The 115,343-nt window shown below is 57.1% G+C and carries 102 protein-coding genes, 3 tRNA genes and 1 pseudogene (1 of these 106 running past the window's edge); 43 read left to right on the top strand and 63 right to left on the bottom strand.

Annotation, left to right across the window (positions count from 1 at the left end):
• The 4 genes from NITLEN_RS06875 to pyrE all read left to right on the top strand — a co-directional run.
• A protein-coding gene (locus NITLEN_RS06875; protein WP_121988866.1) for a cryptochrome/photolyase family protein crosses the window boundary here: on the top strand, window positions 1–1,051 show its 3' portion. It extends 395 nt beyond the left edge of the window; 1,051 of the gene's 1,446 nt are visible here — the last part of the coding sequence; the start codon falls outside the window, past its left edge; it ends in the stop codon at window positions 1,049–1,051.
• Window positions 1,048–2,001, top strand: a complete 954-nt coding sequence (locus NITLEN_RS06870) for a YbgA family protein (protein WP_121988865.1) — start codon at window positions 1,048–1,050, stop codon at window positions 1,999–2,001. Before NITLEN_RS06875 ends, NITLEN_RS06870 begins: the two co-directional genes overlap by 4 nt.
• Before the next feature lie 28 nt (window positions 2,002–2,029).
• Window positions 2,030–2,539: a sirohydrochlorin chelatase gene (locus NITLEN_RS06865; protein ID WP_121988864.1), complete on the top strand. Its 510-nt coding sequence runs from the start codon at window positions 2,030–2,032 to the stop codon at window positions 2,537–2,539.
• A 150-nt stretch (window positions 2,540–2,689) separates the two neighbouring features.
• Entirely contained in the window at window positions 2,690–3,268 is a 579-nt protein-coding gene (gene pyrE / locus NITLEN_RS06860) for an orotate phosphoribosyltransferase (protein ID WP_181416695.1), read from the top strand.
• 7 nt (window positions 3,269–3,275) lie between these two features.
• Here pyrE and NITLEN_RS06855 read toward each other — a convergent pair whose 3' ends face one another.
• Window positions 3,276–3,614 carry a hypothetical protein gene (locus NITLEN_RS06855; RefSeq protein ID WP_121988862.1) on the bottom strand — a complete coding sequence of 113 codons (339 nt, stop codon included), beginning with the start codon at window positions 3,612–3,614 and terminating at the stop codon, window positions 3,276–3,278.
• Between the two features lie 41 nt (window positions 3,615–3,655).
• Between NITLEN_RS06855 and NITLEN_RS06850 the strand changes: the two genes are divergently transcribed.
• The gene (locus tag NITLEN_RS06850; RefSeq protein WP_121988861.1) at window positions 3,656–4,081 is read left to right on the top strand and encodes a rhodanese-like domain-containing protein; all 426 of its coding nucleotides are present in this window, start codon (window positions 3,656–3,658) and stop codon (window positions 4,079–4,081) included.
• Here NITLEN_RS06850 and NITLEN_RS06845 read toward each other — a convergent pair.
• The 16 genes from NITLEN_RS06845 to NITLEN_RS06770 all read right to left on the bottom strand — a co-directional run bounded on the left by NITLEN_RS06845 (window position 4,078) and on the right by NITLEN_RS06770 (window position 22,340).
• Window positions 4,078–4,977 (bottom strand): hypothetical protein, encoded by a 900-nt coding sequence (locus tag NITLEN_RS06845; RefSeq protein WP_121988860.1) that lies wholly within the window; start codon window positions 4,975–4,977, stop codon window positions 4,078–4,080. The genes NITLEN_RS06850 and NITLEN_RS06845 overlap by 4 nt on opposite strands.
• A 43-nt stretch (window positions 4,978–5,020) precedes the next feature.
• Complete coding sequence (locus tag NITLEN_RS06840; protein WP_121988859.1) at window positions 5,021–6,637, bottom strand: response regulator; 1,617 nt, start codon at window positions 6,635–6,637, stop codon at window positions 5,021–5,023.
• A 21-nt stretch (window positions 6,638–6,658) separates the two neighbouring features.
• Window positions 6,659–7,114, bottom strand: a complete 456-nt coding sequence (locus NITLEN_RS06835) for a response regulator (RefSeq protein ID WP_121988858.1) — start codon at window positions 7,112–7,114, stop codon at window positions 6,659–6,661.
• Entirely contained in the window at window positions 7,111–8,607 is a 1,497-nt protein-coding gene (locus NITLEN_RS06830; RefSeq protein WP_121988857.1) for a sensor histidine kinase, read from the bottom strand. Before NITLEN_RS06830 ends, NITLEN_RS06835 begins: the two co-directional genes overlap by 4 nt.
• A 108-nt stretch (window positions 8,608–8,715) precedes the next feature.
• Window positions 8,716–10,215, bottom strand: coding sequence for an NADH-quinone oxidoreductase subunit N (locus tag NITLEN_RS06825; RefSeq protein WP_121988856.1), 1,500 nt, complete (start codon window positions 10,213–10,215; stop codon window positions 8,716–8,718).
• Between the two features lie 16 nt (window positions 10,216–10,231).
• Window positions 10,232–11,908 carry a complex I subunit 4 family protein gene (locus NITLEN_RS06820; protein WP_121988855.1) on the bottom strand — a complete coding sequence of 559 codons (1,677 nt, stop codon included), beginning with the start codon at window positions 11,906–11,908 and terminating at the stop codon, window positions 10,232–10,234.
• Between the two features lie 5 nt (window positions 11,909–11,913).
• The gene (locus tag NITLEN_RS06815) at window positions 11,914–13,473 is read right to left on the bottom strand and encodes a complex I subunit 4 family protein (protein WP_121988854.1); all 1,560 of its coding nucleotides are present in this window, start codon (window positions 13,471–13,473) and stop codon (window positions 11,914–11,916) included.
• A gap of 36 nt (window positions 13,474–13,509) precedes the next feature.
• The gene (nuoL, locus tag NITLEN_RS06810; RefSeq protein WP_121988853.1) at window positions 13,510–15,486 is read right to left on the bottom strand and encodes an NADH-quinone oxidoreductase subunit L; all 1,977 of its coding nucleotides are present in this window, start codon (window positions 15,484–15,486) and stop codon (window positions 13,510–13,512) included.
• A gap of 1 nt (window position 15,487) precedes the next feature.
• Window positions 15,488–15,790, bottom strand: a complete 303-nt coding sequence (gene nuoK / locus NITLEN_RS06805) for an NADH-quinone oxidoreductase subunit NuoK (protein WP_121988852.1) — start codon at window positions 15,788–15,790, stop codon at window positions 15,488–15,490.
• Window positions 15,791–15,793: 3 nt separating this feature from the next.
• On the bottom strand, window positions 15,794–16,315 hold the full coding sequence (locus NITLEN_RS06800) for an NADH-quinone oxidoreductase subunit J family protein (RefSeq protein ID WP_121988851.1): 522 nt from the start codon (window positions 16,313–16,315) through the stop codon (window positions 15,794–15,796).
• A 9-nt stretch (window positions 16,316–16,324) separates the two neighbouring features.
• Entirely contained in the window at window positions 16,325–16,912 is a 588-nt protein-coding gene (gene nuoI / locus NITLEN_RS06795; protein WP_121988850.1) for an NADH-quinone oxidoreductase subunit NuoI, read from the bottom strand.
• Between the two features lie 39 nt (window positions 16,913–16,951).
• Window positions 16,952–19,645 (bottom strand): molybdopterin-dependent oxidoreductase, encoded by a 2,694-nt coding sequence (locus NITLEN_RS06790; RefSeq protein ID WP_121988849.1) that lies wholly within the window; start codon window positions 19,643–19,645, stop codon window positions 16,952–16,954.
• Between the two features lie 25 nt (window positions 19,646–19,670).
• Window positions 19,671–20,915 carry an NADH dehydrogenase (quinone) subunit D gene (gene nuoD / locus NITLEN_RS06785; RefSeq protein WP_121988848.1) on the bottom strand — a complete coding sequence of 415 codons (1,245 nt, stop codon included), beginning with the start codon at window positions 20,913–20,915 and terminating at the stop codon, window positions 19,671–19,673.
• A 15-nt stretch (window positions 20,916–20,930) separates the two neighbouring features.
• Window positions 20,931–21,428, bottom strand: coding sequence for an NADH-quinone oxidoreductase subunit C (locus NITLEN_RS06780; protein WP_121988847.1), 498 nt, complete (start codon window positions 21,426–21,428; stop codon window positions 20,931–20,933).
• A gap of 10 nt (window positions 21,429–21,438) precedes the next feature.
• On the bottom strand, window positions 21,439–21,966 hold the full coding sequence (locus NITLEN_RS06775) for an NADH-quinone oxidoreductase subunit B (RefSeq protein ID WP_121988846.1): 528 nt from the start codon (window positions 21,964–21,966) through the stop codon (window positions 21,439–21,441).
• Complete coding sequence (locus NITLEN_RS06770; RefSeq protein ID WP_121989381.1) at window positions 21,957–22,340, bottom strand: NADH-quinone oxidoreductase subunit A; 384 nt, start codon at window positions 22,338–22,340, stop codon at window positions 21,957–21,959. Before NITLEN_RS06770 ends, NITLEN_RS06775 begins: the two co-directional genes overlap by 10 nt.
• A gap of 597 nt (window positions 22,341–22,937) precedes the next feature.
• Between NITLEN_RS06770 and NITLEN_RS06765 the strand changes: the two genes are divergently transcribed.
• Entirely contained in the window at window positions 22,938–24,512 is a 1,575-nt protein-coding gene (locus NITLEN_RS06765) for an OmpA family protein (protein ID WP_121988845.1), read from the top strand.
• A gap of 127 nt (window positions 24,513–24,639) precedes the next feature.
• A complete protein-coding gene (gene priA / locus NITLEN_RS06760) occupies window positions 24,640–26,949 on the top strand; it encodes a replication restart helicase PriA (RefSeq protein WP_121988844.1) in 2,310 nt (769 codons plus the stop codon).
• 4 nt (window positions 26,950–26,953) lie between these two features.
• On the opposite strand, the gene NITLEN_RS06755 is transcribed toward priA, so the two are convergent.
• The 5 genes from NITLEN_RS06755 to NITLEN_RS06735 form a co-directional block, all read right to left on the bottom strand.
• On the bottom strand, window positions 26,954–27,391 hold the full coding sequence (locus tag NITLEN_RS06755) for a hypothetical protein (protein ID WP_121988843.1): 438 nt from the start codon (window positions 27,389–27,391) through the stop codon (window positions 26,954–26,956).
• Window positions 27,392–27,456: 65 nt separating this feature from the next.
• Window positions 27,457–27,828 carry a response regulator gene (locus NITLEN_RS06750; protein ID WP_121988842.1) on the bottom strand — a complete coding sequence of 124 codons (372 nt, stop codon included), beginning with the start codon at window positions 27,826–27,828 and terminating at the stop codon, window positions 27,457–27,459.
• The gene (locus NITLEN_RS06745; RefSeq protein ID WP_121988841.1) at window positions 27,806–31,072 is read right to left on the bottom strand and encodes a PAS domain-containing hybrid sensor histidine kinase/response regulator; all 3,267 of its coding nucleotides are present in this window, start codon (window positions 31,070–31,072) and stop codon (window positions 27,806–27,808) included. The genes NITLEN_RS06750 and NITLEN_RS06745 overlap by 23 nt, the downstream gene beginning before the upstream one ends.
• 289 nt (window positions 31,073–31,361) lie before the next feature.
• Complete coding sequence (locus NITLEN_RS06740) at window positions 31,362–32,018, bottom strand: response regulator transcription factor (RefSeq protein ID WP_121988840.1); 657 nt, start codon at window positions 32,016–32,018, stop codon at window positions 31,362–31,364.
• Window positions 32,006–39,136 carry a PAS domain S-box protein gene (locus NITLEN_RS06735; RefSeq protein ID WP_121988839.1) on the bottom strand — a complete coding sequence of 2,377 codons (7,131 nt, stop codon included), beginning with the start codon at window positions 39,134–39,136 and terminating at the stop codon, window positions 32,006–32,008. The genes NITLEN_RS06740 and NITLEN_RS06735 overlap by 13 nt, the downstream gene beginning before the upstream one ends.
• 270 nt (window positions 39,137–39,406) lie before the next feature.
• Between NITLEN_RS06735 and NITLEN_RS17870 the strand changes: the two genes are divergently transcribed.
• The gene (locus tag NITLEN_RS17870) at window positions 39,407–39,589 is read left to right on the top strand and encodes a hypothetical protein (protein ID WP_146216123.1); all 183 of its coding nucleotides are present in this window, start codon (window positions 39,407–39,409) and stop codon (window positions 39,587–39,589) included.
• A 16-nt stretch (window positions 39,590–39,605) separates the two neighbouring features.
• On the opposite strand, the gene NITLEN_RS06730 is transcribed toward NITLEN_RS17870, so the two are convergent.
• Window positions 39,606–39,689, bottom strand: a tRNA-Leu gene (locus NITLEN_RS06730).
• A 282-nt stretch (window positions 39,690–39,971) separates the two neighbouring features.
• On the opposite strand from NITLEN_RS06730, the gene NITLEN_RS06725 reads away from it, so the two are divergent.
• The 8 genes from NITLEN_RS06725 (at window position 39,972) to NITLEN_RS18070 (ending at window position 46,743) form a co-directional block, all read left to right on the top strand.
• Window positions 39,972–40,661, top strand: coding sequence for an HAD family hydrolase (locus NITLEN_RS06725; RefSeq protein ID WP_121988838.1), 690 nt, complete (start codon window positions 39,972–39,974; stop codon window positions 40,659–40,661).
• On the top strand, window positions 40,658–41,326 hold the full coding sequence (queE, locus tag NITLEN_RS06720) for a 7-carboxy-7-deazaguanine synthase QueE (protein WP_121988837.1): 669 nt from the start codon (window positions 40,658–40,660) through the stop codon (window positions 41,324–41,326). Before NITLEN_RS06725 ends, queE begins: the two co-directional genes overlap by 4 nt.
• Before the next feature lie 51 nt (window positions 41,327–41,377).
• Window positions 41,378–42,886 (top strand): leucyl aminopeptidase, encoded by a 1,509-nt coding sequence (locus NITLEN_RS06715; RefSeq protein WP_121988836.1) that lies wholly within the window; start codon window positions 41,378–41,380, stop codon window positions 42,884–42,886.
• Between the two features lie 21 nt (window positions 42,887–42,907).
• Window positions 42,908–44,011 (top strand): beta-N-acetylhexosaminidase, encoded by a 1,104-nt coding sequence (gene nagZ, locus NITLEN_RS06710; RefSeq protein ID WP_121988835.1) that lies wholly within the window; start codon window positions 42,908–42,910, stop codon window positions 44,009–44,011.
• A gap of 155 nt (window positions 44,012–44,166) precedes the next feature.
• Window positions 44,167–45,294, top strand: coding sequence for an MFS transporter (locus tag NITLEN_RS06705; RefSeq protein WP_146216122.1), 1,128 nt, complete (start codon window positions 44,167–44,169; stop codon window positions 45,292–45,294).
• Window positions 45,295–45,303: 9 nt separating this feature from the next.
• Window positions 45,304–45,690, top strand: a complete 387-nt coding sequence (locus NITLEN_RS06700; protein ID WP_121988833.1) for a hypothetical protein — start codon at window positions 45,304–45,306, stop codon at window positions 45,688–45,690.
• Between the two features lie 19 nt (window positions 45,691–45,709).
• Complete coding sequence (locus NITLEN_RS06695; protein ID WP_121988832.1) at window positions 45,710–46,237, top strand: phosphate-starvation-inducible PsiE family protein; 528 nt, start codon at window positions 45,710–45,712, stop codon at window positions 46,235–46,237.
• Window positions 46,238–46,299: 62 nt separating this feature from the next.
• The gene (locus NITLEN_RS18070) at window positions 46,300–46,743 is read left to right on the top strand and encodes a hypothetical protein (RefSeq protein WP_181416694.1); all 444 of its coding nucleotides are present in this window, start codon (window positions 46,300–46,302) and stop codon (window positions 46,741–46,743) included.
• A 24-nt stretch (window positions 46,744–46,767) separates the two neighbouring features.
• Here the strand turns inward: NITLEN_RS18070 and NITLEN_RS06685 are convergent, their stop codons facing one another.
• The 4 genes from NITLEN_RS06685 to NITLEN_RS06670 all read right to left on the bottom strand — a co-directional run bounded on the left by NITLEN_RS06685 (window position 46,768) and on the right by NITLEN_RS06670 (window position 50,102).
• Window positions 46,768–48,279, bottom strand: coding sequence for an amino acid permease (locus NITLEN_RS06685; protein ID WP_121988831.1), 1,512 nt, complete (start codon window positions 48,277–48,279; stop codon window positions 46,768–46,770).
• Between the two features lie 69 nt (window positions 48,280–48,348).
• A complete protein-coding gene (locus NITLEN_RS06680) occupies window positions 48,349–49,089 on the bottom strand; it encodes a gamma-glutamyl-gamma-aminobutyrate hydrolase family protein (protein ID WP_121988830.1) in 741 nt (246 codons plus the stop codon).
• Between the two features lies 1 nt (window position 49,090).
• Window positions 49,091–49,504 (bottom strand): hypothetical protein, encoded by a 414-nt coding sequence (locus tag NITLEN_RS06675; protein ID WP_121988829.1) that lies wholly within the window; start codon window positions 49,502–49,504, stop codon window positions 49,091–49,093.
• A 151-nt stretch (window positions 49,505–49,655) separates the two neighbouring features.
• Entirely contained in the window at window positions 49,656–50,102 is a 447-nt protein-coding gene (locus tag NITLEN_RS06670; RefSeq protein WP_146216121.1) for a hypothetical protein, read from the bottom strand.
• A 30-nt stretch (window positions 50,103–50,132) separates the two neighbouring features.
• Here NITLEN_RS06670 and NITLEN_RS06665 point away from each other — a divergent pair, with 30 nt between their 5' ends.
• The 3 genes from NITLEN_RS06665 (at window position 50,133) to NITLEN_RS18825 (ending at window position 53,160) form a co-directional block, all read left to right on the top strand.
• Window positions 50,133–51,389, top strand: coding sequence for a M24 family metallopeptidase (locus NITLEN_RS06665; RefSeq protein WP_121988827.1), 1,257 nt, complete (start codon window positions 50,133–50,135; stop codon window positions 51,387–51,389).
• A 107-nt stretch (window positions 51,390–51,496) separates the two neighbouring features.
• Window positions 51,497–52,300, top strand: coding sequence for a twin-arginine translocase TatA/TatE family subunit (gene tatA, locus NITLEN_RS18535; protein WP_181416693.1), 804 nt, complete (start codon window positions 51,497–51,499; stop codon window positions 52,298–52,300).
• Between the two features lie 35 nt (window positions 52,301–52,335).
• Entirely contained in the window at window positions 52,336–53,160 is an 825-nt protein-coding gene (locus tag NITLEN_RS18825) for a HEAT repeat domain-containing protein (protein WP_425464140.1), read from the top strand.
• On the opposite strand, the gene NITLEN_RS06650 is transcribed toward NITLEN_RS18825, so the two are convergent.
• The 6 genes from NITLEN_RS06650 to NITLEN_RS06625 form a co-directional block, all read right to left on the bottom strand.
• On the bottom strand, window positions 53,072–53,599 hold the full coding sequence (locus NITLEN_RS06650; protein ID WP_121988825.1) for a TIGR02266 family protein: 528 nt from the start codon (window positions 53,597–53,599) through the stop codon (window positions 53,072–53,074). The two genes, NITLEN_RS18825 and NITLEN_RS06650, sit on opposite strands and share 89 nt — an antisense overlap.
• Before the next feature lie 52 nt (window positions 53,600–53,651).
• Window positions 53,652–54,170 carry a TIGR02266 family protein gene (locus tag NITLEN_RS06645; protein ID WP_181416691.1) on the bottom strand — a complete coding sequence of 173 codons (519 nt, stop codon included), beginning with the start codon at window positions 54,168–54,170 and terminating at the stop codon, window positions 53,652–53,654.
• Window positions 54,171–54,369: 199 nt separating this feature from the next.
• The gene (clpX, locus tag NITLEN_RS06640; protein WP_121988823.1) at window positions 54,370–55,626 is read right to left on the bottom strand and encodes an ATP-dependent Clp protease ATP-binding subunit ClpX; all 1,257 of its coding nucleotides are present in this window, start codon (window positions 55,624–55,626) and stop codon (window positions 54,370–54,372) included.
• 13 nt (window positions 55,627–55,639) lie between these two features.
• On the bottom strand, window positions 55,640–56,278 hold the full coding sequence (clpP, locus tag NITLEN_RS06635) for an ATP-dependent Clp endopeptidase proteolytic subunit ClpP (RefSeq protein ID WP_121988822.1): 639 nt from the start codon (window positions 56,276–56,278) through the stop codon (window positions 55,640–55,642).
• 66 nt (window positions 56,279–56,344) lie between these two features.
• Window positions 56,345–57,667: a trigger factor gene (gene tig / locus NITLEN_RS06630; protein ID WP_121988821.1), complete on the bottom strand. Its 1,323-nt coding sequence runs from the start codon at window positions 57,665–57,667 to the stop codon at window positions 56,345–56,347.
• 59 nt (window positions 57,668–57,726) lie between these two features.
• Window positions 57,727–57,809, bottom strand: a tRNA-Leu gene (locus NITLEN_RS06625).
• Between the two features lie 367 nt (window positions 57,810–58,176).
• On the opposite strand from NITLEN_RS06625, the gene NITLEN_RS06620 reads away from it, so the two are divergent.
• The 6 genes from NITLEN_RS06620 to NITLEN_RS06595 all read left to right on the top strand — a co-directional run bounded on the left by NITLEN_RS06620 (window position 58,177) and on the right by NITLEN_RS06595 (window position 64,609).
• A complete protein-coding gene (locus NITLEN_RS06620; protein ID WP_121988820.1) occupies window positions 58,177–59,259 on the top strand; it encodes a HEAT repeat domain-containing protein in 1,083 nt (360 codons plus the stop codon).
• Between the two features lie 140 nt (window positions 59,260–59,399).
• Window positions 59,400–60,908: a sigma-54-dependent Fis family transcriptional regulator gene (locus tag NITLEN_RS06615; RefSeq protein ID WP_181416690.1), complete on the top strand. Its 1,509-nt coding sequence runs from the start codon at window positions 59,400–59,402 to the stop codon at window positions 60,906–60,908.
• Window positions 60,909–61,205: 297 nt separating this feature from the next.
• Window positions 61,206–62,222 (top strand): alpha/beta fold hydrolase, encoded by a 1,017-nt coding sequence (locus NITLEN_RS06610; protein ID WP_121988818.1) that lies wholly within the window; start codon window positions 61,206–61,208, stop codon window positions 62,220–62,222.
• Between the two features lie 158 nt (window positions 62,223–62,380).
• Window positions 62,381–62,632: a hypothetical protein gene (locus NITLEN_RS06605; protein WP_219999401.1), complete on the top strand. Its 252-nt coding sequence runs from the start codon at window positions 62,381–62,383 to the stop codon at window positions 62,630–62,632.
• 73 nt (window positions 62,633–62,705) lie between these two features.
• Window positions 62,706–63,305, top strand: coding sequence for a pyridoxamine 5'-phosphate oxidase family protein (locus NITLEN_RS06600; RefSeq protein WP_121988817.1), 600 nt, complete (start codon window positions 62,706–62,708; stop codon window positions 63,303–63,305).
• A gap of 59 nt (window positions 63,306–63,364) precedes the next feature.
• Window positions 63,365–64,609, top strand: coding sequence for an ABC transporter substrate-binding protein (locus NITLEN_RS06595; RefSeq protein ID WP_181416689.1), 1,245 nt, complete (start codon window positions 63,365–63,367; stop codon window positions 64,607–64,609).
• A 44-nt stretch (window positions 64,610–64,653) separates the two neighbouring features.
• Here the strand turns inward: NITLEN_RS06595 and NITLEN_RS06590 are convergent, their stop codons facing one another.
• The 23 genes and pseudogenes from NITLEN_RS06590 to rpmH form a co-directional block, all read right to left on the bottom strand.
• Window positions 64,654–65,373 (bottom strand): OmpA family protein, encoded by a 720-nt coding sequence (locus NITLEN_RS06590; RefSeq protein WP_121988815.1) that lies wholly within the window; start codon window positions 65,371–65,373, stop codon window positions 64,654–64,656.
• 120 nt (window positions 65,374–65,493) lie between these two features.
• Window positions 65,494–66,663, bottom strand: a complete 1,170-nt coding sequence (locus tag NITLEN_RS06585) for an OmpA family protein (RefSeq protein WP_121988814.1) — start codon at window positions 66,661–66,663, stop codon at window positions 65,494–65,496.
• Window positions 66,664–66,723: 60 nt separating this feature from the next.
• The gene (gene mscL, locus NITLEN_RS06580) at window positions 66,724–67,137 is read right to left on the bottom strand and encodes a large conductance mechanosensitive channel protein MscL (protein ID WP_181416688.1); all 414 of its coding nucleotides are present in this window, start codon (window positions 67,135–67,137) and stop codon (window positions 66,724–66,726) included.
• Window positions 67,138–67,181: 44 nt separating this feature from the next.
• A complete protein-coding gene (locus NITLEN_RS06575) occupies window positions 67,182–68,273 on the bottom strand; it encodes a DUF481 domain-containing protein (protein WP_181416687.1) in 1,092 nt (363 codons plus the stop codon).
• Between the two features lie 254 nt (window positions 68,274–68,527).
• Window positions 68,528–68,842, bottom strand: a complete 315-nt coding sequence (locus NITLEN_RS06570) for a hypothetical protein (protein WP_121988811.1) — start codon at window positions 68,840–68,842, stop codon at window positions 68,528–68,530.
• Between the two features lie 4 nt (window positions 68,843–68,846).
• Window positions 68,847–69,557, bottom strand: a complete 711-nt coding sequence (locus tag NITLEN_RS06565) for a response regulator transcription factor (RefSeq protein WP_121988810.1) — start codon at window positions 69,555–69,557, stop codon at window positions 68,847–68,849.
• Between the two features lie 226 nt (window positions 69,558–69,783).
• Window positions 69,784–71,586, bottom strand: a complete 1,803-nt coding sequence (locus tag NITLEN_RS06560) for a sigma-54 interaction domain-containing protein (protein ID WP_121988809.1) — start codon at window positions 71,584–71,586, stop codon at window positions 69,784–69,786.
• Window positions 71,587–71,604: 18 nt separating this feature from the next.
• Window positions 71,605–72,105 (bottom strand): Rab family GTPase, encoded by a 501-nt coding sequence (locus NITLEN_RS06555; RefSeq protein WP_121988808.1) that lies wholly within the window; start codon window positions 72,103–72,105, stop codon window positions 71,605–71,607.
• Window positions 72,102–73,886, bottom strand: coding sequence for an OmpA family protein (locus tag NITLEN_RS06550; protein WP_121988807.1), 1,785 nt, complete (start codon window positions 73,884–73,886; stop codon window positions 72,102–72,104). The genes NITLEN_RS06555 and NITLEN_RS06550 overlap by 4 nt, the downstream gene beginning before the upstream one ends.
• Window positions 73,887–73,914: 28 nt before the next feature.
• A complete protein-coding gene (locus NITLEN_RS06545; protein WP_121988806.1) occupies window positions 73,915–74,514 on the bottom strand; it encodes a hypothetical protein in 600 nt (199 codons plus the stop codon).
• A 190-nt stretch (window positions 74,515–74,704) separates the two neighbouring features.
• A complete protein-coding gene (gene mnmA, locus NITLEN_RS06540; protein ID WP_121988805.1) occupies window positions 74,705–75,832 on the bottom strand; it encodes a tRNA 2-thiouridine(34) synthase MnmA in 1,128 nt (375 codons plus the stop codon).
• A 36-nt stretch (window positions 75,833–75,868) separates the two neighbouring features.
• Window positions 75,869–76,312 (bottom strand): bactofilin family protein, encoded by a 444-nt coding sequence (locus NITLEN_RS06535; RefSeq protein WP_121988804.1) that lies wholly within the window; start codon window positions 76,310–76,312, stop codon window positions 75,869–75,871.
• Window positions 76,313–76,409: 97 nt separating this feature from the next.
• Window positions 76,410–76,910 (bottom strand): bactofilin family protein, encoded by a 501-nt coding sequence (locus NITLEN_RS06530; RefSeq protein WP_121988803.1) that lies wholly within the window; start codon window positions 76,908–76,910, stop codon window positions 76,410–76,412.
• Window positions 76,911–77,075: 165 nt separating this feature from the next.
• Window positions 77,076–77,207: a hypothetical protein gene (locus NITLEN_RS18965; protein ID WP_484192427.1), complete on the bottom strand. Its 132-nt coding sequence runs from the start codon at window positions 77,205–77,207 to the stop codon at window positions 77,076–77,078.
• A gap of 114 nt (window positions 77,208–77,321) precedes the next feature.
• Window positions 77,322–77,923: pseudogene (locus NITLEN_RS06520) on the bottom strand (ParB/RepB/Spo0J family partition protein); the annotation flags it as partial.
• On the bottom strand, window positions 77,901–78,677 hold the full coding sequence (locus NITLEN_RS06515; protein ID WP_121988800.1) for a ParA family protein: 777 nt from the start codon (window positions 78,675–78,677) through the stop codon (window positions 77,901–77,903). The gene NITLEN_RS06515 and the pseudogene NITLEN_RS06520, both read right to left, overlap by 23 nt.
• Window positions 78,678–78,734: 57 nt before the next feature.
• Window positions 78,735–79,322, bottom strand: coding sequence for a 16S rRNA (guanine(527)-N(7))-methyltransferase RsmG (rsmG, locus tag NITLEN_RS06510; protein ID WP_121988799.1), 588 nt, complete (start codon window positions 79,320–79,322; stop codon window positions 78,735–78,737).
• A 128-nt stretch (window positions 79,323–79,450) separates the two neighbouring features.
• Window positions 79,451–81,337 (bottom strand): tRNA uridine-5-carboxymethylaminomethyl(34) synthesis enzyme MnmG, encoded by a 1,887-nt coding sequence (gene mnmG / locus NITLEN_RS06505; RefSeq protein ID WP_121988798.1) that lies wholly within the window; start codon window positions 81,335–81,337, stop codon window positions 79,451–79,453.
• Window positions 81,338–81,347: 10 nt separating this feature from the next.
• Window positions 81,348–82,781 (bottom strand): tRNA uridine-5-carboxymethylaminomethyl(34) synthesis GTPase MnmE, encoded by a 1,434-nt coding sequence (gene mnmE / locus NITLEN_RS06500; protein WP_121988797.1) that lies wholly within the window; start codon window positions 82,779–82,781, stop codon window positions 81,348–81,350.
• 73 nt (window positions 82,782–82,854) lie between these two features.
• Window positions 82,855–84,525 (bottom strand): membrane protein insertase YidC, encoded by a 1,671-nt coding sequence (yidC, locus tag NITLEN_RS06495; protein WP_121988796.1) that lies wholly within the window; start codon window positions 84,523–84,525, stop codon window positions 82,855–82,857.
• 31 nt (window positions 84,526–84,556) lie between these two features.
• Window positions 84,557–84,769 (bottom strand): membrane protein insertion efficiency factor YidD, encoded by a 213-nt coding sequence (gene yidD / locus NITLEN_RS06490; RefSeq protein ID WP_121988795.1) that lies wholly within the window; start codon window positions 84,767–84,769, stop codon window positions 84,557–84,559.
• Window position 84,770: 1 nt separating this feature from the next.
• Window positions 84,771–85,106: a ribonuclease P protein component gene (gene rnpA, locus NITLEN_RS18820; protein WP_425464139.1), complete on the bottom strand. Its 336-nt coding sequence runs from the start codon at window positions 85,104–85,106 to the stop codon at window positions 84,771–84,773.
• A 217-nt stretch (window positions 85,107–85,323) separates the two neighbouring features.
• On the bottom strand, window positions 85,324–85,461 hold the full coding sequence (gene rpmH / locus NITLEN_RS06480; RefSeq protein WP_121988793.1) for a 50S ribosomal protein L34: 138 nt from the start codon (window positions 85,459–85,461) through the stop codon (window positions 85,324–85,326).
• A gap of 403 nt (window positions 85,462–85,864) precedes the next feature.
• On the opposite strand from rpmH, the gene NITLEN_RS06475 reads away from it, so the two are divergent.
• The 12 genes from NITLEN_RS06475 (at window position 85,865) to NITLEN_RS06420 (ending at window position 97,716) form a co-directional block, all read left to right on the top strand.
• A complete protein-coding gene (locus NITLEN_RS06475; RefSeq protein WP_121988792.1) occupies window positions 85,865–86,131 on the top strand; it encodes a hypothetical protein in 267 nt (88 codons plus the stop codon).
• 121 nt (window positions 86,132–86,252) lie between these two features.
• The gene (locus NITLEN_RS06470) at window positions 86,253–86,876 is read left to right on the top strand and encodes a hypothetical protein (protein WP_146216119.1); all 624 of its coding nucleotides are present in this window, start codon (window positions 86,253–86,255) and stop codon (window positions 86,874–86,876) included.
• A 14-nt stretch (window positions 86,877–86,890) separates the two neighbouring features.
• A complete protein-coding gene (locus tag NITLEN_RS06465) occupies window positions 86,891–88,045 on the top strand; it encodes a L,D-transpeptidase family protein (protein ID WP_121988790.1) in 1,155 nt (384 codons plus the stop codon).
• A 10-nt stretch (window positions 88,046–88,055) separates the two neighbouring features.
• On the top strand, window positions 88,056–88,694 hold the full coding sequence (locus tag NITLEN_RS06460; protein ID WP_121988789.1) for a L,D-transpeptidase: 639 nt from the start codon (window positions 88,056–88,058) through the stop codon (window positions 88,692–88,694).
• Between the two features lie 177 nt (window positions 88,695–88,871).
• Window positions 88,872–89,486, top strand: a complete 615-nt coding sequence (locus NITLEN_RS06455) for a hypothetical protein (RefSeq protein WP_181416684.1) — start codon at window positions 88,872–88,874, stop codon at window positions 89,484–89,486.
• 104 nt (window positions 89,487–89,590) lie between these two features.
• A complete protein-coding gene (locus tag NITLEN_RS06450; protein ID WP_121988787.1) occupies window positions 89,591–91,297 on the top strand; it encodes a glucose-6-phosphate isomerase in 1,707 nt (568 codons plus the stop codon).
• Between the two features lies 1 nt (window position 91,298).
• On the top strand, window positions 91,299–92,051 hold the full coding sequence (gene pgl, locus NITLEN_RS06445) for a 6-phosphogluconolactonase (protein ID WP_121988786.1): 753 nt from the start codon (window positions 91,299–91,301) through the stop codon (window positions 92,049–92,051).
• 20 nt (window positions 92,052–92,071) lie between these two features.
• Window positions 92,072–93,145, top strand: a complete 1,074-nt coding sequence (glk, locus tag NITLEN_RS06440; RefSeq protein WP_121988785.1) for a glucokinase — start codon at window positions 92,072–92,074, stop codon at window positions 93,143–93,145.
• Complete coding sequence (gene rpiA, locus NITLEN_RS06435) at window positions 93,142–93,843, top strand: ribose-5-phosphate isomerase RpiA (RefSeq protein WP_121988784.1); 702 nt, start codon at window positions 93,142–93,144, stop codon at window positions 93,841–93,843. The genes glk and rpiA overlap by 4 nt, the downstream gene beginning before the upstream one ends.
• Window positions 93,840–96,578 carry a M1 family metallopeptidase gene (locus NITLEN_RS06430; RefSeq protein ID WP_121988783.1) on the top strand — a complete coding sequence of 913 codons (2,739 nt, stop codon included), beginning with the start codon at window positions 93,840–93,842 and terminating at the stop codon, window positions 96,576–96,578. The genes rpiA and NITLEN_RS06430 overlap by 4 nt, the downstream gene beginning before the upstream one ends.
• A gap of 2 nt (window positions 96,579–96,580) precedes the next feature.
• A complete protein-coding gene (locus NITLEN_RS06425) occupies window positions 96,581–96,949 on the top strand; it encodes a VOC family protein (protein WP_121988782.1) in 369 nt (122 codons plus the stop codon).
• Between the two features lie 266 nt (window positions 96,950–97,215).
• Window positions 97,216–97,716 (top strand): PilZ domain-containing protein, encoded by a 501-nt coding sequence (locus tag NITLEN_RS06420; protein WP_121988781.1) that lies wholly within the window; start codon window positions 97,216–97,218, stop codon window positions 97,714–97,716.
• Window positions 97,717–97,748: 32 nt separating this feature from the next.
• On the opposite strand, the gene NITLEN_RS06415 is transcribed toward NITLEN_RS06420, so the two are convergent.
• Both NITLEN_RS06415 and NITLEN_RS06410 read right to left on the bottom strand, forming a co-directional pair.
• Window positions 97,749–100,421, bottom strand: coding sequence for an ABC transporter permease (locus NITLEN_RS06415; protein ID WP_146216118.1), 2,673 nt, complete (start codon window positions 100,419–100,421; stop codon window positions 97,749–97,751).
• A 1-nt stretch (window position 100,422) separates the two neighbouring features.
• Window positions 100,423–101,100 (bottom strand): ABC transporter ATP-binding protein, encoded by a 678-nt coding sequence (locus NITLEN_RS06410; RefSeq protein WP_121988779.1) that lies wholly within the window; start codon window positions 101,098–101,100, stop codon window positions 100,423–100,425.
• A 198-nt stretch (window positions 101,101–101,298) separates the two neighbouring features.
• On the opposite strand from NITLEN_RS06410, the gene NITLEN_RS06405 reads away from it, so the two are divergent.
• Window positions 101,299–101,865, top strand: a complete 567-nt coding sequence (locus NITLEN_RS06405) for an arylesterase (protein ID WP_245924399.1) — start codon at window positions 101,299–101,301, stop codon at window positions 101,863–101,865.
• A 65-nt stretch (window positions 101,866–101,930) separates the two neighbouring features.
• On the opposite strand, the gene NITLEN_RS06400 is transcribed toward NITLEN_RS06405, so the two are convergent.
• The 3 genes from NITLEN_RS06400 to NITLEN_RS06390 form a co-directional block, all read right to left on the bottom strand.
• Window positions 101,931–102,125 (bottom strand): hypothetical protein, encoded by a 195-nt coding sequence (locus NITLEN_RS06400; protein WP_121988777.1) that lies wholly within the window; start codon window positions 102,123–102,125, stop codon window positions 101,931–101,933.
• A gap of 119 nt (window positions 102,126–102,244) precedes the next feature.
• Window positions 102,245–103,165, bottom strand: coding sequence for a hypothetical protein (locus tag NITLEN_RS06395; RefSeq protein WP_121988776.1), 921 nt, complete (start codon window positions 103,163–103,165; stop codon window positions 102,245–102,247).
• A gap of 101 nt (window positions 103,166–103,266) precedes the next feature.
• Window positions 103,267–104,271 (bottom strand): ChaN family lipoprotein, encoded by a 1,005-nt coding sequence (locus tag NITLEN_RS06390; RefSeq protein WP_181416683.1) that lies wholly within the window; start codon window positions 104,269–104,271, stop codon window positions 103,267–103,269.
• A gap of 288 nt (window positions 104,272–104,559) precedes the next feature.
• Between NITLEN_RS06390 and NITLEN_RS06385 the strand changes: the two genes are divergently transcribed.
• From NITLEN_RS06385 to NITLEN_RS06370, 4 genes are all read left to right on the top strand, one after another.
• Window positions 104,560–105,723 (top strand): hypothetical protein, encoded by a 1,164-nt coding sequence (locus tag NITLEN_RS06385; RefSeq protein WP_121988774.1) that lies wholly within the window; start codon window positions 104,560–104,562, stop codon window positions 105,721–105,723.
• Between the two features lie 135 nt (window positions 105,724–105,858).
• Window positions 105,859–106,800 (top strand): AAA family ATPase, encoded by a 942-nt coding sequence (locus tag NITLEN_RS06380; protein WP_121988773.1) that lies wholly within the window; start codon window positions 105,859–105,861, stop codon window positions 106,798–106,800.
• A gap of 39 nt (window positions 106,801–106,839) precedes the next feature.
• Window positions 106,840–107,958, top strand: coding sequence for a DUF58 domain-containing protein (locus NITLEN_RS06375; RefSeq protein ID WP_121988772.1), 1,119 nt, complete (start codon window positions 106,840–106,842; stop codon window positions 107,956–107,958).
• Window positions 107,948–110,140 carry a transglutaminase TgpA family protein gene (locus NITLEN_RS06370; RefSeq protein WP_181416682.1) on the top strand — a complete coding sequence of 731 codons (2,193 nt, stop codon included), beginning with the start codon at window positions 107,948–107,950 and terminating at the stop codon, window positions 110,138–110,140. Before NITLEN_RS06375 ends, NITLEN_RS06370 begins: the two co-directional genes overlap by 11 nt.
• Before the next feature lie 47 nt (window positions 110,141–110,187).
• Here the strand turns inward: NITLEN_RS06370 and NITLEN_RS06365 are convergent, their stop codons facing one another.
• Together NITLEN_RS06365 and NITLEN_RS06360 are read right to left on the bottom strand one after the other, a co-directional pair.
• Window positions 110,188–111,126 carry a pyridoxal-phosphate dependent enzyme gene (locus NITLEN_RS06365; protein ID WP_121988770.1) on the bottom strand — a complete coding sequence of 313 codons (939 nt, stop codon included), beginning with the start codon at window positions 111,124–111,126 and terminating at the stop codon, window positions 110,188–110,190.
• 80 nt (window positions 111,127–111,206) lie between these two features.
• Window positions 111,207–111,281 (bottom strand) — tRNA-Gly (locus NITLEN_RS06360).
• A gap of 555 nt (window positions 111,282–111,836) precedes the next feature.
• Here NITLEN_RS06360 and NITLEN_RS06355 point away from each other — a divergent pair.
• Window positions 111,837–115,274, top strand: a complete 3,438-nt coding sequence (locus tag NITLEN_RS06355) for a molybdopterin-dependent oxidoreductase (protein WP_121988769.1) — start codon at window positions 111,837–111,839, stop codon at window positions 115,272–115,274.
• Window positions 115,275–115,343 lie beyond the last annotated feature (69 nt).

Genomic DNA, 115,343 nt, shown 5'->3' with positions numbered 1-115,343 from the left:
GACGGAGGAAATCCGAGGCGCCACAGGAGACCCGTTGCAGCGGTACAGTGCCTATCGTGCGCGCTGGTGGGCCAAGTGGCAGGCTGCGAAACCGTCACCGCTGGCGAGCCCCAAGCCCAAGGCATCGACCGTGGTTCCATCGCGATCCGCCCCGCGTCCTTTTCCTTCTCCGGTAGAGCTGGGGTATGACCGGGTTGTCCCATGGATTGATCCGGGCGAGCGAGAGGCGCAGAGGCGGCTACAGGAGTTTCTCGGCAACGCTATCCACACGTATGGTGATGGGAGAAACCGTCCCGGTGTAGATGGGAGTTCGCGTCTCTCTCCGCATTTCCGTTTCGGCACACTGTCGGTCCGCACCGCTGTTCATGAAGCTCTGGCCGCTCTCGCGCAAGGCGGGCGGGTGTCGAGGGCGGACGTGCTCATCTGGATTGATGAACTGGTCTGGAGAGAATTCTTTCAGCAGGTGCTCGCAGCTTTTCCCTGGGTGGTGGCGGGTCCGTTCCGCGCCGTGGCGGTTCCCCCTGTCCGCGAACCGGGGCTTGAACGGGACCGGTTGTTTCAGGCCTGGTGTCAGGGACGAACCGGGTTTCCGATCGTGGATGCGGGCATGCGGCAGCTGCATCAGACGGGATGGATGCATAATCGAGTGCGGATGATTGTGGCCTCGTTCCTGATCAAAGATCTGCGGATCGACTGGCAGAGCGGCGAGCGGTATTTTATGCAGCAGTTGCTGGATGCCGATGTGGGCGCCAACAACGGCAATTGGCAATGGTGCGCCGGGACCGGCACGGATGCGATGCCCGGGTATCGCATTTTCAATCCGGCACTGCAAAGCAAGAAGTTCGATCGGGAGGGCCTCTACATCCGTGCGTATGTACCGGAACTGGCGAAGGTGACGGGCAAATGGATTCATGAGCCGCACCTGATGACGCCCGATGAACAGGACCGGGCCGGATGCCGGATCGGTGTCGACTATCCCGCGCCGCTGGTGGATCATGCGCAGGCCCGCCGAGAATATTTGGATCTCGGCAAGCAACAGGTGATGAGATGACGACGGCGCCGCTTCGCCTCGGGATCAGCCGCTGTCTGCTCGGAGACGAAGTCCGGTTCGACGGAGGGCATAAGCGCGATAACTTTCTGACCGATGTGCTCGGTCCTTACGTGGAATGGGTTCCGGTCTGTCCGGAGGTTGAAGCAGGACTGGGGACGCCTCGCGAGGCGATGCGGTTGGTGGGCGATCCGGCGCATCCCCGCCTTCTGACCATCAAGAGCGGGCGAGACCATACGCGGGTGTTGGAAAAAATGACTACGGGCCGCCTAGCGGAACTAGGGAATCTGGATTTATCCGGGTACGTCTTTAAGAGCGGTTCGCCAAGCTGCGGGGTCGAGCGGGTTCGCGTCTATACGGACCAGGCGAGGCCGAGCCACCATGGCCTCGGGATATTTGCGCGGGCCTTTACCGAGCACTTTCCGCTGATTCCGGTCGAGGAGGAAGGGCGGCTCGGTGATGCGTCGTTGAGAGAGAATTTTATCGAACGAGTCTTTTGCTATCGCCGCTATCAGGATCTGCTCCACAACGGAGTCACGAGGCAGGCGTTGGTTCGATTTCACACGATCCACAAGTATCTGTTGCTGGCCCATAGTACACAGCACTATCACGCTCTCGGTCGCCTGGTCGGCCAAGCGGAGCACTATCGACCCAAGGAGCTGGCCTTCAAGTATGGGGAACTGTTTATGGAGGCGCTAGCTGTGAAGGCGACGGTCCGCAAGCATGTCAATGTGCTGCAACACATTCTGGGCTACTTCAAGACAACGTTGGGGGTTTCGCAAAAAGCAGAGTTGTTGGGCGTGATCAGTGATTACCATCAGGGTCTGACGCCATTGATCGTGCCGATCACGCTGATCAAACATTATGTGGGCCTCTTCGACGTCGGCTATATCCGTGAGCAGGTCTATCTCAATCCGCATCCGAAGGAACTCCTGTTGCGCAATCATGTGTAGGCAGAGGTGAACCAGAAAGGAATCGCGTATGTCGAATTCGGTGAGGGGTGTCATTCTCGTTGGCCACGGCGGCATTCCCAAGGGCTGTCCGCAGGAATTGGTGACGAAGCTCAAGCGGTTGGAAGGTCAGCGGCGCACGGCCAAGCAACCGCCGTCGACGGAAGAATTGGAGCTGGATGCCAAGATCCGCCAGTGGCCGAGAACGCCGGAGACGGATCCCTATCAAGCGGGACTTGAAGCGGTGGCGGCGCAGTTACGCGCCAATTTAGGGGATGTCTTATTTGCTGTGGCCTACAACGAGTTCTGTGCACCGACATTGGAAGTGTCGGTAGCGGAACTTGTTAAGCAGGGCGCGACTCACATTACCGTCGCCACCACAATGTTTACGCCGGGTGGCTCCCATTCAGAAGTGGAGATTCCTGAAATCCTCGATCATTTGCGGCCCCAGTATCCAGGAGTCGAACTGCGTTACGCTTGGCCGTTCGATCTTCAGCTGGTCGCGAATACCTTGGCGGAGCAGGTGAAACGCTTTTCATGAGCGACGCGGGACGGCGCTCACTGGTTGTTGTGAAGGTGATGGGGCTGAGCGCAGTGCGGTTCCGTTTCGTCAGGCCGGGTGCTGCCTTCCGTCGCGCAACCGTGTAGAATGCCCCGGCACTCTTCATTCACCTCGGCCAATGGAGGTTCCGTGCGGGAGCAACTAGCCAAAGCGTTTCACGAGACGCACTCCTTTAAGTGGGATCCCCAGAGCGGGTTCAAGCTGGCGTCGGGGCTTATGAGTCCTTTCTATGTCGATTGTCGTGCGCTCATGGCGCACCCGGACGCACGCCGTCTGGTTGGACAACTGGCCTATGACGCGCTCAGAGACATTTCGCTGGATTGTCTGGGCGGGTTGGAGATCGGGGCGATCTCCATTGCCACGACCATTTCCGACTATGCCTTTACGGCTCAACCGGCTCGCGATTGGCGGACCTTCGTGGTTCGCAAACAGGCCAAGGACCACGGGTTGGGGAAGCTGATCGAAGGGGCCTACAAGCCTGGCGAGCGAGCGCTCATTGTGGATGATGTGTTGACCAGCGGTGGGTCGCTCTTAAAGGCGGTTGCGGCGGCACGAGGGGCTGGGTTGACCGTCACTCATGCTCTGGTGATTGTTGACCGGCAGGAGCAGGACGGATGTAAGAAAGTTGAAGTCGAAGGACTCACGGTGGTCAGTCTTCTGACGATCGACGATCTGACCAGGGCCCACGGAGCTCAGCGTAAAGGCTGACGCCTTCCTACTTGCACTGAAAGTGAATGCCCCAGCGGCGTTCTTGGACGATCTCTTGCGCCCCTTCGACGGGGCCTGCTACCCGGACTCGGCCTTTGGTTTCTCCTTCCCGGATGATCGAGTAGGCCCCGCCGCATTTCTCTTTCATGATGGCCAGCGCATCTTTTCTGAACGAGGCCAGGAGCGCTCCCTGCTCGCCTTTGAACGGATAGACGACGACCCCGCCGCGGTCGGATTCTTGAAGCAAGGTGGCGCCATCGGCACAGCCCGCCAGGGCAAGGAGCAGCAGAGACAGCAACACCCTTGACCCGTCTTTTGACTTCTTTTTATGATCAGGCAGTAGCATGTTCGGCTCACGAGTCGTGACGCGAATCCTGAGGAGGTGTTATGCAACGATGGAAATGGATACTCATGGGCGCGCTTCTGCTGAGTAGTCTCGCGGTGACCGGTCAGGTGTGGTCATACCATTCTTACCTGCTGACCGTCCAGCAGCTGCAAGCGGGACTGACCAAAGCTTCAACCCCAGACAAGAAGGGATTTGTGTTGGTGGATGTGAGGAGTCCGGAGGAGCACCGAGCCGGGATGATTCCCGGTACCGACTTGAATATTGATTTCCGTGAGATGAAAGCCAGACATCAAGAGCTCGGTGCTCAGTTAGATGAGCACATTGTCGTGTATTGCCAGTCCGGTCATCGCAGTAACATTGCGGCAGAAACGCTGGCCGATCTGGGCTATCGGCATGTCTACAATGTGTCGGGAAGCATGAATGCCTGGATGGAGGCGGGATATCAGGTCGTGCAGCCGGGACGTTAGGGCTTTGGTGCGGGCTTCGCGGCGCCGGGAGCGCGCTCTCGCGGACTGAGGCCGATGATCGTGGGCAGCGGAATATGTGCAGTCGATCGGCCGGCGAACAGGTCTTTCCAATTCACGGGAAAGTCTGAGGCCTCTCCGCTTTTCCACAGTGATTCAGCGACGAAGAGGTCGGACGAAGATCCGCCGTCCATGGCCATGGCGAGTGTAATCGACGGGAATGTATCCCGCAGGCATTGGCCGATCCCGTGTAAGCTGACGAGCCCCAAACTTTTCAGAATCAGAATGTGCCCGTCTTTATCTTCGGTCACGACGGTTTGGTAGGCCCGCTTGCCTGTCTGCCGCACGCGAATGGCTCCCTTCCGATCAAGCAGCATCAACGACTGAGCGGCTTCCAGAAAGTCGGGAGGGTCTTCATGAAAGACATCGCCGGCCAGATCCAGTATCCCCGCTTTGGGGGCTGAGCGCGGAGGTTGGGGTTCTGCGACGAACAGTCCTTGCCAAATGCTGTGGCGTCGACTGCCGAGCGACTTCCCGTCTTTAAAGAGCAGGCCGAGGTACGCGAAGTTCTCTCTGAACAGTCCGGCGTTGAACACAATCTCGTGACCGCTTCGTTTCTGCCATTCTTCGATAGTGGGGGGATGCAGCAGGCCTTCCTGCGCAAAGTAGTGCACCGAAAAACGATAGAGAGCCGGATTGACCTTGATGACTAGGAAGCGGTCGATGTCGGGACATCGCTCGTCCGGCTGCCAGACCGAGGCGGTCAGACCAGGGGCCAGGCGTTCCCACTGTGGTTCTTGCGCAAGTGCCGGTGTCGGTGCCCAGAGCAGAAGCGAGACGAAGAACAGGCGCAGCATGCGACAGGAAGGGTGCGGCGGTTGCGTCGTCTGAAGGTCCATGAGGCCCATCCGTGGTGGCGCCGCGCTGCGGCGTTCTGTGCGATTACGATGCGTGAGAAGTGGAGGCTTCCTTCCGCGGCGAACCGTTCTGTGGGAGCGGCGTCAGATCGAGGAGCTGGCGAATCCGTTGGCTCAGGGCTTCTGGCGTAAACGGTTTCTGGAGGTAGTCGCTCAGCTGATCGGTCGCCCCGATGCCGACGTCATCGGCATAACCCGATATGAAGAGAATTCTGAGGTCTGGCTTGAGGATGCGCAGATGTTGGGCCAGTTCTGTCCCGCTCATGCCGGGCATGACCACATCGGTGAGGAGCAGCTGATAATTGCCGACCTGCTGTGTGGCGGCCAGGCAGGCTTCCAGTCCGTTTTTGGATTCCAATACGCGATAGCCGAGCTTTTTGAGTTCGTCCCGGACGAGGTCGCGGACGGAGGCGTCGTCTTCGACGAGGAGGATAGTTTCACGTCCCCGGTTTGATGAACGAGGGGCTTGGTCGGGCGCAGTTGGATCGGGATGTGATCGGACCGCGGGGAAATACACGTCGAAGCGACTGCCTTGCCCGATCAGGCTGGTCACATCGAGGCCCCCGCCACTCTGGGTGACAATACCAAACACGGTCGACAGCCCCAGGCCGGTGCCTTTCCCTTCCTCTTTGGTGGTGAAAAACGGTTCGAAGATATGGGTGAGGGTATCGGGCAGCATCCCGACTCCGGTATCTGACACGCTGAGTTTGACGAATGTTCCGAGCGCAGGAAGCTGGGCATGATACATCGGCGTCCGTGTCAACTCGACCTGCGAAGTTTCGATTCTCAGCCTGCCTCCCTTGGGCATGGCATCCCGCGCATTCACAACGAGGTTCATGAGGACTTGCTCAATCTGGGCTGGATCGGCGCTGATGCGGAGATCCTGAGGCGCCAGGGCGAGGGTGAGTTCAAGATCTTCACCGATCAGCCGGCGCATCATTGTTTCAAAATTGGTGATCAGCGGATTCACGCTCAGTACTTTGGGAGTCGATGGTTGTTTGCGGCTGAATGTGAGGAGTTGGCGGATCAGCGTCGCGGCCCGGTCGCCCGCCTTTTGCATTTCTTCGATCTTGTTTCGGAAGGGGTGTTCCGTCGTCATGTCGTTGAGCAGGACCTGGGCATGGCCCATGATGACGGTGAGGAGATTGTTAAAATCGTGCGCGAGCCCTCCGGCCAGGCGGCCGACGGCTTCCATCTTTTGTGCTTGCCGGAGTTGCTTCTCGCTTTGTCGCAGAGCTTCTTCAACGCGGGCGCGCTCCTGCCGTTCCTGCAATTCCCTGATGGCACGTTGGAGTGACGGCACGAGCCGTCCGAGGCGCTGCTTTAAAATGTAGTCGGTGGCGCCTCGATGCATGGCGTCGATGGCCAATTCCTCGCCGAGGGTTCCGGAGACGAAGATGAATGGGATATCGGGCCTGAGTTGTTGCGCGAGAGCAAGGGCGGTGATCCCATCGAATCCGGGCAGTGAGTAATCCGCCAGGATCAGGTCGATCTTTCCTGCTTTCAACGTGTCGACAAACGTGTCCCGCCGATCAACCCGGATGGTCTCACACGGAATGCCGCCCTCGTTGAGGGTCGCCAGGATCAATTCGGCGTCGGCGGGGTTGTCCTCAAGTTGGAGGAGTCTCAGCGGGGTCGTCACAGAACCTCGGGGTGCGTCATATTAGTTCGTGGATGCTGACCCTTCGGGGGGTGGCTCATTGATCACGCCCCAGAATGTGCCCAGTTCTCTCACGGCCGTGAGAAACTGGTGAAATTCGACGGGCTTTACGACATAGGCATTGGCGCCCAAGGCGTAGCTTTCTGCGAGGTCTTTTTCTTCCCTCGAGGAGGTCAACATGACGACGGGAATCGGACGCAGGCTGAGGTCCGACTTGATCGTGCGGAGGACTTCGAGTCCGTTGACCTTGGGCATTTTGAGGTCAAGAAAGACCACGGCCGGATTGCCTTTGAGGCGCGACTTGAATTGTCCGCGGCAATAGAGATAGTCCAAGACCTCGGCGCCGTCGTGACAGAGGACGACCTTATCGGAGATATGCTCTTCTTCCATGGCCGCGAGTGCGAGTTCCGCATCCCGGGGGTTATCTTCGGCCAATAAGATGGGTTTTGCAGCCGTCATGTTCGAGGTCTCCTAGTTGGGAGGGTGACAAAGAACGTCGCGCCTTGATCGGGGATGCCTTCAGCCCACACCCGCCCTCCGTGGCGATGGACGATGCGACGCACATTGGCGAGGCCGATGCCGGTTCCTTCAAATTCGTCTGCCCGGTGCAGCCGCTGGAAGACGCCGAAGAGTTTGCCGAGATATTGCATATCGAACCCTACTCCATTGTCCCGGACAAAGACGGTGATTTCCCCTGCGCTCTTCCGCTCAAGGCCGATGGCGATCTTCGCGAGAGGTCGGGTGTTGGTAAACTTGATCGCATTAGAAATCAGATTCACAAATACCTGACGAAGCATGGCGGGATCGCCCGGTACCTCCGGCAGTGTGTCGATTGTCCAGGATATTTCTCGTCCTTGCAAGTCAAGACGTAAATCGTAAAGGATGGTTTTGATCAGCTGGTCGAGATTGACCGTCGTGTGGAGCATTTCTTGGCGCCCCATGCGGGAAAATACGAGCAGGTCGTCAATGAGTTGGCCCATTTGTTTGGCGGAGTCGGAAATGGTTTGGAGGTAGCGCGCAGCCTTCTCATTCAAGGTGTCGCCGACCGATTTACGGAGCAGCGAGGCATAGCCATCGATGTGGCGAAGCGGCGCACGGAGGTCGTGCGAGACCGAGTAACTGAAGGCCTCAAGCTCTTTATTGGCCGCTTCAAGGAGTTCACCACGCAGCTGGAGTTCCGCGGCCACCTTTCGGCGCGCAGTAATGTCGTGCCGGATGAGGTAATACACAGAGGCGAGGAGCACCAGTTGAAGGAGCGCCCCTAAGGCGAGCAGCACAATCGTATTGGTGGTGCTGAGTGTCGATTCACTGAGACGGCGGCGTACACTCTGACGTTCGTCGACTTCCATTTCCCCGATAATGCGGTGAATGGCTGTGAGCTCGCGTTTCGCGGCGCCTTCTAGTGCGATGCGACGGACGGCTTCGAAGCCTCCCTTATCCCGTTTGGCGATCGCTCCCGTTTCCGCATTGATTTGCTGCTCGATCAGTTTCTGCAGTGTTTCAACTCGTCCCTCTTGCAGTGGGAGCCCGGCGGTAAGCTCTTTCAGATACTTCACATAGGCCGGTTTCTGCTCCGTGAGCGTGCGAAAGCTCTTTAGGTAGATGACTTCTCCGGTGACAAGATAACGGCGATGATTGTTTTCTGCCTCATCCATCGCCACATCGACGTTATTCAACAGTTGGAGGAGATCGTGGCTGTTCGTGTCCAACCGGCTGTTCTCGACCAGGACGGTCGTATTGCGATAGGACACGGCCCCGATAATAAGAATGCCGATAAAGACGAGGCTGAATCCTGCCAGAATTCGTCGTTCAATGGTGAGTTCGCGAAACCGCATGACCAAGGTCTGCTTGGCCGGATGTGGCTGGTTGGGGGCCTGGGTTGGGCCTGTGTCCTGGGGGGGATCTCCGGCGATCGGAGGCAGCGGCGGTCGATCGCTCGGCACTGTGTCCATGAAAAGAAACCGCGTTGAAAGGTGTAGGGAAAACTCCGGGCACTCTACTCTCGGCCGTTCACAGGCCGCAAGATCTATTTTAGCAGATCTGTAAGGGATGCCCGACGGTTAGCCCCCGAGAGGGGGAATCGGAGGGAGCGCGGTCGCGGCTGGTGTCGGTGGGAGATGGGAGAACATCATCGTGGCAGAGACCACCCAGTCGATGAAGGGTTGAGGATAGATTCCGATCAACAGCGTTCCGGCAAGGCCGACATACACCACGGCCTTCATCGGACCAGAAATCCGAATGGGTGACGGGTCAATCGGCTCGGCGATGTACATCTTCTTTACGACAATCAGGTAGTAGTACATGGAAATGACGATATTCACGAGCCCGACGGTAATGAGGGTATAGAGCCCTTCTTTGATGGCGGCTACAAAGATATAGATCTTGCCGATAAACCCGGCTAAGGGTGGCACGCCGGCCAGTGACAGGAGAAAGAGCAGCATGGAGAAGGCCAAAAACGGCGATCGGCGATTGAGGCCGCTGTAATCGTTGATTTCTTCACTGCCGATGGCCTGACTCATGGCGATCACGACCGCGAAGGCGCCGATGTTCGCAAACAAATAGGTCAGCAGATAAAACAGGATCGCATCGTTGCCCATCTTGGTGCCCGCTGCCATCCCGATGAGGACGTTTCCGATTTGGGCAATGCCTGAATAGGCCAGGAGGCGCTTAATATTCGTTTGGGCTATAGCCACGATGTTCGCATAGGTCATCGACAGGACGGAGACGGCCGCGAGCAAGAGCACCCACATCGGCTTAAAGGTGAACAGGGCCACGAAGAACAACCGGAGCAGGATGGCGATGGCGGCGCCCTTCGGCGCGATGGAGAGGAATGCTGTTACGGGCGTGGGCGCGCCATGATAGGTGTCGGGAACCCAGGTATGGAATGGAACGGCCCCGATTTTGAAACCGAGAGCCGCGAAGATCAACAGGAAGCCGACGATCAAGCCTGGCGTGGCCGGTGCCGAGGCCATATCTGAAAAGACCAACTTGCCGGTTTCCCCGTAGACCAGGCTGATTCCGTAGGCCAGGAGACCGGCGGCAAAAACACCAAGAATAAAGAACTTGAGACCAGCTTCATTCGAGGCGAGGTCTTCGCGCAGGTAGGCCACGAGCACATAGAATCCGAAGGTGGAAAACTCCAGCGTGACGAAGAGAGACAGTAAATCGTTGGCGGAGGCCATAAACATCATGCCGAGGGCGGACATGACGATGAGGAAATAGTACTCCCCACGAAAAAAGGCAAAGCGGTTGACGTATTCAATGGAGGCAAGGATGACGAGAATGCTCGCGCCAAGGATAAACATCTTAAAGAAGATGGCCATGCGATCGAGCACAAACATGTTGCCGAAGAGGGCCCCGGAGATATGCGTCAAGTCGAACCAGGCGAGGCAGCCCAGGGTGACGACGAGCCCCACGACGCTCAAGTAGCCGATTTGTTCCTTCGGGAGCCGGGGAAAGGAAAAGTCGACAATCAAGACCAGGCAAAGCCACAGGATCAGGAAGATCTCCGGCAACAGCAGGAGGAGATCGGCTATCGTCATATTGAGTTCAAAGTTCATAGTGTCGACTGGTACCCTATTGAGCCACGCGCGAGTCAGGTAGCTGTGCGCCACGGGCCGCCAACTGTTCAGGCAGTGAGGTTGCCGATGTCTCCGGAGCCTGCAGTTCGGCCACGGGCACGACGTGAGTAATTCTGGCAATGAGCGGATCGACCCCTGAGCGAACCACGTTGTACAGGTGCATGGGGAAGAGTCCGAATCCCACACTGACGGAAATCATGATTAAAAGCGGGAGACGGTCCACGAACGCCACCGCATCATGCGAGTGACTGTATTTCTGGTCCATCGGGCCATAGAACAGGCTTCGCATCATCTTAAAGAGATAGGCCATCGTCAACACGATTCCGAGCACGGCGACAATGACCTGTAGCGGATACTTGTTCCAGCTGCCCACGATGATCATCACTTCCGCGATGAAATTGATCGTGCCTGGCATGCCGATGGAGGCCATGCATCCCACCACGAAGCAGGCGGAGATAAAGGGCATCTTATTGGACAGCCCCCCGAGTGAGGGAATATCGCGCGTGTGAGTTTGATCGTAGACCCAACCGGCCATGGAGAAGAGCATGCCCGTGGCCATCGCGTGGGCGAACATGTAGATCACCGCGCCGCTGAGGCTGATGTAATCCAGGGCGGCCATGCCAAGAAACACATAACCCATGTGGCTGGAGCTGGAATAGCCGATGACATACTTGGTGTCTTTCGCGTAGTACGCGACGAACCCGCCGTAGACGATACTGAACATGCAGAGCACGGCTGCCATGGGCATGAGCTCCCGCGTTGTTTCCGGGAGAATCTCGAAGGCCACGCGGATAATTGAGAAATGTCCGAGCTTCATGAGGACGCCGGCGTGCAACATGCTGGTGGCAGCGGGCGCGGCGGCGTGTCCCACGGGCGACCAGGAATGCAGCGGCCAAAGGGGCGCGATAGAAGCGAATCCGAAGAAAATGAGGACCCAGATGATTTTGTCCAGTGTCGTGCCCAGCACGGGAATGTTCATGAGATTGGCATGTTCGCGAAGCACGAGAATGTCAAACGTGTTCAAGCCTGAATATTTGTAGATCAGGAGAATGCCCATGAGGGCGGCGACGGCAAAAGCGGAGAGGAACAGCACCAGCTTCATGGCCGCATACTCTTTGCTGTTCGAGCCGAAATTGAAGATGAAGCCGACGGAGTCGCGTTGTTTGACGCCTTCCGGATCGGTCATTTCCAAATACTTCTTGGTATGGCTGCCCCACATCCCGAGCAGGAGGTACATCGGAATGACCGACATTTCGTAGAAGAAGAAGAGAAAGAAGAGGTCCAGCGACATAAAGACGCCGATGGTGGCTGCCGCGAGGATCAGAATCCAGATGTAAAACTCTTTGGCGCGATCTTTGATGTGCCAGGAGACGAAGATACCCGCGAACAACAAGATCGACGAGGCCAGGACCAGGGGTGTGCCGATGCCGTCGACGCCAAGGTACAGCGAGATGCCCAGTTGATGTGACCAATCAAATCGTTGGATGAATTGGAATCCACCTCTGACCGGATCGTACGCATAGAAGAGGTACAGAGACGCAATGAGTGAAATAAAGGCTGATCCGGCGGCAATCCCGCGCACGAGCAGCGCCTGGCGGTTGGAGATGAAGATCAACGCGAAGGCGCCGAAGAACGGCGCGAAGAGAATGTAGAGTAAGGCGTAATCACCCATGGGTCTTAGCGATCCAATCGTTGAACGGGTTCAGTCAAGACGGCGACGGTTCCATGATCGAGGCGGTCTACCAGGGCTTGGATCGAACCGTTTATGATGTGGAGGAACGGCGATGGATAGAGCCCGATCCAGAGAATCATGACGGCCAGCGACACGGCAATGACCATTTCCCGTAACTGTAAATCGACCATCGTATTCTTCACGGCTTTTCCGAGAGGGCCCAGGATCGCGCGTTCGTAGTACCACAGAAAATAGGCGGCGCCGAACACGACTCCGGTGACGGCGAGGGCGCCGAACACCCAATTGGCTTTAAACGTACCGAGGAGAATCAAAAACTCTCCGACAAAACCATTGGTGCCGGGTAGGCCGATGGAGGCCAGTCCGATCAGTAAGAAGAACGAAGCGAGGAGCGGGACCTGTTGCGCTAACCCGCCGAATGCCGACAGCTGGGTAGTTTGCTGTCTCGAATAGAGGAACCCGGCGATAAAGAAGAGACCTGCCGTACTGAATCCAAGATTAATCATCGTCAGGAGGCTACCCTGGAGTCCCTGATAGTTCAGCGCAAAGAGCCCCATCATCACAAAGCCCAAGTGACTGATACTGCTGAAGGCCAGAAGTCTGCGGAAATCTGGCTGGATCAGGGCCATGACGGCGCCATACGTAATCGCGGCAATGCCCAGGCACATGATCACGGTCACTACGGTGTGGCTCTTAGATGCTTCCGGCAGCAAGGGAATGCTGAAGCGAATAAAACCGAAGGTTCCAAGCTTGAGTCCGGCAAGGACCACGGCCATGCCGATCGGTCCTTCGAGCAAGGCGTCAGGCAGCCACGTGTGGAATGGAAACACCGGGGCTTTGAAGGCAAAGCCCATGAACATGAGCCAGAAAATGAGAATTTGCTGATCGACTGGAATAGGGACCGTCAACAGATCAAGGAGGTCAAAGGAGTAGAGCTGATCGGTATGACGAAGGACTGCCCAATGATGAAAGTTCAAATCCAGCAGCGCAATGCCCACGAGCATAAAGACGCTACCTAAGAGTGTATAAAGCACATACTTCAACGCGGCGTGATGCCGTTCTGCCCCGCCACCCCAGAGCTTGATCAGGAAATAACTGGGGATGAGCATCAATTCCCAGAAGACGAAGAAGAGAATGAGGTCCAGTGAGACGAAGACGCCCATGGTCGTCGTTTCGAGGGCCAGGAGGCACATCATGTACAGTTTCACCTGGTGACGAATGGTGTCCCAGGAATACACGATCACCAGAACGGTCAGGAAAGCCGTCAGCCCGACAAAGAGCACGCTGATGCCATCGACTGCCAGGTGGTAGCTGATGCCCAAGGCGGGAATCCAACGGACATGTTCGGCGAATTGCATCGCGGCGGAATCAGGGACGAAGCGAAGGAGGACGAAGATCGCCAAGGCGAGTTCGACCAGACTGATCGTCAGGGCGGAAGTCCGAACCATATCCTCATCATCGACGAGCCAGAGCACGGCGGCTCCGACAAAAGGGAGGAAGAGGAGACAGGACAAGATGGGAAAACCAGCTGCGAGTTCTTCTAACATAATCGTTGCGCGACTCCGACGTTCCCTCGACGTGACTTACTTTTGCAGGATCAGCTGTACAACTAACGCCAGCAAGAAAATGCCGGCGATAATGATCGCCGCGTAGTGGTGGACCATGCCGCTTTGGAGCTTGCGTCCTTGGCGAGCAGCCAGATGATTGCTGAGCCCGATCACGTTGAGGCCGGCATAGACGACGTACTTTTCAAGCCAGGTTGATCCGGCTGACCCCCATTCCGCCATCTGTGCGACACCGTTCACGAGGCCATCGATCACGGTTCGATCAAACCAATCCAGGAATTCACCCAGGCGCTTGGTCGGCTCGACGAACAAGAAGTCGTAGAGCTCATCGACGTAGTATTTGTTCAAGAGCGTTGTGTAGATGCCCGAGAATTTGGCGGCCCAGGTGTCGGCAGTTGACGGACTTAAACTATAGAGAAAATGCGCCAGACCCCATCCGACGACGGCAATGCCGGTCGCTGTTCCCATCAGGAGCAGGGTGGTGGCCACGCTGGTTTCATGTCCGCCGGCGACTCCGGCAACGGGGGCGAGGAATCCATGGAGCCAACCATGTTCCGGTGGGAAGCCCAAGATGAGTCCGCCGAATACTGATAAGACTCCGAGCGCCATCAAAGGCCCGACCATGACCATGGGCGATTCATGGACATGCTCTTCTGTGTGATGGTCCATGCGAGAAGGACCGTAAAAGGTCAGGTACGTCAGTCTGAACATATAAAACGACGTGAGGAACGCACCGATCGCCGCCAGTCCATAGAAGAGGAATTGGTGATTCACGAAGGCGTGGCCCATGATCTCGTCTTTGCTCCAGAACCCGGCCAAGGGGGGGATGCCCGCGATGGCAATGGTGCCGATGAGGAAGAGTCGATAGGTCCAGGGTATCTTTTTGCTCAAGCCGCCCATTTTCCGAATGTCCTGCTCCCCTGACAGGGCATGGATCACGGAGCCGGCTGATAAGAACAAGAGGGCTTTGAAGAAGGCATGGGTCATGACGTGGAAGACGGCGGCGGTATAAGCGCCGATTCCGCACGCGAGAAACATGTAGCCGAGTTGACTGACGGTCGAGTACGCGAGCACCCGTTTAATGTCGGTTTGCACCAGACCGATGGTTGCCGCAAATAAGGCGGTGCAGCCTCCGACGATGGCGACGGTCTGCATGGCAATGGGAGAGAGATCGAAAATGGCATGGTTCCGTACGATCATATAGACGCCGGCCGTCACCATGGTGGCGGCATGGATCAGCGCGCTGACCGGCGTGGGGCCTTCCATGGCATCCGGTAACCAGGTGTACAGAGGGAGCTGAGCGGATTTTCCGACCGCGCCGACTAACAGGCAGAGGGCGATGGCGGTAGCCATGTCGGGCGAGAGTTGACCCAGCTGGGCAAACACCTTGGTGTAGTCGAGTGTCTTGAAGTTAATAAAGACCAGGAAGATGGCCAATAGGAACCCGGCGTCGCCGATGCGGTTGACGACGAACGCTTTGGTGGCAGCTTTGGCGGCAGAGACTTTATCGTAGTAGTAGCCGATGAGCAGATAGGAGCAGAGTCCGACTCCTTCCCACCCGATGAACAAGACCGCGTAATTGTTGCCCATGACGAGCAACAACATCGAGAGCATGAACAGGTTCATATAGGTGAAGAACCGGGTGAAGCCCGCTTCACCGTGCATGTAGCCGACGGAATAGACGTGAATCAGGAATCCGACGCCGGTGACGACCAAGAGCCAGACGCAGGTCAGGGGGTCTACCAGGTAGGCCAGATTGATGGTGAGGTCGCCGCCGAAGATCCATTGATAGGCGATCACTTCGTGAGTGGCGCCGGTGCGCAGGACATCCGCGAAGACGCCGATGACACAGAGGAACGAGAGGCCGACGGATCCCCAGGCGAGGCGGTGAGCGACCTCATGAGAATACCGGCTGCCAAGGAGACCGTTGGCAATGGCGGCCAGCAAGGGGAAGACCGGAATCAGTTTAATGAGCAGATCAGTTAAATCGAACACGTTACCACTTCAAGAGGTTCATTTCGTCGACGTTGGTTGAGAGTTTCCCGCGGAACACCACAATGATAATGGCTAAGCCGATGGCCGCTTCTCCTGCGGCGATCGCAATGATGAACAGGGCCACCAATTGCCCGGCCATGGATTCAAGATAGTAAGAGAAGGCGACCAGATTGATATTGGCGGCGTTGAGCATAATCTCGACGGACATCAAGACGATAATGAAATTACGTCTGATGAGGACGCCGAGCAGTCCGATGACGAAGAGGATGGCGCTGACTGCCACATAGGCCGATAACGGAAGCATGCGTCAGTCTTTCCTCAAGTTGAGCGGCTTGGGTGTTTTCGCCAGCACGATGGCTCCGATGATGGCACCCAACAAGAAGACTCCCACGATTTCAAATTGCAGGAGATAGTCGCTGAACATCTTGATCCCGATCGCCGCCGTGTCCCCGTCTTGTAAGACGGCAACAGCCGGTGCACCGCCTTTGGCGCCGGCAAAAGGCGAATGGAGCAAGAGATATATCACGTAGAGGGATCCCAGAACGGCCGGGGTCAAAAAATACAGATAGGTGGAGTGAAAATACCGTTCGTCCGTTTTGAGATTCAAGAGCATCAGAACGAAGAGATAGAGCACGAGGATGGCTCCGGCATACACGATGACTTGGACGGCCCAGAGAAACTCCGCATTGAGCAGGACGAAAAATCCCGAGACATGCAGCAGGAGCGCGAGCAAGGCCAGTCCGCAGTGGACGGGATTCTTGAGCGCGACCGTCATGACCGCGGCCGCAATACTCATAAAGGCAAAATATGAAAAGAAGACAGCAATCATCGGGGTGTCTCAGCTCAAATGTTTGGGAGTCGATTGTGTGGCTTTGAGGACCGACTGGGGGAAATAGTATCGGTACTCACGACTCTCCTCGACATTTTTCTCCTGGTTATGGGCGTAAAGATATTTTTTCGCGTCACTGAGATGACGCTCACCAATGTCGTAGAGCCGCTTCTTGTCGAAGAGGAGGGTACGCTTATCATGCGTGGAAAATTCGTACATCTTGGTCATGGCCAGTGCATTGACGGGGCAGGCTTCCACACAGTAGCCGCAGAACACGCACTTCGTGATGTCGATGTAAAACTCAGTCGCGTACCGCTGCAAGGGGCGGGTCGGGTCTTCCGCGCTGATCACCTTGATGCAACGGGATGGGCAGGCGGCCTCACAAAGATCGCATCCCACGCAGCGTTCGCGGCCGTCGTCGTAGCGCAGCAGCGATAATGCGCCGCGATGAGTGTCGGGAAGGGTCCGCTGTTCGCGCGGGTACTGAAATGTGATCGGGCGATGGAACATATGGCGAAACGTCACCTTCATGGCATCCCAAATCTCATAGAACAGGGCTGCATGCAGAATTTTTTTTGTCAGTGTGGCAACGCTCATGGTCGGCTCCCGCCCGTGATACGACGATCTGTCACGTTCTTAGGCCTTTTCAATACTGACCCAGGTTTGCTTAAAGGCCGGCACGCCGGTGACGGCATCTACATGTACGGCCATCAAGTCTTTGACCGGGGGTTCATTGAAATGCTCCGGGAAGAAGCAGGTGTTCGGCGCCTGTGCAATATCAGGCTGCACACCCAGCTGGAGCGAACCCCGTTCCGAGGTCACGCGAACCTTTGTGCCTTCTTGGAGACCCAATCGTTCCATGTCGCCTGCGTTCATCCGAAGCTTCCCGGTGTTCGGGGCAATGTTGATGAGTCCTGGCGCCTCTGTCGACATCTTGCCTGAATGGGCGAGCAATTGTCCCATCGCCAGGGCGAAGGGCCGTTTGGAATCGGTGACTGGTGCCGCGGCACGATAGCGAGTCTTTACTTCTGCGGCATACCCGTTTGTCAGATACTGATCGGGAGCCGGTGTGACTTTGCGCGGCTGGCCAAGGTTGTAGTACCCGGGCAAGAGTTTCATGATCTCGGCTTGAATGTCGTTGGCCGATTCATATTCCCACTGCGCTCCCAGGGCATTGGCCAGCGCGGTCATAATGTGCCAGTCGGGCAAGCTTTCCCCCACGGGATCCATGGCCTGGCGTACGCGCAGGACGCGCCCTTCGAGATTGGTAAACGTTCCTTCTTTTTCCGCGTAGGTGCAGGCAGGCAGGACGAAATGGGCTTGCCGACCGGTGTCGGTTAAGAAGGGATCTTGCACCACCAGCAGTTCGAGCCGTTCGAGCGCGCTGCGGACTTCAACCGAAGCCGGGAGTGTGGCCAAGGGGTTTTCTCCGATAACGTAGAGGGCCTTGATCTGACCGCTTTTGCAGCGCTTCAAAATTTCCATCAGGTTGGCGCCGGTTGCGGTGGCGGGTATCGCGGTCTCCCATGCCTTACTGAATCGATCGCGTGCCGCCGCATCGCTGTATCGGCCCTGACCCGGTAAGAATTCTGGCGCGACGCCCATGTCGACGGCGCCCTGCTCGTTCGGTTCTTCGGTCACGGTGTTGACGCCACAGCCGAGCTGGCCGAGTTTCCCGGTGATCCAGGCCAAATCGATTAGCTTGAGGACGTTCTGATAGCCGTCAGGACGCCGTACGATACCTTCGGCGCAGAGGAAAATCGAACGAGGCGCCTCGGCCAGGATAGCGGCGATGTCCCGATAGGTGTCGGCGGTGACTCCGGTGTACGTGGCAATCTGCTCGAGAGAGAGGCCGGCCAACGCGGCTTTCAATGCTTCGTAGGCTTTCGGGTGCTTGTTGACGGTTTGTTCGTCGACGAGATCCTGATCGATGGTGGCTTTGACGAGGCCATCGATGACCCACCCCTCTGTACCTGGCTTGATGAGGAACGGATGGGACGCCAATTTCCCGAGATTCGTGATGGTCGAATCGAGAGCGACGACCTGTGCTTTGTACACCCGGATGGCTTCCTTGATCCGGACAGCGGTCAGGGGGTTGGTTTCGGTGATGTTGGAGCCGATTAACAGAATGGCCTTGGCTTTAGTGAGATCTTCCCAGTCATTGGGAGTCCGGCCGAAGCCCAGAGCATGGCGAGAGGCATGCACGAAATTCATATGGCCGTAGCGGGCACTGCTGTCGAGATGGTTGCTGCCGAACACGGTCCGCATGAGCTTTTGGAACAGATAGAGCTCTTCGTTTGTGCAACGGGCGGTAATCAACCCGGCAATCGCATCCGCACCGTGTTTCTGTTTCACTTCAGTGAAACGGTCGACAACCTGGTGCATTGCTTCGAGCCAGGGTTTGGGCACGAGTTGGTTCCCCTCGCGCACAAGTGGCTGAGTGAGCCTGGCTTTACTGTCGAGATACTCGAATCCGAACCGCCCTCGTACACAGAGTCCGCCGTGTCCTTTGGCGGTTTCCTCGCGATCGCCCCACTTGTTTTTCCAGGACAAGGGAGAGGTCACCCGGATGACTTCGGAGTCTTTCGTCTCAAGATACAGCTGGCAGCCATCACCGCAATAGTTACACGTCGTGGCGGTCTTCTTCATCTGCCAGGGCTTGTAGAGGTACTTCGAATATTTGTTCGTGATCGCGCCGACGGGGCACACGGCGAGACAGTCGCCGCAGAATTCGCAGGACAGCGGGAGGTCGCCCTTCGCCACGACTTGGTTGAAGCCGCCCTTTTTCATGAATTGCAGGGCGTCGATCATCAGCACATCTTTGCAGACGTTGATGCATTCAGCGCAAGCGATGCAGCGATTCATATTGAAGTCGAGCACCAGGCTGCGAGTATCTTCCGGAATGAATTTCTGCTTGGCGCTGGCCAGGTTGGTCACACCGTGCTGAAACGCCATGTCCTGGAGTTCGCAGTGACCATCCGCATCACAGACCGGACAATCCAAGGGATGGACTGAGAGATGTTTTTCGACGGCTTTCTTTCGCGCAAGGAAGAGATCCTCTCCTTCCGTACGGATTACCATGCCGGCGGTAGCTTTGGCGGTGCAAGAGCGAACCGGGGCTTTCTTCCCTTCCTGCATGACGAGACACATCCCGCAGGAGCCGAATGGGTCGAAGGTATAGTGATAGCACATAGCCGGGATGATCTTGCCCGTGCTGGAGATGACGTCGTATAGCGAGACCCCGTCTTTGGCGGAGACGGCCTTTCCATCGATGCTGAGCTCGATGGTTGTCGCTTCGACGTCCGGGTTGGTGGCTGGCTTCAAGCCCATAGTTCGGATCCTTGCCTCTCTCAGGCTACCGGTCGCATTCGCCCATGACGATATCGTACGTGCCGAACAGCGTAATGGCGTCGGCGATCATATACCCGCGTGACATATAATCAAATGCGCCCATGTGGATGAAGGAAGGGGCGCGGATTTTCAGGCGATAGGGTTTCCCTCCGCCCGTACTGACAATGTGGAATCCCAGTTCACCCTTGTGCGCTTCTGTTCCGCAGTAGATCTCTCCCGGAGGGGCGTTGAAGCCCTGCGAGAAGAGTTTGAACTGTTGGATCATGGCTTCGAGATTGGTGAAGACGCGTTCTTTCGGTGGCAGGGTGACGCTGGGGACATCCGCCATGATCGGGCCATCCTGCATCTGTTCGAGACATTGCCGAATGATCTTCACGCTCTCGTAAAGTTCCATGACCCGGATCCAATAACGATCATAGGTGTCGCCGTTTTTCCCCACGGGAACACTGAACTCGCATTTGGGGTAAGCCGAATACGGCTCGTATTTGCGCAGATCGTAATCGACTCCTGATCCCCGCAAGGTCGGGCCGCTGAGGCCGAAGCTGACGGCATCTTCTGCCGAGACGACGGCAACCCCTTTGGTGCGGGCAACCCAGATACGATTCGTTTCCAGGAAGACGATGTATTCGTCGATCTTGGGTGGAAAATAGTCGAGAAATTTCTTGAGCTTGTCGAGTAGGGACGGTGTGAAATCGCGTTCGACTCCGCCGATCCGGTACCAGCTAGTGGTCAATCGGGCACCGCAGAGTTCATCGAACCAGTCCAACAGGATTTCCCGGTCACGGAAACAGTAGAAGAAGACAGTCATGGCGCCGATGTCGAGCGCTTGGGTTCCCAGCCAGAACTGATGGCCGATGATACGCTGCACTTCCGCGACAATCGTGCGGAGGTACTCTGCCCGATCGGGGACCTGGAGGTTCAGGAGTTTCTCGACGGCGCGGCAATAGGCGAAATTGTTGTACATCGCACAGACATAATCGAGCCGGTCCGTATGGGGAATGAACTGATGATAGGTGCCATCCTCGGCGAGCTTCTCGACACCGCGGTGGAGAAACCCCAGGACGGGCGTCGATTTGACGAGCCGTTCCCCTTCTAATTCCAAGATCACTTTGAGGACACCATGGGTGCTCGGATGCTGCGGCCCCATGTTGAGCAGCAGCTCCTCGGTCCGGAGCGTCGGGAGCGATTCGCTCTCCGGATGTTCCGGGTCGACTTTATAGACGGTGGTTCTCTGATCTTCAAATGCCATGGGCCAATCTCGTTCCTATCGCGGCACTTCGTCGAGAAAATCGAACGTGTCTCGCCAGCCTTTGCCGCGGAGCGGAAAATCCTTCCGCAGCGGATAGCCTTCAGTGTAATCGTCGGGCATGAGGATGCGGCGCAGGTCCGGATGATTGCGGAAGCGGATCCCCATCATGTCGTACACTTCGCGCTCCATGAAATCGGCGCCCTTCCAGATGTCGGTCAGAGAGTCGACGATGCAATCAGATTCCGGGACCCGGGTCTTGAGTCTGATGCGCTGGCGCTTTCGGATCGCATAGAACTCCCAGACCACTTCAAAACGTTCTTCGTCATCGGGCCAGTCTACAGAACTGACATGAACGATGTAGTCGAAGTCCATCCCTGGATCGTCGTGCAGAAACTGAGCGATTTCGTGAACCTTTTCTCGCGTGACGGTCACAGAGATATCGCCGCGCCATTCGGTGGATGACACAAAGCCCACAGGAAAGGTGTCTTGAACTCGTTGAGCTAGTTGATGCATCGGGCCGTTCCTAGACTTTCAAGCTGGCTTTGACCTGGTCTGGTTGCGTGACAAACACCCGCTTTTGCATAATGCGCTCTTGCAGCTTCAGGATGCCGTCAAACAGTGCCTCCGGCGTGGGAGGGCAGCCAGGGACATAGATATCGACGGGGACGAACCGGTCGACACCTTGGACGACGCTATAGCTGTCATAGATATTTCCGGAGGTAGCGCAAGATCCCATGGCGATAACATACTTAGGCTCCGGCATTTGATCGTAAATCTTTCGGATCACGGGAGCCATGCGCCGACAGACGGTTCCGGCAACAATCATCAAGTCGGACTGTCTTGGAGAGGCACGGAAGACACCGGCTCCGTAACGATCCATGTCATAGCGGGACGACACGGCCGCAATCATTTCAATGGCGCAGCAGGCCAGGCCGAAGGTCATGGGCCAGAGCGAGCCTTTACGCGCCCAGTTCACGGCTTTTTCGACGGTCGTGGTAATGACGTCAGGAGAGCCGTCTTTGTCTGGACGCCCCAGTTGGATCAGTCCCATTCAAGTGCTCCCTTTCGCCAGGCGTAGACATATGCGACCAGGAACAACGCAATAAACAACAGCATTTCAACGAGCCCAATGATCCCGAGCTTTTCGAACACGATGGCCCAGGGATAGAGAAAGATCACTTCAATGTCGAAGATCACGAACAGCATCGCAAAGACGTAATATCGGACGGGAAACGGCATGCGAGCGTCTGAAAATGGTTCAGATCCGCACTCATAGGTCGAGAGCTTTTCCGGCTCAGGATATTTCGGTTGCACAAAATAACTGAGCACCAGCGTGACCACCCCAAAGGCCAGGGCAATAAATATAAATAGGAGTATCGGGAAATACCTGGTGAGATACTCGAGCAGAAGGTCAAAGCCGGTCATCGTTCCCATCTCGCAAGATGTTGAACTGGAAAGAAGAGTCGAGATCTTAGTTCTGAGGTCTGGGGGATAGCAAGCGGACAAAGGACCTACAAAAATGGACCCGAAAGCCCTAGGCGACCCTATTGAAATCTGTTCAATGTGAAAAACGGAAACGTCCGATATATTACGTGGTTATTCCGTGTGAGATCCAAGCCCTCGCCAGTGGGGTAAGCGCTGCCTCAATGTTCCGTGGGGATGAGCTTACGATGGCTTCTTTGGGTTGGGCGTGCGGACTGTCCGAAGTTGAGTTGGGGGACTTCCTTGAGAAACGTCCCATTCTGCTTCCAATGGGGAGAACGCCTTCGCCTTCCGGCGTCGATGGATTTGGGTTTCGATCCGTGGTTGCTTCTTCGGATCGGGATCAGCCGGCGATTTAGAGAGTGTCATATCCACTGATGCCAATTCTCTTGGAGGAAGAGTCTTGATGCGATTTCTGTACGATAGCACCTCGCAAAAAGCTCAGTCAAACTCCTGTACAACCAGGAGAAATTCTTGACAATACCCTACTATTTGCTATGGTTTGCGAGGATCCACTCGCCTCAACCAAGGACAACATTTATGAAAACGACGACTTCTCTTTTCTTGGCCCTGGCATTGTCTGTGGTCACGGCGCCGGCTGGAGCCCAGTCGGTTGATACGAGCACCATACGATTTGGGGAAGGCGCCTTGGCATTTGCTGAGGGGGCGATTCAAAAAACGACGCCTCGCGATGGCATCGTGAATCTCATTACCGGTGACAATCAGTCGACCGGCGATCGAATGATTCTTGGACAACATGATGTGTTGTATCTCAAGCTCGATCATTCCCATGACGTCGCGCCGGGGGATCTGTACACCGTCTATCGTCGAGTCCGAAAAGTCTTTCACCCGGCCACGGGCGAGTATCTGGGGTTTGTCGTAATCCGGCTGGCGGTGGTGCAGGTGACGCAAGTGGATCATGCGCTGACGACCGTTGAAGTCGTGCGGAGCTACGGGGTGATTGCTCCTGGCGATCCCGTGATGCGTTTTGCGCCGCCGGTTTCTTCAGAAGAGCCCGCCCAAGTGAGTGATATGGCTGAACTTCGGGGAATGATCGTTGAGCTCCAGGCCGATAAGCCCATGACGCTGGTATCCCAGTTCGATGTGGTCTATCTCGACCGTGGAAAGGGAGACGGTCTGAAGAACGGAGATCTGCTGGAGGTGCAGCGCCACAGCCAGGGACTCCCGCCGCGGAAGATCGGACAATTGAAAGTGATTGCGACGGAGGGCCGGACGGCGACAGCGATGATCCAGAGTGCGACGACAAGAGTCATGAAGGGAGATAGATTTAAGCTAGCCGGACATTCTGTGCCGGCGTTGGTACCCGTCGAGAGCCCTGTTCAGCCACTGTCTCAGCCCAAGGCTCTGCAGATGGAGAAGACGGTGGCAGCGATTCCGTTGGATCTCGTTGCGAAGAAGCTGAAGGTGCATAATGCTGCCGGAGAAAGCCGATTAAATCTTGGCGAAATCACGAATTCACTTCGGTATGATTCAGGCGAAGCTTCAATCAGGCCGGAAGGATATAAAGTTCTGGATCAATTGATCGAGTATCTGCATACCAGCGGGGATGTGCGAATGATCCGAGTCGAGGGGCATGCGGACAATGTCGAAATTGGCCCGGCGCTGAAATCGCGGTATCCGAGCAATTGGGAGCTGTCCAAGGCCCGTGCGAACGGCGTGCTGCGCTATCTTGTCGAAAAAGGTGGATTGGACTCGGCTCGTCTGGCTTCCGTCGGGTATGGGGATGGCCGTCCAGCTGAGACGAACGCGACCGAAGAGGGACGGACCAGCAATCGGCGCGTGGAAGTTCTGCTCTACGCCCCAACGTCTACGGAGGCGAATTCTCCGCAGTCGGTTATGCCCAAAACGGTAGACAAACAACCTAGTGATCCGACCAGCTTGAGCGCAAAGGGCGAAGGTGATCCTGCGGCATTTGCCCCGCTGACACAGGATGGTGCCGTAGATCCTTCCGTATCTCGTGCAAGTGGGCAGGACGCACTTCTGGCAACCGATAGCCCGGGAACGCTCAGCCTTCCCGATTCTACAGGGAAGACGAGTGTCTCGGATCCGGCCGCGCAGGATCTAGCTGCACCCGCCGGTCGGCCTCTCGAGTAAGTTTCTTATTTCAAGGAGTGGGCGCAGGTCTCATGCGCCCACTCCTTGAACGGTTTCTCGGCGATCATCCCGTCCCCTCCTCTTCCCCTTCATTGTTCTGTCTTTCGGCGCACTGCTAGAATGCGTCATGCCTACTGAATTTCATCACGCTATCAATCGTCCGAATGTACCTGTTTTTGCCAATGTGATTGTCCCGCGGCATTTAACCAAGACGTTCACCTATCTGGTTCCGCCAGCGCTTGTAAACCGGGTTGTCGTGGGCCAGCGGGTTGTCGTGCCGTTTGGACGAACAACGTTGGAGGGGGCTGTTATAGGCCTGACTGGCGATTTGCCCGGTGGGGTGAATGTCTCCCAACTGAAAGCCATTGCATCGGTGTCAGATAGCGACGATCTGTCCGGGTTCCCTCCCGGGATGTTCGAGCTTTCGCGGCAAGTGGCCGAAGAATATATCGCTCCCTGGGGGCAATGTTTACGATTGGTCAGCTCGCCTGCCTCCAAGGTCGACCGACCGAAGTACTGCTACATGGCGACAGAAGAAGGGCGCCTGGCTTTGGCTCAAGGCAAGTGTCCAGAAGCTCACCTCCCGCTTTTCAAACGCATTGCGCGCAGGAAGAGCGGGCTCTCCGCTTCGACCATTCAGCTGTCTCGTCGTGGCTCTGACCGGCAAGCCCTCACGTTTCTTGAAGCTCAACAATGGATTGTCAGGAGTGAAGCCGCGGTCTCCAAACGAGCCTCTCGCGCCCGCGAGGATATGCACGAGCGTGAGCTTCCCAGCTGCGAAGGGTTCTCTTATCTTAGTCCGGATTCTGACGTGGTCCGACGGATCCAGGCATTGATACAGGCGGCACAGGCGGCAAGGGTTCTGATCGATGGGATGTTGGACTATCGACTCGGTCTCATGGCACGAGCGGCCCAAATTGCTGTGGAGCAAGGTCGGTCTGCTCTCATAATTGTCGGTGAAGTCGTTCGGGCGCAGTGGCTGGCACAGGCGCTGCGGGAAATTACGAACTGTCCTGTGGCGCTGCACCCGCACCGTGTTTCTGGAGCCGATGTGGAGCTGGATAGGAAGGGCGTCCCGCACATTATCGTTGGCACCCGCTCCGCGATTTTTTACCCCCTTCGATCGATCGGATTGATCTGGGTTGATGGGGAAGACAGCTCCGCTCTCAAAGAGCCTCAGGAGCCGCACTATCATGCGCGAGAGGTGGCATGGATGCGGGCGCAGCAGGGGGCTGCACTTCTGGTATATGGGTCGGCGCATCCGTCTTTGGAAGTGGTCAACGCGGGCGAGATCGAACGGTTTTCGCAAAAAAGAGAGGCCAACAGTTTCCCGTCTGTCGACGTGGTCGATATGAGCCGGGAGTATGGCGGAGTGCCATTCAGCGCGACCCTCGTGGCTGCTCTGCGTGCCACAGTCGCTCAACAAGATCGCGCGATTCTCTTTCTCAACCGCCGGGGATACGCCGGGGCTCTCGTCTGTCGCGATTGCGGATGGGTGCCACGCTGCCCTTCGTGTGCCGTTGCCTTCGTGTATTACCGGGAGTCTGCACGCCTCGCCTGTCGGTATTGTGGGCGTAAGGAGTCATTGCCTGAGATCTGTGGAGCCTGCGGAGCGTCGCGCTTAAGCCCGATTGGGGAAGGAACGGAACGAATCGAGCAAGAAGTCCGCCGGCTCTTTCCCGGGGCACGGATCCTCCGAATCGATCGCGATACGACTCGTGGAGTGGCGCCCACGCGTCAGCTGTGGCAACAAGTTCATGCCCGCACCTGGGATATCCTGATCGGGACACAGGCCTTGTTTCAACGGGAGCCTATCCTGCCGGTCGGTCTCGTTGGAATTGTCCATGCCGATTCCGGTCTGCACCTGCCTGATTTTCGAGCGGCTGAACGGACCCACCAGCTGTTGGTTGATGCGGTGAACGTGGCGCGGCCGGCTCCCGCTGGCGGGCGTGTCATTCTGCAAACCTCGCTGCCGATGCATCACGTCATGCAAGCGGTGGCGGCTCACGATCCGGCGAGATTTTACGATGAGGAAATTCAGGCGCGTCGTTCGTTGGGGTACCCGCCGGTTCAGCATCTCATCTATCTGACGGTGTCGGGGAAAGAGCGGCGGCTGACCGAGTTGGCCGCGCAGCGATGGGTGAGTGAGTTACAGAAGATGCTAACGGGTCGTCTATCTGCGACACCATCTGGATCTGGATCGGCGAAGCTGAGTTTCTCGGCTGATCCACAGAGCCAGGGGATTGTCGTTCTTGGACCGGTGGCGGCGACAGGGGTGGGTTCCGGAGGGACATTGGGGTGGCACATCATGGTGAAAGGTGGAGACCGCACGGTGATGCGCAACGGAGTCCGCTGTTCGCTCGAAGCGATGGAGCGAGCGTATCCGAGTCGGACTTGCAAGTTTAGCGTGGATGTCGATCCGGTCGATATGGGGTAAGAGACTATCGCTTTTTCTGGCGCGATGGCCGTTTGGTGGGTTCCGATGTGGTGGGATCGGTTAGAGAGGCCGGTGTTTCTGGCTTGCGTTTGAACAGGCCGTAGGAAAAAGACATCCAAAAGACCGAAGAGAACAGACCCAGGACCACGGCGGAGAGGATCGTCCCCATCTCTTCATCGGAGGGGCCGGCTGCGGCGGATTTGAGCTGTACCATCAGTTGCAGTGGCCACGCAAAACTTTCCAGCCCGAGCAGGAGTGTCGACCAGGCCCAAATCTCCGTGATGGTGCGGCACTTCCAATATAAAAACGCCCCGACCAGTGCGACCCACAGGGCGATCGCTTCCGGCGCCAGGGTGCCCCAGAGCAGCCAGAATCCTATGGCCACGACGAGCGTGCCGAGGCCGGTATTCAGCACCATGAGTTTGTGAGTGGCTGGAGGCATGGAGGCGGCAGTGTGCAGGGCAGGATGCCGTGATGTCAACGTGGACCGAGGGATGCGCGCGCGAACTAGTGACTGAGTTCAGATTGCGCCGCATCCAGCAGCGTCTGCATATCGAAGGGCTTCTGAAGGGTGCGTCGGGCTCCCAGCATTTTAGCCACATCGAGGAAATTCAAGATGCCGATCATGTCGCTACCACCGGTAATGGCGATGACACGCGAAGCCGGGAACTCGCGGCGCAGCGTCATGATGCTTTCAAGCCCGTCTTGATCGGGCATGAGAATGTCCATGATCACGAGATCTGTGGGTTTGGTTCGATACCGCTCCAGGCCCTGCTTCCCGTTGCTGGCTTCCTGTACATCGTATCCCGCTTGCTCCAAGGTCTCTCGGATCAGTTGGCGGATTTGATCTTCGTCGTCAACGACTAGGACTGATGGCATCGTGTTCCTCAACAAGTTCGCGGGCGAGTTCACGGTATCGCTGATGGGCTGACGGAGTCTCCGAGGCTGCTTGGTCCAGCACTTGTCTGATAGTGCGTGCCACATCCTGCAGCAGCAGCGGTTTTAGAACGTACTTGGTCAAGCCTTGGACTTGCTTGGCTTCTGCGGACAGCGTGTGCTCCGATCCTGAACAGAGAATGATGGGAAGATCTGGACGCAATAGGCGACAGTCTTTCGCCAGGGCCACGCCGCTCATGTTCGGCATCGTGACGTCGGTGATCAGAAGGTCGAACCGCTGGGGGGCCATGCGAAACGCCTGTAACGCTTCCGATGCACTCATGCGCACCACGGCATAGTATCCCAGCGACTCTAGCATCTCCCCTCCAAAACGGGCAAGGGATTCCTCATCGTCGACAAAGAGAACGCATTCATGCCCTTGCGGAAGCGGCTCTTCGGTGCCGGGGGAGACGGCAGGGGCGTTCTGGGCAGGGATAATCGGCAGGTAGACTTCCACGGTCGTGCCGGTTCCCGGGGCGCTGTCCACGAAAATGGTTCCCCCATGGGCCGTGATGATGCCGTGCACGACCGCGAGGCCCATGCCGCACCCTGTGCCAAGATCCTTCGTGGTAAAGAAGGGATCGAAGATGCGTTCCTGAATCTCAGGCAGCATACCTTCCCCCGTATCCTGGACCATCAGCCGAGCATAGGTGCCGGGTTCTAGTCGCGCCTGAGGGCCGACTCGCAGTTGTGCGACCTGGATTTCCTCCAGCGCGACGGTAAGGGTTCCGCCAGTTTTCTGCATCGCGCGCAACGCGTTCTCCACAAGATTGAGCAGCATCTGATGCATCTGAGACGAATCGGCGGACACCGGCGGCGTCGGCACATGGATGCGCTCGTTCAGATGGACCCAGGAGGGGACCAGCGGCCGGAGCAGTTTCAGTGATTCTTTGATGAGGATGTGCAACGAGAGCGGACGTTTGAGATGGCGTCCTTGTTGACTGAACGTGAGGAGTTGATGGACCAGGTCGCGGGACTTCCGTCCTGCGGCAATGATCTGATCGAGGTGTCGCCGGACCTTGTGATCTTTGGAGATGGCTTTGAGGGCCAGTTCACTGAACCCAAGGACGGCGGTCAGACTATTGTTGAACTCATGCGCAATTCCGCCGGCCAAGGTCCCGATCGCCTGCATTTTTTGGAGGTGTTGCGTTTGCGTAATGAGGTGTTCTCGTTCTTGTTCCGCCTGCTTGCGGGCCGAGATGTCTTCGTGCGTGACGACCAATCCGTCCCAGGGGCCGTGAAGCGGCATGACGGTCATGGCAAACCACCGAGCGTCAGTGGATGTCTGGCTGGGATATTCCAGAGAGAAGCGGTCGCGAGTCCCTGCCCGGACGGCCTCGATCCCTTCCAGCGCGTTCTGCGCCGTGGCATCGCCCCCTTGGGCCGCATTCTTGAGGCTGACAAGATAATTTTGCCCCGGTGAGATCGAAGCGGATTCGCCGGACGCGTTCGGTCCGAATTGCCGCCACGCGGTGTTGACGGCCGTGATCTGGCCGGCCTGGTCGAGCACGGCGACTTCAGCCGTCAGTGAATCGAGCACGGCTTGGTTCAAGGCGTCTTTTTCACGCAGCAGCTCGTCCAGAGCTTTGCGAGCGGAGATATCCACGATAGTGGCGAGGACATGAACTCCGGTCGACGTGCGCAGCGGGGCGAGTCCGATTTCAACGGAGATCTCCGTCCCATCTTTCCGTCGCGCGAGAAACTCGCGGCCTGCGCCCATCGGGCGAGAGACGGGTGAGGAGAAGAAGCTTCGGCGATGATCGGCGTGGGTGGACTTGAATTCACTCGGCACCAGAATATCGACCGAGTGGCCGATGAGTTCGCCGTGCCCGTAGCCGAAGATCTTTTCGAGCGTCGCATTCGCCAGCGTGATGGTGCCATCCTCCGAAGTCAGGAGAATGCCGTTGGGGGCGGATTCCACCACCAGTTGGAACTGAAGATCTCGTTCCTTCGCGATTTCCTCAATCAGCCTGTAGTCGGTTAAGTCTTGCACCGTTCCCGACATGCGAATGGGCTGATGGGTCTCATTACGTATGACGATGCCTCGGCATCGAACGAAACGGATGTCTTTACTCGGCCGGATGATGCGGCAGTCCACATCGTATGGAGTATCAAACTGAAGCGCGTTCTCGACGGCGGTGAGCACGCGGTCACGATCGTCCGGATGGAGGGCGGACTTAAAGATTTCGTACGTAGGTGTCAGGGACCCCGGCTCGTAGCCGAAGATCCGGCATTGTTCATCGGACCAGAGTTCTGTCTGATCGAGAATGTTCCATTCCCAACTGCCGAGATGGGCGATCGCCTGAGCGGATTGCAGATGGGCTTTATCGTCTTCGGGGGTGGCGTCGACCGGATTGTGCAGAGGTGTGTTGGAAAGGCGTAGGAGAACGGAAGCCTTGCCTTTCCAGAGCACGAGGGAGGCGGAGACCATGACCGGGATGACTTTGTGCAGTGTGTGCGAATCCAAGCAGACGACTCGCTCTTCGTATGAGGTGCGCGGCTCTTCTGAGCCGCGCAGGCGCTGCAGGCGGTGCCGAGCGGCCTCTTGCCGGTCAGGGGGCAGGATCGCCGCTAGGGGATTTCCAACGAGCTGTTCCGGAGAAGTCGCTCCGAGTAGTTCAATCCCGGCGGCATTGACGTACACAATGCGGTTGTCTTCGCCGATCACCAGAATGGCTTCGGCCATGAACTCAGCCAATAGGTGCGAGGGGTCGTGCGTGTGTTTGAGCGCGTCTTCTGCCTGCTGCCGCTGGGTGACATCATTCATCACCCAGATAAACCGGATCACGGTTCCCGCCCGATTCTTGACGGGGGAGAGCGTGATTTCGTTCCAGAATGGCGTGCCGTTCTTCCGGTAGTGGCGGACGGTGACGCGACAGGCCCGGCTGTCCTGAAGGGCCAGCCCGATTTTCTCCATCGCCGTGCGATCGGTGTGAGAGCCGTTCAGAAAATGTGTCGATTGTCCCAAGATCTCGCTCTCTGCGTAGCCGGTCAGGAGCCGGAATGCCGGATTCGCCTGGATGATCGGATGGCGGGGGACGGAGGCATCGGTGACCAGCACGCTGGCGCTTGTGGCGGCAATCACCCTCGTTTGAAGCAGCGAGTGCCGCCGTTCACGAACAAAGCCCCAGAGAGCCGCCCCGGAGAGCAGGGCGCTGCCGAACAAGAGGTTTCCGGTTACATCCATGCCAGGCTCCAATACGTCGCCAGGTGTGGCATGTGGGGCTTCGTGATCAGGCGTTCGCGGTTTGATCGAGGCCCGATACTCAGGCGCGACGGTTCCATAAAAAAGAGGCGCGCCAATTGATACGCAGAAGGGCCAAACAGCATCGCCGGGGAAGAGCAACGAGGGATAAGTGCAAAACAAACCATAGAATATGGATAAGTATAAAGAAAATCCTGCGAATAGCCTAGAGGTAGACGCGTGATCTGCAAAGAAAAATAGGACCTACCGAAGTAGAGCCGTCCGACTCCAGCTATTGCTTCCTCTTGGCGAAGAATGCAGCGGCTTGGGCCCGCCGTGTGACGCGAAGTTTCTGGAAGACATTGGCGAGATAATTTTTGACTGTTTTATCACTGAGGTTGAGGGCTGTGGCGATTTCCTTGTTGGTTTGACCTTCTGCGACCAGGGCCAGCACTCGCTCCTCTTGGGGAGACAAGGGCTCGGTTCCCGGAGGGACTGAGCCTTTGCCGATGCCGCGCAGCCATTTGAGCGCCCGTTCCGTGACAGAGGGATCGAGAATGGAGTGTCCTTCTGCCACCGCATGCACCGCGCGGAGCAGCGCGGCCGAATCGATCTCTTTCAGCACATAGCCGTGTGCGCCGGCCAGTACTGCGGCGAGGACCGAATCGTCATCGGCATAGGAGGTCAGAAAAATGACACGCATGTGGGGATGGGCCGCGAGAATTTCCCGGCAGGCATCCACGCCGGATCCGTCCGGGAGCCGCACGTCCATGAGAATGACGTCCGGATGCAGCTGTGCCGCATCCCGCACCGCATCGGTGACGGTCGAGGATTCTCCGACGACCGTGACGTGCTCGTGTTGGGTGAGGACGGTGCGAAGCCCGACCCGGACGACCTCATGATCATCGACAAGCAGCAGGCGGACCGCAATCGTTTTCACTTTCGGCATGGCGGGTCTCCTTCGGTGGATCGCTTCGGTAAATCGATGGTGATGCGGGTACCGTGTTGCAGAACGGATTTGATTGCGAACCGTCCGCCGATTTTCCGGGCTCGGGCCTCCATGTTCGTCAGGCCGTGCCCCGCCCCGCGCAGGCTGGCGGGGTCGAACCCTCTTCCGTTGTCGGCGATGGTGAGGCGGATGGATTGAGACAGCGATTTCAAGGAGACCGTCGTTTTCGTGGCGCCGGCGTGGCGGAGGCCATTGCTCAGGGCTTCGCGGACGATATGAAGTAGATGCAGCGCCTGTTCGGTGGAAAAGGTGTTGATCAGACTCTCATCGATCGTGAGGGCGCAGGGAATCGGATGGTCTGCGGTGAGTGTCAGCACCATGGTCCGCAGCGCCATTGGAAACGTGCTGCCCTGGAGAATTTGAGACTCCAGCCCGGCAATGAAATTTCGCACCTCGCTCATGACGCGATTCAAGTGTCCGATCGCCCGGTCCATCGACGCGGCGGCTTTTTTATACGACCGTTGAGTCATGAGGGGCTTGCAGGCTTCCAGTCCGAGCCCGACCGCGTAGAGGGATTGAAGAATGCCGTCGTGAAGATCCTGGCTGATGCGTTCCCGCTCATCGAGCGCGGAGCGGAGGTCGCGCTCCCGTTGCCGAAGCGTTTCTTCCATCCGTTTGCGTTCGGTGATATCGGTGCAGGCGCCGAGCACCATGGTCGCCCGGCCCGATTCATCAATGATGGGTCGTCTGACGGTTTGAAGCCAGCGGGTGCGTCCCGCCGCGTCGGTGATCATTTCTTCAGGAACAAACTGTTCGCGAAGAGAGTCCAATACTTCAAGGTCGATGTTTCTGAAGCGTGCGAGTCCCTGTGCATTGGAATGGAAGTCCGCATCGGTTTTGCCGGTCAGCTGGTCTACCGTGGTGCCATAGGAGTCGGCCACGGCCTTGTTGACGAGCGTAAAGCGTCCGTCACGGTCTTTCGCATAGATGAAATTGGGGTCGGTGTCGATGATTTGCCGGATGAATGCATGGGAGCGCCGCAGGTCTTCTTCAGACTGCTTGATCTGTGAGATGTCATGGGCGACGCCGATGATGCCGATCATGTGGCCGGCGGCATCGCGGTAGGGGGCCTTGGAAGTGAGATACGTGATGCGCTTCCCATTGGCGAGCGTACTCTCTTCTCTGGTCTGTATGCATCCGGTCGCGATGGTCAGCCGGTCGGTGTCTTGGCAGCAGGCGGCGAGGTCGGCCGGCCAAATAGCGGTGTCGTGCTTCCCGACGATCTCCTGAGGGGACAGCCCGACGACACGGGCACCGGCGGGATTCATATGGAGATATCGCCCTCCCAGATCTTTGACAAAGACGACGTCCATTGTGGCGTCCATGATGGCCGAGAGCAAGGCATGATTTTGCCGAAGCGCATCCTCGGCCTGTTGTTTTTCGCTGATGTGACGGCTGCGTTCGATCTCGACGGCGATTCGCTGGCCGATGATCCGCAAGAGTTCGTGCTCCTCGTCGGCGAACTCGCGCAGGGTGCTGTCGAGGAGGCAGGTGACGGCGACGACGGTGCCGTGATTGTCCAACGCCGGGAACCCATAGTACATGTACGCGTCGTGGTCTTTGAGCAGCGTCGCGTGAGGAAAGCGCTCCATGACGCGGTCATACATCTGTCTATCTTTGGCGTGCACAACGGTGGCGCAGGGGGTAATGTCCAAGGAGGAGCGCTCCTCGCTCCTCACAATCTGGCCGTCGATATAGATCGATTTAAAATGCAGTTCTGCGCCGACGATTTCTGATAAGCAGACAACCTGAACGTCGAAAAGTTCGCCGATGATACGGACGACTTGATCGAACACCACGGCCGGATCGCCCGACAGTGTCATGCTGAGCTCAGAGAGTTTCTTCAGTTGTCTGACGCGGGAGGCTTCCCGCTCGGCGAGCTGCTTCCGTTCGGTGATGTCTTCGATGATGGCGACCATGTGATGACCCGTGTTCCCGCGAAGGGGAAGGCTGGTGGCATTCACCGTGACCCAGATGGGCTGTTGGTTTTTCCGAATATACCGTTTTTCCAGCCGATGGCTGGTCCGCTCTCGATGGGCTTCAGCGGCCAGGGCCAAGTTGGAGCCGCGATCGTCCGAATGGATGAAGAGGGCCGAGGTCTGTCCGAGAATTTCTTCCTCGCGGTATCCCACCAAGTTGCAAAAGGCTTGGTTCACCTTCACATAGCAAAAATGTTCGTCGAGCAGCGCGATCCCTAGCGGCGCGCCTTCGACCAGCAGCCGGAACCGTTCTTCGCTTTGACGCAAGGCTTCTTCGGCCTGCTTGCGCTCCCCGATATCCCGAATGATGGCACAGGTGTATTCGCTGCCTTCGTACTGCAGATAGCTGATGGTGACTTCCGTGTCCAGCACGCGGCCGGTTCTCGACCAGTGCTTCGATTCAAACGTCAAGGCGCCGTTCTTCTTCAACTCTTCCCAATGGGCTGCCCACGCTTCCAGAGTAAAGTTCGGGTCGATGTCGTGCACGGTCATGTGCGTGAGTTCATCGCTGGTGTATTCGAGCATGCGGCAAGCCGCCTCATTCACGTGTAGAATGTTGGCGTTCTGGCCGATCCAGAAAAATGCCTCGACGGCATGATCCACGGAGAATTGCGTGAGTTTCAGCGCTTCTTGGATGCGCCGAAGGTCGGTCAGATCTTCGTTTAGAATCACGGCGCCGATCGTGGTCCCGGACTCATCCTTCACCGGGACTGTCGTATTGCGAATCGTTTTCCTTCTGCCATCGAGATCCTCCAGGTCCAAGGTCTCGTTGAGCGAGGCCGCTCCTGTGGTGAGCGCGTGGCTCAAGGCCCAGCGGTGGGGTTCACTGGCGGGCTCCAGTGTCTCCCACCAGCCGGACGGGTTTTCCTGGGATTGCAACCCGACTTGCTTGATGTTCGACCAGATCTGCTTGGCGGCTGGATTGGCGAGGAGGGTCCTGCCGGTGCGATCGGTAAACCAGACGCCGATCGGCAATGAATCGAGCACGGTACGGAGCTGGCGCTCGCTCGTGGTCAGGGCCTCCTCAGCCTGTTTGCGTTGCGTGATATCGAGCATCGTCCCGACGATCTGCAGGGTGCCTTGTCCATCGTCGTTCAAACGGGCGCGGTTCTCGATCCAGCAGTAGCTGCCATCGTGGCGGCGGAGACGATACACAAACGTCTGGGCTCCATTACTGAGCAGTTGCGGCATCCCCGTCGTCATGATGTCCGGATCATCGTCGGGATGAATCGACTGGTCGAGGCGATCGGGATTGGTCAGGATATCGGTGCTGGTGTAGCCGAGCAGCTCGTAGACGTTGGGCGTAATGAAGGTAATGGGCCAGCCGTGTCCCACCTGCCGGGTATAGACCACGGCCGGATTGTTTTCCAGGATGAAGGTCAGCCTCGTTTTCGACCGGCGAAGCTCTTCTTGGTCTCTTTTGCGCTCGGTGATGTCGCGCACGAAGGCACAGTGGAATTCCTGCCCTTCGTAGGAAAGATAGTTGACCTGTATTTCGACCGGGAGCAGGTGGCCGTCGCGGGTTCGATGGGACGTTTCGAAAACCATGGTGCCCCGTTGTTGCGTCTCTGTCCAAAAGTCCGGCCACATGTCGGCCTGGAAATCAGGATTGAGATCATGGATGGTCATCGTGCAGAGATCCTCTTTCGAGTATCCCAGCATCTCGCTGGCCGCCTCGTTCACATCCACAATGTTCGCCTGCGGATCGATCCAATAAATTGCCTCCACGGCGTGATCGATCGTGAATTGTGTGAGTCGTAATCGGTGCTCCGCCTGCTTGCGTTCGGTGATGTCGCGGATGAAGGCGGTGAACATCGGCTGGCCGTCGACGTACGATGCGGCAATGGCGAATTCGACAGGAAATTCGTGCCCGCTTCGATGAAGCGCGAAGAATTCAAAGCGGCGGCGTATCGTCGAACTCTTGCCGCCTTGCAGCAGGCGCTCCATCCCCTGGGTATGGGCCTGGCGGTATCGAGCGGGGATAATGGTTTGTTGTAAGGGCAGCCCCAGTGCGTCTTGAGCGGAATAGCCGAACATGGTCTCCGCTTGGGGGTTCCAGCCAATGATGCGGCTGTGTTCATCGATGGAGATGACGGCATCCAACGCGGTTTCAAGAATAGCACGGGTCCGCGCTTCATTTTCCCGAAGCGCCATGTCGGCTTGCTTGCGGGCGGTAATGTCCTGACAGGAGCCGGACATGCGGAAGGGGCGGCCCTGCTCGTCCCACTGAGCCTGGCCACGGCCGCGGACCCAGAGGTACGTGTCGTCGTTTGTCCGTAGGCGATACTCGATATCATAGGGAGCGTGGTGGCCTTCAACGTGCGCGGCAAGCGCGGCCATGACCGGCGCGGTGTCATCGGGATGCAATCGGGCCGCCCACTCGCCTACGGTGGTAAAGCGTTCTGCGTCGGAGAGCTGTAACCACTGGCGGATCCGGGGCGACCACCACAAGTGGACAGCGGGATCGGTCCAGTGATGGTCGGTACCTACGCGGGCGTCCCAGAGGGCATCGGTGGAGCCCTCTATCGCCAAGCGCAGCTGTTCTTCGCTCGCCACGAGTGCCGCTTCGGCCTGTTTGCGTTCGGTAATGTCGATCGCGATTCCACCGATGAATCCTGGACTCGTCGATTCGCTTGGGATTTTGTATTTCTTGACCAGCCAGTGGCGAGTCTCGTTTTTGTGGAGCGTCGTTTCGACGATTTCCAGGGGGTGCTCCTGCATTCTGAGCGCCTGATCGTGCTGGCTGAGTACCGCGGCGATGGGGGGAGGGAACAGCTCCTCATTGGTCTTGAGGTACCAGTCGTTGCGTTTCAAGCCGAGGACCTGTTCGAAGCCCTGGTTTGCAAATATGTGGCGTCCGGCGGCATCTTTGATAAACGCGGCGCCCGGCAGATGCGTCATAAATGACGCAAAGCGCGTTTCGCTTGCACACAGGGCTTGTTCCATCAATTTGCGATCGGTCACATCCGATTCCGAGCCAGTCATACGGACCGGGGTACCGTCCTCTGCCCAGAGGGCCACGCCGCGATCCAGGATCCACATGTAGGATCCGTCTTTGCGCTGGACCCGGTACTCTTCGCAAAAGGCGGAGGTCTGTTTGGTCAAATAGCGGTCGATGCTCTGGAGCACATGGTCCAGATCGTCGGGATGGATACGGCTGCGCCACTCGTCGATGTGGTTGCGCACTTCATGGTCTGCGAAGCCGCGCATGGCTTTCCATCGGGCTGAAAAGAAGATCTCTCCGGCGTGGATGTTCCAGTCCCAGATCCCGTCATTGCTCCCTTGCACCGCCAGGTGCCAGCGTTCTTCGCTGGTCCGGAGCGCTTCTTCTGTGTGCGTGCGCGCGGTGATGTCGAGGGCGGTTCCTGCCATGCCGATCGGATGTGCGGTGGCATCGCGCTGGACGTCTGCGCGCATGTGAATGACGCGAATGTCCCCGTTCGGTCTGACGATTCGGCATTCCAGATCGAGCGGGGATTTCCCGAGCAAGGCGTCATTGACAGCCGCCAGCACGCGGTCGTGATCGTCAGGCAGCAGCGCGGCCAAAAACGTGTCGTAGGTGACGGCGATAGCGCCCGGCTCATGCCCGAAAATGCGGAATTGCTCCTCCGACCAATTGGTCTCCCCGCTCTCTATATCCCATTCCCAACTGCCTAAATGAGCCAGTGCCTGGGCCTCCAGGAGATGTTGGCGCTGATGGTGTAAGGACTCGGCTGCTTCTGTGCGTTCCGAGACATCCCGTCCGATTCCGGTGATGCCGATGATCTGGCCGGACGAATCCCTGAGTACCGCGCCGGTCCAATGATACGGAATGGTGTGTCCGGTGCGTGTCAGAAGATGCCCGTCGAGTTCAGCATGTCCCTCCATGAACGCCTGCTGAATTGCCTCGGCGGTCTGCGCCCGTTCTTCAACGGGGACAAACGCCAGCGCAGGTTTGTTGAGGAGTTCCTCCGGTCGGTATCCCGTGACGGCGATGAGGCGACCATTCCAGCGGATCAGGTTGCCGCCGGTATCGAGGGTAAACATAATGTCGGGAACGGTCTCCGTGATATTTTGGAGATCGGCGAGGGCCAGCGACCGTTCGTGTTCGATGCGCTGTCGCGCCGTGATATCCCGGATGATCCCGCACGTATAGCCGTTCCCTTCATGTTCAAGATAGGTCACTGAGGTTTCAACGGGAAATACCGTCCCGTCCTTGCGGCGGTGAACGGACTCGTAGATGGCCGCTCCGCCCTGCTTGATTTCATCGAGCCGGCGCTGAAAACATTCGGGATCATGGTACGGGGCAATATCGGCGATGCGGAGGCTCAGGAGTTCGTCCCGTGAATAGCCCAGCGACCGGCATACGGCATCGTTGGCATAGATAAATCGTCTCGATTCATCGGCCCACAAGACGCCGTCCACGGCGTGATCGACCGCAAACTGCGTGAAACGGAGCCGGTGCTCAGCTTCATCCCGCGCTGCTTCGGCCTGCGTGCGCTGGAGTTCCGCTGCCACACGCGGGGCAAACACCCGGAGCAGCGTCTGCAGCCGCTCCCGATGGGCGATGGGTTTGGTGTCCATGACCACGATGAGGCCCACGACCTTCCCTTGTTTGTCTCGTATGGACACCCCTGAGTGGCTTTCCACTCCCATCGCCGCCAGCGGGGGAAAGTTCGGGAACAGCGCTTGGACGCCTTGCTCGAAACACCAGAATGATTCGGTCAGTCCGGTTCCACATGGAGCCGGCGCGAGGTCGTACTCGAAATTATCAAGAAGGGTTCCTCCTGAGGAGACTGCGAGGGTGCGGATGCGTGCGGGGGTGCGTTCGAGCACCTCCCCAATGATCGTGTATTGCATGCGCAGCGTGGACGTGAGCTGCATGGCGAGGGAGGCAAAGAAATCATCGCCCGTGTCGGCGGCGGTCCCTTCCATAATGGCTTGTAGGAGGTCTGCTTGTTGACGGAGGCCCTGCAACTCGCTGTCGAGTCCCTGCTGCCTGGTCTGCGTGGCCTGATCCCGCTCGGCCAATTCTCGCGCGAGGTCGGCGACCTGTGAGCGCAACGATTCCAGCTCGGGAAGGTGTCCGGTCCCACTCATAGCGCGGCTCCTTGCCAGGTGATGCGGATGGAACGTGTGTGCTGCGATTGGCCTAGGGGAGTTTTCTCATGTGCCCCGTTGTGAATCAATGGAGTAAATCCACGGTTCATCGGGGGCCTGTCCCAATTGGAGGGGGAGCAACGAGATATCCAGAGCGGTGGGTGCAGATCGGATTGCGGAAACCGCATCGCACACTCCCACATGGTGATTCTGAATCAGGAGGCCGAAGCCGGTAGCATCCTCCGGTAGTGTCCTATGGACCGCCTCTAAATGTCTAGATCCAAATGGGTCGGGCAAAGCATGACCGGGCGTGGCTCAGACCGTATTGAGCGAATCAGGATTCCGTTGGCCGGATGGATGAACATGACTGAGGCTGAGGCGCACATCCATCGGTCGCGCTGTTGTGTGAATTGGGAGCGTGGCTTTCGAGTACTCACAGCGGAGGAGTATTAAGGAGGGAATATAAATTTGGTGCCGAAGGCGGGACTTGAACCCGCACGGCTTGCGCCACACGCCCCTCAAACGTGCGTGTCTGCCATTTCACCACTTCGGCTACCGGGTAGGATGCTGAAAAAGCCTTCCAGCTTCGTTCTCACATCGTTCGGAGACTCCACGTACGCATCCAGTACGCGTCGTCTCCTCACTCGTTGCGGCCTTGCTGGAAAGCTTTTTGAGCATCCTGCAGCTCGGCCATCGAACAACGAGGAAGGCCTGAGGGAGGCGCATTATAGAAGTAGGGCAAAATTCTTGTCAATAAAGGAGACGTCCGGTAGAATCGCCCCACTTTCACGCTGATGTTCCCCTGTTTCCTTCCGTCGAGGAGATCGCCTGCACCATGTCGGTCACTTCCTCCGCCTCCCAACGTCGTGTGGCCACGCCGATCGCCGCATTTTTCGACGTCGACAATACGCTTTTGCCCGGCGAAGCCAGCGAGGTGGGATTTTTTCGTTGGCTCCGGCAGCGTGGAGTGGTCGGTTGGCCGGAAGCCCGTGCAAGCGTGGCCTGGTGGTTGCGGCATCTTCCGTCGCTGTCGCTGCAACCGCTGCGTGAACGCAAGTTGTATCTGGCGGGAAAGCCGGCGCAAGTCATTGAGTCGCTTGGTGAAGAATTTTGCCGTGAAGCCCTCTGCCCGCGGGTGTGTCCCGCAGCCATGACGGCGATTGAGCGACATCGGAGTGCGGGGCATCTGGTGATTCTCCTGACGGGGTCGCTCGATTTTCTGATGGAGCCCATCGCCGAATCCCTGCAAGTCGATCGGTGTATTGCCAGTCAGTTGGAACAGATGGAGGGCGTCTATACGGGACAGGTGGTTCCTCCGCTGCCGTACGGCGATGGGAAGCTCACCCATGTGCACCGGCTTGTGCGGGAATTGGAATTGGATCTCGCGGCCTGCTTTGCCTACGGCGATAGTCCGGGAGATCAGGCTGTCTTGGGTGCCGTGGGGCATCCGACTGTGGTGAACCCGATTCGCGGCATGGACCGCGTGGCTCGCCGCCACGGCTGGCCGGTGGTGTCCTGGCGATGACTGCTCCCCTCCAAACCCAGGAACAGCCGCTCCGGGTGACGGAAATTTTTCATAGCATCCAAGGCGAGTCGACGTATGCGGGGCAGCCCTGCGTCTTCGTTCGGCTCACGGGTTGTCCGCTCCGTTGTACCTGGTGCGATACCGAGTATAGTTTCTATGGCGGGACGACGTTCTCCATTGACGAGATCCTAAGCACCATTCGAGCGTATGGCTGCCAGCTGGTTGAAGTCACCGGCGGTGAGCCACTCGCGCAGCCGGCGGCGCTTCCGCTGATTGCTCGTCTGTGCGATGCCGGCTATACCGTCTTGATCGAAACCAGCGGTGCGATCGACGTGCAGCCGGTCGATCGACGGGCGAAACTCATTCTGGACGTCAAATGTCCGGGGAGCGGGATGACGGATCGGATGCATTGGCCGAATCTCGACTATCTGACCGCAAAGGACGAGGCGAAGTTTGTCCTGGCGTCGCGCGAGGATTATGAGTGGGCGCGCGGTATGGTGGCGCAATATCGTCTCGCGGATCGCTGTCCCGTGTTGTTCAGTCCGGTCTTCGGGTCGCTGGATCTTCGCGCTCTTGCGGAGTGGATACTGGCGGATCGGCTCTCAGTCAGGTTTCAATTGCAAATGCATAAATATATCTGGGCCCCGGATATGCGGGGCGTGTGACGAATGTGTCGTTCAGCGTATCGCGCACGACGACTATAGAAGGAGATGGGAATGAAGATCATGCGGGTAGATGCACGGGCCGGGCGTGTGGAGACGGAATCGACGGAAGTGTTGGTCTTGACCCATTGCGAGGGTGGCATATTTTCGAAACAGGCGACGGTAATCGATAAATCGATGAACGGGGCGTTGCAGGAGTTGGTGCGGTCGAAAGAATTTGAAGGCAAGGCCAATGAGCTTGTGCTGGTGCATACGCAGGGCAAAGTGCCCGCCAAGCGGATTCTGCTGGTGGGGTTGGGGAAAGAGAAGGATGTGACGGTGGATCAGCTGCGGCAGGCCATGGGGCATGCGGTGAAGCGCGTGCGCCAGGCGAAGGCCGGCTTCTTCACGGTGGCTGTTCCGTCTGTGACTCCGCCGGGTGCATCTCCCGTTGAGGTCGCGCAGGCGATGGCGGAGGGGGCCATTTTGGGTAGCTATCAATTCACGGCCTATCGGAGCGAAGGCGTATCGGGAAAAGAGGTGAACGGGCTCTCGTTCCTGGCGGCGCAAACGAGTGAGCTCAAGGCGATTGCCGAAGGCATCCGGCGCGGTGTGGCAACGGCGGAAGCTGCAGTGCTGGTGCGGGATCTGTGCAACCATCCGTCGAATGTCATGACGCCGACCAGGATTGCGAATGAGGCGAAAGCGATTGCCAAAGAGCAGTCGCTGACGTTGAAGATCCTGGAGCGGAAAGATATTGAAAAACTGGGTATGGGGGCGTTGCTGGGCGTGGCGCAAGGCAGCCACGAGCCGCCGAAGTTCATCATCCTCGAATACAAGGGATCAAAAAAGAAGGATGAGCGTCCGGTGGTGCTGGTGGGGAAGACGATCACGTTCGATACCGGCGGTATTTCCCTCAAGCCGGCGGAGAACATGGAGCATATGAAGGCGGACATGACCGGCGGCGCCGAGGTGCTGGCCTCGATCCGCGCGGCCGCGCGGTTGAAGCTGCCGCTGCATCTGATCAGCATTCTGCCGGTGGCGGAGAATATGCCGGGCGGCCGGGCGATGAAGCCGGGCGACGTCGTCACGACACTCTCCGGAAAGACGGTCGAAGTGCAGAATACCGATGCGGAAGGCCGTCTGATTCTGGCTGATGCGCTGGCCTATGCGACCCGCTACAAGCCGGCGGCGTTGATCGATATTGCGACGCTCACGGGCGCCTGTGTGGTGGCGCTCGGACAATTTGCCATCGGGATGTTCGGGACCGATGCCAGCGTGAAGGAGTCGGTGCGGAAGGCCGGCTTGCGCGCGGGCGAGCGGGTGTGGGAAATGCCGCTTTGGGATGAATACTTCGAGCAGCTGCGCAGCGATGTGGCGGATATGCGCAACATCGGGGGCCGTGGGGGCGGGATGATCACGGCTGCACTATTTTTGAGCAAGTTTGTCGGCGACTGTCCCTGGGTCCATCTGGATATCGCCAGCACGGACTGGAGCGAACGGGAGCGGGCCTATGTTCCCAAAGGACCTTCTGGGATTGGTACCAGATTGCTGATTCAGTATTTGATCGATCGGACACTCTAATCCGGCTGAGGGATACGGCTCATGCTCATGTCGCGCGAAAAAATCGGCCAGTTGTTCATGGTGGGGTTCGAGGGGACCTCGGTGACGCCCGATCTGGCGGCATTCATCAAGGAGTATAAACCGGGCGGGGTGATTCTCTTCTCGCGCAATCTTGAATCGATCGAGCAGATCGTCGAGTTGACCAACGCCTTGCAGGCCTGCAGCCCTCATTCGCCCTTGTTGATTTCGATCGATCAAGAAGGCGGACGGGTCTCGCGGCTGCCGAAGAGTTTCACGATATTCCCTCCCTGCGAGGTGTTGGGGAAATGCAATTCGTCGGAGCTGGCCTATGCGGCGGCGGCGACGATTGCGAAGGAGCTTAGGGCTGTCGGGATCAACATGAACATGTCGCCGGTGCTGGATGTGAACAGCAATCCTGCCAACCCCGTGATCGGCGATCGGGCTTTCGGGTCGACGCCCGGTCCGGTCTGCGAGTTGGGTTTGGCGACGGTGGGCGGATTGCAGGACAATCGTGTGGTCGCCTGCGGAAAGCATTTCCCCGGGCACGGCGATACGACGGTGGACTCACACAAAGAATTGCCGGTGGTGGAGGCATCGAAGGAGCGGTTGGAGCAGATCGAATTCCCACCGTTCCGGCATGCCACGGCTCACGGAGTGGCAACGCTGATGACGGCCCATGTGCTCTATCGCGCGCTGGACGATCAAAAGCCGGCGACGCTCTCTCCGACCATCATCACGGAATTTCTGCGGGGCGAGCTGCGGTATGACGGCGTGGTGCTGACTGACGATCTGGAGATGCACGCGATTATCGATCACTATGGAATTGAAGAAGCGACGGTGCGCGCCATCCAAGCCGGTTGTGATATGCCGTTGATCTGTAAGGATCGCAATCGGGAAATTGCGGCGATCACCGCGGTAGACAGCGCCGTCGCTGACGGGTCGATCAGTATCGAACGGCTGGAGCAGTCCCTGGTCAGGATTGCCGGATTGAAGCGGCGGTTCCTGGCTCCGTACAAACCGGTTGTGATCTCCGATGCCAAGCTGATTGTTGGGTGCCGGAGTCATCACGTGTTGCTTCGTTCCATCCATCAGGCCCGTGAACGACTGGCGAAAGCCACGGTGTGAATCCCCCGCCTCCTCCCTTCCCAGCCGGTCGTCGAGAGCTCTGGGCCTGGTGCTTCTACGATTTTGCGAACTCCTCCTTTTCGACCCTGATCGTGACAGTAGCGTACAGTGTCTATTTCGTCCAGGTGGTGGCTGCCGATGTGTCCCCGCCAGGTATGGCCGAACGACTTTGGTTTTGGGGGTATGCGCTGTCGATGCTGGTCGTGGCGCTGGTGTCCCCTGTCCTAGGTGCGCTGGCGGATATTCGTGCGATCAAGCGGCGGGTACTCATCGTCTCGACCCTTCTTTGCGTGTTCAGCACCGCGCTCTTATGGTTCGTGCATCGCGGCGACGTGATGCTGGGATTGCTCATCTTCGGGATTGCCAATATCGGATTCGACGTGGGGTTTGTCTTCTGTAGCGCATTTCTGGTGGAGCTGGTTCCGCCGCAGCGGATGGGCCGCCTGTCCGGCTATGGCTGGGGATTCGGCTACGCCGGGGGGCTGCTGTCTCTGGCGCTGGCCTACCCGTTTCTCGCCGGTGGTTTTGCCGACACCAATCTCGCGTCGTATCGGTTGAGTTTTGTCGTGACGGCGGTATTCTTTCTGAGTGCGACCCTGCCGACGTTTCTGTATTTGCACGAACGGGCTCAGCCTCGCGCTCTTCCTGACGGCCTGACGGTGTGGCGTGCGGTGATGCGGCAGCTGCGCGACACGGCCCGCCGTCTGTCGGCCTATCGAGATCTCCGGCGCTATTTCATCGCCTATCTGCTCTATTCGGATGCGATCAATACGGTCATCGTGGCGTCGGGCATCTTTGCAAACAAAGTCCTGGACTTCACGCCGGGCGATCTGATTATCTATTTCCTCGTGACGCAGATCACGGCCGGGCTGGGTTCCGTCGGATTCGGATTTGTGGCGGATCGAATGGGAGCCGTCCGGTCGATCACGGTGACCTTGGTGCTCTGGATCGGTGTGGTGATTGGTGCGGCGGCGGTCCAGACGCACGGACAATTTTATCTACTTGGGCTGGTGGCCGGCGCGGCGCTCGGCGCCAATCAATCGGTCAGCCGCACGCTGCTTGGACGGTTTACGCCGTTGGGGCATCAGGGGGAATTTTTCGGTTTCTTTTCGGTGGCGGGGAAATTCGCCGCGATTCTGGGGCCGATCGTCTACGGAGAAGTGACGGCCTGGACCGGTAGCCAGCGCTGGGCCGTGCTTTCGATGACGCTGTTTTTTCTCGTCGGATTGGCGGTGTTTGTCGGGGTGGATGAACGGCGCGGCATGGCTGCCGCGCAGGAGTGAGGTCACAAGATGGCGCTGAAAAAAGGCGATTTTATCGATGAGCAGGCACGCCATCCGCATGCCTGCGGGTTGATTGTGAAAGTCATGGGCGGCGGTGAGGGGTTTGAGAAGATCGTCTGCTGCGATCATGATTTGACCGAGCAGGATGTTGTGGCGGAGATGGGTTCACCGGCCGGCCGGAAACGAGGCGCTTTGCCGTCGGCGGTGGTCCTGGATGAGAAGAAGTTGTATCCGGATTCTTGCGGATTGCGAGTGATGATTATGGATGGCGGCGCGGGTTTCAAAGAAATTCGTTGCTGCGGTCACTCCTTGACGATCAGTTCGATGCGTGAATTAAAGTTCGGTCAGATGCGTGCCCCTGAACCGGAGCAGACTGGGCAGGCCGGGACGGCCTAGATTGGACGGAGGTGAGGGTATGGGGACTGATGAGCCGCGCGCGCATCGGAATGAGTTGATGCGGCGGTGGTGCCAGTACATGGAGTGGCTGGACCGTCTTGGCTACGCCACTGCCGGATTTAGTTTGTTGATCCTCGGCATGTTGGTGTTTATCCATGCCTGGTATGTGTTTCTCGCCGGGCAGTTCGATCCGAAGGGACAGGTGTTGATTCTTCCGGCCGGTCTCCGATTGTTGAATGACATTCTCCTGGTCATTATTCTCTTGGAGCTGTTCCGGACCGTGGTGCGATTTTTACAGACGGAAGTGATGGAATTGGAGCCGTATCTGTCCGTCGGGGTGATTGCCTGCACCAGGAAGATCTTGACGGCGAGCGCAGAGCTGTCACACCAGCAGCACATGACGGATACGCAGTTCTATCAATACCTCATGGATGTAGGGCTGAACGTCACCGTGATTATGGCGTTGATCGGCGCCATAATCATGATTCGAAAACGGCCCGAGCAGAAACCGCTCCCGGTTACCGCTTCGGCGCCGGCAAGCCGGTAACGCGTTCTCGACTTGCCTGTTTCCAGGGAGTTATGGCATCATGCGCCCTCCTGGAGACCGGCATGGCAAATCTGCTTGAATACGTCGGCTATGTGCATATCTACCTCGGTCCCTATCGAGGCAATCCGATTGCCTTGTATTTGAATCGGACCGAATCTTCTTGTCAGATCAGCCCGAAAGCCTATCCCTGGAACGATGTGATGGGTGTGGGCGAGACGCCGAACAAAGCCGCCGCTGATTTCGAAGATAAGTGGAAGACCAAGGGGCTTGCGGCGGAGATGTATTCCGGGCCTTCCTGGGAAGGCGGGATCAAGCCAGAGAAGCCTGCGCCGCCCAAGCCCGCCGCTCCTCCCAAGCCGGCAGCCGCACCGGCTGCAGCGGCGACCGCTCCTGCTGCTCAACCAGCCGCGTCCGTTGGAACGGTTGCTCCAACCGTCGCTGCGCCAACTCCACCACCGACCGCAGCTCCGGCTGCTTCTTCTGACTCCGCCGCCGAAACAGCATAGTCTTTCCCCGCACCGCCTACACGGTTAGTGATTCGTAGACGAGGAGGTGCCGGTTTCAGTTGTCTGCGCCTCGGCTAATTTGCTGTGCCGAATCCCGTAAAGCCCATAGATAATAATTCCGGCGATAGTCCACCAGACGAACCGCTGCCAGGTGAGGGCGGGGAGTTGCCACATCAGGCCGAGGCAAGAGAGCACGCCTAACAGCGGGATCCATGGCATCAGCGGAGTTTTAAACGGACGTGCCAGGTGAGGGTGGGTGTGGCGCAGGACGATGAGCCCGATGCACACGAGTGTGAAGGCGAAGAACGTTCCGATGTTGGTCATGTCAGCCGCGGTGCCGATGGGGACGAAGGCGGCCATGATCGCGACGGCGATGCCGGTGAGGATCGTCGCATGGTGCGGCGTGCCGAAGCGGGGATGTACCACGGACAACCATGGTCCCAGGAGCCCGTCCCGTGAGATCGCAAAGAACACCCGGATCTGCCCCAGCATCATGACCACCAGCACGCTGGTGATGCCGGCGACGGCTCCCATGGCCACGACGGCCGCCCCCCATTTGTAGCCTGCCAGTCGCAAGGCTTCCGCCACGGGAGCGTGAATGTCGATCTGACTGTAGGGAACCAACCCTGTCAGGACGGCGGCGACGGTGACATAGAGAATCGTACAGATTCCGAGCGAGGTCATGATGCCGATCGGCAGATCGCGTTGTGGATTGCGTGCCTCTTCCGCCGTCGTGGTCACGGCGTCAAACCCGATATAGGCGAAGAAGACGGTTGCGGCGGCAGCGGTGACTCCGGTGAAGCCGTTGGGCATGAACGGAGACCAATTCTCCGGGCTGACGGCCGGGGCTCCCACGGCGATGAAAAACAAGATTATCGCTAGCTTCAGGCAGACGATGATGCCGGTGGCCCGCGCGCTTTCCTTGATGCCGATCACGAGAATGACGGTGACGAGCAGCACGATAATGGCGGCCGGGAAATTCGCGATGCCGCCCTCGGGCCCTCCGGGCGCGTGCGTGGCCCAGTCCGGCAGATCGAGGCCCGCCAGCTTCAGCAGGTTATTGAAGTAGCCGGACCAACCGATGGCCACGGCGACACAGGCGACGCCGTATTCCAAGATGAGATTCCAGCCGGTGATCCAGGCAAGAAATTCTCCCAGGGTGGCATATGAATAGGTATAGGCCGATCCCGCCACGGGAATCATCGCGGCGAATTCCGCATAGCACAGGGCGGCGAGGACGCAGGTCAAACCGGAGAGGATGAAGGAGAGGACAATGCCTGGACCGGCCCCTGGGCGGCCTGCGTCTCCGACGATCGCCGTTCCGATCAGCACAAAGATACCGGTTCCGATGATGGCGCCAATACCCAAGGCGGTGAGATCCCAGGCGCTCAATGTCCGTTTGAGTCGATAGCGGGGATGATCGGCATCGGCCAGAATACGTTCGATGGATTTAGTGCGAAACAGATGACGTGTTACTGAGGTCGCGGTCGTCGGAGCGGTCGAGTGGGTGTCGGCATCGGGAGGAGTAAGAGCCATATGGCGCGTAGTATAGCAGTCGGGGTGAAAAAAGCTGTGCGAATCGTAAAAGCCGTCGCGTCTTCGGCGTCAGGCGCGCGTGCGGCCGGCAGCGCGCAGCAGCGCTTGAAACAATCGACGATGGGCGATGTGTCGTTCAAAGAGAAATTCAGGGTGCCACTGGATGCCGAGGAAGAATCGGTGGCGGGGGGATTCGATCGCTTCGATGACGCCATCCGGAGCGATGGCGCTGGCGATCAGCGACGGGGCGACGGTTTTTACGGACTGATGATGTGAGCTGTTGACCCGCAAGGTAGCCTTGGTGACGATCTTTCTGAGAAGGCTTCCGGCGGTGATGTCGACGGAGTGTGCCAGATGGATGGCCTTGGTCGTTTGGCGGTGCTGCAGCACATGCGGCATTTGTGCTGTGAGATCCTGAAAGAGGCTACCCCCGCAGGCGACATTGATGGTCTGCATCCCGCCGCAGATGCCGAGGACAGGGAGGTCGCGTGTCTGAGCGAGATGAACCAGATCCAATTCGAAATTCGCGCGGCGCTCGCTGACGAGGGGAAATTTGTAGCGTTGACGTTCCCCGTATAGGCGTGGCGGAAGGTCGGGACCGCTACCGGTCAGCAGGAGCCCGTCGACCCGTTCAAGCAGTCGCCGCCGCCCGGCCGCATCGGCGACTAAGGGAAGAATAAGAGGGATACCGCCGAGTTCTTCGATGGCGCGGACGTAGCGGGCACGGAGGAAATAGGTGGGCTCGCGCCCACCCCATTCCTTGCGGTCACCGGCATTGAAGTCTGGGGTCACGCCGATGACGGGCTTCATGTCACCGGGCTGGTTCCATGGTGGAGGTGTTGGAGATACCTGTGGCGGTATCGTCCGTCGCAACTCCGAGGAATCGGACGGAGCGATCACCGGTCAGGTGTTCGGGCGTGATCACATAGGTGCCATACATGCTGGGGACCCAGATGCTCTTCGCGGTTTGTTCGTTCAAGCCGGAGAACAAATAGGCGAGTCCTCCGACGATGCCACCGCCGATCGCAAAGGCGGCTTTGAAGGGGAAATACAATATTGTTGAGACGGCGGCGCCTGCTTGCATGCCCGCGCCGGACGGCGTGCCCTGCTGGGTGTCTGCGGTGGACGTTTGGCTCCAGGCCGGCGTGGCGACCAACGAGGTGAATGTCATGAGCACCACCAGTGCAATCAGTGGGAGCGTGCGAATTAATCCAGTGTGTGTCACGGAGACCCTCCTTCCTCTCAAAGACAGGATTCTAGGATCATGTCTGCGGTCTGATGAAAAAATAATGAGACTGTCATGGCGTTATAACAAATTCACCGGGGCTTGCAAACCCCCTGCCCTGTTGAAACTGAGTGAATGGCGAGAAATTCTTTCATGGCACCAGGTCGAGTTCGGTGAGAATGTAGGTGACGACATACTCCTGCCGAGTTGGAATAACGTGATTCAATTCTGTGACGAACTCATCACCTGGAATCCGTTGGTTCTCCTGCGGCAATCCAGCGGCCAGGCGGAGATCGAGTTTGCACCAGGCAATCGCTTGGGCGGCGAGATCTGGAATGCGCGCGGCCGCCTCGGTGCGATCCTCTTCAGATAGCGGTTTGAGGGCGTCGGCGATCGGGGCCGCCTGTCGAATAGTTTCTTGAATTGCCGCAAGCTGGTCTGTCCCGATGTCGACCGATACTTGGATGCCGGCCTTCCAACTGCGTTTCTTCACGTTGAAGACGCAGGTTTGTGTGAGGGAATCGCTGTCGGCCGGTTCCGGGCCAAAGAAGAGCGTGACCCGATAAGGTGTTGCGTCTGGTGGAGTGTCAAGCGCCATGAAGGCGTATTGTAACACGCAGCGCACGCTATGCTGTGTCTTGATTTGACGGCTTCCCACTTCGGCGAATATGATGCCCTCACGATGATGCTGGCACGGTGCCATGAACGAATAGCCGCGATCCAGGACGCGATTCGAGAAAGCGGATCAGCCGACGGCTGGCTGTTTTATGATTTTCGAGGGAGCGATCCGCTGGCCTATCGCGTGCTGTTGCTTGATCCGTCACGCCATGTCACGCGCCGGTGGTATTACTGGATTCCCGCAGAAGGGACTCCCGTCAAATTGCTCCACCGCATTGAGCCGCATGTGTTGGAGGAGTTGCCCGGGCAGGATCGGCTGTATGTCTCATGGGAGCAACAGCGGGCGCTGCTGGCCTCGACTCTCAAAGGCGCGCGGCGGATCGCGATGCAATATTCTCCGCTCAATGCGGTGCCGTATGTCTCGCGTGTCGATGCCGGCACGATTGAATTGATCCGCAGTCTCGGGGTGGATGTTGTCAGCGCCGCCGATCTGATTCAACGTTTTGAGGCGGTCTGGACGGATGCGCAACTCGAATCGCATCAATACGCGGTGACTGCGTTACGCCGAATTGTCGATGAGGCGTTCACTCACGTCGGCTCATCGCTCCAGGGCGGCCGATCGCTTACCGAATACGATCTCCAGCAGTTTATTCTCGGACGGATACATGATGCCGGGATGGTGACCTCAAGCCCTCCGATTGCGGCCGTCAATGCGCACAGTGCCGATCCCCATTACGGCCCGACGGTGGCTGCGTCGTCACCCGTGTTGCGTGACAGCCTGGTGCTGATCGACCTATGGGCGAAGCGTAGAGAAGCAGGCGCTGTCTATGGTGACATCACCTGGACCGGATTTACGGCCCGCGAGGTTCCCTCACGCCATCGAGAGATCTTTGACTATGTGCGACAGGGTCGTGATGCGGCGTTGTCATTTGTACAGCAACGGGTGGCAGCCGGACAATTTCCCTATGGCTGGGAGGTCGATGACGCGTGTCGTCAGGTGATTAGCCGGGCCGGGTATGGAGAGTGGTTTGTGCATCGGACCGGGCATTCGATCGGTGAAGAGGTGCATGGGAATGGTGCCAATATCGACAATCTCGAAACGCAAGAGAGCCGGCGGTTGATGCCCAAGACCTGTTTCTCGATCGAGCCGGGGATCTATCTCCCGGATGAATTCGGGATTCGGAGCGAGCTTGATGTGTATGTTTCGGAGCGCGCCGCAGTCGCCTACGGACAGCCCTTACAGACGGAAATCATCGCGATCAGCTAGCCCCGCCCGTTTCTTGACAGTGTCTTGTTGTGGCGGCTAAATTCTTTCATTGTATGAGAGTTGAGCGAGTGCGGTTTTGACCACCTGCGAGCAGGAAGGGTGCGACCATGTTCGGGACAATGGGGATTTCAGAGCTGATCATCATCCTGGTGATCGTATTGATTATTTTTGGAGCGGGCCGCTTGCCGCAAATCGGAGAAGGCGTTGGCAAGGCTCTGAAAGGGTTCAAAAAGGAAGTTAATGAGATCCCGCCTCCGCAAGAGGTCGCTCAGGCTCAACCTGACATGACGGCTACGGTAGAGGCTGCTCACGTTGAGAGAGCGTCTGATCTTCAGCCGGTTGCACCGGTTCAAGGCACACCGAAGGCGACGAATGTTCCCTATGTGCCTGGTCCTGAGCTGACGCCAGGAACGACAGCCTCGATGATGTACAACATGGGCCCACAATCTCCGCAAGCTGCTCGTCCAGCCGGTGCTCCACCGACTCAGGCGAGTGGCGGGCAGCAGGCTCTGTCGATGGAGGAGCGGGCTGCCGCTCCGGCCCCCATGTCCCGCGCGCAGTATCCGCCTCTTCCGCCGGGAGCTCAGGCAAAGCCGGCGGCGAAGCGTCCTTCTGCAATTGTGAACAAAGATGCGGTGGCTCGCGTACAGGCGCAACAAGCCGCATTGAAGGCGAAAGCAGCCCAAGCGCCGGCGGGGTTATCTCCAAATGATATGCAGGGTCTTGGCGAAGGGCTGGGTGATGCGTTACGAACATTCCGGCAGACGGTTGCCGATGTTCGGAATACCGTGGACCCCCAAGTGAGGACCATTCAATTTGAGATGGATTCTGCGCAGAAAGAGTTTCAGCAATCTCTGGAGGCCGCCAGAGAACTGCCGGCGGTGGATGAGGAACCTCCCAAACAGGCGTGAAGCGCTACGGCTGTTATCCATCCAGTATTGGTACGATGCCCTCGTGTAGCCTGTTTGTCCTACTCAGCTTCTGTTTGGCCTCACTCCTCGGATGTTATCAACCGCCAGCGACGGTTGCTCCGCAACGTACTGTAGAAGCACTATTAAGACTGTTGGATGATCGTGATGCCGTGACACGGCGAACCGCTGCCGAAGCTTTGGGCAAGATCGGCAATCCGCAGGCGGTTCCCAGGCTCGTGGTGGCGTTAGGTGACCAGTCACCCATTGTGCGTGAGGCGGCGGTACGGAGTTTAGGAGGCGTGGGCCCTCTTGATTCGGGGACCAGGGCGCACATAGCCGGGTTACTTGTCGACTCGGTCCAATCAGTGCGCGCGGCTGCCGCACAGACTCTGGGGTCTCTGGATCCCTCGAAGGAGATCTGGCCGCTGGCACTGTCACAGTTGGCGCATGCCGATCCAGAGGTGCGTCGTACCGTGATTCAGGCTTTTGAGGGCAGTGACTCTCCAGAGGTTATGCAGGCGCTCGTGAACAGTCTTCACGATCCCGATTCACAAGTTCGCCAAACTGCGGTGGCGGTGCTTGGTGAGTCGGGGAATTCCAGAGTGGTGGAATTGTTCCAGGAGCGACTGAAGACAGAGTCCTCGGCAACCGTCCGGGGTGAGATAGCCTATCGATTGCAATTCTTTTCAGTGGATGAGTTTGGAGAGGGGCTGCGATTCGTCGCGAGCCACGACGAAAGCGTACAAGTGCGGCGCTGGGCCGATCACACGCTTAAGGGGTTTCGGGGAGCACGCGATTCCGGTTCAAGGCCTCAACCAATTCCACCAGCTGTGCCTGCGCCTTCTCATCGATATCCGTAAACTGCACGCCCATTCCTGGAAAGAGAAGATGGCGCTCTGGTCGATTCCTTGTCCAGGCGACCTTGCCTTTGGCTTTGACCTTCTCCCAGGGCCGATCCGGCAAGGCAAATTCCACAGATACTTCCGTTCCGGGAGCGAGCGGGGTGCCGCTTTCAATGAAGAGTCCGCCTCCGCCGATGCCGCCGGTCAAGCTATCGAATTGTTTCCCTTCGGGAGTGGAATAGCGGACTTTCAGTGCAAGCGGGGCTCGCGGGTGTGTGCGGCAATGGGCAAAGCGCGTATCGTCATCACTCGCCAGGAGTTGATCAATGACGGCTCCCCAGGGGATGCCTCCGAGGAGGGTGTCAGCGGCATCGTGGATCAGAATCATTTCTTGATGGGGGTCGACCACGAGGTATTTCCCCTGGTGATTCGTGGTGCTGGCGACGGGGTATTTCATGCGTGAGGAGCCTCAATGGATCTGGCGCAGAGGAGGGCCGTCATGGGATGCGTCAAGCGGCGCGTTCGGTGCCCTCAAGGGTTTTGACGATAGCCAAGATGCGATCCCGCGCTTCTGGCTGAATGTCGGTAAATCGAACGCCCATGCCAGGGCTAAAGGTGTATTGATCCGCCTTGGGGCAGACCCAGGCCACGATTCCTTTCGCCTGGATCCACTCGGATGGCTGCTCCGGCAGAGAGAATTCCATGGCGAGTTTGGTGCCGACCGGGAGCGGCGTCGTACTTTCAATAAAGAGTCCGCCTCCTCCGATACCTCCCGCCCGACTGTCGTAGCGGTCTCCTTCTGGAGTCTTGTATCGTACTCGAAACGCGAGATTGACCCGAGGTTCAGAGCGCGTTTCTTTGGGTAATACGGGTTTGCGATAGGCGAGGATCTGATCGATGACAAAATCCCAGGAGAGGCTTCCGATCGCTTCCCCATTGTTCCCGAGCAGGTTCACGATTTCGCGTGAGGCGTCCAGCTCGAGCGTTTTCCCTTTGTGGCGAAGGCTGAGGGATACGGGAAGTTTCACGGGGCCTCCTAGGGCGGTTCTGATACTCCCTCAATATAGCGCGTTATTTTCTGTTGTCGAGTAATCTGCAAGAAACCATCAAGCCGTTGTCGCACGACGGACCATCGGCGACCTAGCCGAACAAAAGAGAAAATGACGGGTGATATTGAGGGGGGAGATGGGCCGAGCCACGGGAGTGACTCGGCCTCAGGATCGCGGGTTATGCGCTCTTCGCGTCTTTATCCTGCTCGAAAATACGAATCGGGGGATTCTTCCCGGAGATCGCATCTTCTGTGATAAGGACTTCCTTGATTTGCTTTTGTGACGGAGCATCGTACATCACGTCCAGCATCACTTCTTCAAGGATGGCGCGGAGTCCTCGTGCCCCTGTTTTTTGCAGGTAGGCTTTACGAGCGACGGCGCCGAGAGCTCCCTCGGTAAACTTGAGTTTCACTTTTTCAAAGGAAAGCAATTTTTCATACTGCTTCGTCAGGGCGTTGCGCGGTTCGGTCAAGATGCGAACCAGTGCCCGCTCATCCAGTTCCTCAAGTGTGGCGACGACCGGTACGCGGCCGACAAATTCAGGGATGAGTCCGTATTTGAGGAAATCTTCCGGCTGGACATGGGCGAGCATTTCTCCCAGCCGAGCCTCGCTGCGTCCGCGAATTTCTGCTCCAAAGCCCATCGATTTGCGATTCAAGCGCTGCTCAACGAGCGATTCCAGCCCGACGAATGCGCCTCCGCAGATAAACAGAATGTTACTGGTATTGACCTGAATAAATTCTTGATGCGGATGTTTCCGTCCGCCTTGCGGAGGGACATTGGCCACGGTGCCTTCGATCAGCTTGAGCAGCGCCTGCTGCACGCCCTCTCCGGAGACATCGCGGGTGATCGACGGGCTGTCGCTCTTGCGGCTGATCTTATCGATTTCATCAATATAGACGATGCCGCGCTCCGCCCGTTCCACATCGTAATCGGCCGCTTGGAGAAGCTTCAGGATGATGTTTTCGACATCTTCCCCCACGTATCCGGCTTCCGTCAGGGTGGTGGCATCAGCCATGGTAAAAGGGACATCGAGGTATTTGGCCAGGGTCTGGGCCAGCAGGGTCTTTCCCGTTCCGGTCGGGCCGACCACCAAGATATTCCCCTTTTGAAGTTCGACGTCATCGACGTCTTTTTCTTTCGAGGAAATACGCTTGTAGTGATTGTGGACGGCGACGGAAAGAATCCGCTTCGCACGATCTTGCCCCACGACATATTGATCGAGATGGTGCTTGATATCGGCAGGCTTTTTGAGCTTGGACGAGATTTCTTCTTTGGCTTCTTCCCAGTCCTCTGCAATGATGTCATTACAAAGATTGACGCATTCGTCGCAGATATAGACGGTCGGGCCCGCGATCAGCTTGCGTACTTCATCGCGGCTCTTCCCGCAAAAAGAACACCGTAAGTGTCGATCCACCTTGTCCTGCTTGGCCATGCGCCCTCCTGTGTTACTTACCCTTGGCCCCGTCTTTAGCTGCGTCGCCTGACTCCACAGACTTGAGCCCTTTCGTCTGCCGAGAGATGACTTCGTCGATCAGGCCATACTTCTTGGCTTCTTCTGCTGACATGAAGTAGTCGCGCTCGGTATCGTGCGAGATTTTCTCGATGGGTTGGCCGGTGTGCTTGGCCATGATTTCGTTCAGCCGTTCACGGATTTTGAGGATCTCTCGTGCATGGATATCGATTTCAGTCGCCTGCCCCTGGAATCCACCGAGCGGTTGATGAATCATGACGCGGGCATTGGGCAGTGCGTAGCGTTTGCCCTTTGCTCCGGCGGTGAGGAGCAAGGCTCCCATACTTGCCGCCTGGCCGAGGCAGATGGTATTGATCGGCGGCTTCACGTATTGCATCGTGTCATAGATACCGAGTCCCGCCGTGACGCTGCCGCCGGGGGAATTCACGTAGAGATTGATGTCCTTTTCGGGGTCTTCGGCCTCAAGGAACAAGAGCTGGGCAATGATGAGATTCGCGAACATGTCATCGATCGGCGCCCCCAAAAATATGATCCGGTCTTTCAGGAGCCGGGAGTAGATATCGTAGGAGCGTTCGCCTCGATTGGTTTGTTCGACTACGATCGGGACCAACATAGATTCAATTCCTTTCCGCAATGTTTGGAGCGCGCCCCTCGATCGAGGCGTTTGCAGGCACCGTGTCTAACCTTGGATCACAGAGTTGCGGTATACAAAGTCCAACGCTTTATCCGCCAGAATGCGCGAGCGCAGCTCCTCGATGGAATCCTGGCCGCCGGCCTGAATCATTTTCACGAGCTCGGCCATCGGAACGCGGAGTTCGGTGGCCAGCCTGGTGACCTCGTTGTTCATATCTTCCTGGCTGACGGAGATTGATTCTTTCGTAGCAATGGCTTCGAGGATCAGACCGACTTTGACGCGCCGGTTGGCTTCGTCGCGGTTCTCTTCGCGGATAGTCTTGAGTTCTTCGGCCGTGGCGGCGGGTGATGGATCGGTGGCCTTGCCACGTTGCCGCTCTTGGAGTCTCTGTCGAACGATGGCGTCCAACTCACGCGTGACAAGGGTTTCCGGCAGATCGAAGTGGTGTGTTTCAGCCAGCCGTTTGAGAATCGTATCTTTGTAGGATTCATCAATGTCGCGCTTGAGGGCTTTCTCCATCTCACTGCGCAGCTTGTCTTTAATTTCTTGAAGCGACGAAAAGGGCCCGCAGTCCTTGGCAAACTCGTCGTCGAGTACCGGGAGTGTTTTCTGCTTTACGCCTTTGATGGCTAGGCTGAACTGTACGGTTTTGCCGGCGACTCGCGTATCGGGATGACTGCTGGGATAGTTCTGAGGAATCTCGATGATGTCTCCCTCTTTCTTGCCGGCTACATAGCTGTCGATTTCAATGCCGAGGAGCGCGGCTTTGGAGCCGACTTTGTGCAGCTGGCCTTCTTTCTTGGTTCCCTCGAGCGAGGTGCCATCGAGGAAGCCTTCGAGATCAACGACGGCAAAATCTCCCTCGCCTAATGCGGTGCCGGCTGGGGCGGCTTCAAGCCTCGCCTGCTGTTCACGCAGCACCTCAAGGGCCCGATCCAGCTGCTCATCGGTGACGGTCCGCTTGTCCGGCTTCAGCGAAATCGGATTGGGGGCTTTGTAGTCACGCAGTTCGATGGTCGGCTTGATTTCGACTGTGGCCGTGAAGGTGAAGGGTTCGTCTTTCTTAATTTTCACCCGTTCCAGCGGTGGGATTTCGACGAGCACCGGGCTGATGCCGGCCTCGCGGACCGCGCGGTCGTAGAAATCCGGCACGATGCTGCGAATGACATCTTCTTCGACTTCTTTCGCGTAGCGCTTTTCGAGGAGGCCCAACGGGGCTTTCCCTGGGCGGAATCCTGGAATGCGTACTTGGCGGTTCAGCTCCGTATAGGCTCGCGAGAAACGCTGCGTGACTTCCTGCGCAGGGACTTCGATTTTCAATGCCCGCTTCATGGGGCCGAGCTCGGTCATTTCCATCTTCATCGTCATGCCTCAATGTCCTTCCACGTACCGTGATGGGCGGGCCCAAACGGAGTTGCCGTCAAATTTGGTGCGAGCGGAGGGACTTGAACCCCCACGGTTACCCACGAGATCCTAAGTCTCGCGCGTCTGCCAGTTTCGCCACGCTCGCACGGTGGGGAGCATCGCGGGGCTGTCGACGCGGATGCTGAGACAGCAAAACACGCGATTGTGTAAGCCTTTTGTACCGTCGGAGGCGACCTACTGTCAACCCATACTCATGCGGGGTTTATGCAGTTTTGAGTGTTCAGACAGTGAGCAATGGAGAGCAGCGACGACCCTGGGCAGGAGGCCGTATGGATTTGTCTTTCTGCAAGGGGGAGCAGGAGGGAGATTGGGGTGGGCATAGGTGGGTCCTGGTTCGTACCGGAGGGTGAGAGTATACTGGTTTATGGGGTCTCCGCAGTGAGGGCGGCAGGCTACATACTGGTAAAGACGTGGTCTACCTCAAGCTCCCATATGGGTAAGGAGGTGGTGCAATGTATCGCTTTTCTTTTTTCATCTCCATCATTGTCAGTTGGGCTATGGTGCTGTGGGCTGACCCGGCTGGGGCCTATCGTGAATATTTCACCGCTGAACAAAAAGCACAGCTCGATAAGATTCAAGTGGTGCTGGTAGAAGCCCTGGCACTGACCGACAAGGGCGCGATTGATGCTGGTCCGTTGACCTCTGCGGTCTCGCGCCGCCTCGGTGAGGTCGGCTACACGGTAGTGCAGGATGCTTCCAAGACGCATGATGCGGTATTTCGAGTGAAATGCGAACAACGCAAGACCTGGGAGGGCACGGCCTCGTCGGGAGGAGACAATGATCTGCCTGATGCTCCCTCTCGGCTATGGAAAGGGCCGGCCTGCCAGCTGACGTATGCCTTAGGCGGAATGAAGATTAAATGGCAGAAGGAAGTCCGCACGGATTTCGAAGACGCCGCGACCGCCGCTCAGACGGCTCAGGCCGGAGATCCGGGAAGCTTTGCTATTGCGCGGCTGACGAATCAACTCGAGAAGTATGAGTTCCCATTGATTCTCGCCGCCGAATGGGGCCATGCCGACCGCTTGCTGAAGCTGATGGATTCTTCAGAGACGAGTCTGCCCAGGAAGGTCAAAATCATTTCGCTGTTGGGGGAAATGCAGGCGGATGAAGCCCTGCCGAAGCTTAAACAGGTGCTGCAGGATCGCGATCTGGCCAAGCAGGCGTTGGTGGCGATGGGCAACCTCGGGAAGGAGGGGATCCCGCTGCTCGTAGACGTGATGAATACGTCCCCCATGGTAGACATGCAAGCTTCTGCTGCAAAGGGTTTGGGGCAGTTGGGTGGCCTGCATGGCGATGCGTCCGTTGTGCTCCCCTTGCTGGCCAAGCTGCAAGATCCGAAAACCGATTGGACGGTGCTGACCGAAGTAGCCTGGGCGTTGGGTAAGATTCCCGACAAGCGTTCGATCCAACCACTCTATGATTTGGACAAGAAGCTGCAGCGGTTGCGGGATCCGGAGAATCAGACATTAAAGAAACTCAAGGAAGCCGTCTTTTGGGCCATCAAGCAGTGTGATACCTGGGATCAGTATAGCTGAGCGAGCGTTGACATTGCTGTGAGAGGCCACCTATCGTGCTCCGTGTTGAGTGAACCAGCACGGAGCACGATATGCCAACCGGTCCTGCCCCTGACCGATCTACGAGTCCCCGCGCAATACTCGAACGTATAACCCTTCAAATGGCCTCGAGTCTCGATCTTCAGGTCGTGTTGGATACCATCACCCAGGGTTTGGTGGAGGAGTTGGATGCGGCCTTCGCTCGTATCTGGCTCCTGGGTCTCGGCGATCTTTGTGCCGACTGTTATAAAGCGGCCGACTGTGCGAACCGGAGCCGCTGCCTGCATCTTGAAGCGAGCGCCGGGCTCTATACCAATCTCAAAGGGGAATATCGCCGTATCCCGCTTGGCGCATTGAAGATCGGAAAGATCGCGCAAGGATCCAGCGCCATTTTTACGAACGACGTACTCGGCGACGATCGACTTCCGAATAAACAATGGATGCTCGACAATGGTCTCCGCTCCTTTGCCGGGTATCCATTGAAGTTCCGCTGGGAATTGCTTGGCGTCATCGCGATGTTCGGACGCCGGCCGCTCAGCGGAGAGGAGTTCGAGCGATTGGCTGTCTTTGCCAATGAGGCCGCGATTGCGATCAAGAATGCGCAGCTGTTTACGGAAGTTCAACAGCTGAAGGATCGGCTGCAAGCCGAGAATCTCTACCTTCGTGAAGAGATCAAACTCGAGCATAACTTTGACGAGATCATTGGCGAGAGCCAGAGCGTCAAGGCCGTGCTGCGGTCGATCGAACAGGTCGCACCGACCGACTCAACGGTCCTCATCCACGGAGATACCGGGACGGGCAAGGAACTGATCGCCCGGGCAATCCACCACATGAGCCCTCGCCGGGTTCGCACTTTGGTGAAGGTGAACTGCGGCGCGATCCCCGCCAATCTTATCGAAAGCGAACTCTTCGGTCATGAGAAGGGATCATTTACGGGAGCCTTACAGCGTCGCATTGGCAGGTTTGAGTTGGCGGACGGAGGGACGATCTTTCTGGATGAAGTGGGAGAACTTCCGCTGGATGCGCAGGTGAAACTTCTGCGGGTGTTGCAGGAGCGAGAATTCGAACGGGTCGGCAGCGGTCATTCGACGAAGGTCGATGTGCGAGTAATCGTGGCTACGAATCGTGACCTCCATGCGGCGGTGAAGGCCGGTTCTTTCCGGGCCGATCTCTTCTACCGGCTGAATGTGTTTCCGATCGAGGTGCCTCCTCTATCTGCCCGTGCTGCCGATATTCCGTCCTTGGTCAACCGCTTCATCACAAAGTGTTCAACCAAGCTTGGCAAACGATTTGATGGTGTGTCACACGCGACGATGGATCGTCTGATGGCGTATTCATGGCCCGGCAACATTCGAGAGCTGGAAAATGTAATCGAACGGGCCACGATTCTCGCAAACGGGCCGATGCTTCAGATCGACGAGGTGATGCTCCCGGGAAACTCCGCCCCGCTGTTGCCGGTTGCCGATTCCCTGGAAGAGGTGGAACGAGCCCACATCCTCCGCATCCTTCAGGATGTGAACTGGGTCATTGAAGGAAAACAGGGCGCCGCGACTCGGCTTGGTCTCCATCCCAACACTCTCCGATCCCGTATGCAGAAGCTCGGCATCAAGAAACCTCTCTCCACCGCATAGCAACGAACATAGCGTTCTCTCTCTACGAGATATCGTAGTTCCACGACATCTCGTGGAGGCTCCTCGGCTTCCTCCTGCTTCATGCAACTGCGAGTAACCAGGCAAACCCTTGTCTCAGCAGTGCTTTATCTTGTTTCACTCATCGTCGAGACAGGTGGCACCGGCCTTGCGGTAGTGGCGAGGTGCGATGGCCATCGCAGAGAACGTTCGAAAGTGACTCCGCATCCGATCAGGACAACGCCGACAAGCAACTGAGACGATCCACAGTATGGACGTGAGTAAACACAGGAGACGACGATGGAACATAAGACGATAGGAAGAGCATGGTGGTCGAGTGTAGGGCTGGGAGTGTTGGCGATTGCCCTCTTAGGATCAAGCCTCGATGCCTATGGCCAAACCGCCAAGAATAATCGAAAGGTTGTCACTCGCGAGGCCACGGCCGTGAAGTACAGCAGTATCAAGGTGGATGGATTGAACATCGCGTATCGTGAGGCAGGGGATCCCAGCAATCCCAAAATTGTGTTGCTGCATGGTTTCCCGGCCGCGTCGCATCAATATCGAGACCTCATACGATCCCTTTCAGATACCTTTCATGTCATTGCCCCAGACTATCCCGGCTTTGGGCTCAGCGATATGCCGGATCCAGCCACGTACGATTACACCTTCGACGGCATTGCCGAGATCGTCGAGCATTTTCTGAAGCTCAAAGGCTTTGACCACTACGGCCTCTATGCTCAAGATTACGGTGGACCGATCGGTTTCAGGATTGCTGGGCGCAATCCCAAAGTGCTTGATTGGCTGATCGTCCAGAATACGAACGCCTACGAAGTCGGCTTCACTGCTTCGTGGGACGGCTTCCGTGGCGCACTCTGGAAAAACAGGTCGGCCGAGTCCGAAAAACCTTTGGAGGGATTTCTTACTTATGATGCGATCAAGGGCATCTATCTGTTCGGAGCAAAAAATACTGAGCTAATCAGTCCTGATAACTGGGAGTCAGATTTCGCGTTTATGCAAAGACCGAACGCGGTCCGCGTCAATCTGAACCTCTTTTACGACTATCGCAAGAATGTGGAGCTGTATCCAGTGTGGCAGGAGTTCCTACGTCAGCATCAACCCAAGACGATCATTTTCTGGGGTCAGACTGATATTTTCTTTACGCCACAAGGAGGGGAAGCCTACTTGAAGGACCTTCCGAGTGCCGAAATGCATCGTCTTGACGCCGGGCATTTCGCTGTAGAAGACCATCTGGACTACATCTCGAACCAGATGCACCGTTTCTACGCAGAAAAAGTGGCGAATGGAAAGAAGCACTAGCACAAACGGCTCCCTCATCTGAATAAGGAGAAATCATGAAAACGGCCATCATCATTCTGTCCGACCCGAAGACTGGTTCCGAAGAGTCGCTGGGACGAGTCTTTAATGCCCTTGCCCTGGCATCCGAATGTAAATAGAAAGGCGACGAAGTAGCCGTCGTGTTCAATGGCGCCGGTACGCGCTGGCCGGCTGAATTGACCAAGCTCTCGCACCCAGCCAATGGTCTCTACAACGCTGTTCGCGATGTCGTGCAAGGCGCCTCATGCGGTTGCGCGGAGGTCTTTGGGGCGACGGAAAGTGTTAAGGCTTGCGGAGTCCCGATTGTGAAAGACCATGCATTGGCGGGGACAGCGGGGCTCTTAAGTTTGCGGCGCTACATGGCGGAAGGCTGGCAGACAATCGTGTTTTGAGTCGAGTCCCAGGAGACGACCGTAAGGCCGCCTCCTGGACAGGCTGGAACGGAAGACGAATTGGGGAGGCGCGATGGCAACGAAGTACCTCGATCTGATGTTCACGGATGCCGTGAGGCGTGCGCAGACCCAGTATTACGGACAGGCTGGCAGGATTGTGGGTGCTCCCGACCGAGACCCGCTGGGCCAGGCAGAAGCGGAATTTATTGCCACACGGGACAGCTTTTACGTGGGATCGATCAGTGAAGGCGGGTGGCCCTATATCCAGCATCGCGGCGGGCCTTCCGGATTCTTGCGGGTGCTGGACAGTTCGACATTAGTCTTTGCTGATTATAAGGGCAATCGGCAGTTGATCAGTACGGGCAATATGTCGGTGAACGATCGGGTAGCGCTTTTTCTCATGGACTACAAGAACCGCGAGCGGCTGAAAATTCTCGCCCATGCCCGTATCGAGGATGCCCGTGCGCATCCGGAGCTGACCGAGCAGATGGTGGCCGTCAAGATGCGGTCGAGCGTGGAACGTCTGGTCTTCATCGATGTGGTTTCATTCGACTGGAACTGCTCAAAGTACATTACGCCGCGCTACTCGGCGGATGAGGTGGAGGAGCGTACCGGTCCGTTGAGGAGGCGTATTGCCGAATTGGAGGCCGAACTTCATACTGGAAAATCGTGATGGTCTTTAGCCGAGGCCGCAAACAGTACGAGCAGGTTGCCCGATAAATGGAGGGACCGATGAACGAGTTGTCACGCAGGCGGTTTTTGCAATTGTCCGTAGCAACCGGCGGCGCCTTGATGTTTGGCGATCTGATCGACCGGGTGCTGGACTTGAGCGGCCGAGCTTACGCCGCAGGGGGAGAGCCGATTAAGATCGGCATACTCGATCCCTTGTCGAGCCCCTATAAGACCTCCTCCATCCATGACGTCCACGGGGCGAATGTGGCGGTGGATCTTTTTAATAAACGAGGTGGTGTGCTGGGACGGCCGGTGGCGATTCTCGAAGCCGATGACGCCTCGAATCCTGAGCAGGCGCTGAAAGTCGCCACTAAGTTTATCAAGGAGGATCATGTTGACGTGCTCATGGGCACCTTCAACGCGGACTGTGCATTGGTCGTCTCTGAATTGGCAAAGAGAGAAAACAAACTGTTTGTGGTGACCGGGTCTCATCTCCCAGAGTTAAGCGGCGCCTCCTGTAATTCTCACACCTTTGTCTTCATGCCCCACGCCAACATGTTGGCGCACGCGGTGGTGCCGCATCTGGTGAAGGCCTATGGGACTCGCTGGTATATGATTACGACGAGTACGCTCGACGGCAAAGCCGCCGCGCAGGCGATGCTGGAGGCGGCAGAGGCGCACAAGGTGGAGTTGGTCGGCGAAGCCTTGATGCCGTTCGGGTCCACGGACTTTCTATCGGCCCTCAGCGCGGCGAAGGCCAAGGAACCGACGGCGATTATTCTCAACCTCTATGGATGGGATCTCGTGCATGCTTTGAAGGGGTACGGCAAGCTGGAATTGGCCAAAGAGAAAATCGGTGTCGGCGGGATGATCAGCGGTGAACAGATTGGGCGCCCGTTGGGCTATGCCAACAATGCGGGGATTTGGGGCCTCATCTGGGACCCCAAGATCAACACTGAGAGTTCAAAGCGATTCATCCAAGGCGTGATCGACAAGTACAACCATACGCCCACCTCCCGGTGCTATTTGGGGTATGCCGCGATGACGCAGATCCTCGACGCGATTCAGCGCGCCGGGTCAACCGAGACGGCTGCATTGATCAAGGCATTGGAAGGGCACGAGTTCGATGGGCTGAAGGAAGGACGGTCGAGTTTTCGGGCGTCGGATCATCAGCACGTGCAGGATGTGCTGGTAGGGGAAGCCTTTGGAAAAGAATTGGGACTGGGCCATTACAAGATTCTTGCAACGGTGCCGGGCCTCGCGAATCTGGGGGCGGCAGACCGGCATCACTGTCAGCTGGCATAGCTCAGCTGTCAGGAGGGCCTCGACGCGGCCCTCCTGACAGGCGGCTATTGAGGCAAGACTACAATCTCGACACGACGATTCTTTCGCCGGCCATCTTCCGTGACATTGCTAGCCAAGGGATGGCTTTCTCCATAGCCCTCTGCTGCGATGTGATTGGAAACGGCTCCCCCCTGCTCCAAGGCCTCCCGAGCATGGGCGGCGCGAGTGCGCGAGAGCACGGTGTTTGAGGGAAACCGCTGGATCAGTTTCCCGCCGATCGGGACATTGTCTGTATGTCCGGTGACGCGAAGATGGCGATCCGGGACGTTGCGGAGAATGCCGCCGACTTTCCGAAGTACCTCTGTCCCCGCTGGTTTCAAGCGATCTTCACCGGATTCAAACAGTAAGCGGTCTGCTAGATGGATCGTGATTTGATCCCCGGATTGCTGGACGGTGATGGTTCCCCGTTCGATCTCTGGGCGCAGGAGCGTCAGGAGATCGGTATAGGTTTGAGTCAACGGCGGTTGCGGGCGTGTGGTTAATTGTCGCTGAAGCTCGGCAACTTGATCTTGAAGTTGCGCCGTGGCAGCGAGTTGGCGTTGCCGATCCCGTTCGAGCGCCGCGAGGCGCTCGTCACGGTCGTCGACGATCGGTTCTGCCACGGGGACTGCGTTGCGGTGACGGTATTCATACCCGCCGTCGCAGCAGACGGGATTGCCTGAACAGCCGCCGGCGAGGACACCGACAAGACAGAGAGATCCTGTGAGGACGCGTTTCCCGTTCATGGGCCGGCTCCTTGGTAAGACGCGATGGGGTTCGCGTCAGTCATGAATTGTGCGGTGGTGATGGGAGGTAGGGTGTCGCGATACGCGACACCCTACCTCCGCTCAGCGGAGATGAGAGACTTACTTCGTGACGCGGATTTCGACGCGGCGGTTTTTGGCCCGGCCGGCATCGGTGGTATTCGGTGCAACCGGCTTGGTGTCGGCATAGCCGTGTGTCGTGGCTGCGCCCAATCCGCCTTCAGTCAAGGCTTTGGCCGCGTTGGCCGCCCGCGCTTCAGAGAGTTCCTGGTTGGTCGGGAACGTCTTTTTCAGCGAGCTCTTGATCGGACGGTTATCCGTATGTCCGTCCACGGCCACTTTATACTCAGGAAAATCTTTGAGGATGGCACCGACCTGCTTCAACGCATCGGCGCCTGCCGGTTTCAGTTGATCTTCTCCTGAGCCGAACAGATAGCCTGAGGTCAAGTTGATGAGGAGCCGCTCGTTATTCAGATCGACGGCGATCATCTGCTTGTCGATCTGCGGTCTCAGCGCACGGATCAAGCCGCGCTGCGCTTCTTTCAATTTCGCCATTTCAGCGGAGAGATCGCCACGGAGGCCGGCGAGGTCTTTGTCCCGATCCGCCAGCATGTTCTCGAGCTCTGCGACGCGCTGTTTGCAGGCGGTGAGCTCGGAGGCGATCCGCTCTTTGTCGCCTGCGGTTCCGCCCATGGCGGCGAGTTGAGCGGTCAGATCGGCGTTGCGTTGTTTGGCCGTGGCGAGTTCTGTCGCCAGCTTGTCTTTGTCCCCGGCTCCGGCTTGCAAGGCTGCGAGCTGTGCTTGGGTGGCCGCGAGATCCGCGGCCAGTTTCTCCTTGGCGCCGCCTGCGGCCGACTGGGTAGCGGCGAGCTGGCGTTCCAGCTCGGCCGTGCGGGCTTTCGATTGGCTCAGATCGCTCTGCGCGGAGGAGAGTTGGCTGGCGAGTTTCGACGCGTCTCCCGCGTTCGAGCGGAGAGCAGCCAATTCGCGATCGCGGTCGGCCAGCTGGCTTTCGAGCGCTTTCACGCGGTCGCTGAGTGCTCCGTTTTCCTTCTTGGCGGCGGCGAGCTCATCGGCGAGCCGTTGCCGTTCCTTTTCCAGCGCGGCAAGGCGTGCAGCCATGTCTTTGGCGGCCTTGTCGGCGTCCCATTGATCGCGATGACGGTATTCATAGCCGCCGTCGCAGCAGATGGCGTTCCAATCGATCGCGGCGGCATTGCCGGCGATCGAGAGAAGGCTGAGGGCCAGAATGGGGATGCGAATCGATTTCATACGTGCTCCTTTTGTGGTTGTGATGGTGCGTTGCACTGTAATCGAAGAATCGGCCGAATCCTAGTGTTTGCCTTTGAGGACATCGCGGATCTCCATGAGGAGCTTCTCTTCATTGGTCGGGCCGGCCGGAGGAGCCGGTGGGGCTTCTTTTTTGAACCGATTCATCTGCTTGACCAACAGGAAGATGACGAAGGCTAGGATGATGAAGTCGAAGGTCGCCTGTAAGAAGACCCCATAGTTGATCGTGGGGACGCCGGCCGCTTTGGCGGCGATCAGCGAGGGCTGGGGAGTGCCGGACAAGTTGATAAACAGGCTTGAGAAATCGACTTTCCCCATCAGCAATCCCAAGGGCGGCATGAGGACATCGCTGACAAGGGAGGAGACGATCTTGCCAAATGCGCCGCCGATGATCACCCCGATTGCCATATCGAGCACGTTGCCTCTCATGGCAAATTCTTTAAATTCTTTTAACATCGTCAGGCCTCCTTGGAGGGTAAGGTGCGTGTTGTGAGCGTAGACTATCGTTTCTTGGTCGTATCGAAACTGTATCCCAGCGTGAAGAGATACAAGTTGTCGGTGTCGCCGGTGCCCGGCGCTGGCCGGCTGTTGTATCGCGTGGTGACTTGAATGCCGCTCACGAACCCTTCCCAGATTTTGAAGCGGACGCCGTTATCCATGGTTAAAAAGTAGTTGCTCGCATTTTGCAGCGACGGATAAAACTCGTTGTAGTGATAGAACGTGATGCGATCATCGAGTATAGGCCAATTTAATTTCATCGAGATACGGGCGCGAATGGAGGACTGGTCGTCCGCCATGCGGAAGTCTTCATTGAAGAAGGACACGCCGGTTTCCGTATAGAACGTCATGTCTTTGAGGATCCCGCTGAAATCCCCTCGGTCGATGAATTGATAACCAGGGCCGGATGCCAAGGCGGTTCGCATCTTGAGGTCCTGAAAGCGATCGTTTTCCACGTAGGCGGAGGCAAACCAATAAAAACGTTTGGTGATAAAGAAGTCAAGCTTGATGGTGCCGCGGGCATTGCGCGCAATGAGGGTGTTGGCATTTTCCCCATACACATAACGGCCGTTGATGGATAACCGAAGCTGCTCGCTGCGCGCGACAAAATCTCCCAGCACGCTGGCGTTCTTGAGATGACTGTTTCCGGTTGTCTGGGAGAACCCACCGGTCAGACTGCCGGTATAGATGACCGGCGGTTGAACCAAGGGATTGACGGATCCGATGGTATCGAGTGGTACGGTGAGCGAACCTTTGAGGGGTTCGGACTGGATGTTCAACTGACCATCGGCTCCGGCGGTCGCGGTCCCGACTAGGACGCTGCCTTCTTTGAGATGAAACGGGATCGGATGGTTGACGGCGAGTTTGACGACTTCGCTCCACTTCACCTTAATCGCACTGTCCGGGCTGGAGGGAGTTTTCATAACCAGCACACCGGCTGCCATCTCGATGACTTCCCCATAGATGGTGCTGCCGTCTTTGAGGGTCACCGCATCGAGCGGGGGTGCGGGCGCAGGCACATCGGCTGCATGAGCCGCGGCCCCGCCGCAAAGTATAGCGGTACAGAGTGTTAGAACGGCGAACAGGTGCTTCATCTTTCCTCCTCGGGTCTCTCTGGATAGGTAGTAGTGCGCGCGTCGACCTCGTGGTGACGCGGCATTTTCAATGTTACTCAGGCTGATGAGTCTAGCGTGCATCGGTTTGTATACCCGACTGATTATGGTTGTGCAAGACGGACCTTCTCGCGCCGGCAGGCTGTGGGAACCCCGCCGCAGCATGCTCGGCGAGTTGGACGAGGTCGATGCGTCGCTTGTATCTGCGAAATGTTTCGTCGTGTAATCCGGTCTGTTCATGATGGTTCACGGAGTTTGCCGGTGGTGGTGCGCGGTGGTTGGCTACGCGTGGAGGGAGCGTGTTTCTTGATCCGGTGTGTGCCGTCACTATTGTGATTGAGAATGCGACAGAGATTACCGAAGAATTCAAGCAACGCACCCAGCATGCTTTCCCGCAGTCTTCGTGACGCATGAGGTTCGAGGCGGATCCACTGATCGTCATGGCGCTGAAGTACGGAGAGCGTATAGCCGGCGGCGGCGCCTCTCTCCTCGGGGACCAGCAGAAACTCCTGACCATGTGGATCGGTAACGAGGAGGCCCTTGGGAAGCATCGGACTATCCTTTCCTGTGTGTGGAGAGGGGGGACACATCAGAGGGACGGCGATGCCGGCTGATCTGCGTGATGAAATAGTGAATCGCTTGGTTCCGCCGTGTGACGCCGAGTGTTCGATAGAGTGTCGCCAGGAGTTTGGTGATGGCCGCCTGCTTTGTCTTGAAGGCGGCGGCAATCGCTTTAATTGTGGCTCCCTCCGCCAGCATCGCGAGGAGCTTCAGGTCGGTCCGCGAGAGGGGCGGCATGAGAATCGTCGGACTGTTTGCGATGGCGCGCGTCATCCTCGATGAGTTGTGGACCGGCTTTTGGGGCTCAAGGAGGGATTGTCCCGCGGCGATTGTCTTGATCGCGCGGAGGAGATCTTTGGCTCCGGCATCTTTTGTCAGATACCCGTGTCCCCCTGCCATGACGGCATCATAGAGGTCTTGATCGTCGTTGTAGGCGGAGAAGAACAGGATTCGCATGCGGGGAAACGCAGAGAGAATGTCTCGGCAGGCGTCGGATCCGGTGCCATCGGGCAAGCGCATATCCAAAATCACGACATCGGGCTGCGTGCGATGGACCTCTTCAAGAGCGCAGGCCCTGCTGCCGGCTTCTCCTACCACTTGAATGCCACGATCCAATTTGAGTATGGCCCTGATTCCCTCGCGCGCGAACGCTGAATCATCGACGGGAACAACTCGGATCGGCGACAGTGCGACGGATGTTTTCATGAGCGATGCGAGTCCTGTTGCGCGTAGATGGGTCGGTCGAACATGGTTTGTCTGTACTCAGAGGTATCAAGGTTCGTGCCATAGCTGATGGAGCGAGTTGTTTTAAATGACGGGGTATTCCTGAGCGCCGCGGTGATCGCGTCTCAGTCAAGTTGTCGCAGGAGACAGCATTGTCTCACGGTGCGTGTCTCATCATGTGAGCGGGTGTCGGCGGGTCGGAGCGAAGTTATTCGGCCATCTCGATATGGTGGGCGAGGAGTCGGCGATAGAGAGTGGCGCGGCTTATTCCAAGCAGTTTTGCAGCCTCTGTCCGGTTCCCTTGGGCCTGTTGGAGGGCGTGCAGCAATTGCGCTTTCGGCTCCGGGCGCGGTGAGTCTTGGGGGACGGGCGAGAGGTGGTGAGGCTGAGGGCGGTGGAGTTCTTCAGGAAAATCGGACGGCATCAGGCAGGTGGTGCGGGCGCTGATGACGGCAAACTCGATCGCGCTTTTCAGCTCCCGAACATTGCCGGGCCAGGCGTAGATCATGAGTAGATGGAGGCTGTCCGGATGCAGATTCGTGATGGCTTTGCCGGTGGCCGCGCAGACTTGGCCGAGCAGGGCTTGGATGAGCAAGGGAATGTCATCTCGCCGATCGCGCAGCGGGGGCAAGTGGATGCGCGCCACGCGGATGCGATAGAGCAAATCAGCGCGAAAGGTGCCGCGAATGACGTCTTCATTGAGATTGTGATGCGTGGCGGCGAGGATGCGCACATTCACCTTCCGTGGACGGGTCTCTCCCAGGCGAGTGATTTCTTTCTCTTGCAGCACTCGGAGCAAACTGGTTTGGACGGAGGTGGGGATGTCTCCGATTTCATCCAGGAACAGGGTGCCGCCGTCCGCCGATTCAAATAATCCATGGTGATCGTCGATCGCGCCGGTGAAGGCGCCTCGCTTATGGCCAAACAACTGGCTGCCCAGCAGTGAGTCGGTCAAGCCCGCGCAGTTGGCGGCAATGAAGGGCCGGTCTTTCCGTGGACTGGAGTAATGGATGGCTCGGGCAATGAGTTCCTTCCCGGTTCCGGTCTCGCCTTCGATGAGGACCGTGGAGTCGACGCGGGCCACGTCACGGACGAGTTGGTAGATCTGCAGCATGGAAGGACTGCGTCCGACAAGATCGTGAAATTGCGTTTGATGGTGGAGCTGTTGCCGCAAGTGCTGGATCTCTGTGCGGTCGTGCAGCAGGATGATGCGCCGCTCGGAGGAGTGCGGGTCTGCATGGATTTCGTAGTCGATCCATCGCGGGGTTGTGCCGATCAAGCGAAGGGGGCGACGGCCGCGTTGTGGCGCAAGTGCGTTCCATGTGTGGCGGAGATGTTTCCGGTCTGTGGAATCCAAGGGGAGGCTCTCTTCCCAGGGCTGACCGATGATCTTCGCGGGCGGACACTCGATCCAGTTGAGGCAGCGTGGACTGATGAATGTGACACAGCCCTCTTGATTGGTGACGATGGCGGCCAGATCGAGATGCTGCAAGAGCGCCAGGACATCGTTGCGCTCTTGGGTGGCGATGGCCAGTGACCCGGTCAGGGAGATGTGGGTTCGCTCATGGGTTTTGACCTGGTCGAGATGGTGCAAGCGCTGATCGCGAGCGTGCTGTAAGAGCGCCTGTATCTGATCGAATCGTTCATCGACACGCTCGATAAGGAGCAGTGGGCGACGCGAAACGGTCAGTGCGGTGGCTTCGAATTGGTGCTGGATGGATGTAAGGTCACGATGGCTCCAGGGGCCTGATCGAACCACTCTGCCAGGATCGTCTTTCCATGCGGATTCGCATTCATCCAGGAAATGCCGGAGAAAAGGGGCGAGGCTCCGGACGTCAATGGGAGATTTCGGTGACGAGGTGAAGGTGGTGGCCCACCAGGGTGGCGGATCTCCAATGAGGCGAAAGGTATGTCCCGTCCCTACTCGCGCGAGAACGGCGGCGCCAAGCTTTTGAAGGAGAGCCTCCAGCATGGGCTGAGGCAGGGCGTTGGGTGAGCTGGATGGCGCCATGGCAGTCCAGATAGATTGCTACGCGGCTGCTAGCAGCGTTTGAGTGAGCTGCATAAAGAGTTCAGGCACCCCGTCGCCGGTCTTGGCGCTCCCCGTGAATACGAGCCATCCCTGCTGTCGCAGCCGCGCGAGGGTTGCGTCATCGATTTCCCATTCCTTGACTTGATCGACCTTGTTCACGATGAGCACGAAGGGCACCGGACCAAGGGTGGCCTGGGCCAACCGGTGGAGGGCTTCCGCCGTATCCAGTGTCGACCGCCTCATTCCGTCGGCGACGAGGATATAGCCGGATGAACCGCGCAAATAGGATTCCCGCATTTTCTGAAAATCGTCCTCTCCATAGAGATCCCAGATCATGAGTGTCACATCCTGGTCGGCGACGAGGAGGGTTTTCTTCTCGATGGTCACACCGATCGTCGTGTGGTACTGCTCCGAAAACATGTCTGTGATGAAACGGCGGACGAGGCTGGTCTTTCCGACGGCGAATCCACCCAGAAGACAGATTTTTTTCTGGATCATGGTGCGGAGCCCGCGCGGCCGGCGACATTCTTGGATGTGACGAGGAGCGTAACCCTCCGCTGTGCCGTCTGATGGTTTTTCGTTCCTCCACGTTTCTGTCCGGCGAAGGAGGCTGGTTCCACGCTTGCGGTGAAGGTGAGCGGAGGAAATGCAGCAGGGCCTCCAAGGGCGACGATGACCGCGTGCGCTCTCGCCGTGGCCAGCAGAAAGTTCATGGTTTCCGGTCCGGCCGAATCGGCATCGCCGATGGCTTCGACGAGAAGCGTCCCATCCGAAGAAGAGAGGGCGGACTGGCGCAAGTCCTCAAGCAGCGATTTGACCGGCGTGACTTTGCGCAATTCTTCCTCGGAGAGCGTGGAGGAGCCGCTCTCAAAGAGGAAGTCGCTCCGGTTTAATTGTGCGATGAGATCAGCGCGCGAAACGGTGTGGAGATCCGTATCGTGGTATTCACGAATGCCCGGCAGCAAGGGGGCTATCTGTCTGGCTTGGATAGCCCAGAGTTCCGGCGCCGTTCCGCTAGCGGTGAGGCGGCCATCGTCATAGCGAAGCGTGGCCGTTTCCGGCGGATGAAGGAGCGCGATCGCGCGCGGGCCGGCGAATTGAGAGTCGAGGGAGTGGAATGGGGTCCAGTGGGAGGTGATGTGGTCGCGCGCGATTCCTGCCTCAGTCAACAGGTCTGTCGGGTCTGTTGCCAGTGGATCGCGAAGTCCCTCAAGGGTCACGGTCTGGCCGTCGCGTTCGAGTGTCGTGATGACGATGCCTGGCAGGGTGCGGATTTTCTGCGTCAGCTGATGCCAGCGCTGGGTGTCTTGATAGGACGTCCAGCCCCAGAAGGCTGTGGCGAGGACGAGGGCGGCGACGGTCACCCAGGCCATGGGGGAGATTTGTGTGCGGGGCGTTTGGTACTGAGTCTGGACACACTCCATGAGGCGGTCGTGCGTGGCATCGAAACCTGAAGGGTTTCCGTCGAATGCCGCGAACGCGTCGGCGTAGTCGAGTTGGATCGATTCGAGGGTTTGCTGGACCTGAGCCCGAAGGTATCCTGGTGCGGTGCCCCTGACAACGCAAGCCAGAACGGCCTGGGCGCCTTGCTCGATCAAGACCCGGCATTCTCCAACTTCTAGCGTATTGAGGGTCTGCCCTCGTGGGGTACGGAAGGTATCCTGCACGAAGGCCTGGATTGCCGTCAGCATGCCGGAAACCAGCTGTTGATCATGAATAATGGCGGTGTCCGATGCGACGTGATGGAGCAGGAGGCCGGTGTCGCGATGGATGAGGAAGAGCTGCTCGACACGAAATCGCAAGGTGTGCAGAAGGACGACCTCGGCGAAGGGACGCCCCGTTCGCCAAGCTTCGATTCGCCAGGCAAGACCTTTAGGGGACAGGCTGTGATCGATGGTCTGATTGAACGACTGCATCATCCCTTGCAGGGTGCGGACGATGGCTTGGCGGATGGCCGGACCCATGATGGGGGCGATGGCCTCGGCGATCACATGGGGGTGCCGTCGCACAGAACTCGTCAGGGCGGTCTGAACATGTGGGGTGAGCGCGGCGGTGAGCCGTTCGTCCTGTTTGCCCCGCAACGTGATGGCTTCAGCAAGCACTTTGCTGACGGAGGGCGCGTCGGTCTCCGTATGGTCAATGCGATTGCGGAGCTCGGTAAGCTGGGTTTGCTCCGGGGCGAGAAGCAGTGTGCGAAGCTCAGCCCACTCGTGTTTTAGCTGGGGGCTGGCGGCTGGATTCGCCGATGAGGGTTGGTTGCTGGGCCTGGGTTGATTCATCAGCAGGGGTTCCTTGCATCCCGGACGCCTAGGATGTGGGCGAGCCCTGCTGAAGTTTTTGTGAGAGTTCCGTCAACAGCTCCGCGAGGGCGGTGCGGTCGGTCTTGGTCTGCCGCAGATCCGTGACGGAACGATTGAGAGACTCTGAGAATTGGTCTTGTGTGGAGCGGATCGTTTCTTTAAGTGCGGTGACATGATCGAGGATCTCCTGGCGGAGCGTCTGTTCTGTCTGACTAGACTGGTGGGCCAGGTCCGCCGCTTTGCGCTCGACCACGGTTCCAAGGCCGGTGAGGTCTCTGACGAGGTGCTGCAAGGCTTCGCCGCGAATTTGTTGTTCATGGTGTAGGCGTTCGGACAGGACTGCCACTTCCTGCTGCATGAACGCTTCGAGTGCGTCGAATCGTTTCGTGAGTTCCGCTCTGAGCGCGGCCGCTTCCTTGACGAGGTTCTGTTCAAGTGTGGAGAAGCGCCGGTCGTGATCGCGGACTTGTGCGCCGAAGAGGATGTCCCGAATTTTTTCGAGGTTGCCGTTCTGCCCATTGTCCTCGGTCGACAAGAAATGGGAAGGTGGCGTGGAAGACTCGACGACGAGCGAAGGGGCTTGAGCGTCCGCGGCTTCGGGTGACATAGGCGACTCCTTGGGTCCGTGCTCTCTGGCGCATGAGGATGTCATGCCCAGGAATAAGAGGGTGATGGATCGCGTCATCCGCTAGGAGATGGCGATCGTGTGGTGCTTCCCTATCCGGTATAGGCCCTGCGGCGGTATGTTAACACCGGCGATTTGCTGGCAACAAGGTGCTGGCTGGTGATTCTATGGTCTAGAGGGAAGACGAGGGATGTCTGGGGGGCAGGCTGGATGTCGGCTCAATGGTATCGATGATTCCACCGCCAAGAACATGATCTCCATCATAGAATACGGCGGATTGCCCAGGACTGAGTGCTCGTTGCGGTGTCCTGAATTGGACCATCATCTTTCCAGCCGAGAGAGGGATCGTCGTGGCTGGTGCAGGAGGGGTGGCATAACGCACTTTACAGTCGACGACCGTGGGAGCGGTCAGAAGTCTTGGGTCGAGAATATTCAGATCTTTCACGGTGCAGGCGGAGCTAAGGAGGTGCTCTTCCGGCCCAAGGACCACGGTATTGGTAGTCGGTTGGACGCGCTGGACGTAGAGCCGTTGTCCCGTCGCAACCCCTAATCCTCTCCGTTGCCCCGGTGTATAGAAAGGAATCCCCTTATGGGTTCCCAGGGTTGCGCCGGTTTCGTCGACAAAGTTGCCGGGTGTGGCTTGGAGGTCTGGTTGCTCCTGAAGGAAGGTGCGGTAGTCGCCATGACTCACAAAACAGATTTCCTGACTTTCCCTCATCTCTTCTTCCGGTAGCCCAAGGGCGGCAGCTTCTTTCCAGACATCGGCCTTCTGCATTGTCCCAACAGGGAAGAGCAATCGGTTCAGCCAAGAGGTCTGGATGCGGTAGAGGAAATAACTTTGATCCTTGCGGGCATCAGCGCCTTTCATGAGGGAGGGGCGATCCCCGCGTTTATCCACATGGGCATAATGGCCGGTGGCGACGAATGAGATGCCTTTTGAGTCCGCGAGTTCGATGAGTTGCCGGAGTTTCACCCGTTCGTTGCAGCGCACGCAGGGGTTGGGCGTGGTTCCATTCGCATAGGCGGCAATAAAATCGTCAATGACCGCTGTCCGGAACTGGACTCTGGAGTCCACGAGTTCGTGCGGGATGTTGAGTTGTTTGGCGACGTATCTCGCGATGCCAACTTTGCAACAGCCGCGCTCCTCCCATCGCTTCGAGGCCGCGACCTCTTCGTTCTCGTGCTCCCAGACCTGGAGGGTAACGCCGTGGACTTGAAATCCCTGGCGAGTCAGAAGGAGGGCGGCGACGGAACTATCGACTCCCCCACTCATACCGAGGAGGACGGTTGGACGTGACATAGTGGAGCTATTGTACTTGGCTGACTAAGGAAAGGGCTAGAGGTCGGGGGTGCGTATTTTATTTCGATGGAGGGTGAGGTCGTGGACATTCTTGGACGGTTGGGGATGCTCCTCGACCCAGCGATGGGCGCCCATATCGCACATGCCATGGAAATGCGCTCCGTCCTCAATGGCAATGGCAGGAGTTCGGATATCCCCGATGAGAACGCCCTGTTTGAGGATTTGGATTCTTTCTGTGGCAGTGACGGTCCCGTTAATCTTCCCGCTGGTGAGCAGTGTGCCGGCGGAAATGATTCCCTTGACCACGGCAAACTCACCCACGATCAATGTGCCCGTGGTATGTATTTCACCTTCCAATTTTCCGTCGATGCGGACGGTGCCGTCGAAGTTCACGACGCCTTTGAATTCAACCCCTCTCCCAAGGAACGTGAAATTGTCATCGTCCGAGGGGGATGATTTCTTATCGCCAATTGCCCACATGCGATCAAAGGTCCTTCCAGCTTACAGGTACGGCAGGCTCACCGGGCATCACGGGTTTAGGACCCCGATGAGCGTATGAATTGTGTAGCCGAGGGAATTACCCGTTTATCCTTTTTATGCTACCTTGGTTTGAGATGCCAACCGGGTGAAGGGGCGTTTCCCGAGAGACTTCTCGAATGCCTTGCGACATTTCGAGCGTTCCGTTAAAGAGCACACCTTCTTCGATTGAGAGCATAGGCGTCTTAATTCCGCCATTGACGACGGCTGGGGCGCGGAGCTTAATTTTTTCTTTCGCGACGACGTCGCCCGTAATCTTTCCCTTGCAAACAATGGTGCCGGCTGTCACTTTCGCCGTGATCACGGCCTCTTCGCCCACGAGGAGGACGCCGTCGGTGTGAATTTCTCCGTCGAGAGAGCCATCGATTCGGACGGTTCCGTTATACGAGATGGTGCCTTTAAACTCGACCCCTTTCCCGACAAAAGCGCTGACATCTTCTGCGGCTTCCTGTCGGCCAAGGTTGGAAGAGAGTGAGTTATCTTCAGCCTCGACTTCCTCCGCCATGGTGCGCTTTCCCTCAGGCTTGTCTGATTTCCACATAATCGCTGCTCCTCCTTTGGCTCCGTGCGTAAAGGGTAACGGGTTAACTCCTGTTAGGTCCTGTATCGGAGTGTCTAGGGTAGATATTTAGCGTTAGTTGATAGAAAAGCAACTAATATGCCTTTCTCAGCATGCATCTGAAGCCCGGGGAAACTGGCATGCTGGCTAGGAAAGAAGATTGTCGATGATGCCCTCCAGCTCTGGTTCGGAATAATAATGAATGACGACTTTCCCGCCTTTCCTGCCTGGTTCGATGGTGACGCGCGTTCCAAACCTCTTTTGAAGCCGTGATTCTATGTCACTCCAATGAGACGTGGTCGTTGGTGGCTTTGCCCGTTTTCTTGTGTTGCTTGAGGTGGTGACGAGGCGCTCGGTTTCACGAACGGAAAGGGCCTGCGCCGCAACGGTCTTCGCAACTTTGCATTGAGCCTCCGGAGTGTCCAGGCCTAGAAGAGCTTTGGCGTGTCCGGCCGAAAGGACTCCGGATTCTACAAGAGTTTGCACGTCATAGTGAAGGTTGAGTAGACGTACGGAATTTGCCACAGAGGATCGATCGCAGCCGACCTTTTGAGCGATGCTGTCGTGAGTCAATCCGAATTCGTTCATCATTCTCGAATACGCCCTGGCGGTTTCCATGGGATTGAGGTCTTCACGTTGAAGATTTTCAACGAGGGCGAAGAGGATCGCTTCTTGGTCGCTACAATTGCGTACGACCGCTTGAATGGTGTCGAGGCCGCCTCTTTGGTGGCGCGCCACCGCCGCTCACCTGATATGAGCTCAAAAATGCCGTCACCTTTTCGACGGACTAAAATCGGCTGAAGCAAGCCGCTCTCTTTTATTGAGGCGGCGAGTTCTGCTAGTTCGGCGGGGTGAAAGATTTGCCGAGGTTGGTAGCGATTCGGCACGATCGCATCAATTTTGATCTGCTGGACATCTGCCGCATTGCTTGGGGTGGCTGCTTGCCCGCCCGGCAGCAACGCATCGAGTCCTCTACCTAGTGCTTTTTTCTCCATGATCGAGAAACTCCTTTGCGAGTGAGAGATAGGCCTGTGAACCCGATGAGGCCGCATTATAGAGAATGCCCGGCCGACCGTAACTCGGAGCTTCAGCCAGCGTCACATTCCGCGGAATGACGGCTTGGTAGACCTTACTTCCAAAATGATTTCTGACTTGTTCGGACACCTGGCGGGCCAACGTGTTGCGCGCATCGAACATGGTCAGCACGATTCCCTCTATGAAGAGATCGAGATTGATGGACTGCTTTACCCGCTCGATACTGCCTATGAGCCTGGAGAGTCCTTCCATCGCATAGTACTCACATTGCACTGGAATGAGAACCGATTTTGCCGCGGTAAGGGCGTTAATTGTAAGGATGCCGAGAGCTGGGGGGCAATCAAGCACAATGACGTCGTATACATTATGGATATTTTTGATTGCGTCACGGAGGTGGTTCTCCCGTCCGTCAGCATTAGCTAGCTCGATTTCAGCTCCTGCGAGATCAGCATTTGAGGGCAGTATGGATAGTCCGTTGATGCTCGTTTTTAGAATGATGTTCTCGCAAATATCTTGTTTTATTAAGCAGTTATATATTGTTTTCTGTAATGATCGAGGATCGACTCCAACTCCACTGGTTGCATTACCCTGTGGGTCCAGATCAATCAATAAGACGGATTTATCTTGGAGCGCGATTGCCGCTGCAAGGTTGACTGAAGTCGTTGTTTTTCCGACTCCCCCTTTTTGATTGGCAACCGCAACTATCCTTGTCATTGATCGCCTTTCCTAAAGAGAGAGGCTGTTCCACGTGGAACAGCCTCTCTCTGCTATTCACGATGAAAAAGAGAGACTTGTAAGAACTCTTGGCCCATATCCAGCAGGAAGGTCAAAGGAGTATTCATTCTCAACTATGGTATTTGACGGAAGTCTTGCTCTGTCAACAAGGGTTGAAAGAAATAGAAGTATTTTCCCATTGCTGGTCAATATGGTTCTTGATAAGCCAATGATGAATTCAAATTTTATCCCCCGTGCAATAACGTAGTTGGCTTGTTCGTGATTTGTGAAGCTATCTACGAATTGCTCCAATGACCCTTCAAAAACATCAACGCCTCTTAGTCTCAGTAACCCAATGATATATCGCAAGAAAGATGATTTCTTTTTTGATGGTTCGATGAGGACAAATCTGATGTCTGGTCGGAGTATTTTTATCGGTATTCCTGGAAATCCTGCACCAGAGCCAATGTCAAAGATGAGACTCCCGTCTATAAAACATTCTGCTTTAATAGCAGCAATTGAATCGATGAAATGCTTGATCACAATTTCTTCATCTTTGACGATGCTTGTTAAATTCGTGGTTTTGTTCCACTCTTTAAGCTGTTTCAGATAGATCATGAACTTGCTGACTTGGTCGGCAGTCATGTTTATCCCTATCGAAGAAGCTGTGCTGGACAATAGTGATTGGATATCTGTTCTCTGTTCCACGTGGAACACATACGTGATTGAAACTGTGAGGTCAAGGGAAAGGTAGGAGGACTTCGGTAGTTGCGTCAAACTTCTGCTGGTTGTTGGCCTTGCCGTTTAAATTTCTCTATTGCGACGATGAGAAGTGAAACCGCTGCAGGAGTGACTCCTGCGATTCGTGATGCTTGTCCAATTGTTGCCGGTCTTACGCGAGAAAACTTTTCAAGTACCTCGCGAGAGAACCCTTGAACGGCTCCATAATCAAAGCCTAAAGGTATGGCTTTTAGTTCGAGCCTTTTGAATTGTCCAATTTGCTGTAGTTGTCTTCTGATATAGCCTTCGTACTTTATTTCCAATTCAACTTCGTCAATGATTTCATCGCTTTCAATAGATACACCGTCAAATTTCATCAGAAGATCTCTATATGAATATTCCTGCCTCTTGAGTAGTTGTGCAAATGTTTGAGACGAGTGGCGATCATCAATGGTTAACCAATTCAACCGTGCGCAAATTTCATCTGTAATTTTTGGCCTGGTTGTACTCAATCGCCCAATTTCACTGGCAATACCATCACGTTTCTTAAGGAGCCGATCATAATTATGCTGTGAAACCAATCCGACCTGATGACCGATATCCATTAAGCGTAGATCCGCATTCCCATGTCTTAAGAGAAGTCGGTACTCGGCTCGAGATGTGAACATACGATAGGGCTCACGCGTATCTTTCGTAATCAAATCGTCGATGAGCACACCAATGTAGGCTTGTGATCGATCAAGAATGAGTGGTTCCAATCCACGAATCTTCAATACTGCGTTAATTCCAGCCATGATTCCTTGAGCAGCCGCCTCTTCATATCCTGATGTTCCATTGATCTGTCCCGCATGATAGAGCCCGGAAACGTTCTTTGTTTCAAGAGTCTGGTGAAGTTGACGTGGAGGAAAATAGTCATATTCAATCGCATAGCCAGGCTTGAGCATTTTGGCGTGCTCAAGGCCTGGGATGGTGCGAAGTATTTCGCTCTGTACATCGACTGGAAGGCTTGTTGATATTCCGTTCGGATAAAACTCTTTTGTATCAATTCCTTCTGGTTCAATGAATATTTGATGCCGTTCACGCTCGGCAAAGCGAACGATTTTGTCTTCAATGGAAGGACAGTATCGCGGACCAACCGCGTCTATGATGCCGCTATAAAGGGGTGAGCGATCGAGATTATTGCGAATGATTTCGTGGGTTTGTTTGTTTGTGTAAGTTAAATGGCAAGGAAGCTGAGGCGTAGAAATACGCTTTGTACGATGGGAAAATGGTGTGGGGGGAGTATCGCCAGGTTGCGGCACCATGACCGAGAAATCGATTGAGTCACGATCGAGTCGAGGCGGAGTACCGGTCTTCAGTCGGCCCAGTTCGAACCCCAAGTCACGCATGCAATCGGAAAGGTGTTCTGCGGAGGCTTCTCCGGCGCGCCCGGCCGGAAAGTGGTTCAGGCCGATGTGGATAAGTCCCTTAAGGAAAGTACCTGATGTAAGGACTACCGCGCGTGCGTTGACCGTCACGCCATCTCCTGTCACCACGCCGGTTACGCACGGCCCTGAAGTGAGGAGGCGATCAACTGTGCCTTCTTGAATCGTGAGACAGGGCTCAGCAGCTAAGGTCTGTTGCATGGCTATGCGGTACAGCTTCTTATCGCATTGCGCACGCAACGCTCTGACGGCCGGTCCTTTGCTAGTATTGATAAACCTAAATTGAATGCCGGCTTGATCGGTGTTTCTACCCATCTCCCCGCCTAGGGCATCGATTTCTTTCACCAGGTGGCCTTTGGCGATTCCCCCGACTGCCGGATTGCAGGACATCTGGGCGATTCGATCTTTTTCCATGGTCAGCAACAGGGTTCGTGCACCCATGCGAGCTGCAGCGAGAGCGGCTTCGCACCCCGCATGTCCTCCACCGACTACAATTACATCGAACGTCAGATCCATAAATCACCCATTATTTCCCGATGCAAAACTGAGAAAAAATTCGATGGAGGACCTCATCCGAGGTAATGACCCCGGTAATTTCACCAAGCGTATCTGCGGCACCCCGAAGATCCACCGCCACGCATTCCGGATGTGTGCCTGACTCGATTGATTCAAGGGCCTTTGCCAGATAGTCACGGCATCTCAGAAGAATCTCCTGATGTCGAATATTTGTAATCGTGACACTTTGAGAGGGCTCGAGACTGCGGAGTCCAACGCTGTCCTTGATGACCTCTCGCAATGCCTTGAGGCCTTCACCCGTCACAGTCGATATCGGCAACGGTACTCCACCACCTGGTAAAGAGAAGTGGCTAGACAAGTCCGCTATCTGACCGGGAGTGAGCAGGTCTATCTTGTTCAGAGCGACGACCATATTTCCCCTGTCAAGCAAGGGGGTGTTAAATATTGTGGCAGCCTGGGCCAAATCAGTCGCGTCAATCACAATGATAAGAAGGTCGGCATCACGCACAGCTTCTTCCGTACGGCGAATGCCTTCTCGCTCAATGGCATCGATGGTTTCCCGTAACCCGGCCGTGTCAACGAGGGACAGCGTGGCTCCGTCAAAGTGGACGGTCTCTTCGATCAGGTCGCGTGTCGTTCCCGGAGTATCGGTAACGATCGCTCGACTCTCTCCCAATAATCGATTCAGCAGACTCGACTTACCGACATTGGGCCGGCCTACGATGACGACCCGTGCACCCTCCCTCAGCACACGGCCGGTCCTTGATGAACTCAGAGCGGCGTCGATTGTGTCCGTAGTCTCTCGTAGCACCTTCTTCAATTCATCTCGGCCAACGAACTCAATATCTTCTTCGACAAAATCGATCCCCGCTTCAAGGTGAGCCAGCATGGCTAAAAGTCGTGATCTCAATTGATCGACTTCCTGCTTTAGATCTCCCCGAAGGTGGCGTTGGGCAATAGCCAAGCCCTGCTCGGACGTGGCTTTGATTGTCGCGAGGACGCCTTCAGCTTGGGACAAATCCAAACGGCCATTCAAGAAAGCCCGCTTCGTAAATTCCCCAGGCATTGCTAGGCGGCATCCTGCCTGGAGGCAAGATTCGGAAATCATGGCCAGCCCGGCCTGGCTCCCATGCGCATGAATTTCGAGGACATCTTCCGCCGTATACGAGCGCGGTGCTTTCATGTAGACCACCAGCGCCTCATCAATGGGAGTCTCGAAACGCAACGACGTTTCAGTTTGCGAGGCATCCGCCTGCCAGATATCGGCAAGGTAGAGACGATGCGACTCTATTGTGCGCAGGGGTATTCCTGAACGGATGCGGATGAACCGGCTGGCGATCAGGAGGGTTTCAGGTCCGCTGATACGTATAATTCCAATCCCACCTTCGCCTACGGGAGTGGCGACGGCGCAGATTGTATCTCCTGACCCTCCAGCATTTCGCATGGTCGAACTCTATCGTCGGTGCCATCCCGGGCTCGTCGCAGAGCGGATGGCCATCCGTAAAAAGGCCGATGGTTCAAATAACCGGCTTGTTCGCAAAAATCACGCGATCGGTAATCAGCTGCTGGGAAATGGTGAGCACGTTATTTGTGAGCCAGTACAACACCAGGCCCGCCGGGAAATTAATGAATAGAAAGGTCATAAATGCCGGAAGCATCAACATGATCTTCGCTTGGGTCGGATCCATCGTGGTCGGAGTAATTTTCTGCTGAACCACCATCGTCACTCCCATAATAATTGGGAGGACATAATAGGGGTCCTGTACTGACAGGTCAGTAATCCATGCCATGAAGGGTGCCTGACGCAGGTCGATAGTCATATAGAGAATGTTGAAGAGAGCCACAAAAACGGGCATCTGTAAGACCATCGGGAGGCATCCCCCGACGGGATTCACCTTATGATCGCGATAGAGCTTGATTAACTCTTTGTTGAGCCGGTCCCGGTCCTCCTTAAATTTTTCCTGAATCGCCAAGACTTTTGGCTGAATGACCTGCATTTGTTTCATCGATTTGTAGCTCTTGTACTGGAGCGGCACAAAGAGAACCTTGAGCATCATCGTGAGTAGAATAATGGTCACGCCGTAGTTATGGGTGTAGTCGTTGATGAAGCGAAGTACGTAGAAAATTGGTTTGGCGACGGCCTTCACCACTCCCCAGCTGCCAAAAACAAACCAGCCGAAGTCGATCGTGTCTTCGATCCCAATTTGCATCGCCACGAGGGTATCGTACTCTTTAGGGCCGGCGTAGAGCTGGAGGTTCAAAGGGGATCTAGATGACTGGGCAGAGAAACGCACACTTGCCGAAAGCAGTTTGTCGCCTTCCTTCTTGACCACTGTTGAGGAGGCCTGCTTGGGGATCAAGACGGAAAGGAAATATTTGTCTTGCAGCGCGAGCCAGTGCACGGCGCCCTTGCGCTCGATTTCAGAGTCCGGCGCGTCCTTATCGACCTTGTCATCGACGAGGGACGCTGAACCGATTTGGCCGATCAAGCCATCGCCCCATTCCACAATTCCGAAATTCGTCCCCAAGCCAATGGTCAGTTCACCATCCAGACCAGTCGATCGAATTCCAATGTCGACAAGGTAGCTGTCAGCGTGGAAGGTCAAGATCTTCTCGATGAGAAGATTCTTCGCTTCATCGCGAAACTGAAAGGTCATGTGGCCGATCGGGTGGGCACTGTCGAGGTTGGAGAAATCTCGTGTGACGGTGTAGAGACCGCTACCCAATGCCTTGGTCAATTCTGCGTCAGTGGCGGTGATGGCTAATGGTCCGGCAAACTTTGATCCCTGCCGGACCAATTGGACCGGCGCGGAATCGGTCGCGGTCTGTTGATACCGTTTCAGTTCCCAGCTCGTCAGGACTGCACCGCGAGTCGAGATCTTTGCACGGTACAGATCCGTCTCAATACTGACAGTTTCTTCCGCTGGAGGAAGTGGAGCAGCTGGTCCTTCAAGCCCTGGCGAGGAAGTGTGGTTTGGTCCATGTGACTGTGCCGTGCCTGGGCCAGCCGATGCCGATATTGGGGTTGCTTCGGTCGACGGGGTTGTCTGTTCCGTCTCAGGTGATGCGGAGGTCTCTTGTGTGGGCAAGGGTTGTGGAAGCCAACCCATCTCTTTCAGTGCGTAGTCGTATCCAAAAATAATCGCCAGAGATAGCACCAAGAAAACGATGACCCGTTTCTCCATCATCTAGATACGTACTTTCTTCAACAATGTTGAACTATTTTTTAACCGGGTCAAACCCACCGGCATGAAAGGGATGGCATTTGAGTAAGCGGATCACGGTCAGTCCCAGACCTTTCAGGCAGCCTCGCTGGCGTATGGCATCCATCGCGTATTGGGAACAGGTCGGATCAAATCGGCATGCCGGACTCAGCCACGGTGAGATTACATATCGGTAGCCTTGAATCAGTCCGACCAGGAGACGGCGCATGCTAGATCGACCTCGTGTTCAGAAGGCGATGTTTGGACAGTGTGGCGGTCCACAATTCCTTGAGCTCGCGGAATGAAAGAGTCAGGGCGTCTCGCTTGGGGAATACAAGCAGGTGGTAGCCAGGAATCAAGTCTGGATAGATAGCTCTCACGAGTTCGCGGAACCGTCGCTTGGACCGATTGCGTTTGACCGCATTGCCAAATCGTCTGCCAACGACGATTCCCACCTGACTCACTGCACCCTCCGTCCGGCTCGCGAGCAAATTGAAACATTGCGTGGAGCTGCGACGCCCGTGCCGCTTCACTTGTTCGATATCCCGACTGACTCGCAAGAACATAACGTCAGTTCTGGCTTGTGAGCTCATGTCGTGCGCCCACCAGTATGTGAGAGTATTCGTTGGCGGCGGTAACCGGCAGGAGTCGAGCAGACAGCCCATCACGTAGGGCGTAAGGAGAAGCAGATTCCCTCTCCAGGCTGCACGCACTGGAACTCATGCGGAGCAAGCTAGGCAAACGTTCGAATCCAGCCCCTTCTCGGCATCTGAAATTGAAACGCTAGACTGCCAGCCGAGCGCGACCCTTTGCCCGACGGCGTGCCAAGACCTTCCGTCCGTTCTTTGTGCTCATGCGTTTGCGAAATCCATGTTCGCGCTTCTTTTTCAAGTTTGAAGGCTGCTGAGATGTAAAAGACATAACAATCCCCCTAGGACTTCACGGTTCGTTTAGATAATCGAGTTGCGCATTATATTGGCCATGCACTCAGGTGTCAATTTACTCAGGGCTTCAAAGCGGATTAATTAGTCGGTGTACTTCTTATCGTCGAGAGATAGTCTGTAAGTCGTAAGATATTAATTTCTGAGGCGTTTTTGTAAGTTCAGCGGCCAGAGTGCCACAGGGGGCACTTTCTCTTGGGCCACGGTTCTTCATAAACAGGTGTTTCTCCAAGTGGCGATCCTCTAAATTGACAAAATGAGCGTGGCATTAAGCTTGCCAGTACTATGCAGAATCGCGCTATCGCTTTGACTGCTTGATGGCAGGTCCGATGCTTCGATGAGTGCCCACATTCAATCAATTACATTACAGGAGGTTCTCTCACATGGGTAGAATTCTAACTAGCATGCTTGCGCTTACGGTCGCTGCCATGTTCTCAACCGGTACCTACCTGCATGCGCAGGAAGCAGCTCCAGCTACGGCACCAGCCGCCACTGCGCCAGTCCCAGCCCCAGTTGCTCCTGCTGCCCCAGCGATGGGTGCTCCGGCTGAAACTGAAAAGAAAGTGGATGGAGAAAAAGAAAAGAAAGTAAAAAAGAACAAAAAGGGCGGCAAAGGCAAGAAAAAGGGTAAGGAAAAGAAGAACGGCTAAGTTTTCTCCCTCCCTTCTATACCAGGCTGAGAAGGTCTCGCATGTTCAGTGAGGGGCCTTCTCAGTCGAGGAAGCGCGCAGTGCGTACGGCAGGCCCCCCACTCGAACCATAAGGAGAAGTATGATGAACGTCACGATCAATCGGCTCGCGCCACTGATGCTTGGAGCCATTTTGCTCGCGGGCTGTGCTAAGCCCCCGGCCGAGCAACTCGATGCGGCTGAAAAGGCGCTAAAGGAAGCTCAGATGAGCGGAGCGGCGATCTATACCGCGCAAGACTATGCCAAGCTCGAAGCCTCTCTGGCAGCCATGAAAAAAGAAGTGACGGATCAGGACGGAAAGTTTGCCCTCTTTCGCGATTACGGGAAAGCCGAGCAACTGGCGGCTTCTGCCAAGGCCGATGGTGAACGGGTCAAGGCCGATGCCGTGAAAAAGAAGGAAGAGGCGAAAGCCGGTGCGCTTCAGGCTCAGCAAGTCGCTCAGGAAGCGGTGAAGTCGGCGGTTGATCTCGTGGCCGGTGCGCCGGTGGGTAAAGACCGTGCAGCACTTGAGGCCATCAAGAATGATGTCGAAGCCTTGAAAGCCTCGTTGAATCAGATCCAATTAGCGATCGATAAAGAAGACTATCCGGCTGCCCAGACGCAGGCAAAAGCCATCCATGACAAGGGGCAAGCGGTCTCTGCGGAATTGCAGAATGCCTTGGCGAAAGTCGGGAAGGGAAAACCTTCTGCGCATAAGAAAAAGTAAGGTAGTATTGATTCATGGCCACCGTTTCAGTCCCCTCAGTCAGAAGTGGTTTGATCGCTCTCGCCCAAGGACTCTTCCTGGCGGGGGCGTTCTCTGCCTGTGTCCAAGCCATTCCGCCTGAACTGGTCAGTGCAGTCGATCGGATCGATCAGCAGCTGGTTGCGCTCAAAGCACCGGAAATCGCGCCTGAAGAATATGCTCGTTTTGTGCGGCAATGGGTGCCGCTCCGTGCCCGCGTACAGTCGGATGATGACTTGGTGCGATGGCCGTGGGAAACGAATGAGCTCGAAACAGAGCTTCGCCGGCTACGCGAAGAAGGTGGGAATACCCTTGCGAAGCTGCATGGCGAACGTCAAGCCCAGCAGCATCGCGCCCAACTGAATGTCCTGCGCGTGGAAGAGCGGCTCCGCGCGCTCTCCTCACAAATTGACGCCATTGATGGCCGCATTGTGTTGGGTGGGAAACCAGTCCAGACTGATTTGTTGGTGAAGCAGGCCCGAGCGTTCTACGATCAGCATGATTATCAGCGTTCAATTGAAGCCGCCGATTTAGCCGGCAAGGCTCTGCGTGTGCAGGCCGCGCTTCTTGCTCGCGAGCTCGGGCGATATGCGGATGAGCAACATATTCGCAGTTGGCAGGCCTTGGCGCAGCAGACAATCGAGTGGTCCCGGACCCACCGATCAACCGCCATTATTGTCAGCAAAGCGGAGAGAGTTCTGACGCTCTATAAAAATGGAAGCAAGGTGGTATCATACCCTGTCCGTTTAGGGTTCAATGGTATTCGTGAAAAGCAATTTCAGGGTGACGGCGCCACGCCGGAGGGACGATACCGTATCACGGATAAACGTGGAGCGGGCCGGACACAGTTTTACCGAGCGCTGGTCATTGATTACCCGAACCAGGACGATCGTCGTCGATTCGCACAAGGCAAGAAGGTCGGGCGCATCCATGCTGCGAAGCAGATCGGAGGCCAGATCGAAATCCACGGCGTTGAAAATGAATTGATGGCGCAAACCCTGGGCTGCGTCATGCTCGACAATGTGCAGATGAGTGCGCTGTTCGAGCGGGTGGAACCGGGAAGTGTGGTCAGCATCGTCGGCGCGTTAACCGGACACAACGCCGTCGCGACGGCGTTGGCTCAGTTGGGTGAACACGGAGAAGAAACCTGAGGCTGGTTCCATGAAGCGAGTCCTGCTCCTTATAGGTTCGGTCCTCTCCGTCGGCTTGTTCGCGGCCCTGCTTTCGTACAGTAGCAGCCAACTTCAGTCCTCCATCGCCTCGGCCCCTCAGTCTCCCGTCGTGGATCCCAGCGTCCTCCGAGGTTTGCAAAATCAATACAAGAGCCTCAAGAAACAGCTTGCGCAATTTGCGCCCCATCAACACTACATTCTCGTGGATACTGCGCGAAATCACCTCTATGTCAAACGCAGTCAAGAGATCGTGTTGGATGCCATCGCCTCCACCGGGAGCGGGGTCGTGCTCGATAAGCCGGGTGAAGGGAATACCCAATGGGTCTTCGATACCCCGCGCGGAGAATTTACGGTGCAATCTAAATTGACACATCCGGCTTGGGTGAAGCCGGATTGGGCCTTCATTGAAGAAGGGCTCGTGGTTCCCAAGAATCCCGCTGACCGAGTCGAGCAAGGCGTGCTGGGCGACTATGCGCTTGGATTTGGGAAAGGCTACTTTATTCATGGCACGCTCTATACAAGACTGCTCGGCAAGAACGTGACCCATGGGTGTATTCGACTCAATGACGATGACCTAAAGAGTGTCTACCAGCTCGCCCGAGTGGGGACACCGATCATGATTTTCTAGCGGAATGTGGAAACCGTCCTCCAACGGCGTTCTCGCGTCACACAGAGACTCAATGTGCCGCCGTGTCCGCCTTGCCTCGCTGCTCGCTGCGGCCTTGCTGAACGAGCTGTTTCCGTCTCCTGCCAATTCACGCCCTGCACACAGATGCTAGCGATGCTCGTATCAATTGCTCTTTCCATGCTGCTTCTTTTTCCGGTTCCGGGGTGGACCGCCGAAGGCGAGGTCTTTCCCGATCTTGATACAAGCGATCCAGTCGCGTTACAGGAGGGCTCGCGGGTTCTCGAAGAGGAACTCAAGCTGGCTGCGCGGCCTCAAACCTATCTGCTCATCGATCTTATGTCAGGGGGCATCTATATTAAGGCTCGCGGCGTGGATCTTCACAGGCTTTCCATTACCGCATGGACGGCGACGGAGCTTTCGCGATTGACGGGAACTTTTCGTTTGACGGCCCGTCCCCCGGTGATTCGCCGAAAAATTGATCCGTCTGCGACAGCCGAGCAGGAGCCGATTTCTCTGTCTGATATGCCGACGGAATATCGGCTGTCGTTTACCCCAGCCATGACTCTGGATATCGAGTCTGCTGAGGCGCAAGGGACGATGGGATGGATTCACGCGACAAGCCGGAAGGCCTGGAAACAGCTGCGTGCCTGGAAACAGCAGTTGGCGGAGACTCAATCGCCCGATGAAACTCCGACCCTCAGCTTGACTCTTTCGAGCGAGGAAGCTCAGTCCTTAGCCTGGTCTACGGTAAATGGCATGTCTGTGATGATTCGTCGTCCCTCCGAGCCCTAACGGATCACCCCTGTCAGGACACATTGCGTTTTGGATGATTGATTCCTAATATATAGTCGCGTGCTAATTAAAAGCCTTCGGTGACTCAACCAAGGAGAGCCCACATGGCCATTTCTTCTTCCAGAGAACATCTTGCCGAGCCGTACAACGCAGTCGTTCGCGATGCGAGTGCGTCGATCGTTCGCCATCAAGTTGTGGAGAGGCTGTGGTCCAAAGACTACCGCCTGTGGAAACCTGAGCCCACGGAAATTACCAATCGACTGGGCTGGCTGACATTGCCCGAGGACATGCTTGCGCACGTATCGGCGTTGAAAACATTGGCTGCTGAGGCGAGAAAAGAAGGCATCAGGGATGTCGTCCTGCTCGGTATGGGCGGCAGCAGCCTCGGCCCCGAAGTCTTTCGTACATCATTCGGTTCAAAAAAAGGAGCCCCGCGCCTCTGGGTGCTCGACACGACTGTGCCGGGATGGGTTCGCTCGGTCACCAAGTCGATTCTTCCTGCCCGCACATTCTTTCTCGTGGCTAGCAAGTCGGGCGGGACGATCGAAGTCATGTCCCTCTTCGCGCATTTCTGGAAACTTGTGGCGGGAACGAAGGGGAATCGCGGCGGCCAGCAGTTTATTGCGATCACTGATCCAGGCACCGGTCTTGAGACCATGGCGCGGGAACACGGCTTTCGGAAGATTTTCAGCAATCCGCCTGATATCGGCGGGCGGTATTCCGTCCTCTCATTGTTTGGGTTAGTTCCGGCGGCCTTGATGGGGCTCGATATTCCTCGCTTGTTGGGGCGCGCGGGAAAGATGGCCGACCGTTGCCGCGAGGGCCGTTCCGTAGAAGGCAACCCGGGTGTCTACCTTGGAGTGGCGATGGGGACGCTCGCCAAAGCCGGAAGGGACAAGGTGACCATTCTCGCATCCCCTCCCATCGATACCTTCGGTCTATGGGCTGAGCAATTAATAGCTGAAAGTACCGGCAAAGAGACCAAGGGGATTGTCCCTGTCGCGCAGGAGCCTGTCCTTGCGCCAGGGATGTATGGATCCGATCGAGTGTTTGTCTATCTCAGGCTGAAGGGCGCAAAAAATGAGACCTTGGATCGTCACGTTGAAGCCCTCGCGCGTGCCGGGCATCCTGTTCTCACGTTTGCGCTGCGTGATCCGTACGATCTCGGCGCTGAATTTTTCCGTTGGGAATATGCCACCGCTGTGGCGGGCCATGTGCTGGGTATCCAACCGTTCGATCAGCCCAATGTGCAGGAGAGTAAAGACAATACCAGGCGAGTGCTCGATGGCTATCAGTCCACCGGCCGGCTGCCTGAAGCGGTGGTGAGTACCCCGGCTGAAGCGGCTGCCGAGCTGGCCGGCCATCTCCACGCCGGTTCGTATGTCGCCATCTTGGCGTATACAACCCCTTCAAAGCCGCTTGAGACCGCGATCCGGCGCTTGAGGAAGGCCTTGGTACAGCAGCATCATGTCACGACAACATTCGGGTACGGCCCCCGCTACTTGCATTCGACCGGGCAGTTGCACAAGGGCGGCCCGGCAAGCGGCGTCTTTCTCGAGCTCGTCGATCGCATGACGCCGGATCTCCAGATTCCCGCGCAAACTTTTTCATTCGGCACATTGGCAAAGGCTCAAGCGACCGGCGATCTTGAATCGTTACAGGCTCATGGCCGTCCCGCGATTCGGGTTATGCTTGGCCCTACCCCGGCGGCCACCGTCAACGCCATAGTCAGCCGGTTCGGCGCTCCGGCGGCGCGACCACGCCGGCAGACCGTGCCGGCGAAGCGGTCATCGAGCCGTCGCTCTCGCTAACATGTCGAGCTCTCCTGAAATCCTTGTGTGTCGGCCTGGTCAGGACTGGCTCGACAGAGCCTGCGGTCTTTTCCGGGACATCACTACGCAGACCATTCAGGCGCAGGGCTCGTGCGTCATTGCTCTGTCGGGAGGCACGACTCCCAAAGCGCTCTACGGAGCCTTGACATCGCCTGAATGGAAGACCCAATGCCAGTGGGATCGGATGATCTTTTTGTTCGGCGACGAGCGCGGCGTCCCACCCGATCATCCTGACAGCAATTATGGACTCGCCTTGGAGGCCCTGTTCCGTCCGTTGGGTATCGGACTGTCACAGGTCCATCGAATGAAAGGCGAATCTACCGACCTCAGTCTGGCCGCGGCGGATTATGAGCAGGCGCTCAGGGCCCTCACGCACAGTCCGCCACCGGCGATTCCCCGTCTGGATCTGGTCCTTCTCGGTTTGGGAGAGGATGGCCATACCGCGTCACTTTTCCCTGGGACACCCGCATTGTCGGAGCGGAGCCACCTGGTCGCGGTCGGTCTCTCACCGAAAGGGATTCCTTCTCGTTTGACCCTGACCCTAGGTGTGATCAACCGGGCGACTGTGGTACTGTTCCTGGTAACCGGTACTGGGAAGGCCGAGATGGTACGCGCGGTGCTCCAGTCAAAAACCCAGCCGGAACGGACGCTGCCGGCGGCTCAAGTGAAGCCGGATAGCGGGCACCTCGTCTGGTTGCTCGACGATGCTGCGGCCGGCGCCCTCATGCGATAAGACGACGAGAAGGATTGACGATGATTCTGGCAGGCGATATCGGTGGAACCAAAACGAATCTCGCCCTCTATGATTGGCCCACCGAGCGGGTGGAACCGGTCAGGCTGGAGACGTTTCTTAGCGCCGACTACAAATCCCTCGAAGAAATTCTGGAAGAGTTTCTCACTCCGCCGACGCCGCCGATGCTGTTGGACGAGATTGATGCCGCCGCGTCGAGTGAAGGCGAATCGAACGAAGCGCCGGCGCCCCCTGAACCCGTCACGCTCACTGCGGCATGCTTTGGCATTGCCGGCCCGGTGATCGAGAACCGCTCCAAGACCACCAATCTGCCGTGGGTGGTGGATGGAGCGGCGATAGCCAAGCGATTCGATATTCCACGCGTGCAATTGCTCAACGATCTTGAGGCGACCGCCTACGGGATTTTGCTGTTGCGGCCTGACGAATTGGAGGTGCTCAATCCCGGCAGTCCCCCTCCCCAACGGCAAGCGCTGGCGCTCATCGCCGCCGGGACCGGACTTGGCGAGGCGATTCTTTTCTGGGACGGCAAGTCCTATCGCCCAATGCCGTCGGAAGGCGGGCACGCCGACTTTGCTCCGAATAACGACTACGAAATCGAACTGTTGCGCTATCTCCGCAGCCAGTTCCTCCACGTCAGCTATGAACGAATCCTATCTGGACCCGGACTGAATGCGATCTATGAGTATGTTCGCGACACGAAGAAAAACGAACCGACGTGGCTCGCAGAAAAAATCAAGGCTGGCGATCCGGCGGCCGAAATTGCCGAGGCCGGCCTGAAGGGTCAGGCCGACATCGCCAAGCAGTCGTTGGATCTGTTTGCCTCTATTTACGGCGCCGAGGCCGGCAATCTGGCGCTCAAAGCGCTGTCGCTCGACGGCGTGTATGTGGCCGGGGGGATGGCTCCGAAACTCATCAAGAAACTTCAGGATGGCACGTTCATGAAAGCCTTTGTCAATAAAGGGCGGTACAAGCGCCTGCTGACTAACGTGCCGGTAAAAGTCGTGATGAACCAGAAGACCGCGTTGCTCGGAGCGGCCTCGGTTGCTGCCGCTCTTTCTCATGCTCCGGCGCTATGACCACGCAGTTAGATCTCGATAGACTCAAGAAAGCCGCGGCATTGGAAGCCGTCGAGTTCGTTCGCGACGGCATGATCGTCGGACTGGGCACCGGTTCGACGGCCAAGCATATGATTGTCGCCCTCGGTGAAAAAGTTCGGGCCGGGATGCGGTTGCGCGGAGTGCCGACATCGCACGAAACGGCTGCGCTTGCCAAAGAGGCCGGCATTGCCCTCATCGATGCCGACAGTCGGTGGGAGCTTGATGTGGCGATCGATGGCGCCGATCAGGTCGATCCCGGATTCAATCTGATCAAAGGCGGCGGCGGCGCCCTCCTGAAGGAAAAGATCGTTGCGGCCTCCGCGAAGCAATTTATTGTGCTGGTGGATTATACGAAGCAAGTGCCTATGTTGGGAGGATCCTTTCCCCTTCCGATCGAAATCATTCCCTTCGGGTGGGGCAGCACGGCGCGAGAGATCGAATCCTTGACCAAGAGCCGGGTAGTGCTGAGAGAGAAAAACGGCGCTCCGTTCAGGACCGAAGCCGGGAATCTGATCGTGGACGTACACATTGCGCGGATTCACCATCCGAAGGATCTCGAAATAGCCTTGAACCAGATTCCTGGAGTTGTGGAAACCGGTCTGTTCATCGGTCGAACCAGTATCTTGATCGTCGGTTCCCCTCACGGAGTCGATATCCACCATGCGCCGGAGCAATGAGTGAATCCGTCGGCAGGCGTTATCTGTTCACGACAGTGGCCAGACGAGCCCGTGCACTGCTGGTTCTTCCGCTAGCTCCCCTCCTTCTCTCGGCCGTCCATCCGGCCATTGCAGCAACCACGACGACACGACCGAAAGGCAAAGATATGAACATCGATGATGCGTCGGGCAATCTGGATCCCTATCGCTTACCCCGGCACGTTGTGCCGCATCGCTACGACTTACGGCTGGAGCCGGACCTTCGCGCCGCGACCTTCTCGGGCCTCGCTGTCATCGCCGTCACGGTCACGCATGCGACTAGCACCATCATCCTGAACGCGGTCGATCTCACGATTTCATCGGCGACGCTTGAAGGGACAGCCGGCGGCCGGCTTGATGCGACGGTCGAGCTTGATGCGGCGATGCAGCGTTGCCGGCTGACGTTTTCCCGTTCTCTTGCAGTGGGCGAGGCGCAGCTCACGCTGGTGTTTCAAGGAACATTGAATGACCACCTGCGTGGTTTTTACCGCAGTACCTATAAGGATCAGGCGGGCGTGTCTCACACCATGGCCGCCACACAGTTTGAAGCGACCGATGCACGACGAGCCTTCCCCTGCTGGGATGAGCCGGACTTTAAAGCGGTCTTTGCCACCACGCTGGTGATTGATCCGAGTCTCACGGCGGTATCGAATGCGTCCGTCCTGTCCGACTCCGTCTTGTCCGGCAAAAGAATCATGCGGTTTGCCGACAGTATGAAGATGTCCACCTATCTCGTCGCCTTCATTGTCGGGCAACTCGAAGCGACCAAGGCCCTGTACGTCGGCTCCACGCCACTGCGTCTCTGGACCGTGCCTGGGAAACAGCCGCTCACGCGGTTCGGTCATGAAATCGCCGCGGCGTCGCTAACGTTTTTCGAGGAGTATTACGGCATTCCCTATCCGGGAGATAAGCTCGATCTCCTCGCCATTCCCGACTTCGCCTCCGGTGCGATGGAAAACCTCGGCGCCATTACCTTCCGGGAAACCGCTTTGCTGGTCGATGAGCACACCGGCACGCATGCGGAGCGGGAGCGGGTGGCCGATGTCGTCGCCCATGAGAACGCGCATATGTGGTTCGGCGATCTCGTCACGATGTCGTGGTGGAACGGGCTCTGGCTGAACGAGGCCTTTGCCACCTTCATGGAAATGCTCGCGGTCGATGCGTGGAAGCCTGAATGGAAACGCTGGGACGCGTTTGGGGTCTCGCGCGCTGCGGCCTTCTCCGTGGATGGTCTGCTGAGCACGCGTCCGATCGAGTATCCCGTTCGCGCGCCCAAAGACGCGGATGCCATGTTTGACGTGCTGACCTACGAAAAAGGCGCCTCGGTGCTTCGCATGCTCGAACAACATATTGGACCGGCGGTCTTTCGCGAAGGCGTGCGGCACTATCTCCGCGCCCATGCGTACGGGAACGCGGATACGAACGATCTGTGGGTGGCATTGGGACAGGCGTCGAAGCAAGCGGTTCCTGAACTCATGAACGGCTGGATTTTTCAGTCGGGCTATCCCCTCGTCACCGTGCGTCAGGACAATGAGACGGAGCTCGTGCTGTCACAGCAGCGGTTTACCTATCTCGCATCTCCTGAATCGACCGAGCAGTCTTGGCAGATTCCTGTTCCGCTCCGAATCACCGCCGGCGGCACCACCGAACATCGCCGTCTCCTCTTGGCTGATCGGGAAGTGCGCGTGAGTCTTCCGAAAGGCGTCCAGCACCTGTTCGTCAATGAAGCGGGACACGGATTTTATCGAGTGCGATACGAGTCCTCGCTGCTGCAGCGTATCCTGGAAGCTGGAGTTGATCGCCTCGCGCCGAGCGAGCGATTCAATCTGGTCAGCGATGTCTGGGCGACGACGGTTTCAGGGCTCACGCCGCTGTCCGATTATTTGCGTCTGACCAGCCACTTCACCGGCGAGCGGGACAAAAATGTATGGGCCGTCCTCCTCGATGCCTTTTCGTTCTTGAACCGCATTATCGCGGCCGCCGACCGGCCGGTGTTGGAAGCCTTCGTTCGTGCGCGCCTTCTCCCTGCCGTAACCGAGCTTACGTGGCAGCCGAAGCCCGGCGAGGACGATCTTGTGAGACAGTTGCGGGGAGAGCTTATCGGTGTGTTGGGAAAGCTCGGCAACGACCCGGCTATTCAAGCGCAAGCCGCAGAGCAGTATCGACTGTACCGCGCAGACCCTTCCCGCGTTGACCCCAATGTCGTCCCTGCGCTCGTGGCCATTCTGGCCTACACCGGCGACGAGGTGCGCTACAACGAGTTCTTCGAGCGCTCCCGAACCGCGGCGACGCCGCAAGAGGAGCGGCGGTATTTGTTTGCGCTCGCCGCCTTTCAAGCCCCGGCGTTGTTGGCGCGCACACTCGCCCGAACGGTCAGCGGCGAGATGCGGACTCAGGATGCGCCGTTCGTCGTCAGTGCCGTGATGGGGAATGTGTATGGGCGTGAACAGGCCTGGGAATTTGTGAAGACGAACTGGGATCTGATGGACCGGCTGTTTCCGAAGCAAGGCTTGCGGCGGATGTGCGGCGGCATCGTCGCGCTGGCCACGGCTGAACTTGAACAGGATGTGCGAGCGTTCTTCCTTTCCCGCAAGATCGATCTTGGCGGAAAAACATTGGACCAATATCTGGAGCAGCTGCGGATCGCCGTGACCTTCCGCGAACGAGAACGCGACAGATTGCCGATCTACCTCCAATCACAACAACCCGGAGCGTAGCCATGATCAAGCGCATCGCCTTCACCGTCTACCCTGTCACGGACATGCCTCGGGCGCGACGGTTCTATGAGGAGATTCTCGGTCTCCGCATGGCTCGCCGCGAGTCGCATGAGTTCGAATGGGTCGAATATGATCTGGACGGGGGGACATTCGCCCTCACCAATTTGAAAGAAGGAGGAGCGCCCAGTGCCGATGCCGGTGGCAGCATTGCCTTCGAAGTGCAGAACGTCGATGACACGATCGAGCAGTTGCGAGCGAAGGGAGTGCGAGTGAAGCTCGAACCACTCTCCACACCTGTCTGCCGTCTCGCTGTGATTCTGGACTCCGAGGGCAATGCCCTTACCCTGCATCAGGTGACGCAGCCCTGGTAGGACTTGCGGCAAATGTCCTTCTGAGTTTACGAAGGTGTTCCGCATGGGTTACGGCGCCAGTGCGACGAGATCATTGATCTGGCTGCGCCGGAGCTCGAGCAAGATCTGTGGGCGTTGTTCACGTCGAACACGATCGATCTTGGCGGAAAACATTGGACCAATATCCGGAGCCGCTGCGCATGGTCTTGTACTTTTAGGGGGTAGCCGAAAACGCGCGGCCGCGAGTACGATGGCCGTCACTCATCACGGGATGGAAGGGCCGTTTCATGAGGCTGATGGCGTGCCCGTTCTGCGGCACAACAAAAACTCGACTCGCAGTCCGCCGGTCGTTCACGGACAGACTCTTGGGGTATGTGACGGTCTATCCGTTCCGCTGCCAGCTGTGCGCGCGGCGGTTTCGTTCTTTTCTCGGAAAAGTTGCCACTAATCCCCGCCGAAACTTCGATCGGGTTGCGGTCGATTTCCCCGTGTGGCTGAAACCGCTGCATGCCTCACCGCAGGCGTTGGGGGAAGAAGGGACTATCCAGGATTTGTCGATTCGCGGCTGCCGGATCCGTTGTGAGCGTCCCGTGGTTCCGGGGACACGGGTTGAGTTGGAGTTTCAACACTCCAACGCATCGTTCCCAATTACGGTGGAGGAGGCGATTGTCCGGTCTTCATCCCAGGGAGAAATCGGCCTGCGATTTATCCAACTGCATCGGCAGGATCAACGGCGTATCCGGAGTATTCTGGATCTTTGGTTGCCGGAACCTGCGCTTCCTCGCTAAGTGATCGGTGTGCACCATCAAGTCGTGGCGACTCACTCGTATCTAAGGACGGGCAGCGGCCGCTGTCCGAGTATACGGTAGGTGCTGAGAAATCCCACGAGAAGCGTGAGGATCATCGTCAATCCCAGTCCGATGAGCAGCACGTGGGGATGCAGGGCCCAGCCGAGTTCGAACACCCATCGAAGAAGTGCCCAGGACAAGGCGCTGGCTAGTCCGACACCGATCGCGCCCCCCACGATTCCCAGCAACAGATATTCGATCGCGAAGGAGCCGATGAGCAACCCCCGGGTGGCGCCCAAGGCCTTCAGCACCGCGGATTCATAGAGGCGCCGATACCGGGTGGCTGCGAGCGCCGCTCCCATGACAAGGCCTCCGGTGAGGACGCAGAAGAGCGCCACGGCTCGAATGGCCAGAGACAGGCGATCGAGGATGCGGGCAAAGCTATCGAGGACATCGCCGATATTGATCGCCGTCACGTTGGGAAATTCGGCGACAATCGCTTGTTGCAACGAGACCTCGTCGGAGGGCGGGACCTGCACGGTCGCCACATAAGTGAGGGGCGCGCCATCCAGTGCGCCGGGCGACAGGACCATGTAAAAGTTTGTGGAGAAGTTGCCCCACTCTACTTTGCGAATGCTGCCGACCTCTGCGACCAGCGGCGTGCCCTGAATGTCCAGCTCGATCGTCTGTCCGACATCCAGCCCCATTGCCTTGGCGGCGTCTTCCTCGACCGAGATGATGGGGAGCGTAAAGGTCTGGCCAGGTGTCCACCACCGGCCTTTCACGATGACGTTGTCCTTCGGCAGCTGATCCAAGAAGGTCAGCACATATTCTCTGGTGAGGTACCATGCCTTGCGGCGCTGATCCTTATCGCCCGATTGGGCGGTCCGCTCCTCCTCCTCGGATACAGCTTCAGTCTTGATCGGTTGGCCGTTTACGGCTACGACCCGTGAGCGAATCAGTGGAGTCAGATTTGGTGTGCGGACCCCTACCCGGTCACGGAGCAGACGAGAGATACCGTCCACTTGGTCCGGTTGAATATCAATGAAGAAAAACGTTGGGGCATCCGCCGGCCGGCTCTCGCCGAGCTGTCGGAGCAAGGCCTGTTCAACCAGCGCGACGGTTACGATCACCATGACCCCAATCCCAATGGCGATGGTCATGCTGACGGCCTGACTCCCCGGACGAACAATGTTGCCGACCGCATGGCGTACGGCCAGATTCTTTGGCCGGGCCACGACAGCCAGTGCTTGGATCACTAGCCAGGCGGCGCTTCCTAACAGTGCGAGTGCGAGCGAGAAGGCTCCCATAAAAAGGAGTCCAATTTTCCACGTTCCGGCTTGCCACATCGACAGCAGGGCAAGCCCGACGACGATGGTGCCAGCGGTGAGCAGCTTTGTCCGATCAAGGCGAGCGATGTGCCGGTGCCAGCTCCGGTCCGTAGTGTCCGCAGGCGATTCCGATGCGAGCGCGTCGCGTCGCAACAGCGCGACCGGTTTAACGGATCGAATGGCTAATAACGGCCACAGGGTGAAGAGCAATGTGGTGAGCAGGCCGAGGGCCAGCCCTTTACTGAGCGGCAGAAATGAGTATAGGGAGAGTCCCGATGTAAAGCCAATTTGCCCCAGCATGTCCGAGGCGAACCACGAAGACAATATCCAAGGCACGGCTTGTTCTAGACTGACGCCGAGGATCAGTCCCGCGACGCTTCCGGTCAGTCCTAGGAGGAGGGCCTGGGTCATATAGGTGCGAATGATGGTGGGAGAATCGGCGCCGACGGTTTTCAAGATGGCGATCGTTGACAGCTTTTCACGAAGGAAGGCGCGTACGGATGTCGCGACGCCGATCCCGCTGACAAACAAGGCGGTCAGTCCGATGAGCCCGAGATACCTGGTCAATTGCTCCAGAAATTGTTTCAGTTGCGGTTGCGCCTCTCGATACGTCGAGACGCGCGCGGAGTCCGCCGCCAAACGGCTCCGCAATTCATACAGGAGCGGTTCAATTTTGGTGTCGGCCGGGGTTTGTAACAGATAGCGTTCGCGTACGCGACTGCCGAGTTTTACTAGTTCTGTGGCGCGGAGCCCCTCCTGGGCAATCAGCACGCGAGGGCCCAGGCTGAACGCATTTGCCATGCGGTCTGGTTCCGTGCGCACGATCCCGGTAATCCGGAAGCTGGCCTGGCCGATGGTGAGCGACTGGCCAAGCTTCAATCCCATTCGAATGAGCAGTGATTCTTGAACTACTGCGCCCCAGCAGGGCGATCCCGGGCAGCCGGCCGACTGGAGCTGCAGCAGTTCCCACAGCGGGCGATCCGGTTCCAGTCGCAGGGCCCCATACAACGGATAGAGCGATTCCACCGCCTTAAGCTCGACAATTTGTGACGATTGGCCGGAGGCGCGTGTTCCGGGACCGTGAGCGGCCATCCCGATCAACTCGCTCACGTGAGTCATCGCGATGTCGCGACTGGTCAGCGAGGTGAGAAAGGTGAGTCCTGCGGGACTCACCTGCCGCGAGAGGCGAACCTCAAGATCCCCGCCGAGTAAGCCACGGGCTTCCTTCGTGACGGCTTGCTCAAGATGGGCGGAAAATAGTGAGACTCCCACCAGGGCGCCTACTCCCACCGCAATGCTGGTGAGGAAATAGAAAAAGTGTCGCCAAGCTGCGCGAGTTTCGCGCCACGCCATTTTTAGTGCGAAGGTGTTCACGTCAGGAACCCGTCAATTGGTCTGACTCGATGCGGCCATCGCGCAGGGCGACGACTCGTTGCATTCGACCGGCCAGGTGTTGATCGTGAGTGACAAGGACCAGGGTAGTGCCAAAATCTCGATGCATGTTCAGGAGGAGATTGACCACCTGGATTCCCGTCGTGCTGTCCAAATTGCCGGTCGGTTCATCGGCAAATAAAAATGGTGGACGGCAGGCAAAGGCTCGGGCGACCGCGACACGCTGCTGCTCGCCACCGGATAGCTGCACGGGATAATGATCGAGGCGGTCGGCCAGTCCCACGGAAGCTAATAGTTCAGCCGCGCGCACCTGGCCGTCCTGCTCGCCGCTCAGTTCGAGGGGAGCGGCGACATTCTCCCGAGCGGTGAGCGTGGGAATGAGATGGAATGATTGAAAAATGTAGCCGATCTTCGCGCGTCGGAACTTGGCGAGCGCGCTTTCGGACATCGTCGTTAACTCAGTCCCATCTAACGTGATCGATCCTGTAGTTGGACGATCGAGACCGGCCATCAATCCGAGGAGCGTCGACTTTCCGCTTCCGGATGCTCCGACGATCGCGATCATCTGCTTGTCGGGAATCTCCAGCGTGATGTCGTCCAGAATGGGAACCGCTCGCCCTCCGGCTGCCAGACTCATTGAAAGTTTCGTGACGGATATCATGGGTCGGTTCTTCCTCCCTTCAGCTCAGGACAGACCGCAAGATGGTATTATACTGTATCGATTATGGAGCGTCGGTCGAAATTGCGAACGCTTAGAATAGCCGCGTATGTCGGATGGCTTCTGCTAACAGGACTTTCAGGCGAGCGTGCGGTCGTTTTGGCTGCGGGAGCCTCATCGGTCGATGATCGGCCGAGGATCGTGGCCTTTGGTGACAGTCTCACGGCTGGGCTCGGCGTTGCCGCAGATGAGACCTATCCGGCAGAGCTACAGCGGCGGTTGGATGCGCTCGGGCTGCGATATCGGGTCATCAACGCTGGAGTGAGCGGAGAGACGACGGCGGGTGGTCTGCGCCGTGTGCCGTGGATTTTGCGGAGTAAACCTGAAATCGTGATCCTTGAACTGGGAGCCAATGATGGCCTGAGGGGACTGCGGGTAGAAGAGACGAAAGCCAATCTTGAGCGCATCATTCAGCAGCTGCAGCAATCCGGCACGCAAGTGATTTTGGCCGGGATGAAGCTCCCGCCTAACTACGGCCATGACTATCTGTCAGCATTCGAGCGCCTATACCCTGACCTGGCGACACGCTACCGCCTGCCGCTCATCCCGTTTTTTTTGGAAGGAGTGGCGGCCTCCAATACGCTCAATCAAGCCGATGGCATCCACCCGACGGCCCATGGCTATCGCGCGATTGTAGAAATGATGCTTGGAAGATTGCAGCCAGTTCTGAAGGGGAGGGAGAAGATGCGCAATGGGGCGAAACAATAAACTCCCGCCCGTTGATTTCTCAGCCGGGCAGGAGTCTATCTCAATCAGTCCGTACTAGGGATAGGTTACGACTTCTTCAGGAATGTGTCGTACACGCCGTACGCCAAAATTCCCCCGATCATGACATAGTACAACCCGGTGATGCCGCTGTAATCCGGGGGACCCTCACCATGCGCTTCATTCGCCAAGACCTGCGGCGCGACCGTGAGTACGACCGCAAGAGCCATGCTTCCTGTTTCCAATAGTCTCTTCATCATCATTCCTCCCTCAAGGGTATATCGAAAATGAGGACCGCATTCTACAAAAATAGAATGGGGCTGTGCAAGATCCCCCTCCATAAGTTTGGGAGGCAGAAGATCGGCTATTTGTATGAACGACGTTACCGTGGGGCCGTTTGCTTCGTGATGGCGTTGAGGGCTTCGGCGACCTGCTTGCAAGAGCCAGCCAATCGATCCAGCTGATTTCCCTTGCTGGAAAAATCCTGCGCCATAGATTTCAGCTGACCATCGTAGCGGCTGACTTCCCCTGAAAGTTCAGCGACTTTGCTCAAGGCGACTTTGTAGGTTGCGAGTTCTTGCTGGAGCGCTTGCGAGGTTGCCTGAGCCGTCTTCGCTTCCGCGGTAGAAGCCTGGAGTTGCTGGCTCAATCGGGCCACATAGGCTTCTCGATCTCGCATGTCGGATTCCAGTTTCAGCTGGACTTCTTCGCTATCCCGGCGACGGTCCTCAAGATTTCGGATGGTCTGGATCCAGTTCGAAACCTCCCCTGGAGCGATGGGGGGAGGTAGCGGCATCGATTGGGCCTGCTCGATGGCTTTGATCGCGGGTTGCAGCCACTCCACAAACACCATGACTTCACTGAGCTTGACGTCGGCGGAGGAACTCTGGCCCATAGTCGGTGCCCCGTTTCCATTACTCTGAGGTTCAGGTTGCGTGGTTGCCTTGACGTCTCGCGGAGTATCTTTTGATTTCCGGGATTGCCGCGGTTGGGACCACCGATGGTATTCGAGTAAGACCGCGATACAGTGGCGGCAAATCGGTTCTTCGGGAAGGGTGCAGGAACATTTTGAAATTAAATGCCCGTCTTTCAACCGGATGGTTTGTTCATAGAGCCCGGAGTTTCCGATCACCGCAGAAGAAATTTGCGCATCATCGGCTTCCACGATGCGCACCCGATTTTCGGACAAGTATTGATGGCCGATTTGAAAGGCGGAGATCTCAACCACAGCCTTGATCATCTGGGGGTCCAGAAGCCCGAGTCGATCGGCGCTGCAGGGAATTTTATTTTTCATGGTTGCCATGGAGTGTGACCCTCAATATAGAGGTAGTCTGCCTCGCTGGTTCAACACTGTCAAGCAGTGAGCGGTTCTGTTCAGGAGTGCGAAGTGCGAAGGGGAACGGTCTACTTGCAGCGCTGTGGGGGACCCTGCTGGCTGATGGGTGTGAGCCATACATAATCTGCGATGCCGTCGTGTACGAGATCTTGGATATCTTCAACGCGTGTGTGATCGAAGGAGGCGAGATACACCGTTGCTTGTGAGACGCGCCCGCCCATGCGACGAGCGACTCGTTTTGGGATCGGCAGATTAAACTGGATATGTCCCCCACCCGTGTAACTGAGAATTGCAGTCTGGTCTTGCGGCTTTTGGCGAGCGGTGAGAAGTGCCGCCGTCACCGTTTTGGCCATCCCTTCGTCGCGCACCATGGACGCTTCGTACATCCTGGCATAGTCTTCGTCGCTTCCCCCTCCATGGCAGCGTTTTAGCTGATCTAGAATCCTGGCGCGGTAGGCCTGGTCATCGACGATGGCCTCGTGGTCCATTCCCCATTCAACCCAGTCCCGTCCCTTCCGAGCATCATCGAGCCCCACGCTCACGACCTGGCGGATCAGCGGTTTGGGCGGATTCATGGCCCGGAGTGTCAGCTGGTGCTCACGGGAAAAATTCACCAATGGCTCGTAGTTATCAAAGGCACCACCCCAATTCTGCTTCCAGTGGCTGTGATCAAGAAACATCTGCCGGTCCTGTCCGGGTGTGGCGAGGTATGTATCCAGAGCGGGTTGCCCGTCCCATCCGAACATCTCCATCGTGAGTACCGGATGGCGGCCGTTGGTCAGCAGCGTTTGTAGAACAGTGAGAGCAGCCTCTATATGGTGTTGGTTGTAGTGCTCTTCCCCCAGATACACGATGTCATAATGCGTGAGTGTCGTGAGAAATGTTGGGAGGTCGATGGATTGCCCAGTTTTTACATCGATCACGCGGCCTGCTTGCCAGGATGCGACAGGGGAATTTGCAGGAATCGTAGATGTGTTGCCGGCACAGGCTGCGATGAGAAGTTGTCCGATGACCAAGAGGAAAAGAGGAAGGATGCGAGAGATTGTCAGCCGGTGCACAAAGAGAGGAGTCATAGGCATCTCCTAACACAGCACGTCTGTTGCAACAAGTCTGTTGTCTTGACGGAAGAAGAGCTGGACCACTATCCTCCCCTCTCCTGAGCGAGCTTGACCAGTCTGTTACGAGATGCATCCCCGGTACTGACTATGTCTGAGAGCGACATCTTTGCAGAGTTTCGTCGAGCCGTAAATCGTGCTATTGGCGAATCTGAACAAAAGTGGGAGGATTCTAGGCGTCTTCTTGAGCCCGCTGTATTCCCGTCGATTTTGGGACAATTGGTTCAGCACTCTCAGGCGGCTTCAGTGCCACTTCAGGTAAAGGCCGCGCTGGCTCGTGTGTTGGGCCAGGACCAGGCTCGCCGAGTCCAAGATCTTGACGGCGCTGCACTCAAAGCTCTGACCGGATACCCGCCGTCTAAAGCATTCCGTTCGCTGTGCCTCTATTTTGGTCTCGTTGAGGGCCGAGCTTCGAAATGGCCCACCGCAGATCTTCCCAGTGAAGAGGTGGCGCGCGCGCTTCAATCGTTGCCCAATCCGTTCGATCTCTTGCTCGCGACGCCTGTTGCCACCGTGCTCGATCTGGGCGCCGGCGATCTTTCATTTGCCGGCGAACTCGTCGATCACTACGGTCCTCTGCTCCTCACGCATCAGCGAGAGCTGGTCCTGCATGCGGTGGATCGTCTGGATCCGCGCTCGAAATTAGGTGGGCCATTGCATCCTGGACGAGACCGGATTGCCCAACTCCAAGCGAGACCGGGCCTGGCCTTTCGCTTTTACGGCAATCAGGACATGTTCGACCTTCACGAACTGGATGAATCCGGTCATCTGGCGGCGCGGTATACGCTGGTCACCTGCTGGGCCCCTGCCACCCCGACGTTTGCCTATGAGCCGACGCGGCTCTCTGAGGCGGTCATCCAGGAAGATCTCCGGCGGAGTAAAGGTGCCTTTCGGCACGTGCGCTATGAGGGCGAGTCAGCTCTTGAAGTGCAACATGGGGAGCGGGCCCTGATCTTTCCCTCTTGGAAATTTGACATTCGCGGACCAGTGGCCCTGCTGAACCTCATGGCCCGCCGCGGGCTGGTTGGGGTCTTGGGTGCGGTAGACTCCCAGGTATTCTGGGAAATACTCGCGCAATTGCTCGAAGATGCCCGCTACCGTCCCCAGAATCAGCCGTTCAATCAGGAAAATCTTCCCGTCGTCTTCGGTGCTATCTATCAACATCTGATGCAATTGAAAGTGGGGGATGTCGTCTCACTCGCCCAACTCGGCGTTCTGCGCTCTTGTCTTCCCGCGAGTGCGCTGATCCAGACGGCCCAACCTACATATGGTTTTCGGGATGTGTGGATTCGCCGAGGAGCCGTGTTCCCCGGGGTTCCTGCCAGTAGTACGGCTCGTCAATTTATGCATATGCGCGAAGAAAGTCCCCCCTGGTTCCTGACGCTCGTCCCGGAAGATCGGCGGCCCTAGCCACGTCTCCGTGGGTGTGTGTAGTCACTCCCTCGCAAGATACCGATGAAAAATTGACCGTCTGTAGACCCTTTGTTAGACTTTCGTCGTGTCTTGCCAGAACTTTCATCTCAATAGGAACGGCTACGCAATCCTATGAAATCCACGCAACTCGTGTCCTCTATTCAGGAAAATATTGCCCGCGTCATCAAAGGCAAATCCAGGGTCATTGAGCTGGCCGTCGTGTCGCTCCTAGCTCGCGGCCATTTGTTGCTCGAAGATGTGCCAGGGGTCGGGAAAACGACGTTGGCTCATAGTCTAGCCCGCTCGCTGGACTGTTCATTCAAACGCATCCAATTTACCAGCGATCTGCTTCCGTCCGATATTGTCGGTGTGTCCATCTTCAATCGGCAAAAGCAGGGATTTGAATTTGTGCCGGGACCGATCTTCGCGAATATCGTGCTGGCCGACGAGATCAATCGCACGACGCCCAAGACCCAAAGTAGCTTGCTGGAGGCCATGAGTGAGGCTCAGATCTCGGTCGACAATCAGACCTGTCCCCTTCATCAACCCTTTATGGTCATTGCCACCCAAAATCCCGCTGAGTATCACGGCACCTTTCCCTTGCCGGAATCCCAGCTCGACCGGTTCTTGATGCGTGTGCAGATCGGCTATCCGTCGCCTGAAGAAGAGCGCAAGGTGCTGGAGCGGCCGCAATCGCTTCATCCTGCAGAGGCGCTTCAGCCGGTCGCCACCGCTCAAGATGTGCTCGCGCTGCAACAGCAGGTCGACGATGTGCTGATGGAAGAGAGTCTGATGGAGTATCTGCTGGCGATCGTGCTGGCCACCAGACAGTCGGATTTGTTGTCGCTCGGAGTCAGTACGCGTGGGGCATTGGCGCTCTGTCGAGCGGCCAAAGCGCTTGCGTTTGTCAGGGGGCGAGCCTATTGCTTGCCGGATGACATTAAAGAGCTGGCTCCTGCGGTGCTGTCTCATCGCATCATGGTGAGCCGGTCGCAGGGCTTGCGCCATCGCAGCTTTGAACAGTCGGAGCAGATTATTCAGGATCTCGTCGAATCCGTTCCCGTTCCCGTCTAGCAACGACGTGCATTCCCGCTCCATCGGAATACTGCTGATATGCTCACCAGCGTGCGCCGTCTGTTCAGCCATTTCTTGCGCCATCGCTCGACTCGGGTCACGACGGAAGGCACGCGGTTTCTCTTTTTCACCCTGGCGGTTGCAGTCGCCGCGATCAATACCGGTAACAATTTGTTCTACCTGCTCCTGGCTATGATGCTGAGCATCATCCTGATGTCCGGCATCATGGCCGAGTATTGCCTTCGCCGATTGGAATTTCACCGGCACCTTCCCGATCTTGTGTATGCCGGCGAACCGGTGACCGCGACGGTGGTGGTGGCCAACCGCAAATCACGTCTCCCGAGCTTTTCTCTGCATCTCTGGGATGTGACGGGCAAGCAGGATTTCGATCGCGGCTTCACCCTGTGGCAATTGATGCCCGGAGCTAGCCAGATCTTGTCCTACCCCTTCATTGCGACCAGGCGCGGGCGGTTACGTTTCGACGGAGTTCGTGTCGGGACATCGTTTCCGTTCGGCCTTTTCCACAAAAAGGCGTACTACCCTCTCGATGGATCAATTGTGGTGGCTCCGATCGTTCGACCGCTTGAGCGTACGTTTCTACGGGACGTGGCCTTGTTCGGTCAGGATATGAGCCTGTCGAGAAAAGGACACGGAAGCGATCTCTATAATCTCCGTCAATACCACGCGGGTGACGATTCACGGTCGATTCATTGGCTCTCCACGGCCCGTACGTCCAAGCTCATGGTTCGGGAAACGGAGGCGGAAGATCAGCGGCGGGTCACGCTCATGCTCTCGCTCCTCGCGCCTCCCAGCCATGAGCAATTGTTTGAAGAAGCCGTTTCACTCACCGCATCGATGGTGCAGGATCTTGGGGCTAGGGGATATCAGGTTCGACTGGTTGTCGGAGAGGTGTCCTCGCCGTTTGGCCAAGGTGAGGCCCATCTCTTGGGCCTCATGGAAACCTTGGCCCTCTGTGAACGCCGGCATCCCGATGGACTGGAAAGTCAGCCACCCTCTGGCGATGTTTCGTATGATCCTGAAGGGGGAGCCACCATTCTGCTTGTGCCGTGGGGTGAGGCGAGAACAGTCTTCCACGGGGTGAAACCCGATGGCATTGTGTCGGAGTCAGTACTTCAGGGTAGGCTGCATGCCGTTTAATCAGGCGTTACAGTTGTCGTCCGTGTTACTTGCCGCCGCTGCGTTTATCGGACTGGCGCTTGGGCGGAGTTTGCCGGAATGGTTGGTGCTTCTCACAGGTACCGCTCTGATCGTCACCCTCCTTCGAGCTCTTGGTGTGGGGCAATTTCGCCGCGCGTTTGATCGCATCCGATTATCGACCACGGCCTGGAATATTCTGACCGTGCTGGCGTTTGCCGGGTTCTGGGTCGATGTGTTGTGGATTTCCGCAGACCTGCTCGCTGCCGGTGTGCACTTTCTCATGATTCTGATGGTCATCAAGCTGTTTAACTTGGATCAGCGGCGTGACTATCTGCATCTCTACGCGATCAGTCTCATGGCAATTCTTGGATCTGCCGCCTCGACCACGGATCTGTGGTACCTGCCGGTGTTTCTTGCCTATCTTCTGATGGGAGTCTGGACACTGTTGCTGTATCAGCTCACCAAGGAATCAGATGCGGGGGGCAGTCCCCCAAGTCTTCCTAAAGAGTCGACGACAATTCCCAGAGGACGGCAGCAGATCACCCCGGAATTATTCTGGCTGGCAAACGGCCTCGCTGTCGGTGCCTTGTGTCTCACTGTACTGATCTTCTTTACGATTCCCCGTGTCAGTGCCGGGTTCGGTCAAAAAGGGTCCGGAGAAGGTCTTCGCACATCAGGGTTTTCCGAAACTGTCGATCTCGGCATGATCGGTCCCATCAAGCGGGATCCGGGTATTGTGATGCGGGTGGAACTCCCGGATCGGACCGGGCTGCAGATGGACCGGTTCTATTTGCGGGGCATGGCGTACGACCGATACGACGGCAAGTCGTGGACCACTCGTTTGTCACATCGCCGGTCGCTGGCTGAATCGCCGGCTGGGACGTTTACGGTGCGGCACATTTCTTCGCGTTCGCCCCGTCCGCTAGGCCAGGTTATTCGCCAAACGATTCTGCTCGAAGCACTCGATACGGCCGTACTCTTTGCTGCTCCCAATCCTGAATCTATCAGCGGACAATTCCTGGCGATTCAGTCCGATCCGACCGGTGCGATCTATCTCCCGTTCCCAGCCTCAGCGCGTCTCGAGTATACCGTGCATTCTCGGCCCACGCCGGTTGCGCCTGCCGATCTTCAATTTCAGCCTGCCGTATATACCGAGCTGTTCACGCAGCATTTTTTGCAACTTCCAGAATCATCCGAGCGCGTCAGGGAGCTGGCCCAAGAGATCACGCGATCGAAAACGAGCGCCTATGAGAAGGCGCAGGCGATTGAGGCGTACCTTTCCAAAAATTATCGATACAGCCTCGACATTTCTTCTGCTGTGCAAACGCGTCCACTTGAAGAGTTTCTGTTTGAGCGGAAAACCGGATACTGTGAACATTATGCGACAGCCATGGTGGTGTTGTTACGCAACGTGGGGGTACCTGCACGGTTGGTCACAGGATTTCTTGCGACCGAATGGAACGAGTATGGCAACTACTATCTGGTGCGGCAGCGAGACGCCCATGCGTGGGTCGAGGTCCATTTACCCCATTCCGGCTGGGTTACGATGGATCCGACTCCGGCCGTGAGCGAGACGGTCGGAGACTCACAGTGGTTTGCCGCGAGCCGGATGATCGATACGCTCCGTCTACGCTGGAACCGCTTCTTTGTCCAGTACAACGCAGCCGATCAGTTGGCGGTGGTGCGGGGCCTCAAGGAAGGAACGACGGTAGTTCGTGATCGAGCCTGGAGCTCGTTGTCTTCTCTATTGGCGCCGGCAGGTGATTTTGCAGGCAAGCTTCTCAGTCGTGCCGTCGAAGGAAACGTGCGCCTCACGGTAGGATTTCTGAGCTGTATCGCGCTCGGACTGGGCTTGGTGATATGGCTGGTGCAGCGAAAACCATGGAACCGGTGGAGGCCTTCTGGCACGAATCATGGAGAGCATGTCGTCATTACGCAGATTTATCGTAATGTCCTAAAACAGGTCGCCCGCTACGGTATCGTCAAGGCGGAGCCTACGACTCCGAGAGAGTTCATGCTGGTTGTGGGGAATCAGTGGGCAGCCGCGGCTGAATCCGTATCGACGGTCACGGAGTTGTATTGCCGAGGACGATTCGGGAAGGTGATTCTAACCCAGCAAGAGATCGGTTTGGCCTATCAGAGCTTGAGGCAGCTGACACTGCTCGATCCTCCATCAAGATAGCAGCCTGGCACATCGGGTGAACGATTTCAGGTCCGTGTGACGGATGGCTAGAATGAATCCAGATCCACATTTCCTCCGGTCAGAATCACCCCAACCCGCCGGCCGACCAGCGCTGGTTCTCGTCGCAGCAGAGGAGCTAGGGCTACGGCGCTAGAGGGTTCTATTTCCAGCTGGAGTTTCTCTTGTGCGAACTGCATCGCCGTCAGGATTTCTTCCTCTGAGACCAGAAGCACGTCCGTGAGATGCTGCTTCAAGATGGGGAGCGTCCTGCTGCCAAGGCTGGTTCGAAGGCCATCTGCCAATGTGCAGGGGTTGATCATGGGAAGGACTTCATTCCGACGAAGCGACTCAATAGCATCTGCCGCGCCGAGCGGCTCGCAGGCATACAGCAATAAGTGTGGATTCAGATGATGAGCTGCTACGCATAGGCCTGATAAAAGTCCCCCTCCCCCAACCGGTGCCAGCACGACATCCAGATGGCTGACCTGCTGAAGCAGCTCCAGCATGATAGTTCCTTGGCCTGCAATCACTTGAGGATCATTGAATGCATGGATCTGCCGGGCGTGCTCCTGCGCAAGGGTGTCATGCAAAGCCTGTTCTGCAGCCGCACGATCTTCGACCACGATCACGTGAGCGCCATGTTGAGCGATAGCCAGCCGCTTTCTCGGTACGTACGGCTTCGGGACAATCACATATGCGGAAAGGTGAAGTAACGAGGCTGCTAGGGCAAGGCCTTGTCCGTGGTTTCCGGATGAAATGGTGGCAACGGTCCGACCTGATCCCTTTGCTGTTACTTGGGAGGCTGCGTTGTAGGCGCCGCGAAACTTGAAAGACCCTGTCCGTTGGGCTGTCTCGCATTTCAGAAAGACAGTGGCGGACGTTACATCATCAAGCGCTACACTTGTCTTGACTGGTGTGATGAGAGAGACGTTGTGGAGCGTTTCTCTTGCTCGCAAGATATCTTCGAAAAAGACCTCAATGCCCATAGGTCTTACCGGAAGAATACGAACATGGAGACCAAGAGTCGAACTCAATCAGGAAGGGTGGAAGAATTTCCAGAACTATATGGAGCGGGAAAAGGGATTTGAACCCTCGACCCTCGCCTTGGCAAGGCGATGCTCTACCACTGAGCTATTCCCGCTCTCAAGAGGACTCAAGAAGAGGGGGGATTCTACTGAGACAGGAATGTACTGTCAAGCCGCTCACTCCAATAAATTGGTTGAACCAGGCAGCTTATGAATTGGGCCACAAGAGACTAAGTCGTTACTAAATGGTAGCGTACGATATCGGTCGCCTGATTAATATGTAACGCATTGTTTTTATGTGGTGTATTGCGAGTATGTGCTATCCACACTAGGGCCATTGGTACATGAACTACTCATTGATGGCCAGATGCTGAATGTTGATCCTGTCACAGCAATAGATAACATAGCTCTTATATAACAACAGTTTGTATATTTTTGTCCGTTGCGATTCTACGCAAATGCAATGGTTTGGATATTGCGATACTGAAGTACCGTTATGACCAAGAACATTCACCAGATGTCTAACGAGATCAAGAATCACGAGCTTGATTTAGCTAAGCGCGGTGGTGGGTTCTTGGCAGGTCCATCAGGAAGGGGGGTGGTGGAGTTCAGCTGTGCGGAAGTAAAGGGTACGCGGGCTCTTTGAGCCCTCAACTTAGGAGGTGTTCACAATGTTTTTGTCACGCAGACAGTTTTTGAAAGTCTCTGCGGGAACGGTTGCCGCGGTGGCGGTGGCCGACAAGGTCCTGGCGTTGACCGCGCTGCAGCCGGTCATCGAAGTCGGGAACCCGCTGGGTGACTACCCGGATCGGTCGTGGGAGCGTGTCTATCACGACCAATACCGGTACGATTCATCCTTTACGTGGTGTTGTTCGCCGAACGATACGCATGCCTGCCGTATTCGGGCCTTCGTCCGGAACGGTGTGGTGATGCGCGTCGAGCAGAACTACGACCACCAAACCTATGAAGACCTCTACGGCAACCGCGGCACGTTCGCGCACAATCCGCGCATGTGCTTGAAGGGGTTCACCTTCCATCGCCGCGTGTACGGCCCCTATCGTTTGAAGGGTCCGTTGATGCGGAAAGGCTGGAAGGCGTGGATGGACGACGGTTCCCCCGAGCTGACGCCAGACACCAAGCGGAAATACAAGTTTGACAGTCGCTTCCTAGACGACATGCTCCGCGTGTCCTGGGATACGGCCTTCACCTATGCGGCCAAGGCGATGGTGATCATTGCCACGCGGTATAGCGGTGAGGCCGGTGCGCGTCGTCTCCGCGAGCAGGGCTATGCTCCGGAAATGATCGAAATGATGAAGGGCGCAGGGACCCGGTGCTTCAAGCATCGCGCTGGTATGCCGGTGCTCGGTATTCTCGGTAAGATGGGCAACACCCGCATGAACGGTGGTATCAACGCGTTGTTGGACACCTGGATTCGGAAGGTCAGCCCGGAACAGGCGCAGGGCGGCCGGTATTGGTCGAACTACACCTGGCACGGCGACCAGAACCCCGCCCACCCCTGGTGGTCCGGGGCGCAGGGTTCCGACATCGACCTGTCCGACATGCGCTTCTCCAAGCTGAACACCAGCTGGGGTAAGAACTTCGTCGAAAACAAGATGCCGGAAGCGCACTGGAAGTTGGAATGTATCGAGCGCGGCGCCCGTGTGGTCGTCATCACGCCCGAATACAATCCGACCGCCTATCGTGCCGACTACTGGATGCCGCTGCGTCCGGAGTCAGACGGCGCCCTCTTCCTGGGTGCGATGAAGATCATTGTCGATGAAAACATGCACGACATTGACTTCTTGAAGTCATTCACCGACGCGCCCATCCTGGTGCGTACCGACACCCTCCAGTATCTGGATCCGCGGGATGTGGTGAAGGACTATGCCTTCCCCGACTTCTCGAAGAGCTACTCGGGCCGCATGCAATCGTTGAAGCCGGAGCAGATCGAGCGGCTCGGCGGTATGATGGTTTGGGATCTCAACAAGAAGCAGGCGGTGCCTCTCCATCGTGAACAGGTGGGATGGCACTATACGAACAGCGGTATCGATGCAGCCCTCAACGGCACGTTCCGTGTGAAGCTGCTCAACGGTCGTGAGATCGATGCGATGCCGGTGTGGCAGATGTACCTGGTGCACTTCCAGGACTACGACCTGGATACCACGCATCAGATTTGCCGCACTCCGAAGGACCTCATCGTCCGGTGGGCTCGCGACTCAGGCACGATCAAGCCGGCCGCGATCCACAACGGTGAAGGTACCTGTCACTATTTCCATCAGACCATTAACGCCCGCGGTGCCGCGATGGTGCTCATCATCACCGGGAACGTCGGTAAGTTCGGAACGGGACAGCATACATGGGCCGGTAACTACAAAGCCGGAACATGGACCGCCACCCCCTGGTCCGGCGCTGGTCTGGCCGTGCACACCGGTGAAGATCCGTTCAACATCACGACGGATCCGAACGCGCACGGGAAGGAAATCAAGACCAAGTCGTACTACTACGGCGAAGAGGTCGGTTATTGGAACCACGGCGACACCGCCTTGATCGTCAATACTCCCAAGTATGGACGGAAGGTCTTCACCGGGAAAACCCACATGCCGACCCCGAGCAAGTTCCGTTGGGTGACCAACGTCAATGTGCTCAACAACGCCAAACACCATTACGACATGGTGCGCAACGTGGATCCGAACATCGAGACCCTGATCACGCAGGACATCGAGATGACCTCGGACGTCAACCACAACGATATCGCCTTTGCCTGTAACTCCTGGATGGAGTTCACCTATCCGGAAATGACCGTGACGGTGTCCAATCCGTGGGTGCAGATTTGGAAGGGCGGGATTCGTCCCTTGTACGACACGCGCAACGACCTCGATACCTTCGCAGGCGTGGCGGCGAAATTGTCGGAGATGACCGGCGACAAGCGCATGAAGGACTACTTCGCGATGGTCTATACCAACCGCGTGGACGTCTATGCGCAGCGGATGCTCGATGCCTCCTCGACCTTTTACGGCTACTCAGCAGACGTCATGCTGAAGTCGGAAAAGGGCTGGATGGTCATGGTTCGTACTTATCCGCGGCACCCCTTCTGGGAAGAGACCAACGAGTCGAAGCCCATGTGGACCCGCAGCGGCCGGTACGAGAACTATCGTATTGAGCCGGAAGCCATCGAGTACGGCGAAAACTTCATCTCTCACCGTGAGGGACCGGAAGCGACACCGTACTTGCCCAACGCCATCTTTACGACGAACCCCTATGTTCGTCCGGATGACTACGGGATTCCGATCACGGCGCAACATCACGATGACAAGACAGTCCGTAACATCAAGCTGTCCTGGCACGAGATCAAGCGGCACAGCAACCCGTTGTGGGAAAAAGGGTACCAGTTCTACTGCGTCACCCCGAAGACCCGGCATCGGGTGCACAGCCAGTGGTCGGTGAACGACTGGGTGCAGATCTATGAGTCGAACTTCGGCGATCCGTACCGCATGGACAAGCGGACGCCAGGGGTCGGCGAACACCAGTTGCACATCAACCCACAGGCCGCGAAAGACCGCGGCATCAACGACGGCGACTACGTCTATGTGGACGGGAACCCGGTGGACCGGCCGTATCGCGGCTGGAAGCCCTCGGATCCGTACTACAAGGTGGCGCGGTTGATGATCCGGGCGAAGTACAACCCCTCCTATCCGTACCACGTCACGATGGCAAAGCATGCCCCGTACGTGTCGACGCCGAAGTCGGTGAAAGGCCACGAGACACGTCCGGACGGACGCGCCATCGCGGTGGACACCGGCTATCAATCCAACTTCCGGTATGGGGCCCAACAGTCCTTTACCCGGAACTGGTTGATGCCGATGCACCAAACCGACTCACTCCCGGGCAAGCACGCGATTGCCTGGAAGTTTAAGTGGGGCTATCAGGTCGACCACCACGCGATCAACACGGTCCCGAAGGAATGTCTCATCCGCATCACCAAGGCGGAAGACGGCGGCATCGGGGCACGCGGTCCGTGGGAACCGGTTCGGACCGGCTTCACGCCGGGTCAGGAAAACGAGTTCATGATCAAGTGGCTCAAGGGCGAACACATCAAGATCAAGGTGTAAGGCCGCGAGTCGGACAACTTGAATGGAAATGTGTCAGTAACAATGAGTCACTACATTCGGATCATGACT

This window comes from Nitrospira lenta, from assembly GCF_900403705.1.
Taxonomy (GTDB): Bacteria; Nitrospirota; Nitrospiria; order Nitrospirales; family Nitrospiraceae; genus Nitrospira_D; species Nitrospira_D lenta.
Note: the sequence above shows the minus strand (reverse complement) of the source record. Positions and strands in the feature narration are given on the sequence as shown.

Coding starts and splice junctions, on each gene's coding strand:
- NITLEN_RS06775 (WP_121988846.1), bottom strand. CDS start 21,966: ATGGGACTGATCCAACTGGGGCGTCCAGACAAAGACGGCTCTCCTGAC.
- mnmE (WP_121988797.1), bottom strand. CDS start 82,781: ATGCGAAATGCTGGAGGGTCAGGAGATACAATCTGCGCCGTCGCCACT.
- NITLEN_RS06615 (WP_181416690.1), top strand. CDS start 59,400: ATGGCCTCGAGTCTCGATCTTCAGGTCGTGTTGGATACCATCACCCAG.
- NITLEN_RS06535 (WP_121988804.1), bottom strand. CDS start 76,312: ATGTGGGCAATTGGCGATAAGAAATCATCCCCCTCGGACGATGACAAT.
- mscL (WP_181416688.1), bottom strand. CDS start 67,137: ATGTTAAAAGAATTTAAAGAATTTGCCATGAGAGGCAACGTGCTCGAT.
- nuoD (WP_121988848.1), bottom strand. CDS start 20,915: ATGGCATTTGAAGATCAGAGAACCACCGTCTATAAAGTCGACCCGGAA.
- NITLEN_RS06355 (WP_121988769.1), top strand. CDS start 111,837: ATGTTTTTGTCACGCAGACAGTTTTTGAAAGTCTCTGCGGGAACGGTT.
- nuoI (WP_121988850.1), bottom strand. CDS start 16,912: ATGAGCGTTGCCACACTGACAAAAAAAATTCTGCATGCAGCCCTGTTC.
- NITLEN_RS06740 (WP_121988840.1), bottom strand. CDS start 32,018: ATGCCGAAAGTGAAAACGATTGCGGTCCGCCTGCTGCTTGTCGATGAT.
- NITLEN_RS06665 (WP_121988827.1), top strand. CDS start 50,133: ATGCTGTGTCTTGATTTGACGGCTTCCCACTTCGGCGAATATGATGCC.
- mnmA (WP_121988805.1), bottom strand. CDS start 75,832: ATGTCACGTCCAACCGTCCTCCTCGGTATGAGTGGGGGAGTCGATAGT.
- nagZ (WP_121988835.1), top strand. CDS start 42,908: ATGCTCATGTCGCGCGAAAAAATCGGCCAGTTGTTCATGGTGGGGTTC.
- NITLEN_RS06830 (WP_121988857.1), bottom strand. CDS start 8,607: ATGGACACAGTGCCGAGCGATCGACCGCCGCTGCCTCCGATCGCCGGA.
- clpP (WP_121988822.1), bottom strand. CDS start 56,278: ATGTTGGTCCCGATCGTAGTCGAACAAACCAATCGAGGCGAACGCTCC.
- NITLEN_RS06400 (WP_121988777.1), bottom strand. CDS start 102,125: ATGATGATGAAGAGACTATTGGAAACAGGAAGCATGGCTCTTGCGGTC.
- NITLEN_RS06620 (WP_121988820.1), top strand. CDS start 58,177: ATGTATCGCTTTTCTTTTTTCATCTCCATCATTGTCAGTTGGGCTATG.
- priA (WP_121988844.1), top strand. CDS start 24,640: ATGCCTACTGAATTTCATCACGCTATCAATCGTCCGAATGTACCTGTT.
- NITLEN_RS06700 (WP_121988833.1), top strand. CDS start 45,304: ATGGCGCTGAAAAAAGGCGATTTTATCGATGAGCAGGCACGCCATCCG.
- mnmG (WP_121988798.1), bottom strand. CDS start 81,337: ATGGATCTGACGTTCGATGTAATTGTAGTCGGTGGAGGACATGCGGGG.
- tig (WP_121988821.1), bottom strand. CDS start 57,667: ATGACGATGAAGATGGAAATGACCGAGCTCGGCCCCATGAAGCGGGCA.
- NITLEN_RS06555 (WP_121988808.1), bottom strand. CDS start 72,105: ATGATCCAGAAAAAAATCTGTCTTCTGGGTGGATTCGCCGTCGGAAAG.
- NITLEN_RS06395 (WP_121988776.1), bottom strand. CDS start 103,165: ATGGCAACCATGAAAAATAAAATTCCCTGCAGCGCCGATCGACTCGGG.
- NITLEN_RS06820 (WP_121988855.1), bottom strand. CDS start 11,908: ATGGGTGATTACGCCTTACTCTACATTCTCTTCGCGCCGTTCTTCGGC.
- rnpA (WP_425464139.1), bottom strand. CDS start 85,106: ATGTTCTTGCGAGTCAGTCGGGATATCGAACAAGTGAAGCGGCACGGG.
- NITLEN_RS06380 (WP_121988773.1), top strand. CDS start 105,859: ATGAAATCCACGCAACTCGTGTCCTCTATTCAGGAAAATATTGCCCGC.
- NITLEN_RS18070 (WP_181416694.1), top strand. CDS start 46,300: ATGGCAAATCTGCTTGAATACGTCGGCTATGTGCATATCTACCTCGGT.
- NITLEN_RS06610 (WP_121988818.1), top strand. CDS start 61,206: ATGGAACATAAGACGATAGGAAGAGCATGGTGGTCGAGTGTAGGGCTG.
- NITLEN_RS06780 (WP_121988847.1), bottom strand. CDS start 21,428: ATGCATCAACTAGCTCAACGAGTTCAAGACACCTTTCCTGTGGGCTTT.
- queE (WP_121988837.1), top strand. CDS start 40,658: ATGACTGCTCCCCTCCAAACCCAGGAACAGCCGCTCCGGGTGACGGAA.
- NITLEN_RS06575 (WP_181416687.1), bottom strand. CDS start 68,273: ATGAAGCACCTGTTCGCCGTTCTAACACTCTGTACCGCTATACTTTGC.
- NITLEN_RS06735 (WP_121988839.1), bottom strand. CDS start 39,136: ATGAGTGGGACCGGACACCTTCCCGAGCTGGAATCGTTGCGCTCACAG.
- NITLEN_RS06455 (WP_181416684.1), top strand. CDS start 88,872: ATGCTGCTTCTTTTTCCGGTTCCGGGGTGGACCGCCGAAGGCGAGGTC.
- pgl (WP_121988786.1), top strand. CDS start 91,299: ATGTCGAGCTCTCCTGAAATCCTTGTGTGTCGGCCTGGTCAGGACTGG.
- NITLEN_RS06475 (WP_121988792.1), top strand. CDS start 85,865: ATGGGTAGAATTCTAACTAGCATGCTTGCGCTTACGGTCGCTGCCATG.
- NITLEN_RS06725 (WP_121988838.1), top strand. CDS start 39,972: ATGTCGGTCACTTCCTCCGCCTCCCAACGTCGTGTGGCCACGCCGATC.
- NITLEN_RS18825 (WP_425464140.1), top strand. CDS start 52,336: ATGCCCTCGTGTAGCCTGTTTGTCCTACTCAGCTTCTGTTTGGCCTCA.
- NITLEN_RS06390 (WP_181416683.1), bottom strand. CDS start 104,271: ATGACTCCTCTCTTTGTGCACCGGCTGACAATCTCTCGCATCCTTCCT.
- glk (WP_121988785.1), top strand. CDS start 92,072: ATGATTCTGGCAGGCGATATCGGTGGAACCAAAACGAATCTCGCCCTC.
- NITLEN_RS06865 (WP_121988864.1), top strand. CDS start 2,030: ATGTCGAATTCGGTGAGGGGTGTCATTCTCGTTGGCCACGGCGGCATT.
- NITLEN_RS06430 (WP_121988783.1), top strand. CDS start 93,840: ATGAGTGAATCCGTCGGCAGGCGTTATCTGTTCACGACAGTGGCCAGA.
- NITLEN_RS06570 (WP_121988811.1), bottom strand. CDS start 68,842: ATGCTTCCCAAGGGCCTCCTCGTTACCGATCCACATGGTCAGGAGTTT.
- NITLEN_RS06585 (WP_121988814.1), bottom strand. CDS start 66,663: ATGAAATCGATTCGCATCCCCATTCTGGCCCTCAGCCTTCTCTCGATC.
- rpiA (WP_121988784.1), top strand. CDS start 93,142: ATGACCACGCAGTTAGATCTCGATAGACTCAAGAAAGCCGCGGCATTG.
- yidD (WP_121988795.1), bottom strand. CDS start 84,769: ATGCGCCGTCTCCTGGTCGGACTGATTCAAGGCTACCGATATGTAATC.
- NITLEN_RS06835 (WP_121988858.1), bottom strand. CDS start 7,114: ATGACGGCTGCAAAACCCATCTTATTGGCCGAAGATAACCCCCGGGAT.
- NITLEN_RS06790 (WP_121988849.1), bottom strand. CDS start 19,645: ATGGGCTTGAAGCCAGCCACCAACCCGGACGTCGAAGCGACAACCATC.
- NITLEN_RS06515 (WP_121988800.1), bottom strand. CDS start 78,677: ATGACAAGGATAGTTGCGGTTGCCAATCAAAAAGGGGGAGTCGGAAAA.
- NITLEN_RS06825 (WP_121988856.1), bottom strand. CDS start 10,215: ATGAACTTTGAACTCAATATGACGATAGCCGATCTCCTCCTGCTGTTG.
- NITLEN_RS06815 (WP_121988854.1), bottom strand. CDS start 13,473: ATGTTAGAAGAACTCGCAGCTGGTTTTCCCATCTTGTCCTGTCTCCTC.
- NITLEN_RS06560 (WP_121988809.1), bottom strand. CDS start 71,586: ATGGCGCCATCCAGCTCACCCAACGCCCTGCCTCAGCCCATGCTGGAG.
- NITLEN_RS06530 (WP_121988803.1), bottom strand. CDS start 76,910: ATGTGGAAATCAGACAAGCCTGAGGGAAAGCGCACCATGGCGGAGGAA.
- NITLEN_RS06460 (WP_121988789.1), top strand. CDS start 88,056: ATGAAGCGAGTCCTGCTCCTTATAGGTTCGGTCCTCTCCGTCGGCTTG.
- NITLEN_RS06600 (WP_121988817.1), top strand. CDS start 62,706: ATGGCAACGAAGTACCTCGATCTGATGTTCACGGATGCCGTGAGGCGT.
- NITLEN_RS06550 (WP_121988807.1), bottom strand. CDS start 73,886: ATGAATCAACCCAGGCCCAGCAACCAACCCTCATCGGCGAATCCAGCC.
- NITLEN_RS17870 (WP_146216123.1), top strand. CDS start 39,407: ATGTCTAGATCCAAATGGGTCGGGCAAAGCATGACCGGGCGTGGCTCA.
- NITLEN_RS06590 (WP_121988815.1), bottom strand. CDS start 65,373: ATGAACGGGAAACGCGTCCTCACAGGATCTCTCTGTCTTGTCGGTGTC.
- NITLEN_RS06800 (WP_121988851.1), bottom strand. CDS start 16,315: ATGATTGCTGTCTTCTTTTCATATTTTGCCTTTATGAGTATTGCGGCC.
- NITLEN_RS06695 (WP_121988832.1), top strand. CDS start 45,710: ATGGGGACTGATGAGCCGCGCGCGCATCGGAATGAGTTGATGCGGCGG.
- NITLEN_RS06750 (WP_121988842.1), bottom strand. CDS start 27,828: ATGCCATCAGTCCTAGTCGTTGACGACGAAGATCAAATCCGCCAACTG.
- NITLEN_RS06680 (WP_121988830.1), bottom strand. CDS start 49,089: ATGAAGCCCGTCATCGGCGTGACCCCAGACTTCAATGCCGGTGACCGC.
- NITLEN_RS06465 (WP_121988790.1), top strand. CDS start 86,891: ATGGCCACCGTTTCAGTCCCCTCAGTCAGAAGTGGTTTGATCGCTCTC.
- NITLEN_RS06670 (WP_146216121.1), bottom strand. CDS start 50,102: ATGGCGCTTGACACTCCACCAGACGCAACACCTTATCGGGTCACGCTC.
- NITLEN_RS06685 (WP_121988831.1), bottom strand. CDS start 48,279: ATGGCTCTTACTCCTCCCGATGCCGACACCCACTCGACCGCTCCGACG.
- rpmH (WP_121988793.1), bottom strand. CDS start 85,461: ATGTCTTTTACATCTCAGCAGCCTTCAAACTTGAAAAAGAAGCGCGAA.
- NITLEN_RS06715 (WP_121988836.1), top strand. CDS start 41,378: ATGAAGATCATGCGGGTAGATGCACGGGCCGGGCGTGTGGAGACGGAA.
- NITLEN_RS06410 (WP_121988779.1), bottom strand. CDS start 101,100: ATGATATCCGTCACGAAACTTTCAATGAGTCTGGCAGCCGGAGGGCGA.
- NITLEN_RS06705 (WP_146216122.1), top strand. CDS start 44,167: ATGGCCGAACGACTTTGGTTTTGGGGGTATGCGCTGTCGATGCTGGTC.
- NITLEN_RS06850 (WP_121988861.1), top strand. CDS start 3,656: ATGCAACGATGGAAATGGATACTCATGGGCGCGCTTCTGCTGAGTAGT.
- NITLEN_RS06565 (WP_121988810.1), bottom strand. CDS start 69,557: ATGAAAACATCCGTCGCACTGTCGCCGATCCGAGTTGTTCCCGTCGAT.
- yidC (WP_121988796.1), bottom strand. CDS start 84,525: ATGATGGAGAAACGGGTCATCGTTTTCTTGGTGCTATCTCTGGCGATT.
- NITLEN_RS06425 (WP_121988782.1), top strand. CDS start 96,581: ATGATCAAGCGCATCGCCTTCACCGTCTACCCTGTCACGGACATGCCT.
- NITLEN_RS06765 (WP_121988845.1), top strand. CDS start 22,938: ATGAAAACGACGACTTCTCTTTTCTTGGCCCTGGCATTGTCTGTGGTC.
- rsmG (WP_121988799.1), bottom strand. CDS start 79,322: ATGACTGCCGACCAAGTCAGCAAGTTCATGATCTATCTGAAACAGCTT.
- NITLEN_RS06470 (WP_146216119.1), top strand. CDS start 86,253: ATGATGAACGTCACGATCAATCGGCTCGCGCCACTGATGCTTGGAGCC.
- NITLEN_RS06595 (WP_181416689.1), top strand. CDS start 63,365: ATGAACGAGTTGTCACGCAGGCGGTTTTTGCAATTGTCCGTAGCAACC.
- NITLEN_RS06365 (WP_121988770.1), bottom strand. CDS start 111,126: ATGGGCATTGAGGTCTTTTTCGAAGATATCTTGCGAGCAAGAGAAACG.
- NITLEN_RS06650 (WP_121988825.1), bottom strand. CDS start 53,599: ATGAAATACCCCGTCGCCAGCACCACGAATCACCAGGGGAAATACCTC.
- NITLEN_RS06845 (WP_121988860.1), bottom strand. CDS start 4,977: ATGGACCTTCAGACGACGCAACCGCCGCACCCTTCCTGTCGCATGCTG.
- NITLEN_RS06450 (WP_121988787.1), top strand. CDS start 89,591: ATGGCCATTTCTTCTTCCAGAGAACATCTTGCCGAGCCGTACAACGCA.
- NITLEN_RS06375 (WP_121988772.1), top strand. CDS start 106,840: ATGCTCACCAGCGTGCGCCGTCTGTTCAGCCATTTCTTGCGCCATCGC.
- NITLEN_RS06545 (WP_121988806.1), bottom strand. CDS start 74,514: ATGTCACCCGAAGCCGCGGACGCTCAAGCCCCTTCGCTCGTCGTCGAG.
- NITLEN_RS06745 (WP_121988841.1), bottom strand. CDS start 31,072: ATGGATGTAACCGGAAACCTCTTGTTCGGCAGCGCCCTGCTCTCCGGG.
- tatA (WP_181416693.1), top strand. CDS start 51,497: ATGTTCGGGACAATGGGGATTTCAGAGCTGATCATCATCCTGGTGATC.
- NITLEN_RS06420 (WP_121988781.1), top strand. CDS start 97,216: ATGAGGCTGATGGCGTGCCCGTTCTGCGGCACAACAAAAACTCGACTC.
- NITLEN_RS06755 (WP_121988843.1), bottom strand. CDS start 27,391: ATGCCTCCAGCCACTCACAAACTCATGGTGCTGAATACCGGCCTCGGC.
- NITLEN_RS06370 (WP_181416682.1), top strand. CDS start 107,948: ATGCCGTTTAATCAGGCGTTACAGTTGTCGTCCGTGTTACTTGCCGCC.
- nuoK (WP_121988852.1), bottom strand. CDS start 15,790: ATGCTTCCGTTATCGGCCTATGTGGCAGTCAGCGCCATCCTCTTCGTC.
- NITLEN_RS06870 (WP_121988865.1), top strand. CDS start 1,048: ATGACGACGGCGCCGCTTCGCCTCGGGATCAGCCGCTGTCTGCTCGGA.
- NITLEN_RS06855 (WP_121988862.1), bottom strand. CDS start 3,614: ATGCTACTGCCTGATCATAAAAAGAAGTCAAAAGACGGGTCAAGGGTG.
- clpX (WP_121988823.1), bottom strand. CDS start 55,626: ATGGCCAAGCAGGACAAGGTGGATCGACACTTACGGTGTTCTTTTTGC.
- NITLEN_RS06770 (WP_121989381.1), bottom strand. CDS start 22,340: ATGACCGGCTTTGACCTTCTGCTCGAGTATCTCACCAGGTATTTCCCG.